Source organism: Streptomyces sp. NPDC097640 (assembly GCF_040302705.1).
GTDB lineage: Bacteria > Actinomycetota > Actinomycetes > Streptomycetales > Streptomycetaceae > Streptomyces.
In genome coordinates this window covers 115,344-230,686 of the sequence record NZ_JBEOSB010000018.1, presented here as the reverse complement: position 1 = coordinate 230,686, position 115,343 = coordinate 115,344, and the positions used below count along the sequence as shown (strand labels likewise).

At 72.7% G+C, this 115,343-nt stretch carries 90 protein-coding genes, 1 pseudogene and 1 riboswitch (2 of these 92 cut by a window edge); of the genes and pseudogenes, 60 read left to right on the top strand and 31 right to left on the bottom strand.

Annotated features, from left to right (window positions below; genetic code table 11):
- From ABTY62_RS27765 to ABTY62_RS27725, 9 genes are all read left to right on the top strand, one after another.
- Positions 1-4,744 carry the 3' portion of a HAMP domain-containing protein gene (locus ABTY62_RS27765; RefSeq protein WP_352132121.1) on the top strand. It extends 782 nt beyond the left edge of the window, so the window shows 4,744 of its 5,526 coding nt (coding positions 783-5,526); its start codon lies off the left edge, out of view; the stop codon is at positions 4,742-4,744.
- Between the two features lie 274 nt (positions 4,745-5,018).
- Complete coding sequence (locus ABTY62_RS27760) at positions 5,019-5,693, top strand: response regulator (protein ID WP_352132120.1); 675 nt, start codon at positions 5,019-5,021, stop codon at positions 5,691-5,693.
- Positions 5,694-5,866: 173 nt separating this feature from the next.
- The gene (locus tag ABTY62_RS27755; RefSeq protein ID WP_352132119.1) at positions 5,867-8,731 is read left to right on the top strand and encodes a DNA translocase FtsK; all 2,865 of its coding nucleotides are present in this window, start codon (positions 5,867-5,869) and stop codon (positions 8,729-8,731) included.
- Positions 8,732-8,921: 190 nt separating this feature from the next.
- Positions 8,922-9,764, top strand: a complete 843-nt coding sequence (locus tag ABTY62_RS27750) for a helix-turn-helix domain-containing protein (protein WP_352132118.1) — start codon at positions 8,922-8,924, stop codon at positions 9,762-9,764.
- A gap of 63 nt (positions 9,765-9,827) precedes the next feature.
- Complete coding sequence (gene rimO, locus ABTY62_RS27745) at positions 9,828-11,411, top strand: 30S ribosomal protein S12 methylthiotransferase RimO (protein ID WP_352132117.1); 1,584 nt, start codon at positions 9,828-9,830, stop codon at positions 11,409-11,411.
- Complete coding sequence (pgsA, locus tag ABTY62_RS27740; protein WP_311723836.1) at positions 11,408-12,052, top strand: CDP-diacylglycerol--glycerol-3-phosphate 3-phosphatidyltransferase; 645 nt, start codon at positions 11,408-11,410, stop codon at positions 12,050-12,052. The genes rimO and pgsA overlap by 4 nt, the downstream gene beginning before the upstream one ends.
- The gene (locus tag ABTY62_RS27735) at positions 12,049-12,582 is read left to right on the top strand and encodes a CinA family protein (protein WP_352132116.1); all 534 of its coding nucleotides are present in this window, start codon (positions 12,049-12,051) and stop codon (positions 12,580-12,582) included. Before pgsA ends, ABTY62_RS27735 begins: the two co-directional genes overlap by 4 nt.
- A gap of 109 nt (positions 12,583-12,691) precedes the next feature.
- Positions 12,692-13,075, top strand: coding sequence for a helix-turn-helix domain-containing protein (locus ABTY62_RS27730; protein ID WP_065965310.1), 384 nt, complete (start codon positions 12,692-12,694; stop codon positions 13,073-13,075).
- A gap of 180 nt (positions 13,076-13,255) precedes the next feature.
- A complete protein-coding gene (locus ABTY62_RS27725; protein ID WP_311723835.1) occupies positions 13,256-13,735 on the top strand; it encodes a Dps family protein in 480 nt (159 codons plus the stop codon).
- A gap of 434 nt (positions 13,736-14,169) precedes the next feature.
- Here the strand turns inward: ABTY62_RS27725 and ABTY62_RS27720 are convergent, their stop codons facing one another.
- The 3 genes from ABTY62_RS27720 to ABTY62_RS27710 are packed head-to-tail and all read right to left on the bottom strand — an operon-like array spanning position 14,170 to position 20,439.
- Positions 14,170-14,943 (bottom strand): SDR family NAD(P)-dependent oxidoreductase, encoded by a 774-nt coding sequence (locus ABTY62_RS27720; protein WP_352132115.1) that lies wholly within the window; start codon positions 14,941-14,943, stop codon positions 14,170-14,172.
- Positions 14,944-14,979: 36 nt separating this feature from the next.
- On the bottom strand, positions 14,980-15,774 hold the full coding sequence (locus tag ABTY62_RS27715) for an Fpg/Nei family DNA glycosylase (protein WP_352132114.1): 795 nt from the start codon (positions 15,772-15,774) through the stop codon (positions 14,980-14,982).
- A 48-nt stretch (positions 15,775-15,822) separates the two neighbouring features.
- The gene (locus ABTY62_RS27710; protein ID WP_352132113.1) at positions 15,823-20,439 is read right to left on the bottom strand and encodes an ATP-dependent helicase; all 4,617 of its coding nucleotides are present in this window, start codon (positions 20,437-20,439) and stop codon (positions 15,823-15,825) included.
- 100 nt (positions 20,440-20,539) lie between these two features.
- On the opposite strand from ABTY62_RS27710, the gene ABTY62_RS27705 reads away from it, so the two are divergent.
- Genes ABTY62_RS27705 through ABTY62_RS27695 form a run of 3 tightly spaced genes read left to right on the top strand, consistent with a single transcriptional unit; the run spans position 20,540 to position 22,477 of the window.
- Positions 20,540-21,379, top strand: coding sequence for an AraC family transcriptional regulator (locus tag ABTY62_RS27705; RefSeq protein WP_352132112.1), 840 nt, complete (start codon positions 20,540-20,542; stop codon positions 21,377-21,379).
- 58 nt (positions 21,380-21,437) lie between these two features.
- Positions 21,438-22,178: an AzlC family ABC transporter permease gene (locus tag ABTY62_RS27700; RefSeq protein WP_352132111.1), complete on the top strand. Its 741-nt coding sequence runs from the start codon at positions 21,438-21,440 to the stop codon at positions 22,176-22,178.
- Positions 22,175-22,477, top strand: coding sequence for an AzlD domain-containing protein (locus ABTY62_RS27695; RefSeq protein ID WP_311723828.1), 303 nt, complete (start codon positions 22,175-22,177; stop codon positions 22,475-22,477). Before ABTY62_RS27700 ends, ABTY62_RS27695 begins: the two co-directional genes overlap by 4 nt.
- On the opposite strand, the gene ABTY62_RS27690 is transcribed toward ABTY62_RS27695, so the two are convergent.
- Positions 22,474-23,409 carry a hypothetical protein gene (locus ABTY62_RS27690; protein WP_352132110.1) on the bottom strand — a complete coding sequence of 312 codons (936 nt, stop codon included), beginning with the start codon at positions 23,407-23,409 and terminating at the stop codon, positions 22,474-22,476. The two genes, ABTY62_RS27695 and ABTY62_RS27690, sit on opposite strands and share 4 nt — an antisense overlap.
- Positions 23,410-23,488: 79 nt before the next feature.
- Here ABTY62_RS27690 and ABTY62_RS27685 point away from each other — a divergent pair, with 79 nt between their 5' ends.
- The 5 genes and pseudogenes from ABTY62_RS27685 to ABTY62_RS27665 all read left to right on the top strand — a co-directional run bounded on the left by ABTY62_RS27685 (position 23,489) and on the right by ABTY62_RS27665 (position 29,568).
- Positions 23,489-23,683, top strand: coding sequence for a DUF3046 domain-containing protein (locus ABTY62_RS27685; RefSeq protein WP_311723826.1), 195 nt, complete (start codon positions 23,489-23,491; stop codon positions 23,681-23,683).
- Between the two features lie 75 nt (positions 23,684-23,758).
- A complete protein-coding gene (locus tag ABTY62_RS27680; RefSeq protein ID WP_352132109.1) occupies positions 23,759-24,970 on the top strand; it encodes an AI-2E family transporter in 1,212 nt (403 codons plus the stop codon).
- A 139-nt stretch (positions 24,971-25,109) separates the two neighbouring features.
- Entirely contained in the window at positions 25,110-26,243 is a 1,134-nt protein-coding gene (recA, locus tag ABTY62_RS27675; RefSeq protein ID WP_352132108.1) for a recombinase RecA, read from the top strand.
- Positions 26,150-26,848: pseudogene (recX, locus tag ABTY62_RS27670) on the top strand (recombination regulator RecX); the annotation flags it as partial. The gene recA and the pseudogene recX, both read left to right, overlap by 94 nt.
- Positions 26,849-27,012: 164 nt before the next feature.
- Positions 27,013-29,568, top strand: a complete 2,556-nt coding sequence (locus ABTY62_RS27665) for an FtsX-like permease family protein (RefSeq protein ID WP_352132132.1) — start codon at positions 27,013-27,015, stop codon at positions 29,566-29,568.
- A gap of 49 nt (positions 29,569-29,617) precedes the next feature.
- On the opposite strand, the gene ABTY62_RS27660 is transcribed toward ABTY62_RS27665, so the two are convergent.
- The 8 genes from ABTY62_RS27660 to ABTY62_RS27625 form a co-directional block, all read right to left on the bottom strand.
- Complete coding sequence (locus ABTY62_RS27660; protein ID WP_352132107.1) at positions 29,618-30,010, bottom strand: rhodanese-like domain-containing protein; 393 nt, start codon at positions 30,008-30,010, stop codon at positions 29,618-29,620.
- Between the two features lie 4 nt (positions 30,011-30,014).
- Entirely contained in the window at positions 30,015-30,572 is a 558-nt protein-coding gene (locus ABTY62_RS27655; RefSeq protein ID WP_352132106.1) for a cupin domain-containing protein, read from the bottom strand.
- Between the two features lie 60 nt (positions 30,573-30,632).
- On the bottom strand, positions 30,633-30,722 hold the full coding sequence (locus ABTY62_RS27650; RefSeq protein ID WP_352132105.1) for a putative leader peptide: 90 nt from the start codon (positions 30,720-30,722) through the stop codon (positions 30,633-30,635).
- Between the two features lie 102 nt (positions 30,723-30,824).
- Positions 30,825-32,567, bottom strand: a complete 1,743-nt coding sequence (locus ABTY62_RS27645) for an FAD-dependent monooxygenase (protein WP_352132104.1) — start codon at positions 32,565-32,567, stop codon at positions 30,825-30,827.
- A 163-nt stretch (positions 32,568-32,730) separates the two neighbouring features.
- A complete protein-coding gene (locus ABTY62_RS27640) occupies positions 32,731-33,672 on the bottom strand; it encodes an amino acid ABC transporter permease (RefSeq protein ID WP_352132103.1) in 942 nt (313 codons plus the stop codon).
- Positions 33,669-34,316: an amino acid ABC transporter permease gene (locus ABTY62_RS27635; RefSeq protein WP_352132102.1), complete on the bottom strand. Its 648-nt coding sequence runs from the start codon at positions 34,314-34,316 to the stop codon at positions 33,669-33,671. The genes ABTY62_RS27640 and ABTY62_RS27635 overlap by 4 nt, the downstream gene beginning before the upstream one ends.
- Positions 34,317-34,388: 72 nt before the next feature.
- Positions 34,389-35,294 carry a glutamate ABC transporter substrate-binding protein gene (locus ABTY62_RS27630; RefSeq protein WP_311723817.1) on the bottom strand — a complete coding sequence of 302 codons (906 nt, stop codon included), beginning with the start codon at positions 35,292-35,294 and terminating at the stop codon, positions 34,389-34,391.
- Positions 35,295-35,400: 106 nt separating this feature from the next.
- Complete coding sequence (locus tag ABTY62_RS27625; RefSeq protein ID WP_352132101.1) at positions 35,401-36,177, bottom strand: amino acid ABC transporter ATP-binding protein; 777 nt, start codon at positions 36,175-36,177, stop codon at positions 35,401-35,403.
- Between the two features lie 273 nt (positions 36,178-36,450).
- On the opposite strand from ABTY62_RS27625, the gene ABTY62_RS27620 reads away from it, so the two are divergent.
- Positions 36,451-37,161 carry a response regulator transcription factor gene (locus ABTY62_RS27620; protein WP_311723815.1) on the top strand — a complete coding sequence of 237 codons (711 nt, stop codon included), beginning with the start codon at positions 36,451-36,453 and terminating at the stop codon, positions 37,159-37,161.
- 21 nt (positions 37,162-37,182) lie between these two features.
- Complete coding sequence (locus ABTY62_RS27615) at positions 37,183-38,589, top strand: sensor histidine kinase (protein ID WP_352132100.1); 1,407 nt, start codon at positions 37,183-37,185, stop codon at positions 38,587-38,589.
- A gap of 67 nt (positions 38,590-38,656) precedes the next feature.
- Here ABTY62_RS27615 and ABTY62_RS27610 read toward each other — a convergent pair whose 3' ends face one another.
- Positions 38,657-39,655: a TAXI family TRAP transporter solute-binding subunit gene (locus tag ABTY62_RS27610; protein WP_352132099.1), complete on the bottom strand. Its 999-nt coding sequence runs from the start codon at positions 39,653-39,655 to the stop codon at positions 38,657-38,659.
- Positions 39,656-39,782: 127 nt separating this feature from the next.
- On the opposite strand from ABTY62_RS27610, the gene miaB reads away from it, so the two are divergent.
- Positions 39,783-41,294 carry a tRNA (N6-isopentenyl adenosine(37)-C2)-methylthiotransferase MiaB gene (gene miaB / locus ABTY62_RS27605; RefSeq protein ID WP_352132098.1) on the top strand — a complete coding sequence of 504 codons (1,512 nt, stop codon included), beginning with the start codon at positions 39,783-39,785 and terminating at the stop codon, positions 41,292-41,294.
- Between the two features lie 128 nt (positions 41,295-41,422).
- Positions 41,423-42,157, top strand: coding sequence for a class III extradiol dioxygenase subunit B-like domain-containing protein (locus tag ABTY62_RS27600; protein ID WP_352132097.1), 735 nt, complete (start codon positions 41,423-41,425; stop codon positions 42,155-42,157).
- 81 nt (positions 42,158-42,238) lie between these two features.
- Here the strand turns inward: ABTY62_RS27600 and ABTY62_RS27595 are convergent, their stop codons facing one another.
- Both ABTY62_RS27595 and ABTY62_RS27590 read right to left on the bottom strand, forming a co-directional pair.
- Entirely contained in the window at positions 42,239-42,493 is a 255-nt protein-coding gene (locus ABTY62_RS27595; protein ID WP_352132096.1) for an antitoxin, read from the bottom strand.
- A gap of 24 nt (positions 42,494-42,517) precedes the next feature.
- A complete protein-coding gene (locus ABTY62_RS27590) occupies positions 42,518-42,844 on the bottom strand; it encodes a hypothetical protein (RefSeq protein WP_352132095.1) in 327 nt (108 codons plus the stop codon).
- A 120-nt stretch (positions 42,845-42,964) separates the two neighbouring features.
- Here ABTY62_RS27590 and miaA point away from each other — a divergent pair, with 120 nt between their 5' ends.
- From miaA to hflX, 6 genes are all read left to right on the top strand, one after another.
- A complete protein-coding gene (gene miaA, locus ABTY62_RS27585) occupies positions 42,965-43,903 on the top strand; it encodes a tRNA (adenosine(37)-N6)-dimethylallyltransferase MiaA (protein ID WP_352132094.1) in 939 nt (312 codons plus the stop codon).
- 107 nt (positions 43,904-44,010) lie between these two features.
- A complete protein-coding gene (locus tag ABTY62_RS27580) occupies positions 44,011-44,538 on the top strand; it encodes a hypothetical protein (RefSeq protein ID WP_311723807.1) in 528 nt (175 codons plus the stop codon).
- A gap of 112 nt (positions 44,539-44,650) precedes the next feature.
- A complete protein-coding gene (gene dapF, locus ABTY62_RS27575) occupies positions 44,651-45,565 on the top strand; it encodes a diaminopimelate epimerase (protein ID WP_352132093.1) in 915 nt (304 codons plus the stop codon).
- A gap of 136 nt (positions 45,566-45,701) precedes the next feature.
- Entirely contained in the window at positions 45,702-47,891 is a 2,190-nt protein-coding gene (locus tag ABTY62_RS27570) for a RelA/SpoT family protein (RefSeq protein WP_352132092.1), read from the top strand.
- 90 nt (positions 47,892-47,981) lie between these two features.
- Positions 47,982-49,616, top strand: a complete 1,635-nt coding sequence (locus ABTY62_RS27565) for a M1 family metallopeptidase (protein ID WP_352132091.1) — start codon at positions 47,982-47,984, stop codon at positions 49,614-49,616.
- Between the two features lie 26 nt (positions 49,617-49,642).
- Positions 49,643-51,151 carry a GTPase HflX gene (gene hflX, locus ABTY62_RS27560; RefSeq protein ID WP_352132090.1) on the top strand — a complete coding sequence of 503 codons (1,509 nt, stop codon included), beginning with the start codon at positions 49,643-49,645 and terminating at the stop codon, positions 51,149-51,151.
- 168 nt (positions 51,152-51,319) lie between these two features.
- Here hflX and ABTY62_RS27555 read toward each other — a convergent pair whose 3' ends face one another.
- On the bottom strand, positions 51,320-52,507 hold the full coding sequence (locus tag ABTY62_RS27555; RefSeq protein WP_352132089.1) for a trypsin-like serine peptidase: 1,188 nt from the start codon (positions 52,505-52,507) through the stop codon (positions 51,320-51,322).
- A gap of 251 nt (positions 52,508-52,758) precedes the next feature.
- Here ABTY62_RS27555 and ABTY62_RS27550 point away from each other — a divergent pair, with 251 nt between their 5' ends.
- From ABTY62_RS27550 to ABTY62_RS27540, 3 genes are all read left to right on the top strand, one after another.
- Entirely contained in the window at positions 52,759-54,762 is a 2,004-nt protein-coding gene (locus ABTY62_RS27550; protein WP_502997530.1) for an IucA/IucC family protein, read from the top strand.
- 56 nt (positions 54,763-54,818) lie between these two features.
- Entirely contained in the window at positions 54,819-55,514 is a 696-nt protein-coding gene (locus tag ABTY62_RS27545; RefSeq protein WP_352132087.1) for a GNAT family N-acetyltransferase, read from the top strand.
- Positions 55,515-55,627: 113 nt separating this feature from the next.
- Positions 55,628-57,634 (top strand): ATP-dependent DNA helicase, encoded by a 2,007-nt coding sequence (locus ABTY62_RS27540; protein ID WP_352132086.1) that lies wholly within the window; start codon positions 55,628-55,630, stop codon positions 57,632-57,634.
- Positions 57,635-57,729: 95 nt separating this feature from the next.
- Here the strand turns inward: ABTY62_RS27540 and lexA are convergent, their stop codons facing one another.
- Entirely contained in the window at positions 57,730-58,533 is an 804-nt protein-coding gene (gene lexA / locus ABTY62_RS27535; RefSeq protein ID WP_352132085.1) for a transcriptional repressor LexA, read from the bottom strand.
- Positions 58,534-58,974: 441 nt separating this feature from the next.
- On the opposite strand from lexA, the gene nrdR reads away from it, so the two are divergent.
- The 7 genes from nrdR to ABTY62_RS27500 all read left to right on the top strand — a co-directional run bounded on the left by nrdR (position 58,975) and on the right by ABTY62_RS27500 (position 66,565).
- Positions 58,975-59,496, top strand: coding sequence for a transcriptional regulator NrdR (gene nrdR, locus ABTY62_RS27530; RefSeq protein WP_311723797.1), 522 nt, complete (start codon positions 58,975-58,977; stop codon positions 59,494-59,496).
- A 113-nt stretch (positions 59,497-59,609) separates the two neighbouring features.
- Positions 59,610-62,483, top strand: a complete 2,874-nt coding sequence (locus ABTY62_RS27525; RefSeq protein ID WP_352132084.1) for a vitamin B12-dependent ribonucleotide reductase — start codon at positions 59,610-59,612, stop codon at positions 62,481-62,483.
- 218 nt (positions 62,484-62,701) lie between these two features.
- Positions 62,702-63,307, top strand: coding sequence for a YdbC family protein (locus ABTY62_RS27520; protein WP_352132083.1), 606 nt, complete (start codon positions 62,702-62,704; stop codon positions 63,305-63,307).
- Positions 63,308-63,390: 83 nt separating this feature from the next.
- Entirely contained in the window at positions 63,391-64,065 is a 675-nt protein-coding gene (locus ABTY62_RS27515) for a histidine phosphatase family protein (RefSeq protein WP_352132082.1), read from the top strand.
- The gene (locus ABTY62_RS27510; RefSeq protein WP_352132081.1) at positions 64,062-64,952 is read left to right on the top strand and encodes an ADP-ribosylglycohydrolase family protein; all 891 of its coding nucleotides are present in this window, start codon (positions 64,062-64,064) and stop codon (positions 64,950-64,952) included. The genes ABTY62_RS27515 and ABTY62_RS27510 overlap by 4 nt, the downstream gene beginning before the upstream one ends.
- Positions 64,953-65,146: 194 nt before the next feature.
- The gene (rnhB, locus tag ABTY62_RS27505) at positions 65,147-65,848 is read left to right on the top strand and encodes a ribonuclease HII (protein WP_311723791.1); all 702 of its coding nucleotides are present in this window, start codon (positions 65,147-65,149) and stop codon (positions 65,846-65,848) included.
- A 60-nt stretch (positions 65,849-65,908) separates the two neighbouring features.
- On the top strand, positions 65,909-66,565 hold the full coding sequence (locus tag ABTY62_RS27500) for a hypothetical protein (RefSeq protein WP_352132080.1): 657 nt from the start codon (positions 65,909-65,911) through the stop codon (positions 66,563-66,565).
- Positions 66,566-66,577: 12 nt separating this feature from the next.
- Here ABTY62_RS27500 and ABTY62_RS27495 read toward each other — a convergent pair whose 3' ends face one another.
- Both ABTY62_RS27495 and ABTY62_RS27490 read right to left on the bottom strand, forming a co-directional pair.
- Entirely contained in the window at positions 66,578-67,201 is a 624-nt protein-coding gene (locus ABTY62_RS27495) for a hypothetical protein (protein WP_502997529.1), read from the bottom strand.
- 218 nt (positions 67,202-67,419) lie between these two features.
- The gene (locus tag ABTY62_RS27490) at positions 67,420-69,609 is read right to left on the bottom strand and encodes a RecQ family ATP-dependent DNA helicase (protein WP_352132079.1); all 2,190 of its coding nucleotides are present in this window, start codon (positions 69,607-69,609) and stop codon (positions 67,420-67,422) included.
- Between the two features lie 110 nt (positions 69,610-69,719).
- Here ABTY62_RS27490 and ABTY62_RS27485 point away from each other — a divergent pair, with 110 nt between their 5' ends.
- The 6 genes from ABTY62_RS27485 (at position 69,720) to ABTY62_RS27460 (ending at position 78,262) form a co-directional block, all read left to right on the top strand.
- Positions 69,720-71,054 (top strand): DUF4192 domain-containing protein, encoded by a 1,335-nt coding sequence (locus ABTY62_RS27485; protein ID WP_352132078.1) that lies wholly within the window; start codon positions 69,720-69,722, stop codon positions 71,052-71,054.
- Between the two features lie 108 nt (positions 71,055-71,162).
- A complete protein-coding gene (locus ABTY62_RS27480; RefSeq protein WP_352132077.1) occupies positions 71,163-71,924 on the top strand; it encodes an NUDIX hydrolase in 762 nt (253 codons plus the stop codon).
- 129 nt (positions 71,925-72,053) lie between these two features.
- On the top strand, positions 72,054-74,048 hold the full coding sequence (locus tag ABTY62_RS27475; protein ID WP_352132076.1) for an ATP-binding cassette domain-containing protein: 1,995 nt from the start codon (positions 72,054-72,056) through the stop codon (positions 74,046-74,048).
- A 250-nt stretch (positions 74,049-74,298) separates the two neighbouring features.
- Complete coding sequence (locus ABTY62_RS27470; RefSeq protein WP_352132075.1) at positions 74,299-75,249, top strand: FadR/GntR family transcriptional regulator; 951 nt, start codon at positions 74,299-74,301, stop codon at positions 75,247-75,249.
- A 415-nt stretch (positions 75,250-75,664) separates the two neighbouring features.
- Positions 75,665-77,233, top strand: coding sequence for an RNA polymerase sigma factor (locus ABTY62_RS27465; RefSeq protein WP_352132074.1), 1,569 nt, complete (start codon positions 75,665-75,667; stop codon positions 77,231-77,233).
- Positions 77,234-77,431: 198 nt separating this feature from the next.
- Positions 77,432-78,262, top strand: a complete 831-nt coding sequence (locus ABTY62_RS27460) for a serine protease (RefSeq protein WP_352132073.1) — start codon at positions 77,432-77,434, stop codon at positions 78,260-78,262.
- 124 nt (positions 78,263-78,386) lie between these two features.
- Here the strand turns inward: ABTY62_RS27460 and ABTY62_RS27455 are convergent, their stop codons facing one another.
- Entirely contained in the window at positions 78,387-78,617 is a 231-nt protein-coding gene (locus ABTY62_RS27455) for a DUF7455 domain-containing protein (RefSeq protein WP_352132072.1), read from the bottom strand.
- 442 nt (positions 78,618-79,059) lie between these two features.
- Between ABTY62_RS27455 and ABTY62_RS27450 the strand changes: the two genes are divergently transcribed.
- From ABTY62_RS27450 to ABTY62_RS27430, 5 genes are all read left to right on the top strand, one after another.
- Positions 79,060-81,189 carry a DNA gyrase/topoisomerase IV subunit B gene (locus ABTY62_RS27450; protein WP_352132071.1) on the top strand — a complete coding sequence of 710 codons (2,130 nt, stop codon included), beginning with the start codon at positions 79,060-79,062 and terminating at the stop codon, positions 81,187-81,189.
- Positions 81,190-81,346: 157 nt separating this feature from the next.
- Entirely contained in the window at positions 81,347-82,498 is a 1,152-nt protein-coding gene (locus ABTY62_RS27445) for a sensor histidine kinase (RefSeq protein ID WP_352132070.1), read from the top strand.
- A gap of 115 nt (positions 82,499-82,613) precedes the next feature.
- Positions 82,614-83,348 (top strand): response regulator transcription factor, encoded by a 735-nt coding sequence (locus ABTY62_RS27440; RefSeq protein ID WP_352132069.1) that lies wholly within the window; start codon positions 82,614-82,616, stop codon positions 83,346-83,348.
- A 183-nt stretch (positions 83,349-83,531) separates the two neighbouring features.
- On the top strand, positions 83,532-83,987 hold the full coding sequence (locus tag ABTY62_RS27435) for a DUF485 domain-containing protein (RefSeq protein WP_352132130.1): 456 nt from the start codon (positions 83,532-83,534) through the stop codon (positions 83,985-83,987).
- Positions 83,984-85,588, top strand: coding sequence for a monocarboxylic acid transporter (locus tag ABTY62_RS27430; protein WP_352132068.1), 1,605 nt, complete (start codon positions 83,984-83,986; stop codon positions 85,586-85,588). Before ABTY62_RS27435 ends, ABTY62_RS27430 begins: the two co-directional genes overlap by 4 nt.
- A 9-nt stretch (positions 85,589-85,597) precedes the next feature.
- On the opposite strand, the gene ABTY62_RS27425 is transcribed toward ABTY62_RS27430, so the two are convergent.
- From ABTY62_RS27425 to ABTY62_RS27410, 4 genes are all read right to left on the bottom strand, one after another.
- A complete protein-coding gene (locus tag ABTY62_RS27425; RefSeq protein WP_352132129.1) occupies positions 85,598-86,326 on the bottom strand; it encodes a response regulator in 729 nt (242 codons plus the stop codon).
- Between the two features lie 22 nt (positions 86,327-86,348).
- Positions 86,349-88,019 carry an ATP-binding protein gene (locus ABTY62_RS27420; RefSeq protein ID WP_352132067.1) on the bottom strand — a complete coding sequence of 557 codons (1,671 nt, stop codon included), beginning with the start codon at positions 88,017-88,019 and terminating at the stop codon, positions 86,349-86,351.
- Between the two features lie 79 nt (positions 88,020-88,098).
- Positions 88,099-89,136 carry a ferredoxin family protein gene (locus ABTY62_RS27415; protein WP_352132066.1) on the bottom strand — a complete coding sequence of 346 codons (1,038 nt, stop codon included), beginning with the start codon at positions 89,134-89,136 and terminating at the stop codon, positions 88,099-88,101.
- Positions 89,137-89,397: 261 nt separating this feature from the next.
- Complete coding sequence (locus ABTY62_RS27410) at positions 89,398-91,428, bottom strand: AfsR/SARP family transcriptional regulator (RefSeq protein WP_352132065.1); 2,031 nt, start codon at positions 91,426-91,428, stop codon at positions 89,398-89,400.
- Between the two features lie 181 nt (positions 91,429-91,609).
- Here ABTY62_RS27410 and ABTY62_RS27405 point away from each other — a divergent pair, with 181 nt between their 5' ends.
- Positions 91,610-92,488: an alpha/beta fold hydrolase gene (locus ABTY62_RS27405; protein WP_352132064.1), complete on the top strand. Its 879-nt coding sequence runs from the start codon at positions 91,610-91,612 to the stop codon at positions 92,486-92,488.
- A gap of 172 nt (positions 92,489-92,660) precedes the next feature.
- Here the strand turns inward: ABTY62_RS27405 and ABTY62_RS27400 are convergent, their stop codons facing one another.
- Complete coding sequence (locus ABTY62_RS27400; protein ID WP_352132063.1) at positions 92,661-95,114, bottom strand: DNA gyrase/topoisomerase IV subunit A; 2,454 nt, start codon at positions 95,112-95,114, stop codon at positions 92,661-92,663.
- Between the two features lie 327 nt (positions 95,115-95,441).
- Here ABTY62_RS27400 and ABTY62_RS27395 point away from each other — a divergent pair, with 327 nt between their 5' ends.
- From ABTY62_RS27395 to ABTY62_RS27380, 4 genes are all read left to right on the top strand, one after another.
- Complete coding sequence (locus ABTY62_RS27395; protein WP_352132062.1) at positions 95,442-96,830, top strand: M16 family metallopeptidase; 1,389 nt, start codon at positions 95,442-95,444, stop codon at positions 96,828-96,830.
- A 20-nt stretch (positions 96,831-96,850) separates the two neighbouring features.
- Positions 96,851-98,233 carry a M16 family metallopeptidase gene (locus ABTY62_RS27390; protein ID WP_352132128.1) on the top strand — a complete coding sequence of 461 codons (1,383 nt, stop codon included), beginning with the start codon at positions 96,851-96,853 and terminating at the stop codon, positions 98,231-98,233.
- Between the two features lie 297 nt (positions 98,234-98,530).
- Positions 98,531-98,729: riboswitch (cyclic di-AMP (ydaO/yuaA leader) on the top strand.
- A 13-nt stretch (positions 98,730-98,742) separates the two neighbouring features.
- Positions 98,743-99,567 carry a M23 family metallopeptidase gene (locus tag ABTY62_RS27385; RefSeq protein ID WP_311723770.1) on the top strand — a complete coding sequence of 275 codons (825 nt, stop codon included), beginning with the start codon at positions 98,743-98,745 and terminating at the stop codon, positions 99,565-99,567.
- A 231-nt stretch (positions 99,568-99,798) separates the two neighbouring features.
- Positions 99,799-100,560, top strand: coding sequence for a GntR family transcriptional regulator (locus ABTY62_RS27380; RefSeq protein WP_352132061.1), 762 nt, complete (start codon positions 99,799-99,801; stop codon positions 100,558-100,560).
- Positions 100,561-100,782: 222 nt separating this feature from the next.
- On the opposite strand, the gene ABTY62_RS27375 is transcribed toward ABTY62_RS27380, so the two are convergent.
- Positions 100,783-101,064, bottom strand: coding sequence for an HPr family phosphocarrier protein (locus ABTY62_RS27375; RefSeq protein WP_352132060.1), 282 nt, complete (start codon positions 101,062-101,064; stop codon positions 100,783-100,785).
- Positions 101,065-101,284: 220 nt separating this feature from the next.
- On the opposite strand from ABTY62_RS27375, the gene ABTY62_RS27370 reads away from it, so the two are divergent.
- The 4 genes from ABTY62_RS27370 to ABTY62_RS27355 all read left to right on the top strand — a co-directional run bounded on the left by ABTY62_RS27370 (position 101,285) and on the right by ABTY62_RS27355 (position 106,796).
- Positions 101,285-104,119, top strand: coding sequence for a bifunctional acetate--CoA ligase family protein/GNAT family N-acetyltransferase (locus tag ABTY62_RS27370; RefSeq protein ID WP_352132059.1), 2,835 nt, complete (start codon positions 101,285-101,287; stop codon positions 104,117-104,119).
- Positions 104,120-104,180: 61 nt separating this feature from the next.
- Positions 104,181-104,777: a DUF5998 family protein gene (locus ABTY62_RS27365; protein WP_311723766.1), complete on the top strand. Its 597-nt coding sequence runs from the start codon at positions 104,181-104,183 to the stop codon at positions 104,775-104,777.
- Complete coding sequence (locus ABTY62_RS27360; RefSeq protein ID WP_352132058.1) at positions 104,777-106,012, top strand: alkaline phosphatase family protein; 1,236 nt, start codon at positions 104,777-104,779, stop codon at positions 106,010-106,012. Before ABTY62_RS27365 ends, ABTY62_RS27360 begins: the two co-directional genes overlap by 1 nt.
- A 64-nt stretch (positions 106,013-106,076) precedes the next feature.
- Positions 106,077-106,796: a thymidine kinase gene (locus ABTY62_RS27355; protein WP_352132057.1), complete on the top strand. Its 720-nt coding sequence runs from the start codon at positions 106,077-106,079 to the stop codon at positions 106,794-106,796.
- Positions 106,797-106,814: 18 nt separating this feature from the next.
- On the opposite strand, the gene ABTY62_RS27350 is transcribed toward ABTY62_RS27355, so the two are convergent.
- Complete coding sequence (locus tag ABTY62_RS27350) at positions 106,815-107,618, bottom strand: VOC family protein (protein WP_352132056.1); 804 nt, start codon at positions 107,616-107,618, stop codon at positions 106,815-106,817.
- A gap of 279 nt (positions 107,619-107,897) precedes the next feature.
- Between ABTY62_RS27350 and ABTY62_RS27345 the strand changes: the two genes are divergently transcribed.
- Positions 107,898-108,734, top strand: coding sequence for a sulfurtransferase (locus ABTY62_RS27345; RefSeq protein ID WP_352132055.1), 837 nt, complete (start codon positions 107,898-107,900; stop codon positions 108,732-108,734).
- 76 nt (positions 108,735-108,810) lie between these two features.
- Here ABTY62_RS27345 and sepH read toward each other — a convergent pair whose 3' ends face one another.
- The 3 genes from sepH to ABTY62_RS27330 form a co-directional block, all read right to left on the bottom strand.
- The gene (gene sepH, locus ABTY62_RS27340; protein ID WP_502997528.1) at positions 108,811-109,887 is read right to left on the bottom strand and encodes a septation protein SepH; all 1,077 of its coding nucleotides are present in this window, start codon (positions 109,885-109,887) and stop codon (positions 108,811-108,813) included.
- Positions 109,888-110,346: 459 nt separating this feature from the next.
- On the bottom strand, positions 110,347-111,657 hold the full coding sequence (locus tag ABTY62_RS27335) for a D-arabinono-1,4-lactone oxidase (RefSeq protein WP_352132053.1): 1,311 nt from the start codon (positions 111,655-111,657) through the stop codon (positions 110,347-110,349).
- Positions 111,626-112,891, bottom strand: a complete 1,266-nt coding sequence (locus ABTY62_RS27330; protein WP_352132052.1) for an MFS transporter — start codon at positions 112,889-112,891, stop codon at positions 111,626-111,628. The genes ABTY62_RS27335 and ABTY62_RS27330 overlap by 32 nt, the downstream gene beginning before the upstream one ends.
- A gap of 157 nt (positions 112,892-113,048) precedes the next feature.
- Between ABTY62_RS27330 and ABTY62_RS27325 the strand changes: the two genes are divergently transcribed.
- Positions 113,049-114,203 (top strand): ferrochelatase, encoded by a 1,155-nt coding sequence (locus ABTY62_RS27325; RefSeq protein ID WP_352132051.1) that lies wholly within the window; start codon positions 113,049-113,051, stop codon positions 114,201-114,203.
- 88 nt (positions 114,204-114,291) lie between these two features.
- Complete coding sequence (locus tag ABTY62_RS27320; RefSeq protein WP_352132050.1) at positions 114,292-115,113, top strand: inositol monophosphatase family protein; 822 nt, start codon at positions 114,292-114,294, stop codon at positions 115,111-115,113.
- A gap of 122 nt (positions 115,114-115,235) precedes the next feature.
- On the opposite strand, the gene ABTY62_RS27315 is transcribed toward ABTY62_RS27320, so the two are convergent.
- Positions 115,236-115,343, bottom strand: the 3' portion of a protein-coding gene (locus ABTY62_RS27315; RefSeq protein WP_170066589.1) for a hypothetical protein. The gene runs 63 nt beyond the window's last position; the window shows 108 of its 171 coding nt (coding positions 64-171); the start codon falls outside the window, past its right edge; its stop codon occupies positions 115,236-115,238.

Sequence of the window (115,343 nt, the reverse complement as noted above, 5' to 3'; positions counted from 1 at the left end):
CGCCGCCGAGGTGACGCGGGTCGCCCGTGAGGTGGGCACCGAGGGCGAGCTGGGCGGTCAGGCGAAGGTCCCCGGTGTGGCGGGGGTGTGGAAGGACCTCACGGACTCGGTCAACCTGATGGCCGGGAACCTCACCGCGCAGGTGCGCGGGATCGCCCAGGTCACCACGGCGGTCGCCAACGGTGATCTGTCGCAGAAGGTGACGGTGAGCGCGCGCGGCGAGGTCGCCCAGCTCGCCGAGACGATCAACACCATGACGGAGACGCTGCGCACCTTCGCGGACGAGGTGACGCGGGTGGCCAGCGAGGTCGGGGCCGAGGGCCTGCTGGGCGGTCAGGCGCAGGTGCCGGGCGCGGCGGGTACGTGGAAGGATCTCACCGATTCGGTGAACACCGCGTTCCGTAACCTCACCGCGCAGGTGCGGGACATCGCGCAGGTGACGACGGCGGTGGCCAACGGCGATCTGTCGCAGAAGGTCACGGTCGATGTGGCCGGGGAGATGCTGGAGCTGAAGAACACCGTCAACACGATGGTGGACCAGCTCCAGTCCTTCGGCGCCGAAGTGACGCGGGTGGCGCGGGAGATCGGCGTCGAGGGCGAACTCGGCGGTCAGGCGCAGGTGCCGGGTGCGGCGGGTACGTGGAAGGATCTCACCGATTCGGTGAACACCGCGTTCCGTAACCTCACCGGACAGGTGCGCAACATCGCGCAGGTGACGACGGCGGTCGCCAACGGCGATCTGTCGCAGAAGGTTACCGTGGACGTCTCCGGCGAGATGCTCCAGCTGAAGAACACCGTGAACACGATGGTGGATCAGCTGTCGTCCTTCGCCGACCAGGTCACGCGGATGGCCCGGGACGTGGGCACCGAGGGCCGGCTGGGCGGTCAGGCCCGGGTGGACGGCGTCAGCGGCACCTGGAAGGACCTGACCGACTCCGTCAACTCCATGGCGGGGAACCTGACATCGCAGGTGCGCGGGATCGCGCAGGTGACGACGGCGGTGGCGCGCGGCGACCTGTCGCAGAAGATCGAGGTCGACGCGCGGGGCGAGATCCTGGAACTGAAGAACACCATCAACACGATGGTCGATCAGCTCTCCGACTTCGCCGAGCAGGTGACCAGGGTCGCCCGCGAGGTGGGTACGGAGGGCCGGCTGGGCGGGCAGGCGCGGGTGCCCGGCGTCGCGGGCGTCTGGCGCGATCTGACCGACTCGGTGAACAGCATGGCGGGCAATCTGACCGCTCAGGTCCGCAATATCGCGCAGGTCGCCACGGCGGTGGCGCGCGGTGATCTGTCGCAGAAGATCGAGGTGGACGCCCGGGGCGAGATCCTGGAGCTGAAGAACACCCTCAACACCATGGTCGACCAGCTGTCCTCGTTCGCCGAGGAGGTCACCAGGGTGGCCCGCGAGGTGGGTACGGAGGGCCAGCTGGGCGGCCAGGCCGAGGTGCAGGGGGTCTCCGGCACCTGGAAGGACCTCACCCAGTCCGTGAACGGCATGGCCGACAATCTGACCTCCCAGGTGCGCAGCATCGCCGAGGTGACCACGGCGGTCGCCAAGGGCGATCTGTCGAAGAAGATCACGGTCGACGCCAAGGGCGAGATCCTGGAGCTCGTCACGACCGTGAACACGATGGTGGACCAGCTGTCGTCGTTCGCCGAGCAGGTCACGCGGGTGGCCCGTGAGGTGGGTACGGAGGGCCAGCTGGGCGGCCAGGCGCGGGTGCCGGGCGTGACCGGAATCTGGAAGGACCTGAGCAACAACGTCAACCTGATGGCGAACAACCTCACCATTCAGGTGCGCAACATCTCCGAGGTCTCGGCCGCGGTCGCCAACGGCGATCTGACGAAGAAGGTGACGGTCGAGGCGCGCGGCGAGGTCGCGGCGCTCGCCGACACCGTCAACACGATGGTGACGACGCTGTCGTCCTTCGCGGACGAGGTCACCCGCGTGGCGCGCGAGGTGGGCACCGACGGCATCCTCGGCGGCCAGGCGCGGGTGCCCGGCGTCTCGGGGACGTGGAAGGACCTCACCGAGTCCGTGAACTCGATGGCGTCCAACCTGACCGGGCAGGTCCGCAACATCGCGATGGTCACCACGGCGATCGCCCAGGGTGACCTGACGAAGAAGATCGACATCGAGGCGCGGGGCGAGATCCTCGAGCTCAAGACGACCATCAACACGATGGTCGACCAGCTGTCGTCGTTCGCCGACCAGGTCACCCGGGTGGCCCGCGAGGTGGGCACCGAGGGTCAGCTGGGCGGCCAGGCGCGGGTGCGGGACGTGGCGGGCACCTGGAAGGACCTGACCGAGTCCGTGAACGAGATGGCGGGCAACCTGACCCGTCAGGTGCGCGCCATCGCCGAGGTCGCCACCGCGGTGACCCGCGGCGACCTCAATCTCAAGATCGATGTGGATGCCGCGGGCGAGATCCAGGTCCTCCAGGACCACATCAACACCATGATCGCCAACCTCCGCGAGACGACGCTCGCCAACGAGGAGCAGGACTGGCTCAAGGGCAACCTGGCCCGTATCTCCGGTCTGATGCAGGGGCGGCGCGACCTGGCGGACGTCGCCCGGCTGATCATGAGCGAGCTGACCCCGGTGGTCTCCGCGCAGCACGGCGCGTTCTTCCTGGCGGTGCCGACCGACGAGGGCGTGGAGGCCGGCGCCGACGGCGAAGGGGACGGGTACGAGCTGCGGCTGATCGGCAGTTACGGCTACTCCAAGGGCACCATGCCGACGACCTTCCGGCCTGGCGACTCGCTCATCGGCACGGTCGCGGTCGAGAAGCGCACCGTGCTGATCGAGCGGGTGCCGCCGAACTATCTGAGGATCTCCTCCGGCCTCGGCGAGGCCGCCCCGGCGAATGTGATCGTGCTTCCGGTGCTGTTCGAGGGCCAGCTCCTCGGCGTGATCGAGCTGGCGTCCTTCCAGCCCTTCCTCCAGATCCAGAAGGATTTCCTCAGCCAGATCGCCGAGATGATCGGCACCAGCGTCAACACCATCGCCGTCAACACCAAGACGGAGGTGCTGCTCATGCAGTCGCAGGAGCTCACCGAGCAGCTGCGCGAGCGGTCGGCCGAGCTGGAGAACCGGCAGAAGGCGCTCCAGGCCTCCAACGCGGAGCTGGAGGAGAAGGCCGCACTGCTGGCCCGGCAGAACCGCGACATCGAGGTCAAGAACACCGAGATCGAAGAGGCCCGGCAGGTGCTGGAGGAGCGCGCCGAGCAGCTCGCCGTCTCGATGCGCTACAAGAGCGAGTTCCTGGCGAACATGTCGCACGAGCTGCGCACCCCGCTCAACTCCCTGCTGATCCTCGCCAAGCTGCTGGCCGACAACGCCGACGGCAATCTCTCGCCCAAGCAGGTGGAGTTCGCCGAGACCATCCACGGCGCGGGCTCGGACCTGCTTCAGCTGATCAACGACATCCTGGACCTCTCGAAGGTCGAGGCGGGCAAGATGGACGTCAGCCCGACGCGTATCGCCCTGATCCAGCTCGTCGACTATGTGGAGGCGACGTTCAGGCCGCTGACCGCGGAGAAGGGCCTGGACTTCTCCGTACGGGTCTCCCCGGAACTGCCGGCGACGCTGCACACCGACGAGCAGCGGCTGTTGCAGGTGCTGCGCAACCTGCTGTCCAACGCGGTGAAGTTCACCGACACCGGGGCCGTGGAGCTGGTCATCAGGACGGCGGGCGCGGATGTGCCCGACGGCATCCGGGAGCAGCTCCTGGAGCACGGCGCGCTGCGCGACCCGGACGCCGAGATGATCGCGTTCTCGGTCACCGACACCGGTATCGGCATCGCGGCCAGCAAGATGCGGGTCATCTTCGAGGCGTTCAAGCAGGCCGACGGCACCACCAGCCGCAAGTACGGCGGTACCGGCCTTGGACTGTCCATCAGCCGGGAGATCGCCCGGCTGCTCGGCGGCGAGATCTACGCCGCCAGCGAGCCGGGCCGTGGCTCGACCTTCACGCTGTACCTGCCGCTCCACCCGAGCGAGCTGCCGCCCCAGGGCTATCCGCAGCTCGGCCCCGGCGGCGACGGCGCGCTCGCCCTGGAGGCCGTGCTGGACACCGGCGCGGAGGGGGGCGAGGATCGCGCCCCGGAGGCGCGGGAGGCCGTGCGGGACGTCTCGGCGGTCCACGCGGCGCATGCGGCCCATGCCGCGCATGCGGCGCAGCACCGGGCGCGCGGCGGCACGGGGAGCTTCCGGCGCCGTCAGCGGGCCGAGCAGGAGGCGATGGGCGGCGGGGTGCCGGTGAGCCGGCCGGGCCGCCGTCCGGTGGCGCGGCGGCCGGAGGCGCCCGAGCCCTGGCTGCTGGGTGGTCAGGACCTGGTCGCGCCGGAGCCGTCGGGCGGGTTCCACGGCGAGAAGGTGCTCATCGTCGACGACGACATCCGCAATGTGTTCGCGCTCACCAGCGTGCTGGAGCAGCACGGGCTCCAGGTGCTCTACGCCGAGAACGGCCGGGAGGGCATCGAGGTGTTGGAGCAGCACGACGACGTGGTGCTCGTCCTGATGGACATCATGATGCCGGAGATGGACGGTTACGCTACGACGGCCGCGATCCGCCGGATGCCCCAGTTCGCCGGGCTGCCGATCATCGCCCTCACCGCGAAGGCGATGAAGGGCGACCGGGAGAAGAGCATCGAGGCCGGTGCGTCGGATTATGTGACCAAGCCTGTCGACACGGATCATCTCCTCGCCGTTATGGAACAGTGGATGGGCGCGGAGTGACCGGCGGGAACGGCGGCGCCGCAGGGCTGCTGACTGAGTGTCGCCGAACACGTGTGGGAACCCGGTGTCCGGGGAACCTTCTGGTCTCTCGCCGCGTTTCTGCTACGTGCACAGTGACATCGCGGTGACAGGGTGTGGCGAACAGCGGGGTGCGGCTACCATGACCGGCACAAGGACGGGCGGCGCAAGGGAGTCGTCCCCCGGGGCGGCGCCCGGCGCCTCCCCGAGCTCTTTGAGCAGGGGAGGCCCCATGCCGGGGCGAGGAGGACGGGCCATGGTGCAGAAGGCCAAGATCCTCCTGGTCGATGATCGGCCGGAGAATCTGCTGGCGCTGGAGGCCATTCTCTCCGCGCTCGATCAGACACTGGTACGGGCATCGTCAGGGGAGGAAGCGCTCAAGGCGCTGCTGACGGACGACTTCGCGGTGATCCTGCTGGACGTCCAAATGCCGGGGATGGATGGTTTCGAGACCGCCGCGCACATCAAGCGGCGGGAGCGGACCCGCGACATCCCGATCATCTTTCTCACGGCGATCAACCACGGTCCGCACCACACCTTCCGCGGCTATGCGGCGGGCGCGGTCGACTACATCTCCAAGCCGTTCGACCCGTGGGTGCTGCGCGCGAAGGTCTCGGTGTTCGTCGACCTCTACATGAAGAACTGCCAGCTGAGGGAGCAGGCCTCGCTGCTGCGGCTCCAGTTGGAGGGCGGCCAGTCCGGCGGTGAGGACGCGAAGGAGGCGGCGGGGCTGCTGGCCGAGCTGTCCGCGCGGCTGGCCGCGGTGGAGGAGCAGGCCGAGGCGCTGTCGAAGCAGCTGGACGAGTCCGCGGACGCGGCCGCCGTGGCCACCGCCGCCCATCTGGAGCGCAAGCTGACCGGGCTGCGGCGGGCGCTGGACGCGCTGGAGCCCGGCGCGGGCGGTGGGGCGGGCCAGCTGCCGCAGGGCTGAGCGGCCCATCCGTCCCGCGCCCCGGCGTTCGTGACGTCCCGTCTCCCTGACGCGCTGTCACCGCGTACCCGCCGCCCGCCACGGCCGCCGGGGTGGTCACCGGTGTGGCCTGGGTGACGCCTGGCACCGCGGTATGCGTGCTCCGTACGGCGGACGCGGGTAATCTCGCCTCCATGGCCTCTCGTACGTCCGGCAAGGGTTCCCAGAGCACGGCGGGCACCTCGAAGAAGCGCGCCGGGCAGTCCGGGGGCGCAGCCAAGAAGGCACCCGCGAAGAAGGCGGTCGCCAAGAAGGCGCCCGCCAAGAAGTCCGCCGCGCCCGCGAAGAAGGCCGCGCCGAAGAAGGCCGCCGCCAAGGCCGCGCCGCCCAAGCCGGCGCCGAACCCCACCAGTGGGGTGTTCCGCGCGGCGCGCGCCGTCTGGATGGGCCTGGCGCGTGGCCTCGCGGCGCTGTTCGGTGGCATACGGCGCGGCGCGAAGGGGCTGGACCCGGCCCACCGCAAGGACGGCAGCGCGCTGCTGTTGTTCGCCCTGGCCCTGATCGTCGCGGTCGGCACCTGGTCCAATCTCCAGGGACCGGTCGGTGACCTGGTCGAGGTGCTGGTCACCGGCGCGTTCGGGCGGCTCGACCTGGTCGTGCCGATACTGCTGGGCGCCGTCGCGGTCCGCCTGATCCTCCACCCCGAGAAGCCGGAGGCGAACGGACGGATCGTCATCGGGCTGTCCGCTCTGGTGATCGGCGTCCTCGGCCAGGTCCACATCGCCTGCGGGGCGCCGGGCCGCGGCCAGGGCACCCAGGCGATCCAGGACGCGGGCGGCCTCATCGGGTGGGCCGCGTCCCGGCCGCTGATCGTCGCGATGGGCGAGGTGCTGGCCGTACCGCTGCTGGTGCTGCTCACCGTCTTCGGGCTGCTGGTGGTGACCGCGACGCCCGTCGCCGCCATCCCGCAGCGGCTGCGGCTGCTCGCCTCCAAGCTCGGCCTGGTGCGGGAGCGTCCCGCCGGCTACCCGGCCGACGACGACGGCTACGCGGCCTATGAGGCCTACGAGTGGGACGACGCCGGGGAGTACGCCGAGGAATGGCGCGAGACGCCCGCCAGACGGCCTCGGCGGGCCTCGCTGGACAAGGGGGGCCCGCAGGGCGCGGGCGACCCGGAGCGGGCCGAGGAGGAGGCGCTGCGCAAGCGCCGCCGTCCGCGCCGCGCGCCGTCCGCGCAGCCGCCGCTCGACCGCCCGATGGACGCCGTGGACGTGGCGGCCGCGGCGGCCGCGGCCCTGGACGGGGCGGTGCTGCACGGCGTCCAGCCCTCACCGCTGGTCGCCGGGCTCAGCAACGGGATCTCCACCGACCGGGGCGCCGACTCCGACACGGGCGGGGTCCCGGGGGCGCGCGACTCCGGGCAGCCCGGCGCGCCGGGCGCCCCGGCGGGGAAGCGGAAGCGGTCCGGTCGGGCGGAGGGTGCCGGCGAGGAGCGGGCGGCCGTCGTCCCCGACCTGACCCGGCCCGCGCCCGAGCACTCCGAGCCGCTGCCGCCGCGCGCCGAGCAGCTCCAGCTCTCCGGCGACATCACCTATGCCCTGCCCTCGCTGGAACTGCTGGAGCGCGGCGGCCCCGGCAAGACCCGCAGCCCGGCCAACGACGCGGTGGTGGCCTCGCTGTCGAACGTCTTCTCCGAGTTCAAGGTGGACGCGTCCGTCACCGGCTTCACCCGCGGCCCGACGGTCACCCGCTACGAGGTGGAGCTGGGCCCGGCCGTGAAGGTCGAGCGGATCACGGCGCTGACCAAGAACATCGCCTACGCGGTCGCCAGCCCCGACGTGCGGATCATCAGCCCGATCCCCGGCAAGTCCGCGGTCGGCGTCGAGATCCCCAACAGCGACCGCGAGATGGTCCGGCTGGGGGACGTGCTGCGCTCGGCCGAGGCCTCCGGCGACGACCACCCGATGATCGTCGCGCTCGGCAAGGACGTCGAGGGCGGCTATGTCTCGCACAACCTGGCGGCCATGCCCCATGTGCTGGTGGCCGGCGCCACCGGCTCCGGAAAGTCGTCCTGCATCAACTGTCTGATCACCTCGGTCATGGCGCGCGCCACCCCGGACGACGTGCGGATGGTGCTGGTCGACCCCAAGCGCGTGGAGCTGACCGCGTACGAGGGCATCCCGCACCTGATCACGCCGATCATCACCAACCCCAAGCGCGCCGCCGAGGCCCTCCAGTGGGTCGTACGGGAGATGGACCTGCGCTACGACGACCTCGCGGCGTTCGGCTTCCGGCACCTGGACGACTTCAACGCGGCGGTCCGCGCCGGCAAGGTGAAGCTGCCCGAGGGGAGCGAGCGCGAGCTCAAGCCCTACCCGTATCTGCTGGTGATCGTCGACGAGCTCGCGGACCTGATGATGGTGGCGCCCCGGGACGTCGAGGACTCGATCGTCCGCATCACCCAGCTGGCCCGCGCCGCGGGCATCCATCTGGTGCTGGCCACCCAGCGGCCCTCCGTGGACGTCGTCACCGGCCTGATCAAGGCGAACGTGCCCTCACGGCTCGCCTTCGCCACCTCCTCGCTGGCCGACAGCCGGGTGATCCTGGACCAGGCCGGGGCCGAGAAGCTGATCGGCAAGGGCGACAGCCTGTTCCTGCCGATGGGCGCGAGCAAGCCGGTCCGGATGCAGGGCGCCTTCGTCACGGAGGAGGAGGTCGCCGCCGTCGTCGAACACTGCAAGGCTCAGATGGCGCCCGTCTTCCGCGAGGACGTCACCGTCGGGACGGCGCAGAAGAAGGAGATCGACGAGGAGATCGGCGATGACCTGGATCTGCTGTGCCAGGCCGCTGAGCTGGTCGTTTCCACACAGTTCGGGTCGACGTCGATGCTCCAGCGCAAGCTGCGCGTGGGCTTCGCCAAGGCGGGGCGGCTGATGGACCTCATGGAGTCGCGGGGGGTCGTCGGCCCGAGCGAGGGTTCCAAGGCGCGCGATGTGCTGGTCAAACCGGATGAATTGGATGGAGTGCTCGCGGTGATCCGCGGGGAGGCTCACCCATAAGGAATCGGAGGGCAACCGTTTCCCCTGCCGATACGTCAAGTTGAGGGAGGTGGCGGAGCGATGTCCCACGATCGCGGTCATACGGCAATCCTGATGGCGGACAAACTCCGTCCTCCCGCTTGCCCGACCCTTTCGCCCCACCCCTAGACTGAACCTCCAGCAGGTGGCTACACGCTCGAAAGGCGCCCCCGTGTCCATCGGCAACTCTCCTGGCAACTCCCCCGAAGACGACCGGCCTTCCGTCGGCCGTGCTCTTCAGCAGGCCCGCATCGCCGCGGGGCTGACCGTCGACGAGGTCAGTACCACCACCCGGGTGCGCGTTCCCATAGTGCAAGGCATCGAGCAGGACGACTACTCGCGATGCGGCGGCGACGTCTACGCCCGGGGGCACATCCGTGTGCTCGCCCGCGCCGTGGGCCTCGACCCGGACGCCCTGGTCGCCCAGTACGACGACGAGCACGGCGGCCGCCCCGTGCCCACCCTGACGGCCCCGGTGTTCGAAGCCGAGCGGATCCGTCCCGAGCCCCGGCGCCCCAACTGGACGGCCGCCATGGTCGCGGCGATCGTCGCGGTCGTCGGATTCGTCGGCTTCACGCTTTTCAGCGGCGAGGACGGGAAGGACGGCTCCACGGTCGCCGAGGAGACCACGACGGCCAACCCGTCCACCACCCCGCCCAGCACCAAGCCCGCCCCCACCAAGTCGGCCGACCAGAAGCCGGAGCCCACCGAAGGCGCCGGCGGCGATGACGGCGCCATCGCGGGGGTCCCGGCGGACAAGGTCACGGTCAAGCTGACCGCGCAGGGCGGGCAGAGCTGGATCTCCGCCCAGGACCACAACGGGCGGCTGATCCACGAGGGGCTGCTGCGCCAGGGCGACTCCAAGACCTTCAGCGACAGCAAGCGGATCGACCTGGTGCTCGGCAACGCCCAGGCCATCAAGCTGTTCGTGAACGGCAAGGAAGTCAAGGACCTGGCGGCCAACGGACAGGTCCAGCGGCTGAGCTATACCAAGGGAGATCCCGTGGCGGGCTGAGCGGGAAGCCGGACGGGAGCCCTGGCAGCGGGAGGTGTCAGCGCGACGAAGTAGTCTGAGCGCATGTCCGAACGCCGTACCGTCGCCCTTGTCACTCTTGGCTGCGCCCGTAACGAGGTGGACTCGGAGGAGCTCGCAGGCCGCTTGGCGGCGGACGGCTGGGAGCTCGTCGAGGAAGCCGCCGACGCGGATGTAGCTGTCGTCAACACCTGTGGTTTCGTCGAGGCGGCCAAAAAGGACTCGGTCGACGCCCTGCTGGAGGCCAACGACCTGAAGGACCACGGCCGCACCCAGGCCGTGGTCGCCGTCGGCTGCATGGCCGAGCGGTACGGAAAAGAGCTGGCGGAGGCGCTGCCCGAGGCCGACGGGGTGCTCGGCTTCGACGACTACGCCCATATCTCCGACCGGCTGCGGACCATCCTGTCCGGCGGGGTCCACGCCTCGCACACGCCGCGCGACCGGCGCAAGCTGCTGCCGATCAGCCCGGCCGAGCGGCAGGGGGCCGCCGAGGTCGCCCTGCCGGGCCACGCGCAGACCGAGGCCGAGGCCGCGCAGGCCCCCGAGGACCTGCCCGCGGGGGTGGCTCCGGCGTCCGGCCCCCGGGCCCCGCTGCGCCGCAGACTCGGGACCAGCCCGGTGGCCTCCGTCAAGCTGGCCTCCGGCTGCGACCGGCGGTGCTCCTTCTGCGCCATCCCGTCCTTCCGCGGGTCCTTCATCTCGCGCAGACCCTCCGATGTGCTCGGCGAGACGCGCTGGCTGGCGGAACAGGGCGTGAAGGAGATCATGCTGGTCTCCGAGAACAACACCTCCTACGGCAAGGACCTCGGGGACATCCGGCTGCTGGAGACGCTGCTGCCCGAGCTGGCCGCGGTGGACGGCATCGAGCGGATCCGGGTCAGCTATCTACAGCCCGCCGAGATGCGGCCCGGGCTGATCGACGTGCTGACCTCGACCGAGAAGGTCGCGCCGTACTTCGACCTGTCCTTCCAGCACTCCGCCCCCTCGGTGCTGCGTGCGATGCGCCGCTTCGGGGACACCGACCGCTTCCTGGAGCTGCTCGACCGGATCAGGGCCAGGGCGCCGCAGGCCGGCGTCCGGTCCAACTTCATCGTGGGCTTCCCCGGCGAGACCGAGGACGACCTGGCCGAGCTGGAGCGGTTCCTCGGCGCGGCCCGGCTGGATGCCATCGGCGTGTTCGGCTACTCGGATGAGGAAGGCACCGAGGCCGCCACCTACGAGGACAAGCTCGACCCCGACGAGGTCGCCGAGCGGCTGGCGCACATCTCGCGGCTGGCCGAGGAGCTCACCGCGCAGCGGGCGGAGGAGCGGCTGGGCGAGGTGGTCGAGGTGCTGGTCGAGGAGACGACCACAGTCGACGCCGAAGAGGCCGGTGAGGCCGGTGAGGCCGTGGACGCGGATGATGCTGTGGACGGCGAGAGAGCCCTGGTGGGGCGCGCCGCCCACCAGGCGCCGGAGACCGACGGCCAGACGCTGCTGACCCTGCCCGGGGGCGGCCGTGGGCCCGCGGTGGGGCAGCTGGTCACGGCGAAGGTGGTGGCGACGGAGGGCGTGGACCTGGTCGCCGAGGTGCTGGAACAGGGGGAGGCGCTCGAGGGCGGCGCGTGTTCCGAGGAGGCGGGCAGATGAGCGGAGTTCCGGCCTCCGCCGCGGGGGGGCACAGCCGTCCGGCCGCGGCCGTCCGGCCCGCCGGGCTGTGGAACATCGCCAACATCCTCACCATGGTCCGGCTGGTCCTCGTGCCCGGGTTCGTGCTGTTGATGCTGCACAACGGCGGGTACGACCCGGTCTGGCGCTCCTTCGCCTGGGCCGCCTTCGCCATCGCCATGATCACCGACCTCTTCGACGGGCACCTGGCCCGCCGGTACAACCTGGTCACCGACTTCGGCAAGATCGCCGATCCGATCGCGGACAAGGCGATCATGGGCGCCGCGCTGATCTGTCTGTCGGCCCTGTCCGACCTCCCGTGGTGGGTCACCGGCGTGATCCTCTTCCGTGAGATCGGGATCACACTGATGCGCTTCTGGGTGATCAAGCACGGGGTGATCCCGGCCAGCCGGGGCGGCAAGATGAAGACGCTCGCGCAGGGCACCGCGGTGGGCATGTACATCCTGGTGATGACCGGGCCGCTGGCCACCCTGAGGTTCTGGATGATGGCCGTGGCGGTGGCGCTCACCGTGCTCACCGGCCTCGACTACGTCCGCCAGGCGGTCGTGCTGCGCCGGGCCGGGCTGGCCGCGGAGCGGGCGGGGCGGGAGTCCGTGGGGTGAACCGGGGGCACGGGGGAAGCGGGGGAGCCGCGGCCGAGGCGCTGGGGCTGCTGGAGGAGCGCGGGCAGACCGTCGCCGTCGCCGAATCGCTGACCGGCGGGCTGCTGGCCGCCGAGCTGACGGATGTGCCGGGCGCGTCCCGCTCCTTCCGCGGCTCGGTCACCGCGTACGCCACCGATCTCAAGCGGGACGTACTGGGCGTCGACGGGCCCCTGCTCGATGCCCGGGGGGCGGTGGACGCGGAGGTCGCCCGGCAGATGGCGGGGGGTGTACGGCGGGCCCTGGGTGCGGACTGGGGCGTGGCGACCACCGGTGTGGCGGGGCCCACACCGCAGGACGGGCAGCCCGTGGGCACGGTCCACGTGGCGGTGGCGGGGCCTTCGGGCGCGGCCGCCGCGGTGGCGCTGCGGCTGTCCGGAGACCGCGCCGGAATCCGTCGACAAACCGTGGAGGCGGCGGTCAAGCTGCTGTTGGGAGAATTGATCGCGACAGCGAGGGCACAGGATACGGAACAACGCGGGGGGATTTGATGTTTGCAGCCCTGAGTGAACACGACATCGCTCCCCGCACGGGCGCAGCAAGAGGCGGTACGGTGGGGCGTGAAGGATCCGGATCCGAGGTCCGAGGAGGGAGCCAGCGATGATTCTGCTCCGTCGCCTGCTGGGTGACGTGCTGCGCCGGCAGCGCCAGCGCCAGGGCCGTACCCTGCGCGAGGTGTCCTCCTCCGCCCGGGTGTCCCTCGGCTATCTCTCAGAGGTGGAGCGCGGCCAGAAGGAGGCGTCCTCCGAGCTGCTGTCCGCGATCTGCGACGCACTGGACGTCAGAATGTCCCAGGTCATGCGAGAGGTGAGCGACGAATTGTCGCTCGCGGAGCTGGCGGAGTCGACGGCGGCGAGCGAGAAGGTGCCCGCGCCGATGCGGCCCATGCTCAATTCGGTTTCCGTGACGTCCGTGACGGGTGTCCCGGAGGAGCGGGTGACCATCAAGGCGCCTACGGAGGCTGTGGACGTGGTCGCGGCCTGACCGCCGCACCCTGACAGCGAAGAGCTTTCGAGCCCCGGTCGGTACACACCGACCGGGGCTCGACGTTTGCCCGGTCGCGCACGGGTCACTCTGTAGGGAAGGTAGAAAAGGGAGCAAAAGAGCCCAAATAGTTCAAAACCTATTCAAGAGTCAGTCAACGGGTCGAAAAGGAGGAGATGGATGTCTGTGGTGAAGAGCCCGCTCTCGGAGGAGAACCTCAAGGTCGTCAGCGATGCGCTACAGGGTGCTCTCGTCGACCTCGTCGACCTTGCGCTCGTGGGCAAGCAGGTCCACTGGACCATCGTCGGCCCGCGTTTCCGCTCGGTCCATCTACAGCTCGACGACGTCGTCACCACCGCCAGGCAGCACGCCGACACCGTGGCGGAGCGGGCCTCCGCGCTCGGGGTGCCCCCGGACGGCCGTGCCGCCACCGTGGCCGCGACCAGCGGCATCGACACGGCCAAGAGCGGCTGGACCGAGGACAAGGACGCCGTGCGCGCCCTGGTGGCCGGCCTCCGAGCCGTGATCACCCGCATGCGCGACCGCATCGAGGCCACGGCCGACCCCGATCCGGTGACCCAGGACATCCTCATCGGACTCACGCGCGATCTGGAGAAGCACCACTGGATGTTCCAGGCGGAGAACGTCAACGGCCGGTAACGCCCTCCGCGGCCCGGCCGCCCGGTGTCGCGGGGGCTCCCCGGCTCTGGGTGCGGGCGGCGGTGAGGCCGGTCAGACTGGAGGGGGCGCGGGACGTCTGACGCGCCCATGAGCCTCCGATGCGCCCTCCCGTCGTGAGTGAGCGGGCGTCTAGCGTCGGCCGAAGGAGGCAGTCGATGGCAGCCGTGGGAGGGGCCGACAAACAGCGCCGCGGACCGGTCCGGTGGGCGGTCGCGCTCGCTCTCGGCGGGGTGTGGTGGTGGGCGGTGCTGCGGATGGCCGCGGCGCCGGAGCAGACGGGGCCGGTTGAGGGGGCGTTCACGGTGGGCGGCTGGGGGCTGAGTCTGCTGCCGGTGCACTGTTGTCCCTCCCGGGGGCGGTCGATGCGCCGGCTCTGGTCGAGGCCGCGGCCGGGGCCGGGGCCGGGGCCGGGGTCACCAGGGCATGGCGAGGCCGCCGTTCGGGCGCAGGATCTGGCCGGTCGTGAAGGATGAGGCGTCGGACGCCAGGTGGAGCACCGCGTGTGCGACGTCCGCCGGCTCGCCCACCCGCCCCAGCGGGCTGTGCCGCACCATCGGTTCCTCCGCGAGGCGCTGCTCCTCGTCGCTGTGGCGGTCTGTCATGGGCGTGCGGATCCACCCGGGGGCGACGGCGTTCACACGAATGCCGTGGCGGCCCACCTCGGTGGCGAGGGTCTTGGTGAGCTGGACGACGGCGGCCTTCGCGACGCCGTAGCACAGCAGGCCGGGCGCGCCGGTGTCGATGGCACCGGAGGCCATGGTGACGATGGCGCCGCCGGTGCCCTGTTCGACCATGGCGCGGGCGGCCTCCTGGCAGCCGTACAGCACCCCTTTGAAGTTGACCGCCAGCACGCGGTCGAGATCGGCGTCGTCCGTCTCCAGGACGGGGCTGCTGTGCATGATCCCGGCGATGTTGGCCATGATGTCGAGGCGTCCGCCCGCGCGTGCGGCGGCCACCGCGGCAGCGACCTGGGCGCGGTCGGCGACGTCCAGGGTGTGGGCGTGGGCGCTGCCCCCCGATGCGGTGATGTCGTCGGCAGTCCGCCGCGCGCCGTCGCCGTCCAGGTCCGCGATGTGGACGGTGGCACCGGCCTCGGCCAGCAGGGCGGCGCAGGCCCGGCCGATTCCGCTGGCCGCGCCGGTGACCAGTGCGGTGCGGCCGGTGAGGTCGTACGCGGTGACCGTCATGGCGTGACCGTACGCCCGGATCTGACGGACCGTCAATTAGTCGGTCGGGCCCGGCTGGCAGGCCGGGCACCAGTACGTGGCGCGCTCCTGGCCGGCGCGGCCCTGATCCACCAGGCGCACGGGTGTGCCGCAGCGCAGACAGGGCTTGCCAGCCCGGCCGTAGACCCACAGCCGGCGGTCGGCGCGCGGCTCGGCCGTGGTGACGCGCGCGGGGCGGGTCTTGTTGGCCTCCAGCAGCTTCTTGGCGAGGGCCACCAGCCGCTCGGGGGACGGCACTTGACCGATGGGGAGCCACGGGGAGACGCGCAGCAGGAAACACAGCTCCGACTTGTACACATTGCCGATCCCCGCGAGGTTGCGCTGGTCGAGCAGGGCCTCGCCGACGGGGCGGGCGGGGTCGGCGAGCAGGCGGCGCACGGCCTCGGGCGGGTCCCAGCCGGGGCCGAGGAGATCGGGGCCCAGATGTCCCACGGCCCGGTCCTCATCCGAGGTGTGGAGCAGCTCGAGGACGGGGAGGCGGTAGCCGACGGCCGTGTGGTCGGCGGTGCTGAGCACGGCGCGGACCTGGTGGAGCGGGCCGCCGCGCCACCGCTCGCCGGGGGCGTAGATCTGCCAGGAGCCGTCCATCCGCAGATGGGAGTGGAGGGTCAGGCCGCCCTCCAGACGGGTGAGCAGATGCTTTCCGCGCGCGGTGACATCCGTCACCCGGCGCCCGGCGAGGTCGACCGTGGCCAGCCGGGGGACGCGCAGATCACAGCCGGTGAGCGGCCGGTCCGCCAGGGCCTGGTGCAGGCGCTGGGCCGTCCGCCAGACGGTGTCTCCCTCGGGCATGGATCCATGATGCCCTCCGGCGCGGCGGTGCGGGGCGCGCCCTGTCCGTCACGGGCGAAGCCGCAGGCCGCGGGGGGTGGGATGGAATCCGGCTCCTTCCAGGGCGCGCCCCGTAGGGGAGGACAGCGCGGCCGCCCCGTTGACCCGCTCCACGGTCACCGTGCCCAGCGAGCCCGCCCGCGCGGCCTGGGCGAGCGCCTCGACCGCCGCGTCGAGCCGGGTGTCGTCGTGCCATGCGAGGAGCGTCTTGCCGCCGCGCTCCATATAGAGGGTCAGCTCTCCGTCGACGAGGACGACCAGGGACCCCGCCTTCCGGCCCGGCCGGTGGTTCGCGTCGGCGGGCGGGTCGGGCCAGGGGAGGGCGGCGCCGTACGCGTTGGCCGGGTCGGCCGCGGCGAGGAGGACGGCGCGACGGGCGGGGTCGCCGGTGTCACGGGCCGTGTTGACCGCGCGGAGCCGGTCGACCGCCCCGTCCATGGCGAACTGGGCGGCGCCGAGCCCCTCGACCACATAGCCGCGGCGGGCCTGGCCGCTGTCCTCGAAGGCGGACAGCACCCGGTAGGCGGCGGAGAACCCGCCCTCGACGCCCTCGGCGGCGACCGCGCCGCGGGTCACCACCCCATGGCGGTCGAGCAGCGTACGGGCCAGAGCGTGGGCGCGGTGGGTGGGCTCCGGCTCGCGCTCGGGCAGCAGGGACCAGCGGCCCGCCACGGTGGGCGGTCCGTTACGGGAGGCGGTGGGGCGGCCGGTGGGGCGGCCGGTGAGGCTGCCGTAGCGGCCCCGGGGGACCGCGCGCCTGGCCCGGTGCGCGGTGGAGCCGGCCGTGCGGCCCGAGCCCATCAGGGCGCGCAGCGGGGCGAGGGTGTCGCCGGTGAGCCGGCCGGACCAGGCCAGGTCCCAGACGGCCTCGGCGAGCTGAGGGTCCTGGACGTCGTGTCCGGCGGCCCGGACCTGCTCGGAGATCTGGCGGAAGAACAGGCCGTAGCCACCGGCCAGCGCGTCCAGCACGGCCTGGTGGAACGGGCCGATCTCCAGCGGGTGCGGCGGGTGCAGCAGCAGCGGAGCGGCCTCGGCGAGGTGGAGGGTGACCCAGCCGTCCTTGCCGGGCAGCGCGCCCGCCCCGGCCCAGACCACCTCCCCGCTCGCGGTGAGCTCGTCGAGCATGGTGGCGGTGTAGTCACTGACCCGGGAGGGCAGGACCAGCTTCTCCAGCGCGGAGGCGGGCACCGGGGCGCCCTGGAGCTGCTCGACGGCGCGCACCAGCCCGTCGATCCCGCGCAGGCTGTGGGTGCCCAGGTGCTGCCAGCGCGGGAGGAAGGAGGCGAGCGCGGTCGGCGGGACGGGCTCCAGCTCATGGCGCAGCGCGGCCAGGGAGCGGCGGCGCAGCCGGCGCAGCACGGTGGCGTCGCACCACTCCTGGCTGACCCCGGCGGGGGCGAACTCGCCCTGGACGATACGGCCGCCCGCCGCGAGGCTGTGCAGCGCCCCGTCGGTGACGGCGGTGCCCAGGCCGAAGCGGGCCGCGGCCTGGGCGGAGGTGAAGGGGCCGTGGGTGCGGGCGAAGCGGGCCAGGAGATCGCCGAGCGGATCCTTGACCGGCTCGGTGAACGCCTCGGGGACCCCGACGGGCAGCGCCGTGCCCAGCGCGTCCCGCAGCCGCCCCGCGTCCTCGACGGCCGCCCAGTGGTCCTGCCCGGAGATACGGACGCGGATGGCCCGGCGGGCCCCCGACAGCTCCCGCGCCCACTGGGGGTCGGCGCCGCGCTCGGACAGCTCGGCGTCGGTGAGCGGCCCCAGGAGGCGCAGCAGGTCGGCGACGCCCTCGGCGTCCTTGACCCGGCGGTCTTCGGTGAGCCACTGGAGCTCGCGCTCCAGCTCTGCCAGGACGTCGGGGTCGAGCAGCTCGCGCAGCTCGGCCTGGCCGAGGAGCTCGGCCAGGAGCCGGGAGTCGAGGGAGAGCGCGGCGGCCCGGCGCTCGGCCAGGGGGGAGTCGCCCTCGTACAGGAACTGCGCCACATAGCCGAAGAGCAGCGAGCGGGCGAACGGGGACGGCTCCGGGGTGGTCACCTCCACCAGCCGGACCCGCCGGGACTCGAGGTCGCCCATGAGCTCGGTGAGCCCGGGGACGTCGAACACGTCCTGGAGGCATTCGCGGACGGCTTCGAGAACGATCGGGAACGACCCGAACTCGCTCGCCACCTGGAGCAGCTGCGAGGCCCGCTGACGCTGCTGCCACAGCGGGGTGCGCTTGCCGGGGTTGCGGCGGGGCAGCAGCAGGGCGCGGGCCGCGCACTCGCGGAAGCGCGAGGCGAACAGCGCCGAACCGCCGACCTGGTCGGTGACGATCTGGCCGACCTCGTCCTTGTCGAAGGCGACATCGGCCGCCCCGACGGGGGACTTCTCGAAGTCGTACTCCCGGCCCTGGGCCGCCGGGTCGGCGTCCAGCAGGTCCAGACCCATCAGGTCCGCGTCGGGCAGCCGCAGCACGATGCCGTCGTCCGCGTGCATCGCCTGCGCGTCCAGCCCGAACCGCTCGGACAGCCGCGCCCCCAGCGCCAGCGCCCAGGGGGCGTGGACCTGCGCGCCGAAGGGGGAGTGGATGACGACGCGCCAGTCGCCCAGCTCGTCCCGGAAGCGCTCCACGACGATGGTGCGGTCGTCCGGCACATGGCCGCAGGCGCGGCGCTGCTCGTCCAGATACGCCAGGACGTTGTCGGCGGCCCAGTCGTCGAGCCCGGCCGCCAGCAGCCGCTCCCGGGCCGACTCGGGGGTCATGCCGACGATCTCCCGGAGGAAGGCGCCCAGCGCGCGGCCGAGCTCCAGCGGACGGCCCAGCTGGTCGCCCTTCCAGAACGGGAGGCGGCCGGGGACACCGGGGGCGGGGGTGACCACGACCCGGTCGCGGGTGATGTCCTCGATCCGCCATGAGGTGGTGCCGAGGGTGAACACATCGCCCACCCGCGACTCGTAGACCATCTCCTCGTCGAGCTCGCCTACCCTGCCCCCGCCCTTCTTCGGGTCGGCACCCGCCAGAAAGACCCCGAACAGGCCGCGGTCGGGGATCGTGCCGCCCGAGGTGACCGCCAGCCGCTGCGCCCCCGGGCGGCCGGTGACCGTATTGGCCACGCGGTCCCACACCAGGCGCGGCCGCAGCTCCGCGAAGGCGTCGGACGGATAGCGGCCCGCGAGCATGTCGAGGACCGAGACGAAGGCGGACTCGGGGAGCGCGGCGAAGGGGGCGGCGCGGCGGACCAGGGCCAGCAGCTCGTCCACGTCCCAGGTGTCCACGGCCGTCATGGCGACGAGCTGCTGGGCCAGTACGTCCAGCGGGTTGGCGGGCACGCGCAGCGACTCGATGGCCCCCTCGCGCATCCGCTCGGTGACCACCGCGGCCTGCACCAGGTCGCCGCGGTACTTGGGGAAGACCACGCCGGTGGAGACCGCGCCCACCTGATGGCCGGCGCGGCCCACGCGCTGGAGCCCGGAGGCCACCGACGGCGGCGACTCGACCTGGACGACGAGGTCGACCGCGCCCATGTCGATGCCCAGCTCCAGGCTGGAGGTGGCCACCACGGCGGGCAGCCGGCCCGCCTTGAGGTCCTCCTCCACCAGCGCCCGCTGCTCCTTGGACACCGAGCCGTGGTGCGCGCGGGCCAGCAGCGCGGGCGCTCCCTTGGCCGCGCCCGACTCGGCCATCAGCTCGGCGGGGGAGTGGTCCTCGGGCAGGGCCGCCCCCGTGGCCCGCTCGTAGGCGATCTCGTTGAGCCGGTTGCACAGCCGCTCGGCGAGGCGGCGGGAGTTGGCGAAGACGATCGTCGAGCGGTGGGCCTGCACCAGATCGGCGATCCGCTCCTCCACATGGGGCCAGATCGACGGCTTCTCGCCCGTGTCGGTGTCGCCGTCCCGCACGGGCGAGCCGCCCAGCTCACCCAGGTCCTCGACCGGGACCACCACCGTCAGGTCGAACTCCTTGTCCGACCGCGGCTGGACGATCTCCACCTTGCGCCGCGGCGACAGAAAGCGCGCCACCTCGTCCACCGGTCGCACGGTCGCCGAGAGGCCGATCCGCCGGGCCGGGCGGGTCAGCAGCTCGTCGAGCCGCTCCAGGGAGAGCGCGAGATGCGCGCCGCGCTTGGTCCCGGCGACGGCGTGGACCTCGTCGAGGATCACCGTCTCCACACCGCGCAGCGCCTCCCGCGCGGACGAGGTGAGCATCAGGAACAGCGACTCGGGGGTGGTGATCAGGATGTCCGGCGGGCGGTTGACCAGCGCGCGGCGCTCGGCGGCCGGGGTGTCGCCGGAGCGGACGCCCACCCGGATCTCCGGCTCGGGCAGCCCGAGCCGCACGGACTCCTGGCGGATGCCGGTGAGCGGGCTGCGGAGGTTGCGCTCGACGTCCACCGCCAGGGCCTTGAGCGGCGAGATGTACAACACCCGGCAGCGCTGCCGGGCCTCGGCCGGCGGGGGCGTGCTCGCCAGCCGGTCGAGCGCGGCGAGGAACGCGGCCAGGGTCTTGCCGGAGCCGGTGGGGGCCACGACCAGCACGTCCGAACCCTCGCCGATCGCCCGCCAGGCGCCCTCCTGCGCCGCCGTGGGCGCGATGAAGGCACCCGCGAACCATCCGCGGGTGGCGGGGGAGAATCCGTCGAGCGCTGGGCCTGCCATGCCCTCCATCGTGCACCGCACCACTGACAACGGGCGGACCCGCAGGTCACGGCCCCGGGCTGGTGGTTCCGCGGCTCGGTTCGCGGCGCACAATGACCTCATGGACACCAGGCGGCGGGCAGGGGAGTGGGCACGGCACTGGCGCTGGACCGCGCTGCCGGGTCTCGACCTGCTGCGGGCCCGCTATGTGCGCCACACCTTCCCCCTGCACTCCCACGACGGATATGTGTTCGGCGCGGTCACCCGCGGGGTGGAGGAGGTCGGGCTGCCGGGCGGCATCGAGCGGGCCGGCCCCGGCACCGTCGTCATGATCAACCCGGAGGTGCCGCACACCGCGCGCGCCGGGGTGCCGGAGGGCTGGGCCTACGCCACGCTCTATCCCTCCGCGTTGGTGATCGCCGACATCGCGGCCGAGACCACCACGGTCCGCGGCACGGTCTGGTTCGCCGAGGCCATGGTCGAGGACGCGCACGCCGCGCGGCTCATCGGCGAGGTGCACCGGGCGGCCGAGGAGGGCGACGCGCTCGCCGCCGACAGCCTGCTGCGCGTCACTGTCGCCCATCTGCTGCGTCACCACGGCGGCCCGCTCCCCACGCGCACGGCGCGCAGCGCGGGAGCGCGCTCGGCGGCGCGCGCCCGCGAGCTCCTCGAAGAGCGGATGGCCGACCCGCCCACCCTGGAGCGGCTGGCGGCAGAGCTCGGCACGGGCCCCTTCGCCCTGCTGCGCGCGTTCCGCGCCGCCTACGGGATGCCGCCGCACACCTGGCTCACCGACGCCCGGGTGCGCCGGGCCCGCCGCCTGCTGGACGGCGGGGCCGCCCCCGCCGAGGCCGCCGTCGCCGTCGGCTTCACCGACCAGCCCCATCTGAACCGGCACTTCACCCGGATCGTCGGAGTGCCGCCGGGCGCCTACCGGCGCGAGCGCGCCGCCAGGCCGTAGGCCCCGGCGTGAGCAGGTGCAAGAACGTACAAGACCGGGCACCATCCGGTCTCCTAACGTGCGGGGCGTGGCAGAACAGATCGACATACGTACCGGCTCCGAGCTCAAGGCGAGCGCGGCCGTGGTCCGTGACGCGCTGGGCGTCGGGGTCGCGGTCGGGCTCTCCGGCTTCGCCTTCGGCGTGACATCGGCGGGCGCCGGCCTCAGCATCGCGCAGAGCTGCGCGCTCAGCCTCCTCGTCTTCACCGGCGCCTCGCAGTTCGCCCTCGTCGGTGCGCTGGCGGCGGGCGGCAACCCGCTCACCGCCGCCGCGGGGGCGTTCTTCCTGGGCGTGCGCAACGCGTTCTACGGGCTGCGGCTGTCCGGCCTCCTCGGACTGCCCCGGCCCGTGCGCCCGCTGGCCGCGCACTGGGTCATCGACGAGACCTCCGCCGTCGCCCTCGCGCAGCCCGACCGGCGCACCGCGCGGCTCGGCTTCACCGTCACCGGCCTGAGCCTGTACGTCCTGTGGAACCTGACCACGCTGGCCGGCGCCTTCGGGGCGAACGCCCTCGGCGACACCGCCGCCTGGGGCCTGGACGCCGCCGGGCCCGCGGTATTCCTCGCCCTGCTGGCGCCCATGCTCCGCGGCACGGTCGAGCGGGCCGCGGCCGGCCTCGGGGTGTTGCTCGTCCTCGGCTGTCTGCCGCTGCTGCCCGCCGGGGTGCCGGTCCTGGTGGCAGCGCTCGCCGCACCCGCCGTCCTCGCCGTCCACGGCCTGCGTGACCGGCGCGCCACCGGGGAGGGCGGGGTCCGTTGAGCACCTGGATCGCCATCGGCGTCACCGCGGCCGGGTGCTACCTGGCCAAACTGCTGGGCCTTTCGGTGCCCGCCGGGGCCCTCGAGCGCCCGGCCGTCCGGCGCCTGGCCGCGCTGCTCCCCGTCGCGCTGCTGGCCGCCCTCACCGCTCAGCAGACCTTCGGCGACGGGCAGCACCTGGTCCTCGACGCGCGCGCGGCAGGGCTCGGCGCGGCGGCGCTCGCCCTGGTGCTGCGCGCCCCCTTTCTGGTGGTGGTCGCCGTCGCCGTGATCGTCACCGCGGGTGTACGGGCGCTCTAGTCCAGGGCGCGGCCGTACGCGCGCAGCGTCAGCAGGGCCTCGATGGTCGCGATCGGCCGCCGTTCCAGGGCTGCTCCGGGCGGGCCCGGGTGCCGGTGGGGGAGGGGCCAGCCGCCGTCCTCGCCCTGGGAGGCGGCGAGGAGGTCCAGCGACCGCTCCACCTCGGCGTCGGTGAACCACGGACGGGCCGACGAGTCCGGGGTGCGCGCCACCTCGTGTACGAAGATCCGCTCGCCCGGGGCGCGGCCCTCGGCGGGCGGATGGTCCTCGGCGCGCTCGGGGTCCAGCGTCACCAGCCCCAGTTTGCGCACCCGCCGCCCGAGCCGCTCCGCCGCCGCCAGTGCGCGCGGGCGGTCCGGCGCCCCGTCGAGGAAGGCGACGGCCGCCAGCACCTCGCGCGGACGGGGCGCGGCGCCCTCCGCCAGGGCCGCGACGGCCGCCCAGCAGAAGTCCGTCGCCCGGAACAGCCAGGCGTGCCACACGTCGTTGCGGTGCAGCAGACCCACCACCGGACCGGTGGCGCGCAGATCGCCGGCCGAGCCGTCCGCCGCGGGATTCCAGGAGGCCACCGCGGCGCCGGGCGGGGCGGGGCGGTGCGCCGGGAGCGCGCCGTCCGGGGTGGTGATCTCCGTCAGATAGCGGCACAGCAGCTCCACGCGCCGCCCCGCGCAGCGGCCGATCCCGTCCAGGACGCGCAGCGCGTGCACGGCGTGCTGCGGCCTGCTGTGCGGGCCGCGCAGATCCGGCTCCAGGGCGTGGCCGTAGCCCCCGTCGTCGCCCAGGTACGCGGCCAGCGCGGTCTCGACCGGATCGGCGCCGCCGCCCAGGAAGTGGTACGCGAATCTGCGCTGCTCGAGCACCCGGGCGGTCAGCCACACGAACTGCTCGGCGCGGGCGAGCGGGGAGGAGGGGACTGCTGCGGATCGGTCCATGGGCCGACCGTAGGCCGCAAAGCGCTGTCGCACGGCGGCTCGCGTCCGACTGCACCCCCAGGAGCGCGATACTGATCGCATGCGGTTGACGGACTTCTGGCAGCGGATGGCGGACTACTTCGGAGAGGGGTACGCGGACTCCTTCGCACGTGACCATGTGATGTCCGAGCTCGGTGGTCGTACCGTGCACCAGGCGCTGGACGCCGGCTGGGAGGCCAAGGCCGTCTGGCGCGGGGTGTGCGTCGCCCTGGAGATTCCGGCCGACAAGCGCTGAGCGGCCGCCGGGCCCGCGGCCCCGGAGTTGCGGGGTGGCCGGAATTCTTCCACGGATGTACGCCACACTTGCCGGGTGGCCCCAGCAGAAGAGACCCTCCCGCCCGACGCCGACGGCGTCCCCGCCAGCCCCGAGGCTGCCGCCGCCCCCGGGGCGCGGCCCGACGCGCGCATGCCGCGCTGGCTGCCGCGCGCCATGGTGCTCGCACTCGCCCTGGTGGCCTGTTATCGACTGGCCACCTGGGCTTTCGACCAGCTGACCGGACTGCTCCTCAACATCCTGATCGCGTTCTTCCTCGCGCTCGCCGTCGAACCGGCCGTGGACCGGATGGCCGCGCGCGGCATGCGCCGGGGGGCGGCCACCGGCCTGGTCTTCCTCGGCATCCTGATCGGTGTCGCCGGGTTCTTCACCCTGCTCGGCTCGATGCTCGCCGACCAGATCATGACCATGGTCGAGGACTTCCCGAAGTACCTGGACCAGCTGGTCAGCTGGATCAACGAGACGTTCCACACCGAGCTGTCGCGGGTCGAGATCCAGGACAGCCTGCTTCACTCGGACTGGCTACAGAACTACGTCAAGAACAGCGCGGACAACGTGCTGGACGTCTCCACGCAGGTCCTCGGGGGGCTCTTCAAGGTCCTGACGGTGGTCCTCTTCGCCTTCTACTTCGCCGCCGACGGCCCCCGGCTGCGCCGCGCCCTGTGCTCGGTCCTGCCGCCGACCCGGCAGACCGAGGTGTTGCGCGCCTGGGAGATCGCGGTCGCCAAGACCGGCGGCTACATCTACTCGCGCGGCCTGATGGCGCTGATCTCCGGCATAGCGCACTACGTCCTGCTGGAGTGGCTGGGCGTGCCCTACGCCCCGGCGCTGGCCGTCTGGGTGGGGCTGATCTCGCAGTTCATCCCGACCATCGGTACCTACATGGCAGGCGCCCTGCCGATGCTGATCGCGTTCACCGTCGAGCCCTGGTACGCGCTGTGGGTGCTGATCTTCGTGGTGGTGTACCAGCAGTTCGAGAACTATCTGCTTCAGCCGCGCATCACCGCCAGGACGGTGGACATCCACCCGGCCGTCTCCTTCGGCTCGGTGATCGCGGGCACCGCGCTGCTCGGCGCGGTGGGCGCGCTGATCGCGATCCCGGCGACCGCGACGCTCCAGGCGTTCCTCGGCGCGTACATCAAGCGGTACGACGTCACGGACGACCTGCGGGTCAAGGGCCGGACGCGGCGGCAGGGCGGTATGTCGGCGCTGGCGCGGGCGCGGGACACGCTGAAGCGGCGTGGTTGACACAAAAATCGAACATCCATTCTCATGGTGGATCTCGCCTGAGTTATCCACAGGCCGAGGACGTCCGGGCCGCTTGTCAGTGGCAGGGGTTAGCGTCGTGGACGTGAAGCGATCGACTCAAGCAAACCGGGTGGAACCCATGGCAGGAACCGACCGCGAGAAGGCGCTCGACGCCGCCCTCGCACAGATTGAACGGCAATTCGGCAAAGGCGCAGTGATGCGCATGGGGGAGCGGCCGAACGAGCCGATCGAGGTGATTCCCACCGGATCGACCGCGCTCGACGTCGCCCTCGGCGTCGGCGGCCTGCCGCGCGGCCGTGTGGTGGAGGTCTTCGGGCCCGAGTCCTCCGGTAAGACCACCCTGACCCTCCACGCGGTGGCGAACGCCCAGCGGGCCGGTGGAGCGGTCGCGTTCGTGGACGCGGAGCACGCGCTCGACCCGGACTACGCGCAGAAGCTGGGCGTGGACACCGACTCCCTCATCCTGTCCCAGCCGGACAACGGCGAGCAGGCGCTTGAGATCACCGACATGCTGGTCCGCTCCGGCGCGCTCGACCTCATCGTCATCGACTCCGTCGCCGCCCTGGTGCCGCGCGCGGAGATCGAGGGCGAGATGGGCGACTCCCACGTCGGTCTCCAGGCCCGGCTGATGAGCCAGGCGCTCCGTAAGATCACCAGCGCGCTCAACCAGTCCAAAACCACCGCGATCTTCATCAACCAGCTTCGCGAGAAGATCGGCGTCATGTTCGGCTCCCCCGAGACGACGACCGGTGGCCGGGCGCTGAAGTTCTACGCCTCGGTGCGCCTGGACATCCGCCGCATCGAGACCCTGAAGGACGGCACCGATGCGGTCGGCAACCGCACCCGCGTCAAGGTCGTCAAGAACAAGGTCGCGCCGCCCTTCAAGCAGGCCGAGTTCGACATCCTCTACGGCCAGGGCATCAGCCGCGAGGGCGGCCTGATCGATATGGGCGTGGAGCACGGCTTCGTCCGCAAGTCCGGCGCCTGGTACACCTACGAGGGCGACCAGCTCGGCCAGGGCAAGGAGAACGCCCGGAACTTCCTGAAGGACAACCCCGATCTCGCCAACGAGATCGAGCGGAAAATCAAGGAAAAGCTGGGCATCGGCGTCAAGCGGGAGGAGCCGGCCGCTGAGTCCGGCGCCGAGGCGGCCGGAGCTGTCGCGCCCGCCGCCGCGCCCGCCAAGGCGGCGCCCGCTGCGGCGGCCAAGGCCGGAACGAAGGCGGCCAAGACTGCCGCGGCCAAGAGCTGACCGTGACGCGGCGGACCGACTGGCCGGACGGCCTCGGCCGTCCGGTCGGCCCGGACAGCGGCGGCCCCTCCTCGTCGAGGGCCGAGCAGGGGCCGCCGCGCAGCCCGGAGGAGCAGGCGCGGGCGATCTGTCTGCGCCTGCTCACCGGGACCCCGCGCACGCGCGGACAGCTCGCGGAGGCGCTGCGCACCCGCGGCATTCCCGACGAGGTGGCGCAGGAGGTGCTGTCCCGGTTCGAGGACGTCGGGCTGATCGACGACGCGGCGTTCGCGGACGCCTGGGTGGAGTCCCGCCACCACAGCCGGGGCCTCGCCCGCCGCGCGCTCGCCCGTGAGCTGCGCACCAAGGGCGTGGACTCGGCCCTGATCGACGAGGCCGTGGGGCAGCTCGACGCCGAGCAGGAGGAGCGCACCGCGCGTGAGCTGGTCGAGCGCAAGCTGAGGGCCACCCGCGGCCTCGAGCGGGAGAAGCGGCTGCGCCGCCTGGCTGGGATGCTCGCCCGCAAGGGCTATGCGGAGGGGGTGGCGCTGCGGGTGGTGCGGCGCGCGCTGGAGGAGGAGGGGGAGGACCCGGAGCTGCTGGAGCGGCATCTGCCCGACGCGTAGCCGGGGCGGTCGCGGTGATCCCGGGCGAGGGCCTGTCCCGGGTGCCCGCCGGTCGTGGGGAAGGGGGGTTAACCCGACGATCAAGAGGCCGGTCGGCAGGAGCGCCCCCGGCCCCGGCCCCGTGGAATGGTGCGCTTATGACAGAGCACCCCACGCGGCGGGCCATGATGCTGCGCTACGCGATACGAACCCTGCGCGCCCGCAAGGGCGGATTCATCGGCGCGCTGCTCGCGTTGGTCTGCGCCTCGGCTCTGATCACCGCCTGTGGGGTGCTGCTGGAGACGGGCCTGCGCGGCTCCATTGCCACCGAGCGCTATGCCGCGGCCCCCGTCGTCGTCTCGGCCGACCAGAACGTGCACAAGACCACCGTCAAGCACAAGAAGGGCAAGACGAAGGTCAAGCACAAGGCCAAGCCGCTGGCCGAGCATGTCTGGCTGCCGTCTGACACGGTGCGCACCGTCCAGCGCGTCCCCGGCGTGCGCCGGGCCGTCCCCGAACTCACCTTCCCCGCCTACGCGGTGACGCCCGACGACCGCGTTCTGACCGGTCCCGGCGACACCCCCTCGTACGGCCACGCCTGGAGCTCCGCGCCGCTCACCCCGTTCGCCCTCACCCGCGGCAGCGCCCCGCGCTCAGCCGGGGATGTCGTCGTCGACCGCGAACTCGCGGCCCGCGCCGGTCTCGAGCCCGGCGACCGGCTCACCGTCCAGTCCACCGCCGCCCCCCGCGCCTACCGCGTCACCGGTATCGCCGCGCCCGCCGACGGCGATCTGCGCCGGCAGACCAGCCTGTTCTTCACCGACGCCGAGGCCGGCCGGCTCGCCGCCCACCCCGGCCGGATCGCCGCCATCGGTGTGCTGGCCGAACCGGGCACGGACCCCGCCCGGTTGAAGCAGGACCTCGCCGCGGCCCTGAGCGGCACCAAGGCCCGGGTCCACACCGGCGGCGACCGCGGACCCGCCGAATTCCCCGACGCGGCGGCCGCCCGTACCCGCCTGGTCAGCATGGGCGGCGCCATGGGCGGCACCTCGCTGCTGGTCGCGGTCCTGGTCGTGGTCGGCACCTTCGCCCTCTCCATCCAGCAGCGCCACCGTGAGATCGCCCTGCTCCGCGCCATCGCCGCCACCCCGGGCCAGATCCGCAGCCTCCTCGGCCGGGAGGCCCTCGTCGTCGGCTTGCTGGCGGGCGTCCTGGGCTCGCTCGCCGGACTGCCGCTCGCCCACTGGCTGTACGGCCGGTTCGTGGCGACCGGCGCCGTCCCCGCCACCCTGCACCTCGCGGTCGGACTCTTCCCGATGGCCGCGGCCGTGGGCACCACGCTGCTCGGCGCCTGGGCCGCGGCCCGCATCTCCGCCCGCCGGATCGTCCGCATCCGGCCCGCCGAGGCCCTCTCCGAGGCCGCGGTCGAGCGCCCCCGCCCGGCCCTGGGGCGGGTGCTGGCCGGGCTGGCGCTGCTGGCCGGCGGCGTGGTCCTGGTCGTACTCCTCGGCCATCTGCACACCGAGCCCGCCTCGACGCCCGTCACCTACCTCGCCGTCGTCGTCCTCGCGGGGGCCGTCGCGCTGCTCGGCCCGCTGATCGTCCGCATGGCGGTGGCCATCCTGGCGCTGCCGCTGCGCATGGCCCGGCCCTGGGGCCGGCTGGCCGCCGCCAACCTGCGCGGAAACGCCACCCGGATGGCCACCGCCGTCACCCCGCTCGTGCTGCTGATCGGCATGGCCGCCACGGTCCTCTTCCTTCACCCCACGCTCGACGACGCCGCCCGCCGCCAGGCCAGGGACGGCAACCGCGCCGACTGGACGCTCGCCTCCCAGGGGCCGGGCGTGCCCGGGGCGGCGGCCACCGCGGTCCGCAGGACGCCCGGCGTCACGGCCGCGACCGAGGTGGTGCGGACCACCGTGCGCGTCGGCCTCGACAAGTACCCGGCCCAGGGCGTCACCCCCGAGGGGCTGACCCGGACCTGGGACCCGGACGTGACCCGCGGCTCCCTGGCCCGCTTCGGCGACGGCACGGTGGCCGTCAGCGAGGTCGCGGCCGACGGCCTGGGCCTGGCTCCCGGCGACACGCTGAAGCTCACGCTCGGGGACGGCACCCGCGCCACCCTCACGGTCGTCGCCGTCTACGCCCGCGGACTGGGCTTCGGCGATCTGACCATGCCCCATGACCTGGTGGCGCGGCATGTCGACAATCCGCTGGCCTCGTCGGTGCTCGTGGCCGCGGACCACGCCACGCGGGCCGGCCTGGCGAAGGCCGTGCGGGACTTCCCGGGGGTACGGGTCCTGACCCCGGACCGGGTCGAGGAGCTGCGGGCCGCGACCGCGCGGACGAACGCGGAGGTCGACTACATCGCGATGGGCCTCATCGTGGCCTTCACCGCCATCGCCGTCGTCAACACCCTGGCCATGTCCACCGCCGAGCGCGGCCGGGAGTTCGCGATGCTCAGGCTGGCCGGGGCCACCCGGCGCCAGGTGCTGCGGATGCTGCGGATCGAGACGGCGGGCCTGCTGCTGATCGCTGCCGTCCTGGGGACCGGCACGGCGCTGGCCGTCCTGACCGCGTTCAGCGTCGGCATGACGGGCGGCGCGGCGCCCACCGTCGTCCCGCTCGCCTACGGGCTCGTACTGGGCCTCGCGGCCCTGCTGGCCTTCGCGGCGACGGTGCTGCCCGGGCGGCTGGCGCTGACGGCCCGCCCGGTGGATCTGGCCTCGGCCAAGGAATGAGCGGGCGGTCGACGGGCCTGGAGCGCAGGTTTCACGGGTTTCGCAGGTTTCACGGGTGAGGGCTCACCGGCAGGCCCGCCGCGCGCCACGCCTGGAAGCCGCCCACCAGATCCGTGGCGCGGGACAGCCCGAGCTGCCGCAGCGAGACCGCCGCGAGGCTGGACGCGTACCCCTCGTTGCACACGACCACGATCCGCAGATCGTGGTCCGTGGCCTCGGGCAGCCGGTGGTCGCACAGCGGGTCGAGCCGCCATTCCAGTTCGTTCCGCTCGACGATCAGCGCGCCCGGGATGGTCCCGTCGCGCTCCCGCAGGGCGGCGTACCGTATGTCCACCAGCAGCCCGCCCTCGGCCTGTGCCGCCGCGGCCTCCGCGGGCCCGAGGCGGTCCAGGTCCGTACGGGCCTCGGCCAGCAGTTCGTCGATGCTCCGCTTCTCGCTCATCGGATCACTCCCACTCACCCGGCAGCTCGACCTGTTCCAGCCGCAGCACCGGTCCGGTGCGGCTGTAGCGGCGCATCAGCGGCAGCGGCGGGTAGTAGGCGTGTACCGAGACCGCGTGCCGCTCCGTGGAGGTGTTGAGCACCTCGTGGACGTGGTGCGGTCCGAAGGCCCGCCCCTGTCCGGCGGGAAGCGACCGCTCACGGTCGACGTCGTCGGCCAGCTCGAGGGTCTTCCAGCCCTCGGTGGGCAGGCGCGCGGCGAGCGACTGCTCGCGCAGCTCACCGGCCGCCGTGACGAACGCGCCGTGCGAGCCGCCGTGGTCGTGCCAGCCGGTGCCGGTGCCGGGAGGCCAGCCGATCAGCCACGCCTCGCTGCCGCCCGGCCCCTCGAGCCGCAGCCAGGTGCGGCCCTCCGGGTCGAGGGGGAGGGAGTCGACGAGCGCGGTGTCGGCGGCGGTACGGCGGGCGAACTCGAGGAGCTCGGCCGGGCCGGGCGAGCCGCCGGCGGGGGACCCGGCGGGTGCCGAGGGCCGGGCGGGGGAGGATGTGCTTACGTCGGGCACTGAGACCGTCCTGAATGATCGCGAAAGGGGCGCGGCCCTGGCCGCGCGGGAAAAAGCCGATCAACAGGAGGGGCGACAGACGCAGCCCGCGTAGCGGACGAGGTCCACATGGACTCTCCGCCAGAAGCGCGGCAGCTGAGTGTCGGTCACGAGGCGTACTCAACCACGGGGCGGAAAGCAAGGTCAACTACTGCTGTCCACTCCGCGGACGCCCCCTGCCACGCCCCGGCGCGCACCCTGCCGCGCGCCGCCCTACCGGTGCGCCGTCGTTCCCGCCTCCGCCTCCGCCGACGCCTCCTCGGCGCCGCCGCCCCGCGCGGCCCTCCCGCCCAGCGCCGCGTCCGCGCACGCGTACAGCTCGGCCGGGCGTACCCCGGACAGCGCCGCGACCAGGTGCCCGTCGGGCCGCACCAGCAGCACGGTGTGGGCCGGGGCACCCGGGTACTCCTCGGCGACCAGCAGCTCGGCCCGCATCGGCAGCGCCGCGACGGCCGCCGCAAGCCGGGGCATCAGCCCCGCGCGCAGCCAGTGGCGGCGGTCCCACACACCCGTGCCGGGGGCGACGAGGACGACCAGCAGCTCCCGCCCCAGCCGCGCCCACAGCCGGGTGAGCGATCCGTCCGACGCGGTCACCGGCACATTGGCGGCGAGGGCGCCGATCTCGGTGTCGACCGTGATCGACCCCTCGGGGGCCGCCGCGGGCGTGAGCGGCGAGCGGCGGTGGACCGGTGGCTCGCCCAGGGGACCGCGCCCCAGATGGCCGTCGGTGAGCAGCTCGTCGTGGGCACGCACCGCGCCCGGTAGCACGGAGCGCCGCATCGCGTGCCAGCCGCCGGAGGCACGCACCAGCGGCAGCGCCTGGTCCGCGGCGCGCAGCCGGGCGCTCACGGCGCCGCGCCGCTCGGCCTGATAGCTGTCGAGCAGCGCGTCCGACGCCCCGTGATGCCAGGCGAGGGCCAGCTTCCAGGAGAGGTTGCCGACGTCGCGCAGCCCCTCGTCGAGCCCCTGGGTGCCGAGCGCGCCGAGCAGATGGGCGGCGTCCCCGGCGAGGAAGGCCCGGCCGGCGCGCCAGCGGAGCGCGAGCCGGTGGTGCACGGTGTGCACGCCGGTGTCCAGCAGCTCGTAGGGGAGCGCGGGGTCGCCGGACCACCCCGTGAGGGTGTCGCGCACCCGCGCGACCAGCGCGTCCGGCGTGACCAGGTCACGGCCCGGCGGCAGCAGCCAGTCCAGCCGCCAGACGCCGCGCGGCAGCGGGCGGGCGGTCACCTCCGCGTCGAGGGTGCGCCACGGCGGGGAGCGGTGCAGCACGGCCTCACCGGGCCAGGGGAGTTCGGCGCGCAGCGCGGCGACCGCGTGCCGCTCCACCGCGGTGCGCCCCGGGAAGCGCACACCCAGGAGCTTGCGGACGGTGGACCGGGGCCCGTCGCAGCCGATCACATAACTGCCCCGCCACCAGGTGCTCTGGGCGCCCCGTGTGCGGATGCTGACGCCCCGGGGATCCTGTTCCAGGGTGTCCAGGCGGGTACCGGGAACGATCCGGACCAGGTCCTCGCCGGGGACGGTGGCCAGCGCGGCGCGCAGGGCGCCGGTGAGCTCGTGCTGGGGCAGGTGCAGCGGCGAGGGCAGCGCCTCCTCTGCCTCGTCGCCGTCCGTCCCGGCGCCGACGTCATGGTGATAGCCGGAACCGCCGGGGACGCGACCGTCCGCCTGGCCGGGCAGGAACGGCCGACCGGGCACCAGGGACACCTGCCGGACCAGCTGCCGCCGCCGCAGGGTGCGCCAGCCGGTCCACGGCTCGGCCGAGTGGGCTGCCCGGCAGCCCAGCCGCTCCAGCAGGGCGGCGGTGTCGGGGCGCAGCACGGCCGTGCGGGCAGGGCGGCGCTCGTCGACCCCCTGGCTCTCGTCGAGCAGGATGACGGGCACCTCGGCGTGCGCGAGCGCGAGGGTCAGGGCGAGGCCGACCGGGCCCGCCCCGGCGACGATCACCGGGTCCACGGCGCGGTTCCCGTGACCCTGCGGGATGTACGTGAGTTGAGGAAACTGGCAGTTGAAACCCGGTGCGCGATCACACAAAGTATGCAACCCACTGCGGGTCCCCGCGTCAAGCGACGGGGGCGGTGGCGCGTACGCCACCGCCCCCGTCGGACCGGGTATACGGTCAGTTCTTCTTCGACGTGTCGACCGGTCCGGCGACCTCGGCCTGGTCGACGACGTCCAGCGCGTCTCCCGCCGCCACCGGCTGCTCGGCCGGAGCGACCGCGATGCCGCTCTTGGCGCGCCGGCCGCGCCGCTCGATCCAGTTGGCCAGGGCGGACAGCGCCAGACACAGGGCCACGTAGATCGCACCGCCGACGATGATCACCTGAACGTAGGGGCTCTCGTCGTTGACGACAGTCACCTCGGCGATGTGCTGCACCTTGTACAGCAGTTCCTGGTACGTGATGACGTAGCCGAGCGAGGTGTCCTTCAGGGTGACCACCAGCTGGCTGATGATGGTCGGCAGCATCGCGCGGACACCCTGCGGGATCAGGATGGTCACCATGACCTGGGTCTTGCGCATACCCAGGGCGTAGGCGGCCTCACTCTGCCCCTTGGGCACCGAGTTGATGCCCGCCCGCAACACCTCGGCCTGCACCGAGCCGTTGTAGACGGTCAGGCCGACCACCAGGGCCCAGAACTCCGTCCCGTCACCGGTGAATCCCAGATCGTTCTTGTAGGTGAGGAAGAGCACCCACAGGGCGTAGATGGTGATCAGCAGCGGGACGGCCCGGAACAGCTCGATGAATCCGGTCGTGAACACTCGGACCCACTTGTGGTCCGAGAGCCGGCCGACGGCCAGTACCACGCCGAGCGCCAGCGACAGCACCGCGGCCACGGCGAACACCTGGAGGGTGGTCAGCAGGCCGTCGATGATGTCGTTCTGGACACCCGTGTAGTTGAAGATGTCCCACATCTCCGGCGCGAACTGACCCTTGTTGTTCAGTCGCACGACGACGAAGACGATCAGGCCGATCACGGCGAGAGCGCCGATGACCGAGTACACGCGGTTGCGGATACGGGCCTTGGGACCGGGGGCGTCGTACAGGACGCTTGCGCTCATCGGGCCACCTCCATGCGGCGCTCCAGCAGCCGGAAGAGCCCGCTGATGGAGAAGGTGATGACCAGGTAGGCGAGCGCGATCCACAGGAAGATCCAGCCGATCGCGTACCCCTTGTCACTCAGCAGCTTCGAGACGCTGAACAGCTCGGAGACGCTGAAGGCGCCCGCGATGGCGGAGTTCTTGGTCAGAGCGATGAATATGCTGCTCAGTGGCGGGATCACAGTCCGGGTGGCCTGCGGAAGGACGATCAGCCGCAAGGTCTGGAAGAAGGTCATCCCCAGGCTCCGGGCAGCCTCGGCCTGCCCGATCGGCACGGTGCCGATGCCGGAGCGCACAGCCTCGCAGATGAACGTCGAGGTGTAGCAGCCCAGCGCCCCCACGGCGAGCTTGTAGGGGCTCGTCCCGGGGAAGAGGATCTGGGGCATCACGAAGAACGTGATCAGGAACAGCAGGGTCAGCGGGGTGTTCCGCAGCAGCGTGACCCAGGCGGTGCCGAAGGCACGCAGCGGCGGTATGGGGGACACCCTGAAGCCGGCCATGATGATGCCGAGGATGAGGGCGAGCGCCGCGCTGGCCGCGGTCAGCGACAGGGTGCCGAGGAACCCGTCGCGGAACTCAGGGAAGTAATCGAAGAGTAGGTTCATCTGTTCTCCGCGCTAGCGGTCAGGGCAGCACGACGGATCGCACCGGCTTCAGGGCGTACGGGGAGAACCGGCTCAGTAGCGCGGCAGGGGCGTCTTCGGGGCGACGTAGGCGGAGCCGGACTTGCCGAGCGTGCCCTCGTACGCCTTCTTGTAGTCGCCGTTCCCGATGTGCTTCTCGAGCGCGTCGGAGATCGCGTCGCGCAGCACCTTGTCGTCCTTGTTCATGCCGACGCCGTAGGGCTCCTCGGTGAACGGCTTGCCGACGACCTTGAGCTTGCTCGGGCGCTGGGCCGCGTAGCCCTTGAGGATCGCGTCATCGGTGGTGACCGCGTCCACCTGGCCGTCCAGCAGCTGCTTGACGCACAGCGAGTACTTGCCGAGCTCGGTGGTCTTGGCGCCGTACTTCGGCTTCTTGATCTCCTGGAGCGGAGTGGAGCCGACGATGGAACAGACCTTCTTGCCCTTGACGGCGTCCGGACCGGTGATGTCCTTGTCGTCCTTGCGCACCAGCAGGTCCGCGCCGGCCACGTAGTACGGGCCCGCGAAGCCGACCTGCTTCTTGCGCTCGTCGTTGATCGTGTAGGTGCCGACGTAGTAGTCGACCTGGCCCTTGGAGATGGAGGTCTCGCGGACGTTGGAGTCGACCGTCTTGAACTCGATCTGGTCCTCGGAGAAGCCCAGGTCGGCGGCGACCATCTTGGCGATCTCGATGTCGAAGCCGGAGCGCTTGCCGGTGGTGTCCTCGAAGCCGAGGTAGGGCTGGTCGGCCTTGGCGCCGATGATGAGCTTGCCGCGCTTCTGGGCCGCCTTGAGGGTCGGCGAGTCCAGCTTCACGTCCTTGGCGACGGTGTAGTCGCCGCTGACGACCTCGCCGCCCTTGGGCTTGTCGCCGGCCGTGCCTTCCTTGCCACCGCAGGCAGCGGTCGCCGCCAGAGCCAGAACCACCGAAGCCGCTGCGGCCGTCTTACGAATTCTCATCGTGCATCCCTCAGGTTTTGTTGTGCGTGCGTGCAGAAGGTGAGCCGTGCGGGGCTCAGTGGTGAAGCCAGGTGCGGGGGACCCGGGTGTGGGCCTCAGTGGTGCCTCAGTGGTGAAGGATCTTCGACAGGAAGTCCTTGGCCCGGTCGCTGCGGGGGTTGTTGAAGAACTCCTCGGGCTCGGCCTCTTCGACGATCCGGCCGTCGGCCATGAAGACCACCCGGTTCGCGGCGGAGCGCGCGAAGCCCATCTCGTGGGTGACGACGACCATCGTCATACCGTCCCGGGCGAGCTGCTGCATGACGTCCAGCACCTCGTTGATCATCTCCGGGTCGAGCGCGGAGGTCGGCTCGTCGAACAGGATCGCCTTGGGGTCCATGGCCAGCGCTCGGGCGATGGCCACGCGCTGCTGCTGACCACCGGACATCTGCGCGGGGTACTTGTCCGCCTGCTTGCCCACGCCCACTCGGTCGAGCAGCGTGCGGGCCTTCTCCTCGGCGGTCTTCTTGTCTATCTTGCGCACCTTCTGCTGGCCCAGCATCACGTTTTCGAGCACCGTCTTGTGCGCGAAAAGGTTGAACGACTGGAAGACCATGCCGACGTCGGCGCGCAGCCGGGCGAGCTCCTTGCCCTCTTGAGGCAGTGGCTTGCCGTCGATCGTGATGGTGCCGGAGTCGATTGTCTCCAGGCGGTTGATGGTGCGGCAGAGGGTCGACTTGCCGGACCCGGAAGGGCCGATCACAACGACCACTTCGCCCCGTGCGATGTTCAGGTTGATGTCCTGGAGCACATGCAGCGCGCCGAAGTGCTTGTTGACTCCTGACAGCGCAACCAACGCGTCCGCAACGGGAGTTGCGTCCTTGGTCACCGGTACTTCGCTCATTCGGCGTTTCGCTCCGTCCTCCTCGGTTGGGAGGACCTTAGGGGGCCGCCGAGACCAGCGTCATTACATCTGAGCGGAAATTGAGGATAACGATCCGGCAGCGGAGCGGCACTCTGTGTGAACGCGGTCCGAGGCTGTCGTACCGGCTACATAACGGAAACCTAAGTGTGACTAGATGCGTCTTGACGAGCACGCGCCTGCTGGGCGTGGATGCCCTGTGGCCATGTTGGCGAAACGCATGCGCCACTCTGTGGAAAGGTGGTGGAAGGCTCGGTGAGGCTGCTGCTCGTCGAGGACGACAACCATGTCGCCGCGGCTCTCTCCGCGGTGCTCGCGAGGCACGGTTTCGAAGTTACGCACGCCAGAAGCGGTGAGGAGGCGCTCAGAGCGCTGCTGCCCGACTCGGGGCCGCCGTTCGGCGTCGTGCTGCTCGACCTCGGGCTGCCGGACCAGGACGGCTTCCAGGTGTGCGGCAAAATCCGCAAGCGGACCACCACTCCCGTGATCATGGTGACCGCGCGGGCGGATGTAAGATCCCGCATCCATGGTCTCCACCTCGGTGCCGACGACTATGTGGTCAAACCCTACGACACCATGGAGCTGCTCGCCCGGATCCACGCTGTGAGTCGGCGCACGCTTCCGGCCGACCCCGCCCCGGCCTCCGAGGAGGGCACCGAGAGCCGCAACGCACCCCTGCGGATCGGCCCCGTCACCCTCGATCTGGCCACCCGGCAGGTCGCGGTGGAGGGTACGACCATCTCGCTCACCCGTAAGGAGTTCGACTTGCTGGCGCTGCTCGCCCAGCGCCCCGGCGTCGTCTTCCGGCGGGAGCAGATCATCAGCGAGGTCTGGCGGACCAGTTGGGAGGGGACCGGGCGCACCCTGGAGGTGCACGTCGCCTCGCTCCGCTCCAAGCTGCGCATGCCCGCGCTGATCGAGACGGTTCGCGGCGTCGGGTACCGCCTGGTGTCACCGGCGAGCTGAGGACCCGAGAGACTTCTCCCCGTGCGCACCCGACTTCTCCCGCTCCTCATCGTCCTCATGGCCGGCGTGCTGCTCGCGCTCGGCTTTCCGCTCGCGGGCAGCGTGGCCGCCCGCGAGCAGCAGCGCGTGGTCGTCGACCGGATCGATGACACCGCGCGGTTCGCCGCGCTCGCGCAGTTCGTCACGGCCGGGCCGGCCGCGGCCGCCAGCGCGGAGGACGACGAACGGCTCAGCACCCTGAAGGCCGAACTCCGGCGCTATCACGCCCTGTACGGCATCCGGGCCGGCGTCTTCTACCGGAGCGGCAAGCCCATGGCCCAGGCGCCCGACGGCTGGCGGCTCCCCAAGGCCGGGGACGGCGCCGAGGCGTTCGAGGAGGCCCTCCAGGGCCGTCGCAGCCATGACCCGGACCAGGTCTGGCCCTGGCAGCGGGGCCGGCTCACCGTCGCCTCCCCCGTGGTGCGCGACGGCGACGTGGTGGCCGTCGTGGTCACCGACTCGCCCACCGGGCAGATGCGGTCGCGCACCCTGCACGGGTGGCTGGTGATCGTCGTGGGGGAGGCCGCCGCGATGCTCCTGGCGGTCGGGGCGGCCTTCCGGCTCACCGGCTGGGTGCTGAGGCCCGTACGGATCCTCGACACCGCCACCCACGACATCGCCACCGGGCGTATGCAGTCGCGCGTCGCGGCCGCCTCCGGGCCGCCCGAGCTGCGCCGCCTGGCCCGCTCCTTCAACGAGATGGCCGACAACGTCGAGGAAGTCCTCGAACAGCAGCGTGCGTTCGTCGCTGACGCCTCCCACCAGCTGCGCAACCCGCTGTCCGCGCTGCTGCTGCGCATCGAGCTGCTGGCCCTGGACCTGCCCGACGGCCACGAGGAGATCGCCTCGGTGCGCACCGAGGGCAAGCGCCTCGCCCAGGTCCTGGACGACCTCCTGGACCTGGCCCTGGCCGAGCACTCCACCACCGACCTGAAGCTCACTGACATCGCCGAGCTCGCCGCCGACCGGGTCGACGCCTGGCTCCCGCTCGCCGAGCGGGAAGGCGTCCGCCTCTCCTACGAGGGCCCCTCGGCCGTGGCCGGCTGGGCCGACCCGGTGGCGCTGTCCAGCGCGCTGGACGCCGTCGTGGACAACGCGCTGAAGTTCACCCCGGCGGGCGCGGACGTGCGGGTCTCCGCTCAGCCGGACGGGGACACGGTCGCCATAGTCGTCGCCGACGGCGGCCCCGGCCTCACCGAGGACGAGCTCGCGCGCATCGGCGACCGCTTCTGGCGCAGCGGCCGCCATCAGAACATCAACGGCTCAGGCCTCGGGCTGTCGATCTCCCGGGCGCTGCTCGCCGCGGGTGGCGCCTCCATCGAGTACGCCCCCAACGAGCCGTGCGGGCTGCGCGTGACCATCACCGTGCCGCGCACCGGGCCGCACTAGGCCGGCCCTGGTACGGCGTCGCGGTAGGGGGTCGCAGTAGGGGCGGGCCGGGTGTGGGCGGTGGGCCCTACGGCTTGACCGAGCGGTAGTAGCGCGCCGCGCCCTCGTGGAGTTCCAGCGGGTCGGTGAAGATCGCGGTGCGCAGGTCCACCTTCTGCGCCGCGTGCACCTTGGAGCCGATGCGGTCCCGGTTCTCTATCACGGTCCGGGTGACGGCCTCCGCGAGCGCGGGGTCCACCCGGTCCGTGGTGACCAGGAGGTTCGGCACCGCGATGGTCTTGATGGCGTCCTTCTGGCGCATGTCCGCGTACGCGTCGGCGGGCACGGCCGCCGCCCGGTAGTAGCGGGTCACGCCGCCCTGGCTGTGCAGCGGGCCGATGAGGTCGCCGAGCTGGACCAGCCGGATCGGGAAGTCCTCGGCCAGGGTGCGCACGGCGGTCGTGGGCAGTCCGCCGGACCAGAAGAAGGCATCCAGCTTGCCCTCCTTCAGGAGGGCGGGCATCCGGTCGATGCCCTCGCGCACGGCCGTGACGTTCTTGTCCATGTCGAGCCCGGCGGCCTTGAGCAGCGACCTGGCGATCAGCTGTACACCCGAGTCGTCCTCGCCGACGCCGACCCGCAGGTTCTTGAGGTCCCGGGTGGACCGCACCCGGGAGCCCCTGGGCACCACCAGTTGCATGTAGTCGTCGTACAGCCGCGCGCAGGCGCGCAGCCGCTCGGCGCCCTTGCCGCCCTGTTTGCGGTAGGCCTCCACCGCGTCGGTGGCGGCGATGGCGAACGTGGCCCGGCCCTCGGCGAGCCGCCGGACGTTGTCCGGGGACCCCTTGCTGCGCTGGAGCGTCACGTCCAGGCCGGGGAGGTCCCGGGCGAGGTCGCGGCGCAGCATCTTGCCGTAGGTCTCGTAGACCCCGGTGGGCACTCCGGTCGCGAAGGTCACCGGGCCGTGGGGCGACTCGTCGTCCCCGATCGGCAGCAGCCACCACAGGAGCAGAGCGAGCGCGACGGCTCCGGCGGCGGCGGACTGAAGCGCGCGGCGCCGACCGAGGCGCGGAAGACGGACGGCCATGCGCAGGATCATGACAGTCCCTCCGGCCCTGTGGGGAGGCGGGGGCCGTCGGTGGCCGTATGCGGCCTCAAACGCGGCCTTCCCGATTCGGCACGGTGGCCTGATCGCCGCCCCTTACCCTGGATGGGTGAGCAGCAGCGAGGTAGCCGGTTTGAAGACCTACGAGGTGCGCACCTACGGGTGCCAGATGAACGTCCACGACTCCGAGCGGCTTTCCGGCCTCTTGGAGGAGGCCGGCTATGTCCGCGCGCCCGAGGGCGAGGGCGACGAGGCCTTCGCCGACGTCGTCGTGTTCAACACCTGCGCGGTGCGGGAGAACGCCGACAACAGGCTGTACGGCAACCTCGGCCGGCTGGCGCCCATCAAGGCCGGGCGGCCGGGCATGCAGATCGCCGTCGGCGGGTGCCTGGCCCAGAAGGACCGCGACACCATCGTCAAGAAGGCTCCCTGGGTCGACGTGGTCTTCGGCACGCACAACATCGGCAGCCTGCCGGTGCTGCTGGAGCGCGCCCGGATCCAGGAAGAGGCCCAGGTCGAGATCGCCGAGTCCCTGGAGGCCTTCCCCTCCACCCTTCCGACGCGGCGCGAGTCGGCGTACGCGGCGTGGGTCTCGATCTCCGTCGGCTGCAACAACACCTGCACGTTCTGCATCGTCCCGGCGCTGCGCGGCAAGGAGAAGGACCGCCGTCCGGGCGACATCCTCGCCGAGGTGGAGGCGCTGGTCGCCGAGGGCGTCAGCGAGATCACCCTGCTGGGCCAGAACGTGAACGCGTACGGGTCCGACATCGGCGACCGCGAGGCGTTCAGCAAGCTGCTGCGCGCCTGCGGGAAGGTGGCGGGCCTGGAGCGGGTCCGCTTCACCTCGCCGCACCCGCGCGACTTCACGGACGACGTCATCGCCGCCATGGCCGAGACGGACAACGTGATGCCCCAGCTGCACATGCCGCTCCAGTCCGGCTCGGACACCGTGCTGAAGGCGATGCGCCGCTCCTACCGGCAGGAGCGCTACCTCGGGATCATCGAGAAGGTGCGCGCCGCCATGCCGGACGCCGCGATCTCGACCGACATCATCGTCGGCTTCCCCGGCGAGACCGACGCCGACTTCGAGCAGACCCTGCACGTCGTGCGCGAGGCGCGCTTCGCCCAGGCGTTCACCTTCCAGTACTCCAAGCGGCCCGGCACGCCGGCCGCCGAGATGGACGGGCAGGTGCCGAAGGCCGTCGTCCAGGAGCGCTACGAGCGGCTGGTCGCCCTCCAGGAGGAGATCTCCTGGGAGGAGAACAAGAAGCAGATCGGCCGGACCGTGGAGGTGCTGGTCGCGGAGGGCGAGGGCCGTAAGGACGGCGCCACCCGGCGGCTGTCCGGCCGCGCCCCCGACAACCGCCTCGTCCACTTCGCGCGGCCCGAGGAGAGCGTCCGTCCGGGGGATGTCGTCACCGTGGACATCACCTACGCGGCACCGCACCACCTGCTCGCCGAGGGCCCGGCCAAGGGCGTGCGGCGCACCCGTGCGGGCGACGCGTGGGAGCGGCGCAACGCGGCCGAGGAGAAGAAGCCCGCGGGCGTGATGCTGGGCCTGCCGACGGTCGGCGCCCCGCCGCCGGTCCCCGCGCCCGCCGCGGGCTGCGGCTGCGACTGAGCGGGACGGCGACGTCTTCCTGATGGTGCCGGAGGCCGCGACGGGCAACGGCTGCCGGCGGTTCCGGGTGGCCGGGCTGCTGTGGGACTCGGCGCCCCGGCCCGAGCTCCCCGGATAGGCTGGCGATCATGCTGATCGCCGCCGCTGTCTGCCCCTGTCCACCGCTGCTGGTGCCCGAGGTCGCCGCCGGGGCGGCCGGTGAGCTGGACGCGCTGCGCGCGGCGTGCCTGGACGCGGTCGGGGTGCTGGCCGCGGCGCGGCCGGAGCGGCTGATCGTCGTGGGGCCCGCGGAGCGCGACGGGCGCGGCCCGCACCCGCAGGGCACGCCCGGGTCGTTCGGCGGCTTCGGGGTGGACCTGGACGTACGGCTCGGCGGCTGGGGCGAGGCCGGAGCCGGAGCCGGGGCCGAGGCCTCCGAGCGGACGCTGCCGCCCTCGCTGGCCGTGGCCGCGTGGCTGCTGGAGCGCGCGCGGTGGCAGGCCGCGCCGGTCGAGGGGCTGGGCGTGGGGGAACCTCTGGCGGCCGAGCGGTGTAGAGAAGTCGGAAGGGAACTGGCGGCACAGGCCGAGCGGGTCGCGCTGCTGGTGATGGGCGACGGCAGCGCGTGCCGGACGCTGAAGGCTCCGGGCTATCTCGACGACCGGGCGGCCGCCTTCGACGCGGAGGTGGCGCGGGCGCTGGGCGCGGCGGACATCGCCGCGCTCGCCGCGCTGGACGAGGAGCTGGCGGCCGAGCTGAAGGCGGCGGGCCGGGCGCCGCTGCAGGTGCTCGCGGGCGCGGGCGAGGGGGCCGCGCTGAAGGGGGAGTTGCGGTATGAGGGAGCGCCGTACGGCGTGGGGTATTTCGTCGCGATGTGGTCGTAGCGGCCCTCGCGGGAGCAGGTACGAGAGCGGGCATGGGCGCGGCCGCGGAGCGGGCGCTCCGCGGCCGTTCGCCGGAGGGGCTCAGGCGCTGGGCCGCTCGTCGCCCTTGGCCTTGCCCCCGCCCTCTTGCCCGTGGGAGAAGCGGCCGAGGGCGCCCTTGGCCTTGTCCGCACTGTTCTCGAGCTTGTCGCGGTACTTGCCCTTGGTCTTGGTGTCGACCGTCTTGACGGCCTTGTCCAAGCCGCGCTCGATCTTCTCCTCGTGCTGCCGTGTGAAGCCGGCGGCCTTGTCCTTCACGACTCCGGCCTTGGCCTTGAGGTTGTCCAGCACGCTCATGGGCCACCTTCCCTCGGTCAATGACTATCTGCGGGCACTCTCGTCGGTCTCGCTGTCCGCGGCGCCGAGCGATTCCTGCACGGCCTCCTGCCCGCCTTCCCGCGTGGGCTCCTGTTCAGTCTCCCGCACGGGCTCGCGCGCGGCATCGGCCTCCTGCTTGGACTGCTGCTTCGGAATACCGATGGCCTCGCCCGCCGGGGCAGCCGCCCCGGCGGGCTCCGGCCCCGCCTCGTCAGCGGCGCCGGCCGTCACTCCGTCCACCGAGGTGTGGGCCTCGGCCTGCTCGGTTGACGCCTCGGGCGATCGGCTCGCCTCCTTGGGACCTCGGCGAAACCAATCAAAAACACCCATAACTATCTCCATACCCTACTCGTGCGGGCGATATCGCGTGCCGCTCAGGCAACGACCCCGGAGGTGTCCCGTCACGTAGCTCGTTCGAGTAGGCGGTCCAGGGTTTGCGAGACTGGTCCGGTGAATACCCCAGGCCCCCCACCCAGCGTCATCGCCGTCGTCGGTCCCACCGCGGCCGGAAAGTCCGACCTGGGCGTCGCCCTCGCCCGCCACCTCGGCGGCGAGGTGGTCAACGCCGACTCCATGCAGCTCTACCGGGGCATGGACATCGGCACCGCCAAGCTGACCGAGGAGGAGCGGCAAGGGGTGCCGCACCGGCTGCTGGACATCTGGGACGTCACCCGGACCGCCAGCGTCGCCGAGTACCAGCGGCTGGCCCGCGCCGAGATCGACCGGCTGCTCTCGGAGGGCCGCACCCCCGTCCTGGTCGGCGGCTCGGGGCTCTACATCCGCGGTGCGATCGACGCCCTCGAGTTCCCCGGCACGGACCCCGCCGCCCGGGCCCGGCTCGAGGCCGAACTGGCGGAGCTCGGCTCCGGTGCGCTGCACGCCCGGCTCGCCGCCGCCGACCCCGAGGCGGCTCGCGCGATCCTGCCCAGCAACGGCCGGCGGGTGGTGCGGGCGCTCGAGGTGATCGAGATCACCGGCCGCCCCTTCACCGCGAATCTGCCGGGCCACGAGGCCGTCTACGACACCCTTCAGATCGGCGTCGACGTCGAGCGCCCCGAGCTGGACGAGCGGATCGCGGTGCGCGTGGACCGGATGTGGGAGGCCGGGCTCGTGGACGAGGTGCGCCGTTTGGAGGGCGCCGGGCTGCGCGACGGCCGCACCGCGTCCCGCGCCCTGGGCTATCAGCAGGTGCTCTCCGCGCTGGCCGGGGAGTACGGCGAGGACCAGGCCCGGGCCGAGACGGTGCGGGCCACCAAACGGTTCGCGCGACGCCAGGACTCCTGGTTCCGGCGCGACCCGCGCGTCCACTGGCTCAGCGGCGCGGTCGCCCGCCGCGGGGAGCTTTTGCACGACGCGCTGGCGTTGGTGGACCGGGCGGTCACAGCCTGATCACGTGATGGCATCGGGACGCTCCGTGTGCCATACCGGCCCGTGCGGGCATGCCATCATCGAGCTCCGATCGTGCTGTTGTTCAGGAGTTGGGAGGGCGGGTGGCGATGGAGGCCGGCCCTCGCGACGTATCGCAGCAGTCGCCCCACGGCGACCCGGGTCCGCTCACCTCCGACGGCCCTGACCTCGCCTCCGACGGTCCGGACCTCACTTCCGACGGTCCTGGCGGCGACGCGGTCTCGGCCGAGCCCGGCGCCCCGGCCATCGACGACGGCACCGAGGGGCTCCCCGCCCCCGGTGAGTCCTTCAGCGAGCTGCGTCCGCCGCGCCGGTTCCGGATCTGGCAGATCGCGCCGATCGTCGGCCTCGCGATCCTGGGCTCGCTGATGTTCGCCTTCCCGCTCGCCTTCGAGTTCGGCGACGGCGGGGCGGTGGTCGCCATGCTCGGGCTGCTGCTGAGCTGCTGCGCCGCCGGATGGGGCCTGATGGCCGCCCGTCGCGTGGGCTACACCTGGCCGGGGCTGCCGCCCCGGGGCTCCGGGCGCCGCCCCGACTGGCGGTTCATCCTGCTGTACGTGGCGGTGGTGGCGGTGCTGGCCACCCTCACCATCTGGCGCGTGGCCCGCCTGCGCTGATCCCCGCCGGTGGCGCCTCCGCCGGTCACCGCCGGTGGCGCCCCGCTCGTGGTCACCGCTGGTGGCGAGCCCTCTCGGAGCGCTCGTTCCGGGCGCCCCGTAGGATCGAGGGATGAACGACGCGCCCCGGCCGACCTTCCTCAAGGGCCACGGCACCGAGAACGACTTCGTCATCGTCCCCGACCCGGACGGCCGGCTCGAGCTGTCCCCGGCCGCCGTCGTCCGCATCTGCGACCGCCGGGCCGGCATCGGCGGTGACGGGCTGATCCGCGTCGTACGGTCCTCGGCGCACCCCGAGGCGCGGGCCATGGCCGACGAGGCCGAGTGGTTCATGGACTACCGCAACAGCGACGGCAGCGTCGCCGAGATGTGCGGCAACGGAGTCCGCGTCTTCGCCCGCTATCTGGAGCGGGCCGGGCTCGTCGAGCCCGGCGATCTCGCGGTCGCCACCCGCGCCGGAGTGCGCCGCGTCCATATCGCCAAGGACGGCCCCGGCGGCGCCGAAGGCCCCGGCGGGGCGATCACCGTCCGGATGGGCAAGGCCCTGCTGCCCGAGCCCGGCCCCGACGGCCCGATCACGGTCACCGTCGGCGAGCACAGCTGGCCCGCCCGCCACGTGGACATGGGCAACCCGCACGCGGTCGCGTTCGTCGACGACCTCGGCCAGGCGGGGCGCCTGCTCGACGCCCCCGGGGTGACCCCCGGCTCCGCGTATCCGCACGGCACCAACGTCGAGTTCGTGGTCGACCGCGGCCCGCGCCATGTGGCGATGCGGGTGCATGAGCGCGGCTCCGGCGAGACCCGCTCCTGCGGCACCGGCGCCTGCGCCGTGATGGTGGCCGCCGCCCGCAGGGACGGAGCGGACCCCGCGGCCGAGGGCCACCCCGTCACCTACACCGTGGACGTCCCCGGCGGACGCCTGGTGATCAGCGAACTCCCGGACGGTACGGTGGAGATGACCGGCCCGGCCGTGATCGTCGCCGAGGGCGAGATCGACCCCGCGTGGCTGGACACGGCCGTCGCCTGACAGTTCACCCCAATGGGTGATCCATTTCACTCTGGGCGAGAGCCGGTCGGCCGTGCGTGATGGGCTCGGTAGCATCAAGCACCGGCCCAGGGGGAGTGCCCACGCCGGTTGACGCTCGACGCCGCCGGAGGTGCCCATGAGCGCAGAGGCCACCGACCACGCCGCTCTCGGCCGCAGGCGCGGCCTCCCGCGCATCGACCTGCGCAATCTCCGCAGGTTCAGCAGGGCCGCGCTGTTGGGCTCGCCCGCCCGCGGCCGCCTGCCCGACGCGATCGAGCATGTGGCCAAGGTGCACCGGGCCCACCACCCCGGAGCCGATCTCGACGTACTGCGCCAGGCGTATGTGCTCGCCGAGTCCTCGCACCGCGGCCAGATGCGCAAGAGCGGCGAGCCGTACATCACCCATCCGCTCGCGGTCACCCTCATCCTCGCCGAACTGGGCGCCGAGACCACGACCTTGACGGCGTCACTCCTCCACGACACGGTCGAGGACACCGATGTGACGCTCGATCAGGTGGGCGATCAGTTCGGCGAGGAGGTCCGCTATCTCGTCGACGGCGTCACCAAGTTGGAGAAGGTCGACTACGGCGCGGCGGCCGAGCCCGAGACGTTCCGCAAGATGCTGGTCGCCACCGGCAACGACGTGCGCGTGATGTCCATCAAGCTCGCCGACCGCCTGCACAACATGCGCACCCTCGGTGTGATGCGCCCCGAGAAACAGGCCCGCATCGCCAAGGTCACCCGCGATGTGCTGATTCCGCTCGCCGAGCGGCTGGGCGTACAGGCGCTCAAGACCGAGCTGGAGGACCTGGTCTTCGCCATCCTCCACCCCGCGGAGTACGCCCGCACCCGCGAGCTCCTCCTGGAGCACGCGGGCCGCCCGGACCCGCTCGCCCGCGCCGCCGAGGACGTACGTGCCGTGCTGCACGAGGCGGGCATCGCCGCCGAAGTCCTCGTCCGCCCCCGGCACTTCGTATCCGTCTACCGGGTGGGCCTCAAGCGCGGCGAGCTGACCGGCTCCGACCTCGGCCGGCTGCTCGTCCTCGTCTCGGAGGACGCGGACTGCTACGCGGTCCTCGGCGAGCTGCACACCTGCTTCACCCCGGTCATCTCGGAGTTCAAGGACTTCATCGCGGTCCCCAAGTTCAACCTGTACCAGTCGCTGCACACGGCGGTGGCCGGGCGCGACGGCGAGGTCGCCGAAGTCCTCATCCGCACCCACCAGATGCACCAGGTCGCCGAGGCCGGGGTGATCGCCCTCGGCAATCCCTACGCGCCGAACGCGCCGGCGGAGGCCGCCGACTCGCCCGACGGCGAGCGCGCCGACCCCACCCGCCCCGGCTGGCTGTCGCGGCTGCTGGCCTGGCAGAGCGCCACCCCCGACCCCGACACGTTCTGGTCCTCGCTGCGCGCCGAGCTCGCCCAGGACCGGGAGATCACCGTCTTCCGGGCCGACGGCGGCACGCTGGGCCTGCCCGCGGGGGCCAGCTGTGTGGACGCCGCGTACGCCCAGTACGGCGAGGCCGCCCACGACTGCATCGGCGCCAGGGTCAACGGCCGTATCGCGACGCTGAGCACCGTGCTGCGCGACGGCGACATGCTTCAGCTGCTCATGGCGCGCGACACCCGGGACGCCGCCTCCTCGGGGCCCTCGCCCGAGTGGCTCGACCACGCCCGTACGCCAGCCGCGCGCATTGCCATCAGCCGCTGGCTCGCGGCCAACCCGGAGCGGCAGCAGCCCCAGCCGGCCACCGGCCCGGGCCCCGCACCGGCCGAGGACCCGGCCGGGGCCGCCGGGGGCGGCGCGTCCGGTGGCGGCGCGTCCGGTGGGGCCGCGGTGCGGGAGGCGGTCGCCACCGGCATCGCCGCGGACCTGCCCGGCGCGGCCGTGCGACTGGCCGGCTGCTGCACCCCCGTGCCGCCGGACGCGGTCATCGGCTTCGCGGTGCGCGGCGGGGCCGTCACCGTGCACCGCGAGCAGTGCCCCGCGGTGGCCCGTATGACGGCGGCCGGGCGGAGCACGGTCGGGGTGCGCTGGCTGGAGGGGGAGGAGGGCGACGGGGGCGACTACCGCGTGACCCTCCTGGCCGAGGCGTTCAGCAGACCCCGCCTGCTGGCCGACCTCACCGAGGCCATCGCCGCCGAGGGCGCAGCCGTGGTCTCGGCCGCCGTCGAGCCGCCCCGCGAGCAGCGCGTCCGCCATACGTACACGCTCCAGCTGCCCGACCCCGGGCGGCTGCCGACGCTGATGCGCGCCATGCGCGATGTGCCCGGGGTCTACGACGTGACGCGGGCGGGCCGGCGGATGGCGGCGGCGCGGTCCTGAACGGGCCGGAGCCACGGCCCGAACCCCCATTCGGGTGGAGTTGGGCCGCGCCGCCCGGCGCGGTCGTCCGGGCGTTGATAGCCGTAGATCATGCTGTCTTCCCCGAGGGGACGCCCCTCGCCGGCCCGGCGCGCACGACGTCGCAGGACCGCCGCCGCGGCCGCCGCGCTGACCGCCGCCCTCGTCGCGATCTGCCCGTCCTCGGCCGCGGGGCCGGTGTCCTCGGCGCCCGCGCCGCCCCCGGTCCCCCGGGGCATCGGCGACCGGCTCTTCCCGTATCTCGGCAACCCCGGCTACGACGTCGCGTCATACGACATCGCGCTGCGCTACCACGGCAACGACCGGCCGCTTGACGCCATCACCACCCTCACGGCCCGCGCCACCGCGCCGCTGCCCACCTTCAACCTCGACTTCGCCCACGGCGATGTGCGCTCGGTGCGGGTCGACGGCAGGCCCGCCCTGTTCACCGGCGCCGGGGAGGACCTCGTCATCACCCCGGGCCGGCCCGTCCACCGCGGCGCCCGGTTCCGGGTCACCGTCAGGCACACCAGCGACCCGGGCGGCAGCGGCGGCGGCTGGGTCCGCACCCACGACGGCCTGGCGATGGCCAACCAGGCCGACGCCGCGCACCGCGTCTTCCCCTGCAACGACCACCCCTCCGACAAGGCGCGCTTCACCTTCCGCGTCACCGCCCCCAAGCGCCTCACGGTCGTCGCGAACGGGCTGCCGCTCGGGCGCACCCAGAAGGGCGACGACATCACCTGGCGGTACGGCCTCGCCCACCCCATGGCCACCGAGCTGGCGCAGATCTCCATCGGCCGTTCGGCCGTTCTGCACCGCACCGGCCCCGGCGGGATGCCGGTGCGCGACGTCGTGCCCGCGGTGGACCGCGAGCGCCTGGCCAAGTGGCTCGCGCGCACACCGGCACAGCTGGAGTGGATGGAGAGGAAAGTCGGCCCCTACCCCTTCGAGACGTACGGGTTGCTCATCGCCAGGGCCACGACCGGCTTCGAGCTGGAGACCCAGACCCTCTCCCTCTTCGAGAGCGGCCTGTTCACCACCTCCGGACTGCCCTCCTGGTACATCGAGTCGATCATGGTGCACGAGCTGGCGCACCAGTGGTTCGGCGACAGCGTCAGCCCGCGCCGCTGGTCCGACCTGTGGCTCAACGAGGGCCATGCCACCTGGTACGAGGCGCTGTACGGGGACGAGCGCGGAAAGCTGCCGCTCGAGAAGCGGATGCGCCTCGCCTACCGGCAGTCCGACGCCTGGCGCGCCTCCGGCGGCCCGCCCGCCGCCCCCCTGCCGTCCGACGAAGACCACCAGATCGGTATCTTCCGCCCGGTCGTCTACGACGGCAGCGCCCTGGTCCTGTACGCGCTGCGGCAGCGGATCGGGCGAGCGGCGTTCGAGCGGCTGGAGCGGCGCTGGACGCACCGGTACCGCGACGGGGTGGCCTCGACCGCGGACTTCATCCGGCTGGCGTCGGAGGTGGCGGGCCGCGACCTGTCCGGCTTCCTGTGGCCCTGGCTGTACGGGAGGACGACGCCGAAGATGCCCGGGCACCCCGACTGGAAGTCCGACGCCGCGGCCCAGGGGGAAACCATGGCGAAAGCCGGCGGAAACCCGGGTGACGGCCCGGCCGCCGCGTGCGACCATCGACGGGTCGGCGCAGCGGCCGGCGGCCGGGAATCCTCCGGGTCCGCCACGCGTTGTCGACGGTGACAGCACCCAACGACGTAAGGATCGATTTGACCCACTCCTCTTCCCTTCCGCAGGACCGGCAGCGCTTCGCCTTCGCCGAGAGCCTTCGGGCCGACGCCCTGATGGGAGAGGACGTCGCCTGGAGTCACGAGATCGACGAGGAGCGTGACGGCGACCAGTACGACCGATCCGAGCGGGCCGCGCTGCGCCGCGTCGTGGGCCTGTCCACCGAGCTGGAAGACGTCACCGAAGTCGAGTACCGGCAGCTGCGCCTGGAGCGCGTGGTGCTGGTCGGCGTCTGGACGTCCGGCACGGTGCAGGACACGGAGAACTCCCTGGCGGAGCTGGCCGCGCTCGCTGAGACCGCGGGCGCCCTCGTGCTCGACGGGGTCATCCAGCGGCGCGACAAGCCGGATCCGGCCACCTACATCGGCTCGGGCAAGGCCCAGGAGCTGCGCGACATCGTGATCGAGACCGGCGCCGACACGGTGGTGTGCGACGGTGAGCTGAGCCCCGGCCAGCTGATCCACCTGGAGGACATCGTCAAGGTCAAGGTGGTGGACCGCACCGCCCTGATCCTCGACATCTTCGCCCAGCACGCCAAGTCCCGAGAGGGCAAGGCGCAGGTCTCGCTGGCCCAGATGCAGTACATGCTGCCGCGGCTGCGCGGCTGGGGTCAGTCGCTGTCCCGGCAGATGGGTGGCGGTGGCTCCGGAGCGGCGGGCGGCGGTATGGCCACCCGAGGCCCCGGTGAGACCAAGATCGAGACCGACCGGCGCCGTATCCGCGAGAAGATGGCGAAGATGCGCCGGGAGATCGCGGAGATGAAGACCGGCCGCGACATCAAGCGGCAGGAGCGCAAGCGACACCGGGTGCCCTCGGTCGCCATCGCCGGATACACCAACGCGGGGAAGTCCTCGCTGCTCAACCGGCTCACCGGCGCGGGTGTTCTGGTGGAGAACGCACTGTTCGCCACCCTGGACCCGACTGTGCGCCGGGCCGAGACGCCCAGCGGGCGGCTGTACACCCTCGCGGACACCGTCGGCTTTGTGCGGCATCTGCCGCACCACCTGGTCGAGGCGTTCCGCTCCACCATGGAGGAGGTCGGCGACGCCGATCTGATCGTCCATGTGGTGGACGGCTCGCACCCGATGCCGGAGGAGCAGCTGGCCGCCGTGCGCGAGGTGATCCGCGATGTGGGCGCGGTCGACGTGCCCGAGATCGTGGTGGTCAACAAGGCGGACATGGCGGATCCGCTGGTGCTCCAGCGGCTGCTGCGCCTCGAGAAGCGCGCCATCGCGGTGTCGGCCCGTACGGGGCAGGGCATCGACGAGCTGCTCGGGCTGATCGACGCCGAGCTGCCGCGGCCTCAGGTCGAGATCGAGGCGCTGGTGCCGTACACCCAGGGCAAGCTGGTCTCGCGCACGCATGCCGATGGCGAGGTGCTCTCCGAGGAGCACACCGCGGAGGGCACGCTGCTCAAGGCCCTGGTGCACGAGGAACTGGCCGCCGAGCTGCGGCGGTACGTACCCACGGCCACCCCCTCGCAGGGCTAGCCACACCCCTTCCACGACGAAGGCCCGCCTCCGGGAGACCGGGGGCGGGCCTTCGTCGTACGCGCCGAGGGCGCGCGGGCCCTCGCGGGGTGTGCGGGGCGCGGCGGCCGGCCAGGGCCGACCGCCGCGCCCTTCGTTCCGGCACGGCCGGATGGTTCTCCTGGCGTCCTACTGGTTGGCGAACTTCTTGCTGACCGCGTTGTAGAGGGCCTTCGCCTCGGGGCCGAGGTGCGGGCCGGCCAGCCAGGTGGCGTTGGACGGGCCGATCGAGGTGTTCGACACCAGCGCCGGCTTGCCGTTCGAGCCGGTCGCGACCCAGCCGCCGCCGGACGAACCCGCGGTCATGGTGCAGCCGATGCGGTACATCGTCGGCTGCTTGGCGTCGAGCGAGAGCCGGCCGGGCTTGTCCGTGCACTGGTTCATCTTCTGGCCGTCGAAGGGCGGCGCGGCCGGGTAGCCCGTGGCCGTGATCGCGCTGATCGACTTCACCGCCGGGGCGTTGAAGTCGACCGGCAGCGCGCCGCCGACCGTCTCCTCGAGCGACTTGCCGCCGCTGTTCTCCGGCTTCACATGCAACACCGCGAAGTCGTACGGGGCGCCCTTGCCACCGATGGCCGCGCCGTTGTCGATCCACTGCGAGGAGGTCTGCGCCCAGTCGGCCCACCAGACACCCTTGGGGGCCAGCTGTTCCTTGGTGGCGTTCTCCAGCTCGGCGGCCGACTTGCCGGCGTCGTTGTACGAGGGGACGAACATCAGGTTCTTGTACCAGCCGCCGCCCTTGCCCGCGTGGACGCAGTGGCCCGCCGTCCACACCAGGTTGGACTTGCCCGGGTGCGCCGGGTCCTGCACCACGGTGGCGGAGCAGACCATCGAGCCCTGGGGGCCGTCGAAGAAGACCTTGCCCGCCTCGGGGACGTTGGCGCTGTAGGGGCTCGCGACCTGCTTGGCCGTGACCGGCTGCGGGTCGGGGTCGGTTATGCCCTGGTCACCCGAGATGTCGTTGTCGTCGACCGGGGTGTCGGGCTCCTGGGCCTCCTTCATCCGGTCCGGCTTCCAGAGGTCCTTGATGATCGGGTTGATGAAGTCGCCCGCCTCACGCAGCCAGTCGTCCTTGTCCCACTTGTTCCAGGCGCCGTTCTTCCACTTGTCCAGGTCGATCCCGAGGTCCTTCAACTTGTCGTCGAGGTTGTCGGGAAGGGTGACGTCGCCGGCGTTCTGAGACGAGGAAGCGGTCGGCTCGGACTCCGCGTTGTCGTCCGAGGGGCCGCACGCCGTGGCGGTCAGCGCCAGCACCGAGGCGATGGCCGCGGCGGCCAGGAACCGTGAGCGCGAGGCTTGCTGGCGATTGGATGGCATGGACGGAACTCCCCCTGATGTTCTGGGCTGCTCTGAGTGCTGCTGTGAATTTGTCATGCACCGCCCCCGAGGATGGGACGGCCCCCACTATGCCGGTGCCGCCTACGACGGCCGGAGCCGGGTCCTTGGTTCCCAGTCACACGGATCTTCCGGTTGCCCGTGATCCCACGCCCCACGCGTCGTTGGTACGTGCGGGGGACAGCCGAAAGGCGCTCAGCAGCAGGAGGACCGAAGCCGTGCCCGCACCCGACATGCCGCACTCCCCCGGGGAACACCGCCCACACCTTCCGCCGGCACTGCGGACCGCCGCCGAGCGGTGCCAGGACGGAGCAGGCGCCGAGGCGGCGGTCGTCCCACGGCAGGGCCGCCGCACCGACAGCGCGCCCCGCGGTCAGAGCCCCGCGAGCCTCCCGGCCCCGCTGGGCGGCTCCCCGCGCGACGTCCCAGAGCTCGACCCGTACGACGCCCCGGACGATCCGCTGGACCACCCCGACCCCTGGGCCGCGGCGGACGCCTGCGCCACCGAGAACCTGTTGCGCTGCTGGGTACGCGAGAGCGGCGCCGCTCCCCCCGACGCGGACACCCTGCGCATCCCGCTCCCCGCCACCGACACCGCGCTGCTCGTGCCAGTGCGCCACTGGTCAGCCACCGGATGGCATCGCTTCGGCCCACCCGTGTTCGACGGCGGCGCCCAGGACGCGCCCGCCCTCGACGCGGTCACCCTCGCTTCCCTCCTCGGCCGGGAGGCGGACCACGGCACCGAGCGGCTCGGTGCCCGGGCCGGGACCACCGAACTCGTCGGCCGCGTCGCGAACTCCGTGCAGCACACCGCCCGGTTTCTGTCCCGCCGACGGGCCGCCCCCGCCGATCCCGCCACGGACACCCCCTTTCTGACCGCCGAACAGTCCCTTCTCCTCGGGCACCCCCTCCATCCCACGCCCAACAGCCGCGAGGGGCTCTCCGACGCCGAATCGGCCGTCTTCTCACCGGAGTCGCGTGGCTCCTTCCCCCTGCACTGGATCGCCGTCGACCGCTCCGTGCTGGCCTGTGACTCGGCCTGGACCGAACGCGGCCGGACCGTGCCCGCCGAACGGCTGGCCCTCTCGCTCGCGGGCCCCGACCCGGAACTTCCGCCGGGCACCGTCCCCTTGCCGCTGCACCCCTGGCAGGCCCGGGAGATCCGGTACCGCCCGGACGCCGCCGCGCTCTTCGACGCGGGGCTGTTGCACGACCTGGGACCGGCCGGCGAACACTGGCATCCCACCTCCTCCATCCGCACCGTGTACCGGACCGGCGCACCCGCGATGCTCAAGCTGTCGCTCGGCCTGCGGATCACCAACTCCCGCCGCGAGAACCTCCGCAAGGAGCTGTGCCGTGGCGTCGAGGTGCACCGGCTGCTGCGCAGCGGCCTCTCCGGGCAGTGGCGGGCGGCCTGCCCCGGGCGCCCCGGCTTCGACATCGTCCGCGACCCCGCCTGGCTCGCGGTCGACAAGCCCGACGGCACTCCGCTGACCGGAGTCGATGTCGTCATCCGGCACAACCCGTTCGGCCCAGGTGACGAGGCCGTGTGTCTGGCAGGCCTCACCTCGCTCCGCCCCTGGCCGGACCACAGCGCGATGTGCTCACGGCTCGAACGGATCGTCGCCCGGCTCGCCGCCCGCACCGGCCGCCGCCCCGCGACCGTCAGTGCCGAGTGGTTCCTGCGGTATCTGCACACCGTCGTACGGCCCGTGCTCTGGCTGGACGGGGAGGCCGGCATCGCCCTGGAGGCGCACCAGCAGAACACCCTGGTGCTGCTGGACATCGACGGCTGGCCGATCGGCGGCCGCTACCGCGACAACCAGGGCTACTACTTCCGTGAGTCCCGGCGCCCCGAACTCCAGCGGCGACTGTCCGATCTCGGGGCCCTCAGCGACACGTTCGTCTCCGACGAGGTCGCCGACGAACGGTTCGCCTACTACCTCGGCGTCAACAACATCCTGGGCCTGATGGGTGCGTTCGGCTCCCAGCGGCTCGCGGACGAGCACCTTCTGCTGGCCGCGCTCCGCCGCTTCCTCGCCGAGGCCGCGTCCGGCCCCGCGAAGACCCGCTCGACACTGCCCGCCAGGCTCCTGGAGGCGCCCACCCTGCGCTGCAAGGCCAATCTGCTCACACGGCTGCGCGGCCTGGACGAGCTTGTGGGCCCGGTGGATACCCAGTCCGTCTATGTCTCCATCCCCAACCCCCTGTTCCGATCGGTGACTTCCCACGCATGACGTCCACGGCCTGGCGCCCCACGACGCCCCGGTAACGACAAGAGGAGAGCGCCGCCATGCCGCCCACCGACTCCGGCACCGGCTCCAGCACCGAGGACACCCTCGACATGCGGCCGTCCGAGGAGCGCGCCGCACGCCTTGCCGAAGAGCACCTCGCCGGGGCGGAGGTCCCCGATCGGCCGGACCTGCTCGACGGGGTCGCCCAGTGGGGGGCCGCCGGCACGGCGGTGGGCGCCTTCCAGCTCGTACCGGTCCACCTCCAGCGCGATGTCGAGCTCATCGCCCGATGGATGAACGACCCGGCCGTCGCCGCCTTCTGGGAACTGTCCGGCCCCGACGAGACCACCGCGCGGCATCTGCGCGCCCAGCTCGACGGCGACGGCCGCAGCGTGCCCTGCCTGGGGGTCCTGGACGGGGTGCCGATGAGCTACTGGGAGGTGTACCGCGCGGACCTCGCCCCCCTGGCCCGGTACTACCCGGCCCGGCCGCATGACACGGGTCTCCATCTGCTCATCGGCAGCGTGCGCGATCGGGGCCGCGGCATCGGCACGGCCCTGCTGCGCGCCGTGGCCGACCTCGCCCTCGACCGGCGACCCTCCTGCGGCCGGGTGGTCGCCGAACCCGATCTGCGGAACAGCCCCTGCGTGGCGGCCTTCCTCGGCGCCGGCTTCCGTCTCGCCGCCGAGATGGAACTGCCCGACAAACACGCGGCCCTCATGCTGCGGGATCGCACCCTGCGCCACCTCCTGTGATCCGCCGGCGCCACTTCGCGCCTCTGCCTTCCATACACCGCCCGACCCGTTCCGGTTCCGCGCCAGGAGATCCGCCCCGTGATGTCAGTGCCGCCGCGTAGGCTGACAGGCCTATGACTGCATCGTCCCCGCCGCCACTCGCCGACCTGCTGCATGCCGCCGTCACCGCCGTCGGCGGCACCGAGCGCCCCGGCCAGGTCGCCATGGCCGAAGCCGTAGCCGAGGCGATCGGCGACAATTCCCATCTGCTGGCCCAGGCCGGCACCGGCACCGGAAAGTCCCTCGGCTACCTCGTGCCCGCCCTCGCGCACGGAGAGCGTGTCGTGATCGCCACGGCCACCCTCGCCCTTCAGCGTCAGCTCGTCGAGCGCGACCTGCCGCGCACCGTCGACGCCCTGCACCCGCTGCTGCGCCGCCGCCCCGAGTTCGCCATGCTCAAGGGCCGCTCCAACTACCTGTGTCTGCACCGCCTCCACGAGGGCGTGCCGCAGGAGGACGCCGAGTCGGGGGAAGCCGGGCTGTTCGACCCGTTCGAGGCCGCCGAGCCCACCAGCAAGCTCGGCAAGGACCTGCTGCGGATGCGGGACTGGGCCGATGAGACCGAGACGGGCGACCGCGACGATCTGACTCCCGGCGTCTCCGACCGCGCCTGGTCCCAGGTCTCCGTCTCCTCGCGGGAATGCCTCGGCGCGTCGAAGTGCGCCTACGGTGCCGAATGCTTCGCCGAGGCCGCCCGGGAGCGGGCCAAGCTGGCCGAGGTCGTGGTCACCAACCACGCGCTGCTCGCCATCGACGCCATCGAGGGCGCGCCCGTCCTGCCGAGCCATGAGGTGCTGATCGTCGACGAGGCCCATGAGCTGGTCTCCCGGGTCACCGGAGTCGCCAGCGGCGAGCTCACCCCGGGCCAGGTCAACCGCGCCGTGCGCCGCGCCGCCAAGCTCGTCAACGAGAAGGCGGCGGACGCCCTCCAGACCGCCGCCGAGACCTTCGAGCGGCTCATGGAGCTGGCGCTGCCCGGTCGCCTCGAGGGGATCCCCGAGGACCTCGGCTATGCCCTGATGGCGCTGCGCGACGCGTCGCGTACGGTCATTTCGGCGCTCGGCGCCACGCGTGACGCCTCGGTCCAGGACGAGGACGCCGTGCGCAAGCAGGCCCTCGCCTCCGTGGAGAACATCCACCAGGTGGCCGAGCGCATCGTGGACAGCTCCGAGTACGACGTGGTCTGGTACGAGCGGCATGACCGCTTCGGCGCCTCGCTGCGCGTCGCCCCGCTCTCGGTGTCGGGTCTGCTGCGCGAGAAGCTCTTCGAGGACCGGTCGGTGGTCCTCACCTCCGCGACCCTCAAGCTGGGCGGGGATTTCAACGGCGTGGCCGCCTCGCTCGGCCTCTCTCCCGAGGGCGTCCAGGGCGCCGACGGCGAGGAGGACGCCCCGCCCCCGTGGAAGGGGCTCGACGTCGGTTCGCCCTTCGACTACTCCAAGCAGGGGATCCTCTACGTCGCCAAGCATCTCGCCCAGCCCGGCCGCGAGGGCAGCCGCTCGGACATGCTCGACGAGCTCGCCGAGCTGGTGGAGGCCGCGGGCGGCCGGACGCTCGGCCTCTTCTCCTCGATGCGCGCCGCCCAGGCGGCCGCGGAAGAGCTGCGCGGCAGGCTCGACATGCCGATCCTGCTTCAGGGCGAGGAGACGCTCGGGGAGCTGATCCGCACCTTCGCCGCCGATGCCCGTACCTGCCTGTTCGGCACGCTCTCGCTCTGGCAGGGCGTCGATGTGCCCGGCCCGAACTGCCAGCTGGTGGTGATGGACCGGGTGCCGTTCCCGCGCCCCGACGACCCGCTGATGAGCGCTCGCCAGAAGGCCGTGGAGGAGGCCGGTGGCAATGGTTTCATGGCGGTAGCGGCCACACATGCCGCCTTGCTGATGGCTCAGGGGGCGGGCCGGCTCGTGCGCGCCTCCGGGGACCGCGGGGTCGTCGCCGTGCTGGACCCGCGTGTCGAGCGGGCCCGCTACGGCTCCTTTCTGCGCAAGTCCATGCCGGACTTCTGGTACACGACCGACCGCAATCAGGTGCGCCGCTCGCTGGCCGCCATTGACGCCGTGGCCAAGAAGGCCCAGGCGTAGCACGGCGCGGACACAGCAGGGCCCCGGAACCGGCGCAGAGGTTCCGGGGCCCGGTCACTGGGCGCGGAGGGTCGACGCGCCTGGACCCGCCGAGCTCAGACCCGGCGCAGCACCGCGACCACCTTGCCCAGGATGGTCGCCTCGTCGCCAGGGATCGGCTGGTACGCGGCGTTGTGCGGGAGGAGCCACACATGGCCGTCCTCCCGCTTGAAGCGCTTGACCGTCGCCTCTCCGTCGAGCATCGCGGCGACGATGTCGCCGTTCTCGGCGACGGGCTGGCGGCGCACCGTCACCCAGTCACCGTCGCAGATGGCGGCCTCGATCATGGAGTCGCCCACGACCTTCAGGACGAAGAGCTCACCGTCACCGACGAGCTGCCGGGGGAGCGGGAAGACGTCCTCGACGGACTCCTCGGCGAGGATCGGGCCACCGGCCGCGATCCGGCCGACCAGGGGAACGTACGAGGCGGCGGGCTTGCCGGTGGTGTCGGCGGGCTGGGCGCTGGGCTGGTCGGAGCCGCGCACCTCGTACGCCCGGGGCCGGTGCGGGTCGCGCCGCAGAAAGCCCTTGCGCTCCAGAGCCATGAGCTGATGGGCGACGGAGGAGGTGCTGGAGAGGCCCACCGCCTGCCCGATCTCACGCATGGACGGCGGGTAGCCGCGCCGCTGCACAGAGTCGCGAATGACCTCGATGACCCGGCGCTGCCGGTCGGTCAGCCCGGAGCTGTCCGCCCGGATGCCTGGAGGTCGGCCGGGTAGGGAGCGCGCGGGCTTCTGCCCCTCCGGGTTCGTGGCTGCGTCATTCATCGGGTGGCCCTGGTTCATCGCGTGCGTGTGTTCGAGTCGGCTCTGGGAACGCTCCTGGGCGGTGATGGTGGCGCTCTCTGTGGTGGTGGTCACGACGGCCCCTCTCGAGATGTTCTCCCTAGTAGGGCAACGGTAGTTGCTTTCGAAAGGTTGCGCCAAACACACGTTCGAGTGAAATTTCGCAGATGAGCTGACGTGATCACAGGATTGGGTGTATAGGGCGATTGATGTGGTGGTCGGTGAGGCGGTGCCCAGTCTGACATCCTCACCCCCGGTGGCGTGGCGGCCGGTGGGCTTCGCGTAGTCTCGTGCCTGCTCGCGAGTCGGGACACGCCGCCGCTGCGGCTGGATGTCAGGCACCACATCTAGTGGTTAGATGGAGTCAGCCGCCCACAGATTGTGGTCCCCGGTTATTCGCAACCGAGCGCTTCGCCTATGCTTGTGGTCGCTTCGAAAGGCCTGTGAGGGCCGGTCGAAGCATGCCGAAGCACATCAGCTATACGCCGTTCTTGAGGGTGAGGAGGGTACGGAGTCATGCACTGCCCCTTCTGCAGGCACCCCGACAGTCGAGTCGTCGACAGCCGGACCACCGACGACGGTTGTTCGATTCGCAGGCGCCGCCAGTGCCCCGACTGCTCGCGTCGCTTCACGACCGTGGAGACCGCGTCACTGATGGTGATCAAGCGGAGTGGGGTCACCGAGCCCTTCAGTCGCGACAAGGTCATCTCCGGGGTGCGCAAGGCGTGCCAGGGCCGCCCGGTCACCGAGGACGCCCTCGCCAAGCTCGGTCAGCAGGTGGAAGAGGCCGTGCGGGCCACCGGCAGCGCGGAGCTGTCCACCCATGACGTGGGGCTCGCCATACTCGGCCCGCTCCAGGAGCTCGACCTCGTCGCATACCTCCGCTTCGCCTCCGTCTACCGCGCCTTCGACTCCCTCGAGGACTTCGAGGCCGCGGTCACGGAGCTGCGCAACCAGCAACGGCCTCCCGCGAACGACCGCGGGCCCGGCGCCGACGGGGCCGCGGAGGTCCCCGCGCCCGCCACCGCCACCGACTGAGTCGCGGCGGCCAAGGCCTGCCGGGGGCGTAGTGCCCTCGGATGAACGACATACACCGTGCCGCGGGAAGAAAACGGCACATCAGGGCGTTTTTGCCCGTACAGGGAGGCGGAATGACAGAGACGACGAGCGGCCCGGCACGAGGTTCCCGCTCCAAGGGAAGCAAGGCGGCCAAGGGCCTGCGTATCGAGCGCATCCACACCACCCCCGGCGTGCATCCGTACGACGAGGTGGTCTGGGAGCGCCGTGACGTCGTCATGACCAACTGGCGCGACGGTTCGATCAACTTCGAGCAGCGTGGCGTCGAGTTCCCCGACTTCTGGTCGGTGAACGCGGTCAACATCGTCACAAGCAAGTACTTCCGCGGCGCGGTCGGTTCTCCGGACCGCGAGTCGAGCCTGAAGCAGCTCATCGACCGGGTGGTGCGCACCTACCGCCGGGCCGGTGAGGAGCACGGCTACTTCGCCTCCCCCGCGGACGCCGAGATCTTCGACCACGAGCTCACCTACGCCCTGCTGCACCAGGTCTTCAGCTTCAACTCGCCGGTCTGGTTCAACGTCGGCACCAAGCAGCCGCAGCAGGTCAGCGCCTGCTTCATCCTCTCCGTCGACGACTCCATGGAGTCGATCCTCGACTGGTACAAGGAAGAGGGGATGATCTTCAAGGGCGGCTCCGGAGCCGGCCTGAACCTCTCCCGTATCCGCTCCTCCAAGGAGCTTCTCTCCTCCGGCGGCAATGCCTCCGGGCCGGTCTCCTTCATGCGCGGCGCCGACGCCTCCGCCGGGACGATCAAGTCGGGCGGCGCGACCCGCCGGGCCGCCAAGATGGTCGTCCTCGACGTCGACCACCCGGACGTCGAGGCATTCATCGAGACCAAGGTGAAGGAGGAGGAGAAGATCCGCGCGCTGCGCGACGCGGGCTTCGACATGGACCTGGGCGGGGACGACATCACGTCCGTCCAGTACCAGAACGCCAACAACTCGGTCCGGGTGAACGACACGTTCATGAAGGCCGTGGAGTCCGGCTCGAAGTTCGGACTGCGCGCCCGGATGACCGGCGAGACCCTCGAAGAGGTCGACGCCAAGGCGCTCTTCCGCAAGATGGCCGAGGCGGCCTGGGCCTGCGCCGACCCGGGCATCCAGTACGACGACACGATCAACCACTGGCACACCTCGCCGGAGACGGGCCGGATCACCGCCTCCAACCCCTGTAGCGAGTACATGCACCTGGACAACTCCTCGTGCAACCTCGCCTCGCTCAACCTGATGAAGTTCCTCGACGACGATGAAGCGGGCCGCCAGCGCTTCGACGCCGTGCGCTTCGCCAAGGTCGTCGAACTCGTCATCACCGCGATGGACATCTCCATCTGCTTCGCGGACTTCCCGACCGAGAAGATCGGCGAGACCACCCGCGCCTTCCGTCAGCTGGGCATCGGCTACGCCAACCTCGGCGCCCTCCTGATGGCCACCGGCCACGCCTACGACAGCGACGGCGGCCGGGCCCTGGCCGGGGCCATCACCTCGCTGATGACCGGCACGTCCTACCGGCGCTCCGCCGAGCTGGCGGCGGTCGTCGGCGCGTACGACGGCTACGCCCGCAACGCCGACGCCCACAAGCGCGTCATGAAGCAGCACTCGGACGCCAACGGCGCCGCCAAGCGCATGGACGACCTGGACACGCCGGTGTGGGCCGCGGCCACCGAGGCCTGGCAGGACGTGATCCGCCTCGGTGAGAAGAACGGCTTCCGCAACGCCCAGGCGTCGGTGCTCGCACCGACCGGCACCATCGGCCTGATGATGGACTGCGACACCACGGGCATCGAGCCGGACCTGGCCCTGGTCAAGTTCAAGAAGCTCGTCGGCGGCGGCTCCATGCAGATCGTGAACAACACGGTCCCCAAGGCGCTGAAGCGGCTCGGCTACCAGCCGGAGCAGGTGGAGGCGATCGTCGCCCACATCGCCGAGAGCGGCAACGTCATTGACGCGCCGGGGCTGAAGCCCGAGCACTACGAGGTGTTCGACTGCGCGATGGGCGAGCGCTCCATCTCGCCGATGGGCCATGTGCGGATGATGGCCGCGGCCCAGCCCTTCCTGTCGGGCGCGATCTCCAAGACGGTCAACATGCCGGAGTCGGCCACCGTCGAGGAGATCGAGGAGATCTACTTCGAGGGCTGGAAGCTGGGCCTGAAGGCCCTGGCGATCTACCGCGACAACTGCAAGGTCGGCCAGCCGCTCTCCGCCAAGAAGAAGGAGGAGAAGCCCGCCGAGCAGGCCGCGCCCGAGGCCGAGAAGGTCGTCGAGTACCGCCCGGTCCGCAAGCGCCTCCCCAAGGGCCGCCCCGGCATCACGACCTCCTTCACGGTGGGCGGCGCCGAGGGCTACATGACGGCGAACTCCTACCCGGACGACGGTCTCGGCGAGGTCTTCCTGAAGATGTCCAAGCAGGGCTCGACCCTCGCGGGCATGATGGACGCCTTCTCGATCGCCGTCTCGGTCGGCCTCCAGTACGGCGTGCCGCTGGAGACCTACGTCTCGAAGTTCACCAACATGCGCTTCGAGCCGGCCGGGATGACGGACGACCCGGACGTGCGGATGGCGCAGTCGATCGTCGACTACATCTTCCGCCGGCTGGCGCTGGACTTCCTGCCCTTCGAGACCCGGTCGGCGCTCGGCATCCACTCCGCGGAGGAGCGCCAGCGCCACCTGGAGACCGGTTCGTACGAGCAGTCCATCGACGACGCCGAGGTGGACGTCGAGGGCCTGGCACAGTCGGCCCCGCGCCACGTGGACGCCCCGCAGGCCGCCACCTCCAAGCCGCGCGCCGTCCCCCCGGCGCCGAAGCAGGCGCACAGCTCCACCGAGCTCGCCGAGATCCAGTTCGGGCTGAACGCCGACGCGCCGCTGTGCTTCTCCTGCGGGACGAAGATGCGCCGGGCGGGCAGCTGCTACCTGTGCGAGGGCTGCGGTTCGACCAGCGGCTGTAGCTGATCACCGGCCCTTCGGGGACGAACCGCTGAGGCGGGGTGCGGGCCTTCGGACCGTGCCCCGCCTTTGGCGCTCTTTGCCGCTCGTTGGGGCTCTTCGGGGCGTGCGCGGGGCGCACGGCCGCGCGGAACCTCGAACGTGCTGCCGCCGGGCGACCCTCACGCGTAGTCCACTCCTTCAGTCCGTGATGCGGGCCACCTATGGGGCCGTACGATGGCGCGGTGCTGGTCAAGTGGATTCGCTGCACCGTGGTGGACCGCCGCGGTTTCGAGCGGGGGCAGCGGAAATGGGCGGGGTTGCTCGGTGAACCGGGATTCCGGGGGCAGGGCGGTGGCTGGAGCCGGGGGCGGCCGAACGTGGCGCATGTCTTCGCGTTCTGGGAGAGCAGGGCGTTCTACGACTCCTTCATGGCGCGCTCGCACGACCGGCTGGCGGCGGCGCAGTCGGGTACGTACAGAGACATGCAGGTGCGGCTGTTCGAGCACCGCTTCGATGTGAAGGTGGGCTTCCAGCCGCGGTTCACCGACGCGGACGTGGTGCGGGTGGCGCACAGCCGGGTGCACGCGGACCGGGTGGAGCACTTCACGCTGGTGCAGGAGAAGGTGTGGAATCCGGCGATGGCCGGGTCGCCGGGGATGTTGCGCGGGGTGTTCGGAGAGGCTCCCGGAAATGAGTTCCTCGTGCTGTCGATGTGGGACTCGGCCGCCGAGCACGGCAAGTACCGCACCGAGCGGGTGGAACGCCTCGGGCTGCGCGCGCAGACCGAGGCGGATGTGGCCGCGATCGCGGGCGATGTCGTCGGCATCGAGTCCTCCTGGACGGTGTGAACGCGAGACCGGCTGCCGGGCCGCCGGTCACCGGCCGCCAGTGCGAGATGGGCGACGACAGACCGGTGGCCTAGGGTGGCCGCATGGCACGACCCCGGCGCATCGTTCTCGTACGGCATGGCGAATCGGAGGGGAACGTCGATGACACCGTGTACGAACGGGTGCCCGACCATGCCCTCAGGCTGACGGAGACCGGGCGGCGGCAGGCGGTCGAGGCGGGCAAGCGGCTGCGCGCGACCTTCTCCGACGAGCGGGTCTCGGTCTATGTGTCGCCGTACCGACGCACCCACCAGACCCTGGACCTGTTCGGCCTCGACCCGGCGCGCACCCGCGTCAGGGAGGAGCCCCGGCTGCGTGAGCAGGACTGGGGAAACTGGCAGGACCGGGAGGACGTCCGCAAGCAGAAGGCCTACCGGGACGCCTACGGGCATTTCTTCTACCGCTTCGCCCAGGGCGAGTCGGGCGCCGATGTCTACGACCGGGTGGGCGCCTTCCTGGAGAGCCTGTGGCGCAGCTTCGAGGACCCCGGCCACCCGCCGAACGTCCTGCTGGTGACCCACGGGCTGACCATGCGGCTGTTCTGTATGCGCTGGTTGCACTGGACCGTCGCGGAGTTCGAGTCGCTGTCCAACCCGGACAATGGCGAGACGCGGACCCTGCTGCTCGGCTCCGACGGGCGCTACCACATCGACCGGCCCTTCCAGCGCTGGTGCGCCCCCGAACCCTACGGCCTGACCAGTTGGAGTGCGTGGGCATGACCGACGACCGATTCCAGCGGGCCCTGCGGAGCCTGCGTGGGCTGGCCGTGGGCGACGCCCTCGGCTCCCAGTTCTTCGTGCCCGTCAACTATCCGCTGCTGGGTCGGCGCGAGCTGCCGCCCGGCTCCTGGCAGTGGACGGACGACACCGAGATGGCCGGCTCCGTGCTGGCCGTCCTGGCCGCCCACGGCCGCATCGACCAGGACGCGCTCGCCCGGTCCTTCGCCGAGCACCATGACTTCGACCGAGGCTACGGCCCCGCCGTGAACCGGATGCTCCGGCTGATCAGACAGGGCGGGGACTGGCGGGAGCTGGCCGCGGGCCTCTTCCAGGGACAGGGCTCCTGGGGCAACGGCGCCGCGATGCGGATCGCGCCGCTGGGCGCCTGGTACGCGGGCGACCCGGAGCAGGCCACGCACCAGGCGGAGATCTCCGCGTACACCACGCACCAGCACCGGGAGGCCGTGGCGGGAGCGATGGCGGTGGCAGCGGCGGCGTCGCTGGCCGGCGACCCGGCCGGCGCGGGCGGGCCGGAGGCCCTGCTGGACCGGGTGATCTCGCTGGTGCCGCGCAGCGCCGTCCAGGCCGGGCTGCGCCGCGCCCGCGACATGCTCGACTACGCGGACGCCGGGACCGTCGCCGCGGTGCTCGGCTGCGGCCGCCGGACCAGCGCGCACGACACCGTGCCGTTCGCCCTGTGGGCGGCGGCCCGCCACCTCGGCGCCTTCGAGGAGGCGTTCTGGGCAACCGCCCAGGTGGGCGGGGACGTGGACACCAACTGCGCCATCGTCGGGGGTGTCCTCGCGGCCGCGGAGGCCGGTGCGCCGCCGGGCGAGTGGCAGGGCCGTACCGAGCCGCTCCCGGACTGGGTCCCGACGTCGGGCTGACAGGCGCTGACAGTCGCTGACGTGGGATGACACGGGGTGCCACCGGGGCCTGCGCCCGACGAGCGACCCGCGCCGGCGAACCGCCCGCCATCGGTGTCGGGTTGAGCGGCGCCGCCCCGCGGGGCCCGGTCGCGGGCCGCCGGGCGGAACCCGGTGCACGGCTGCCGCCCGGGCGGCGTAATCTTGTCCTCGCCATGGCCTACGAACCGCCCACTCACCGCGTCGAGCGCTCGCTCCGCGCCACCACAGGCGCCAAGATCGTCGTCGGAGTCGACGAGGTCGGGCGCGGGGCCTGGGCCGGTCCCGTGACGGTCTGCGCAGCGGTCACCGGCCTGCGGCGACCGCCGGCCGGACTCACCGACTCCAAGCTGCTGAGCCCCAAGAAGCGCACGGCGCTGGCTCAGGAGTTGGAGACGTGGGTGACCTCGTACGCCCTTGGCCACGCCTCGTCCGAGGAGATCGACGCCCTGGGGATGACGGCGGCCCTCCGGCTCGCCGCCACCCGTGCGCTCGAGGGGCTGTCCGTGCGCCCCGACGCTGTGATACTCGATGGGAAGCACGACTACCTGGGCGAGCCCTGGAAGGTCCGTACGGTCATCAAGGGCGACCAGTCCTGCGTGGCCGTCGCCGCGGCCTCGGTGATCGCCAAGGTCCGGCGGGACGCGCTGATGACCGAACTGGGAGCCGCCCACGCGGACTTCCGCTTCGGTGACAACGCGGGGTATCCGTCGCCCGCGCACCGCGCCGCTCTGGTGGAGTTGGGTCCCACCCCCTACCACCGGCTGTCCTGGTCCTACCTGGACGGGCTGCCCCGCTGGCGGCACCTCAAGCGGGTCCGCAGTGTGCCCGGACCGGCCGACGCGGAGGATCACGGTCAACTCGGCTTCGACTTCTGAACGCATTTTTCCACCCACCCGCCGATGCGACTCGCACCGGCGTTTGATAGACATCACCCCATGCCTCTCATCCCCGAGGAGCCTCAGATTCACGAGAGTGTCCCGGGTCCTCGCGCGACGCCGGCCGCAGGCCGCACCGCGCCGACCCCTCGTCCTGTTCCTGGCCCCGGCCCCCGGCCCGCCCCTCGGCGGCCCGGCAGCCCCGGTCCCAACCGCGGTTCCACCGCGACCCCCTCGGCCCCGTCCCAGCGCACCGCGGGTGACGTGGCGAAGCCCGGACCGCCCACCGCGGCGGCCAAGCCCGGGCCGCCCGCCGCCTCCGCGCCGACCGGCCCGCAGATCCAGCTGATCCCCGCCTCGCCGGAGGGGGCTCTGGACGCGGCGGACGAGGCCGTCGACCTGCTGCTGGACTCCGGCCGGGCACCCGGCGACATCCTGGTGCTGACCACCGGGGAACAGCATCCGTGGGCGACGCATGAGCTCTCCTTCGGAGAGGCGTCGTACTGGGCGCAGCAGGAAGCCGGTGACGATGTCTTCTACGCCTCCGCCGCCGCCGACCGCACCACGGCCCGTCCGGTCGTGGTCGTCGCGGTCGACGGAGGAGCCGACGACACCGTCGCCCGGGCGCTGCCCGAGGCGATGAGGCGCGCCGGAACGCTGCTGATCGTCTGCGGTGACCCGCAGCGGATCAACGCCCTGCTCGCCGCGGGCGTCTGATCGCGCGGTCGCTCACACGGCCGCGGAGCGGCGCAGCGCCTCGTGCGCTTCGCCGCGCGGGTACGGCACGGCTGTCGTGACACCGTCACCGGTAGCGGTGGCGGTGTCGAGGCGGCTGTGGAGGGAGGCGGAGTGCGGCCGACGGCCGCCCCGCCCCTCACCCAGCACCTGCCAGCCGGCGCGGGTCAGTGTGATGTAGGCGCCACAGCGCAGGCCGTGCAGGGTGCAGGCATCGCGCAGGCCCCACATCCAGGCGCCGTCCTCCTCCGTCCACTGGCTCTCGCCCTCCCGGCAGTAGAGCAGCACGGCGGTACGGACGGGCGTGCGGCGCCGCAGGTCGTGTGGGATGACCCGGCGCAGCTGGGCCAGCAGCGCGTTCCGGAACTCCCAGCCGTCGGCGGCCGAGGAGCCGCGCCGGGTGAACGAGGCACTGGCCGCCAGCCGTTCCTCCGGGTCCAGGACCGCGATGACAGCCGTCGAGGGCCTGGGCAGATGACGGCTGTGGAGGCCGGTGACGACCTCGCGCGGGTTGCGCAGCAACGGGATGCCGGCGGCGGCCCACTCGGCGGGCTCGAGCATCCGGCCCAGGCGGGAAACGGGGTCGGCGGCCGGCGGCGGTGCGAAGCCGAAGGTCACGGTCCTCCCTTCGTCTGCGCGCCCACGGTCCGTGCGAAGGGTCGGGCACGGGCGCACGCCACGACACAGCTCCGGCGCACCACGGGCGGGCCGGGAGTGGGGAACTCTTCAATTCTTGCGGTCGTACAGGCGCGCGGCAACGAGCAATTGGCGCGACTGACCGGTTTGGGCCGGTGCGCCGTCAATATTCCGGGAGCCGCCCTCACCTGCGGCGGCGGTCATCCCTGCACCGCGAGAACCAGCGGGAAGACCGCCTCCGCCCCGGCCCTGCGGAGCAGCCGGGCGGCCACGGCCAGCGTCCAGCCGGTGTCCGCCATGTCGTCGACGAGGAGCACCGGCCCCGAGGCCCGCTCGAGCGCCGCGGCCAGCTCGGCCGACACGGTCAGTGCCCCGTGCAGCGCCCGCAGCCGCTGGGCGCTGTTGGTCCGCGGCACCCGGGTGTCGGCCCCGGCGTCGAGGTAGGAGACGGCGCCGAGCAGGGGCATCCGGCCAACGGAGGCGATCCGCTCGCCCAGCGTCTGGATCAGCCGCGGCCGGGTGTGCGAGGCCACCGTGACCACCCCGACCGGGCGGGCCGGGGCGTCCGGCGCCCCCGACGCCCAGCCGCCGGGCCCCTTGGCCCAGTCCGCCAGCACCGTCACCACGGCGGCGGCAACATCGTCCGGAACCGGCCCGTCCGGGCTCTGCGGGGTGAACAGCGGCCGCAGCCGGTTTCCCCAGCCGATGTCGGAGAGACGGCCGAGCGCCCGCCCGGGGGCCGCCTGCTCACCGGCCGGGATCCGGCCCTTGAGCTCGACGCCCACCGAGGGCAGACCCGTCGGCCACATCCGGCGCGGCTCCACCTCGACACCCGGGCGCCCGAGCTCCCCGCGCGCCGCATCCAGCGACGCGGCGGACACCTCGGCGGCGAACCGGGCCCCCGCGCAGTTGTCGCAGCGCCCGCAGGGCTTCGCCGCCTCGTCGTCCAGCTGCCGCCGCAGAAACTCCATCCGGCAGTCGGCCGCCGCGGCGTAGTCCCGCATGGCCTGCTGCTCCGCCTCCCGCTGCCGCGCCACCCATGCGTACCGCTCCGCGTCGTACGTCCACGGCTGTCCTGTCGCGGTCCAGCCGCCGCGCACCCGCCGCACCGCGCCGTCCACATCGAGCACCTTGAGCATGGTCTCCAGGCGCGAGCGGCGCAGGTCGACCTGTGGCTCGAGCGCGGGCAGGGACACCGGCCGGCCCGCCGCGGCCAGCACATCGAGCGTGCGGCGCACCTGCTCCTCGGCAGGGAAGGCGAGCGAGGCGAAATACCGCCAGATGGCCTCGTCCTCACGGCCCGGCAGCAGCAGCACCTCCGCGTGCTCCACACCGCGCCCGGCCCGTCCCACCTGCTGGTAGTAGGCGATGGGGGAGGAGGGTGAGCCCAGGTGCACCACGAAGCCCAGATCCGGCTTGTCGAAGCCCATGCCCAGCGCGGAGGTGGCCACCAACGCCTTGACCCGGTTGCCCAGCAGGTCCTCCTCGGCCTGCTGGCGGTCCGCGTTCTCCGTCTTGCCGGTGTAGGAGGCCACGGTGTGGCCGCGCTGCCGCAGGAACGCCGCCACCTCCTCGGCGGCGGCGACCGTGAGGGTGTAGATGATCCCCGAGCCGGGGAGCTCGGGGAGGTGGTCGGCGAGCCAGGCCAGCCGGTGTGCCGCGTCCGGCAGCCGCAGCACGCCCAGGCTCAGGCTCTCCCGGTCCAGCGGCCCGCGCAGCACCAGCGCCGGCGAGCCCTCCGCGCCGGCGCCGCCCGGCCCGGCCCCGCCCGTGCCCAGCTGCTCGGCGACGTCCGCGGTCACCCGGGCGTTGGCCGTCGCGGTGGTGGCCAGCACGGGCACGCCCGGCGGCAGGTCGGCCAGCATGGTGCGCAGCCTGCGGTAGTCGGGGCGGAAGTCGTGGCCCCAGTCGGAGATGCAGTGTGCCTCGTCGACGACCAGCAGGCCGGTGGCCGCGGCGAGCTTGGGCAGGACCTGGTCGCGGAAGTCGGGGTTGTTCAGCCGCTCGGGGCTGACCAGCAGCACATCCACCTCACCGGCGGCCACCTCGGCCTGGACGGTGTCCCACTCCTCGGTATTGGCGGAATTGATCGTGCGCGCGCGGATACCGGCCCGAGCGGCGGCCTCGACCTGGTTGCGCATCAGCGCGAGCAACGGGGAGACGATCACCGTCGGGCCACTGCCGCGCTCGCGGAGCAGGGCGGTGGCGACGAAATAGACGGCCGACTTACCCCATCCCGTGCGCTGCACGACCAGCGCCCGGCGGCGGTCGGCGACCAGCGCCTCGATCGCCCGCCACTGGTCCTCCCGCAGGCGGGCGGAGCCGGTGGGGTCCCCGACGAGGCGGGCCAGGACGCGGTCGGCCGCGGTGCGCAGGTCTTCGTCGCTCATGCCCCCATGCAACCCGATCCCACCGACATCGCGCGAACCAGGCCCCCGGCCTGTGGATAACGTTATCCACAGGCCTGGCGGTCCGGGCCGGGCTGGGAGACCGTCGGGTCATGACGCGACACGACCAAGCCGGCCTGTCCGGCAATGACCAGATCACGCTCCGCAGCCCGGCCGAGCTGGCCGACGCCCTGCCCTACGTCCTCGGGTTCCACCCGGACGACAGCATCGTGATGATCGCGCTGCACGGGCCCCGCGGCCGCTTCGGAGGCAGGCTCAGGCTCGGCATTCCCCGGGCGAGCGAGGAGTGGCCGGAGGTCTGTGACCAGCTCGCCCAGTGCCTCGTGGCGGGCAGTGAGCGGCGGGCGGGCCGGCCCGAGGGCACGGTGCTGTTCCTGTGCCAGGAGCCGGCCGAGGGGGAGTCGGGGCAGGACGTGATGGAGCGCCTGCGGCCGCTCGCCCAGCGGCTGCGCACCGCCTGCGGCGGGTTGGAGGTGCCCGTCTTCGAGGCGCTGTGCATCTCCGACGGCCGGTTCTGGTCGTATGTGTGCCCGGACCGGCGCTGCTGCCCGCCGGAAGGCGTCCCGCTCACCCTGCCCGGCACCTCCGTGATGGCGGCGGCCGCGACGTACGCGGGCATCCATGTGCGGGGTTCACTGCGCGAGATGGAGGCCAGGCTCGAGCCGCTCGCCCCGCCCCGGGCCGAGGAGCAGGAGCGGGCGCTGGACGCGGCGGGTGGCGAGCTCGTGCCCAGGATCCTGGGCGGTGCGGACTGCGCGACGGTGCGCGAGGAGACCCTCGTCCTCCTCGGCGGCATGCTGGCCCGCTTCCGCTCCGCGCCGCCGATCGCCGACCCGGTCGCGACCGATGTCCGTGACGACGGGCTGATCGGCGACGAGGAGGCGGCCGCGGTCATCATCGGGCTCCAGGACCGGCTGGCGCGCGACCGGGCCGCGCAGTGGATGGAGGGGCCCGACGCGGAGGCGGCGCTGCGGCTGTGGCGCGCCCTCGCCCGGCGCTGTGTCGGCTCGTACACCGAGCACGCCGCGGCGCCGCTCACCCTCGCGGGCTGGGTCGCCTGGTCGGTCGGGGACGAGCCCGCGGCACGCGTCGCGCTCGGCCGTGCGCTGTGCGCCGATCCCGAGTACCTCTTCGCCAGGCTGCTGCACCAGGCCTGCAACGAGGGGCTCGACCCGGAGCTGCTGCGCCGCAGTCTGCGCCGGGAGCGGGCCGACCGGGCCCTCCAGACCGCGGTGCGCGGGGAGTTGGAGCGCCTCGGCGCCGCTGCCGCCGCCGTGCCAGGGGGATCCGCTGGCTCCGGCGGGTCCGAGCGGCAGCGCGGCGGCCGGGCCAAGAGCCCGGGTGCGCAGGAGGCCAGGCGGCGGCCGCCCGGCCGGACCCGGATGCGGCGCAGGCCCGGGCATCGAGGTGCCCGCAGCCGTCACTGAGCCACGCCGCGCCCGGGGTGGGGCCGCGGCGGCGGGAGCGGTTCCATCAACATCGACGATCATGCGGAAGGCACTGATTATCGTCAGGAAGACGACTATGATCGCCACATGCCCTACGACCCATCGGCCTTCCCGCCCTTCGCCGTCTCCGTCGATCTGGTCGTGCTGACCGTCCAGGGGCATGCGCTGTGCGCGCTGGCCGTCCGCCGTGGCGAACCGCCCTTCCAGGGGCGCTGGGCTCTGCCAGGCGGCTTCGTGCGGCCCGACGAGGACCTCGCGGCGGCGGCCGCCAGGGAGTTGGCGGAGGAGACCGGGCTGCTCGCCCACGATCCAGCGGTTCCGGCTCCTCCCAACGCGGCCCACCTCGAACAACTCGCCACCTATGGAGACCCGAAGCGCGACCCCAGGATGCGGGTGGTGAGCGTCGCGCACCTCGCGCTCGCCCCGGACCTCCCCGCGCCCCGGGCCGGGGGCGACGCGCACAGCGTGCGCTGGGCGCCGGTCGAGTCTCTGCTCGACCAGGACGGGTCCTTCGGCCGCGACGCCGACCTGGCCGCCCCGCTCGCCTTCGACCACGCCCGCATCCTCGCGGACGGAGTGGAGCGGGCCCGCTCCAAGATCGAGTACTCCTCGCTGGCCACCGCCTTCTGCCCCCAGGAGTTCACGGTCGGCGAGCTGCGCCGGGTGTACGAGGCGGTGTGGGGGGTGGCCCTGGACCCGCGCAACTTCCACCGCAAGGTCACCGGAACGCCCGGATTCCTGGTGCCCACGGGTGGCACCACGACCCGTCAGGGCGGCCGTCCCGCACAGCTGTTCCGGGCCGGGGGTGCGACGGTGCTCAACCCGCCCATGCTTCGCCCCGAGGTGTGACGACCCATGACACGACGACTCGACAGGGAGTGTAGGTACTGAAGAAATAGGACATAGCGGGTTACCGTGCTCCGGTACGTCACCAGTCCCCACGTGCCACGAGCGGTTCCACGCCCCGCGGGAGAAGCCATGATCCAGGCCACCGGACTGACCAGCACCCCCCGCCGCAACCACCGGCCTGTCATCGACGATCTCACCTTCGAGGCGCCACCGGGCCGTGTGACCGCCCTGGCCGGCGCCCCCGGTGCGGGCAAGACCAGCGCGCTGAGGCTGCTGCTACAGCTCGACCGAGGCCATGGCGCGGCCTTCTTCCGGGGCCGCCCGCTCCATCGCATCCGGCGCCCGGCCCGGGAGATCGGCGTCCTTCTGGACGATGTCCCAGGCCACCCCGGTCGCACGGCACGGGCCCACCTCAAGATGCTCGGAGCCGCCGCCGGGGTGCCCGCCACCCGAGCGGACGTGGTGCTGGACGTGGTCGGCCTCACCGAGCTGGCCGATGAGCGCATCGGCAATCTGGCGGCCGGTATGGAGCGCCGGCTCGGCCTCGCCACAGCGCTCCTCGGAGACCCGCACACGCTCGTCCTCGACGCCCCGACGCGCGGTCTGTCCGCCCGGGAAGCCGTGTGGATGCACGGGCTGCTGCGCCAGTTCGCCGGGCAGGGCGGTGCCGTCCTCGTCACCGACCGGAACTCGGAGAGCATCACCCGCCTCGCCGACCAGGTCCTCACCCTGGAGGGCGGCCGACTGGTCGCGGATCAGCCGGTCGACGAGTTCGCGCGCACCCGGCTGCGCCCTCGCGTTGCTGTGCTCTCGCCGCTGGCCGGGCGGCTGGCCGCCGTGCTGGAGGAGGAGGCGCGTGCCGCCGAGCCGGCCGACGGGCCGCCGTCTCCGCCCGAGGCCGAGCCCGAGGTTGAGGCGAGCGTGGACGGGGCGGAGGCCGAAGCAGAGGCCAAGACACAGGCAGAGGCAGAGGCGGGGGGTGCGGCGGAGGCCGAGGCGGGAACCGAGGAGGAAAACGAGGCAGAGACCAAGGCAGAGGCCGCGGAGGCCGGTGCGGCCGCCGCTGAGGGAGCGGAGGGTGCGGAGGGCGCGGGGGAGGGCGGCGCCGGGTCCGCGGAGGCCGCGGAGCGCCCGATCGACGGCCGGCTCTCGGTGGTGAAGGAGGACGAGACCCGCATCTCCGTCTACGGGCTGCCCTGCGCCGCCGTCGGCGAGGCCGCGTACCGCCATGGCATCGTCGTGCACCGCCTGGTCGAGGAGACCGCCGACATGGGTCCGGAGACCGCGCGCGGGGACACCGCCGCCCGCGATCCCCGGGTCACCCCGCCCCGGGTGCTCCCGAGGCTGCCGCTGCCCGGCCCGGCGTGGCCGCTGCGCTACGAGCTGCGCCGCGCCACCGGCGTACGGACCGGCTGGCTGATCGCCGTCACGGCCCTCGTGGCCTCGCTCGTCGGTTCCGTGCTGCTCGCCCGGGCGGGCGGGGCTGGGGAACTGCACCGGATCACCGCCTGGCCGGCCGACGTCCCCCTGCCGCCCGTGGCGGTCGCGTCCGGGCTGCTGGGCGCGCTGGCCTTCGGGGAGGAGTTCCGATATCCGGCGCTGGCCCCGGCGCGGGACACGGTGCCGCGCCGACTCAGCCTGCTGGTCGCCAAGTTGCTCGTGTGTGCCGTCGGCGCGGTGCTGCTCTCCTTCGCCGTCCTGGCCCTGGACGGGGCGGCGCTCCTGATGCTCGTCGGTGGTGACGCGGTGCCGCTCCCGGGCGACTGGCCGCTGCTGACGGCGAGCGTGTGCGCCCTGGCGATCGGCTCCGGCTGGGCCGGGCTGATGGCGGCGGCCGTCTTCCGGTCCACCGCGCTCGGCCTGGCGACGCTGCTGGCGGTGCCCATCCTGGCGGTGCCGGTCGTCCAGCGGCTGATGGCCGAGCCGTCGGTGCGCTCGCTCGTCGGGCTGCCGCACCGGCTGCGCGCGGAGGCACTGGACCGTCCGCACTCCATGGTGGACCGGATCCTGGCGCTCGCCCTGAGGCTGGCGTCCCAGCCCGTGGGGCAGGCCCTGGTGCTGTCGCTGGCCGTCCTGCTGTGTGCGTATGCGCTCACCGGCCTGCGCGGCCGGGCGCGTCAGTAATACGCCCCCGGCGTTCCGGAGGCGTGCCGCCCGGCGCGCCGATGGACTCCGTCCGGCCCAGCGCCGACCTGGCGCGGGCTCACCTCCCATCCCGCACCGGCTCGGCGCCGGTGCGGCCCGCTGCGGCGGTGGACCAGGCCGGGAGCACTTCCGCAGGCCCATCGCATGAAGTGGTCGCAACTCCGCGAAGGGTGCTGTTTTCTGTCCGATTCGGCGTCAATTGTGAGGTAATGGGCGATCACCCTTTCGTGTGCTTTTCACCAAAGACCTCAAGGGCTTCCGGGGCGTCGCCGACAAAGGATGCGTGAGTACCCTTGCGCACACCACGATGACCGCGGCTCGCCCCGCCGATTCCGGCCTCGCCGGCCCGGGCGAGCTGGACCGCTACCCCTACGCCGACGCGCCCGGCGGTGACCGCGGCGGCGCCCCCTCCTGGGACGGCGCCGACGCCGAGATCGGCCGAGTGGGCCGGCGCGCGGCCGGCAACCGGGGCCGCGGGCTGCACGGCCAACTCGTCCAGCAGCTGGGCCAGATGATCGTCTCCGGCGATCTGGGGGCCGACCGCCCGCTCGTCCCCGAGGAGATCGGCCAGCGCTTCGAGGTCTCCCGCACGGTGGTGCGGGAATCGCTGCGTGTCCTGGAGGCCAAGGGCCTGGTCAGTGCCCGGCCCAACGTGGGCACCCGGGTCCGCCCCGTCAGCGACTGGAACCTCCTGGATCCGGACATCATCGAGTGGCGGGCCTTCGGCCCACAGCGCGACGACCAGCGCCGCGAGCTGTGCGAGCTGCGCTGGACCATCGAGCCGCTCGCCGCCCGCCTCGCGGCCGGCGCCGGCCGCGAGGACGTGCAGCAGCGGCTCGCCGACATGGCGGAGATCATGGGCCATGCGCTGGGTCAGGGCGACGCGCTGACCTTCTCGCGGGCCGACGCCGAGTTCCATGCCCTGCTGCTCCAGGTCGCGGGCAACCGGATGCTGGAGCACCTGGCCGGCATCGTCGCCGCCGCCCTGCACGTCTCGGGCGCCCCGATCACCGGCTGCGACCGGCTGAGCGAGGCCGGGGTGGGCCACCACCGCCGGATCGTCGAGGCCATCGGCGCCGGTGACGCCGTGGCGGCGGAGGCCGCGATGCGCCAGCTGCTGACCGTTCACCCCGATCGCGACCACGCCGAGGTGGGGGTGCCCGCGCCGCGCGAGCACTGACCCGCGGACTGCGGACCGCGGACCCCGGAACCCCGGACCGCGGCGTACGGCGACCGCGGCGTGCGGCGTACGAGAGCGGCGTCGCCGGAACCCGCCAGGCGGGTTCGGCGGCGCAACGCCCTCGGCGCGGAGGTGCCGGCCCGGGCGCTGATCATGGTCAACCAGTGCCGATCTGTCCGCTGAGTAGGCATTACGGCCGTTATGGGGTGTGACTCGGGACACGAGGAATGGGCGTAACGCTCTTTGGGGCAGCGCGATGATTAAAGAGGTGGCAGCCGCGGAGGGAATACGGACGTCGCTCGCGACGTTCTAGTTCACCCGCACTCCGCCCGCGCCGTCGGTTCATCCTGCCGGCGGTCGTCGGCTCCAGTCCCCAGCGGACGGGGCCGGAAGCCGTTTCCATCGTTCCGAGAGGTTGTTCGTGTCGGCCAGCACATCCCGTACGCTCCCGCCGGAGATCGCCGAGTCCGAGTCTGTCATGGCGCTCATCGAGCGGGGAAAGGCTGAGGGGCAGATCGCCGGCGATGACGTGCGTCGGGCCTTCGAGGCTGACCAGATTCCGCCAACCCAGTGGAAGAACGTTCTGCGCAGCCTCAACCAGGTCCTCGACGAGGAGGGTGTGACGCTGATGGTCAGTGCCGCAGAGGCGCCCAAGCGCACCCGCAAGAGCGTCGCAGCGAAGAGTCCGGCGAAGCGCACCGCCACCAAGACCGTCACGGCCAGGACGGTCCCCGCGAAGAAGACCCCTGCCGCCGCTCCGACCGCCTCGGCGGCCGAGGCGGCAGACGGCGCGGCCGGAGAGGCCGCGGCGGCGCCCGCGAAGAAGGCCGCGGCCAAGAAGACCACGGCCAAGAAGGCGGTGGCGAAGAAGACCGCCGCCAAGAAGACGGCGGCGAAGAAGACCACCGCCAAGAAGGACTCGGACGAGATCCTCGAGGGCGAGGACGTCATCGAGGAAGCTCCCGGTGGCAAGCCCGGGGCCGAGGGTGCCGAGGGCGAGCCCGAGAACCAGGGTTTCGTGCTCTCCGACGAGGACGAGGACGACGCCCCGGCGCAGCAGGTTGCCGCGGCGGGCGCGACCGCCGACCCGGTCAAGGACTACCTGAAGCAGATCGGCAAGGTCCCGCTGCTCAACGCCGAGCAGGAGGTCGAGCTCGCCAAGCGCATCGAGGCCGGCCTGTTCGCCGAGGACAAGCTCGCCAACTCCGACAAGCTCGCCCCCAAGCTCAAGCGCGAGCTGGAGATCATCGCCGAGGACGGCCGCCGGGCCAAGAACCACCTCCTGGAGGCCAACCTCCGTCTGGTGGTCTCCCTGGCCAAGCGCTACACCGGCCGCGGCATGCTCTTCCTGGACCTCATCCAGGAGGGCAACCTGGGTCTGATCCGCGCCGTCGAGAAGTTCGACTACACCAAGGGCTACAAGTTCTCCACGTATGCCACCTGGTGGATCCGTCAGGCGATCACCCGGGCGATGGCCGACCAGGCCCGCACCATCCGTATCCCGGTGCACATGGTCGAGGTCATCAACAAGCTCGCGCGTGTGCAGCGCCAGATGCTCCAGGACCTGGGCCGCGAGCCCACCCCGGAGGAGCTGGCCAAGGAGCTCGACATGACCCCCGAGAAGGTCATCGAGGTCCAGAAGTACGGCCGCGAGCCGATCTCCCTCCACACCCCGCTCGGTGAGGACGGCGACAGCGAGTTCGGCGATCTGATCGAGGACTCCGAGGCGGTCGTTCCGGCCGACGCGGTGAGCTTCACGCTGCTCCAGGAGCAGCTGCACTCCGTCCTCGACACGCTCAGCGAGCGCGAGGCGGGCGTGGTCTCCATGCGCTTCGGCCTGACCGACGGCCAGCCGAAGACGCTCGACGAGATCGGCAAGGTCTACGGGGTGACGCGTGAGCGCATCCGGCAGATCGAGTCGAAGACGATGTCGAAGCTGCGCCACCCGTCCCGGTCCCAGGTCCTGCGCGACTACCTGGACTGATGACGGAGCTGGACTGATGACCGAGCTGGGCTGATCGACAGAGCAGCTCCACGGCACAGCGCGAAGGCCGGGCCCCTTTCCGGGGCCCGGCCTTCGCGCTGTCCGCGCTTCCCCCCGTTCGGCCCCTCTCGGGATGCGGGGTGGCCGAGGCCGGGTGACGCTGGGTGTGCGACGCGCTCCGTACGGTCAGGAGGCTGAATGCGTAGGTCGCTGTCCGCCCTGTTCGCCCCTCTCGCGGCACCGCTGGTCACCGCACTGGCCATGCTGGTGATCCTGCCTCCCCCGGCGTCGGCAGACCGCACGGTGGTCGGGGGCCACCCCGCGCACACCGCCCTGGCGCCCTGGGCGGTGGCTCTGGCGAGCCGTGAGCGGTTCGGCGCTGCGCGCTCGGGCCAGTTCTGCGGCGGTGTGGTGGTGGGCCCCACCACGGTGCTCACGGCCGCGCACTGCATGAGCCGTGGTGTGCTCGGCGTGGACTGGTGGGAGGTCGGGGACCTCCGTGTGATCATCGGCCGCGACGATCTGCGCGGCAGCGGAGGGGTGGAGATGGCGCCCCGCTGGGTCTGGGTCAATCCGGCCTACGACCAGGGGGGCCGGGCCGGGGACGTCGCGGTGCTGACCCTCTCCCAGCCGCTGCCCCGGATCTACGGCGTCGCCATGGCGGCCGCGGGGGATCCGGCGTACCAGCCGGGCGCGCGAGCGGCGGTGTACGGCTGGGGCGACACCCGGGGCAACGGCAGCTATGCCTCGACGCTGCGGGCCACCCGGCTGCGAGTGATGCCGGACGCGACGTGTGAGGAGGCCTATCCGGGCGGTGCGGAGGGGGAGTACATCTCCGAATCCATGATGTGCGCGGGGCTGCCGGACGGTGGCCGGGACGCCTGCCAGGGGGACAGCGGCGGGCCGCTGATCGCCCGCGGAAAGCTGGTCGGCCTGGTGTCCTGGGGGAGCGGCTGCGCGGAGCCGGGCAGGCCCGGCGTCTACACGCGGATCTCAGCGGTGCTGTCGCAGGTGACCGCCGCCGGATGACGGGATGCCGGGATGGCAGGGGGGAGCAAGGGAGGGCATGCGGGCGGGCGGCCGGCCCCATACGGGGACGGCCGCCCGAGGTCCCGGCCCTGGGCCGGTGTCGCTCGTCGTCGGATGCGAGGTGTCAGCGTTCGTCGTCGGACGCGGACACCGGGACGGTCGTCAGCCGCTCGGTCTCGTCCTGTATCTCCGCGGCGATCTTCTTGAGTTCCGGCTCGAACTTACGTCCGTGGTGGGCGCAGAAGAGCAGTTCACCGCCACTTACCAGGACGACACGCAGGTACGCCTGGGCGCCGCAGCGGTCGCAGCGGTCAGCGGCCGTCAGGGGGCTCGCGGGGGTCAGAACAGTAGTCACGTCGCCTCTTCTCTAGCTCGACGAGCTGTCGTACCAGGGTCAACATCCAACCAAGCCGAAAACGTTCCCGCTCGTGGCTTTTTCTCAAAAATTGCTTCTGAGTAGACCAGATGGTGACGGTTGGCGGCGAATGAGCCGTATTGCGTTGGTTTACGGTTTCACGTCGCTTGTCGGATTTGTCCTCCCGGCTGGGTTGCCGGTTGTTGCTGAGGACGTGCCCGGAGCCTAAATGGTTCATGCCTGAAAGGGAACGTGATGTGTGCGTCACTCCAACGAGCGATCGAACGTACGAGCGAAAGTCAAGGAGTCTGGACTAGCATGGACGTTCTCATGGGTGGTGGCACAACGGCTCTATCAGGCCTCGGTACGCTCTGACGGGCGACCCTGCCACCAAGCGGCCCCCAGCCGGGCCAACAAAGAAATTCAGCGAGGAGCGAACCGCGTGACCGCCGACACGTCCGTGCCGTCCACTGCGCTGCTGACCGGAGCAGACCGGGGCGGCTCCAACTACACCGCGCGGCACCTGCTCGTCCTGGAGGGGCTCGAAGCGGTACGCAAGCGCCCCGGCATGTACATCGGCTCGACGGACAGCCGTGGCCTCATGCACTGCCTCTGGGAGATCATCGACAACTCCGTCGACGAGGCGCTGGGCGGCTACTGCGACCACATCGAAGTGATCCTGCACGACGACGGCTCGGTGGAGGTGCGGGACAACGGCCGCGGCATCCCGGTCGACGTCGAGCCCAAGACCGGCCTGTCGGGTGTCGAGGTCGTGATGACCAAGCTGCACGCGGGCGGCAAGTTCGGCGGCGGCGCGTACGCGGCTTCCGGCGGTCTGCACGGCGTCGGCGCCTCCGTGGTGAACGCGCTGTCCTCCCGGCTCGACGTCGAGGTTGACCTGCACGCCAAGACCCACTCGATCAGCTTCCGGCGCGGTGTCCCCGGCATCTTCACCGAATCGGGCCCCGAGGCCCCCTTCGACCCTGCGAGCGGCATCCTCAAGGGCAAGCGGGTCCCCAAGACCCGTACCGGCACCCGCATCCGCTACTGGGCGGACCGGCAGATCTTCCTCAAGGACGCCAAGCTCTCCCTGGAGACGCTGTACGCGCGCGCCCGCCAGACCGCCTTCCTGGTGCCGGGCCTGACGCTGATCGTCCGGGACGAGCGGACCCCCGAGGGCGGGGACGGCGCAGGCCACTCGGAGGAGATCTTCCGGTTCGACGGCGGCATCAGCGAGTTCTGCGAGTACCTGGCGCAGGACAAGGCCGTCTGCGACGTGCTGAGGCTGTCCGGGCAGGGCACCTTCAAGGAGACCGTGCCGGTCCTGGACGAGCGCGGCCATATGACACCCACCGAGGTCACGCGCGAGCTCGGTGTCGATATCGCGCTGCGCTGGGGCACCGGCTACGACAGCACCATGAAGTCCTTCGTCAACATCATCGCCACCCCGAAGGGCGGCACCCACGTCGCCGGCTTCGAGCGCTCGGTGACCAAGACGGTGAACGAGGCGCTGCGCGGCGCCAAGCTGCTGCGCGTCGCCGAGGACGACGTCGTCAAGGACGACGCGATGGAGGGCCTCACCGCGGTCGTGACCGTGCGGCTGGCGGAGCCGCAGTTCGAGGGGCAGACCAAGGAGGTGCTGGGCACCTCCGCGGCCTCCCGGATCGTGGCGAATGTGGTGGCCAAGGAGCTCAAGGCGTTCCTCACCTCCACCAAGCGGGACGCCAAGCAGCAGGCCCGCGCCGTGCTGGACAAGATCGTGGCGGCCGCCCGCACCCGTATCGCGGCCCGCCAGCACAAGGAGGCACAGCGCCGTAAGACCGCGCTGGAGTCCTCCTCGCTGCCCGCGAAGCTGGCCGACTGCCGCAGCGACGACGTGGACCGCAGCGAGCTGTTCATCGTCGAGGGCGACTCGGCGCTCGGCACGGCCAAGCTCGCCCGGAACTCCGAGTTCCAGGCGCTGCTGCCGATCCGGGGCAAGATTCTCAACGTTCAGAAGGCGTCGGTCTCCGACATGCTGAAGAACGCCGAGTGCGGCTCGATCATCCAGGTCATAGGGGCGGGCTCGGGCCGTACCTTCGACATCGACCAGGCGCGCTACGGCAAGGTGATCTTCCTCGCCGACGCCGATGTCGACGGCGCCCACATCCGCATCCTGCTGCTCACCCTCTTCCAGCGTTATATGCGGCCGATGGTCGAGGAAGGGCGGGTCTTCTCGGCCGTGCCGCCCCTGCACCGGCTCGAGCTGGTCAACCCCAAGCGGGGGCAGGAGAAGTACGTCTACACCTACTCGGACAAGGAGCTCCAGGAGACGCTGCTGGACTTCCAGCGCCGGGGCGTGCGCTACAAGGACGGCATCCAGCGCTACAAGGGTCTGGGCGAGATGGACGCCGACCAGCTCGCGGAGACCACGATGGATCCGCGCCACCGCACCCTGCGGCGGATCAACATCAGCGACCTGGAGGCGGCCGAGCAGGTTTTCGACCTGCTCATGGGCAATGAGGTCGCGCCGCGCAAGGAGTTCATCACCAACTCGGCGGCGACCCTGGACCGTTCGCGCATCGACGCCTGACGGCGGACCCTGACCGGACCCTGACGGGCGCGGAAACACGAGGCGCCCCTCCACCCCAGGGTGGAGGGGCGTTCTCCACCCGCGCCCGACCGGAGGCCGATTCGCGCGGCGGAGGGCATTGCGTAGCGTCGTGAGCGTCCGGAGCCGGGGAGGGCCGATGAGCGGATGGACGCAGTGGCCCTCGTGGCAGGCGCTCACGGGCCAGGGCCTGCCCAAGGTCCGGCTGGTGATCAATTGCGGGATGTCGATCGTCGGGTCGGGCCTGCTGATCTGGAACGTGGCCCGTGACGACTCCTTCGAGGTGTGGCAGCGGATCGCCCTGCTCGCGGCGGTCGCCGGCTGCGGGGCCACGGTGCACGCGTTCCGCCGCGTCACCGTCGACCGCCGGCTGGGCCCCGCCCTCGGCCTGCTCGCCCTGCTGCTCGCCGCGGGCGCGGCGCTGTGGGCCGTGGGAGCCGATACCCCGGCGGTCGTGGCGTGGATCGTCGGCGCGATCCATGCCATGGAGCGGCTGCCGCTGATGGCCGCGCTGCCCGCCTCGACCGTGGCCGCCGGTTCCTTCGTGCTCACCGTCGACCACGGCCCGCTGACCGGCCCGGCCATCGGCGCCGGCCTCGTGCTCATCGGCTATTCGCTGCGGGTGGACGAGGAGGCGCGCGGCACCGCCTACTTGCTGCTGGAGCAGGAGCGGGCGGCGCGCAGCGCCGAGGCGCAGAGCGCGGCGCTCGCCGAGCGGGCCCGGATCGCCCGGGAGATCCACGATGTGCTGGCGCACAGCCTGTCCGCCCAGTTGGTGCATCTGGAGGCGGCCAGGCTGCTGATCGAGCGCGGCCGGGACCAGGAGATGGTGCTGGAGCGGGTGGTGGCGGCCCGCCGGATGGCGCGCCACGGCCTGGCCGAGACCCGCCAGGCGCTGCACGCGCTGCGCGGCGAGACGGCGCCGGTCGAGGACTTCCTGCGGGAGTCCGCCGCGACCGAGGGGGCGCGCTTCGAGACGGAGGGCGAGCCGCGCGAACTGGCCGCCGAGACGGGGCTCGCGGTGCGGAGGGTCGCGCAGGAGGCGCTGACCAACGTCCGCAAGCACGCGCCGGGCGCCCCGGTGGAAGTGCGGTTCGCCTACCAGGAGGACGAGGTACTCCTGGAGATACGCGACGGCGGGGCGCGCCACGCGCCCTCCGGCGGCCCGGCGGCGACCGGGGCGGGATACGGCCTGCGGGGGATGCGGGAGCGCGCCGAACTCCTCGGCGGCACGCTCGAGGCGGGACCCGCCGAGGGAGGCTTCGTCGTACGCCTGCGGGTCCCGGCGTGACGGTCCACCGGCGTACTGGTATGACGGCGTACGGGTGTGACGTCGCGTCGCCATCAGCAGCGTCGCCATCAGCAGCGGGGACGGCAGGAGCGGGGACGGCATGGGGGACAGGGCCATGAGTGAAGCGCACGGCGCCACAGGCCCGCGCGTGGTGCGGGTGCTGGTCGTCGACGACCAGATCATGGTGCGCGAGGGCATCGTGCTGCTGCTGGGGCTGCTGCCCGGCATCGAGGTCGTCGGCTCGGCGGGCGACGGCGAGGAGGCGCTGCGGCTGGTCGCCGAGGTCTCCCCGGACGTGGTGCTGATGGATCTGCGGATGCCGCGCTGCGACGGCGTCGAGGCGACCCGGCGCATCCGCGCCGAGCACCCCGCGACCCAGGTCGTGGTGGTGACGACCTACGCCGACGACGAGTGGCTCTTCCCGGCCCTGAAGGCGGGCGCCCGCGGCTATGTGACCAAGGACGCGGACGCGGAGGAGATCGCCCGCGCCGTCGAGGACGTGATGTCCGGGCAGGCCGCGCTGTCGCCGCAGGTGCAGCGGAGGCTGCTGGAGCGGCTGGTGCAGGAGAGTGCCACGGGGCCGCCGGGCGGGGCGCCCGCGGCGGCCGCGGGCGCCCCCGGCCCGCTGCCCGACGGGCTGACGCCCCGCGAGGCGGAGGTGCTCGCCCTGGTCGCCGAGGGGCTGTCCAACGCGGAGATCGCCCGTCGGCTCCGTATCGGCCCGGCGACCGTGAAGACCCACATCAACAACCTCTTCGCCAAGGCGCGGGTCCGCGACCGCGCCCAGGCCGTGCGCTACGCCTACCGCAGCGGGATCGCCCGGCCACCCGGCTCCGACCCGGCCTCCTGACCCGTTCCGGCCCCCATTCCGGCCCCGATGTCAGCTCCGGTTCCGGTCCCGGTTCCAGGATGTTCGTCACCTGAGTCACCTGATGGGGTGAACGTCCGTTGTTGCGGGGTCCGGGGTCTCGCGCCCCCTCCATCCTTGGCACGCGGCCAATGCGGCAGTGGAGCAAGGAGTGTTCGGGTGGACATGCAGCACAACGCGCGCGACGCCGGGGCGGTCGGGCTGGGCGACCCCTGGTACGACACGGTCGCCTCCGGCTGGGGCGCGGGCGAGGGGGAGAGGGAGGACCGCGGAGCCCGGCGCGCGCACCCGCCCGCCGCGGCGGACGTCTACACCGAGGTGCACGGCAGCGCCGCCTTCCAGGAAGTGCGCAGACGCTATCGCCGCTTCGTCTTCCCCGCGGCCGCCGCCTTCCTCCTGTGGTACCTGGGGTACGTCGTCGCGGCGACCACCGCGCCCGGTCTGATGGCCCGCCCCGTCGTCGGCGCGCTCAATGTCGCGATGGTCGCCGGGCTGGCCCAGTTCGCCACCACCTTCCTGCTGACCTGGGCGTATGCCCGCCACGCCCGGCTGCGCCGGGACCAGGTCGCGCTGGAGCTCCGCTGGGTGACGCAGGAGATGATGCGGGGGCGCGGCCGGTGACGGGCAATCAGCAGAGCCTGGCGCTGCTGCTCTTCGGCGTGTTCGTCGCGGCCACGCTCGCCATCACCACCTGGGCGGGCCGTCGTCGGCAAGGCTCTCCGGAGGAGTTCTACGCGGGCGGGCGGCTGTTCTCGCCCATGGAGAACGGCTTCGCCATCGCCGGCGACTACATGTCGGCCGCCTCGTTCCTCGGCATCTCCGGCCTCATCGCGCTCTACGGCTACGACGGCGTGCTGTACTGCGTCGGCTTCCTCGTGGCCTGGCTGATCGTGCTGCTCCTGGTCGCCGAACTGGTCCGCAACTGCGGCCGGTTCACCCTCGCCGATGTGCTCGCCGCCCGGATGGGCGAGCCGTCGGTCCGGATCGCCGCGGGCGTCTCCTCCGTCACCGTGTGCGTGCTCTACCTCGTGGCCCAGATGGTCGGGGCGGGCAGCCTGATCGCCCTGCTGCTCGGCGAGACCGGGCCGCGCGCCCGCGCCTGGACGGTCATCGGGGTGGGCACCCTGATGGTGATCTTCGTGGCGCTCGGCGGGATGCGCGCCACGACCTGGATCCAGATCGTCAAGGCGGTGCTGCTGATGGCCGGGGCGGCCACGCTCACCGCCCTGGTCCTGGTCCGCTTCCACGGCGATGTGGACGCCCTGCTCAGCGCGGCGGCGCGGCACAGCGGGCATGGCCGGGACTTCCTCGCCCCGGGCCTGAAGTACGGCGGCGGCTGGACCGCGCGGCTGGACTTCGTCAGCCTCGGACTCGCCCTCGTCCTCGGCACCGCCGGGCTGCCGCACATCCTGTCCCGCTTCTACACCGTGCCCACCGCCCGGGCCGCCCGCCGCTCGGTCATCTGGTCCATCGGGCTGATCGGCGGCTTCTATCTGATGACCATCGTGCTCGGCTTCGGCGCCGCCGCCGTGCTGGGCGGCGGCGCCGTCCGCAGCTCCAACCCGGCCGGGAACACCGCCGTCCCGCTGCTCGCGCTGGATCTCGGCGGGGGCGCCGGGTCGACCGGCGGCACGGTGCTGTTCGCCACGGTCGCCGCCGTCGCGTTCGCCACCATCCTCGCCGTGGTCGCCGGGATCACCTTGGCCTCCTCCGCCTCGGTCGCCCATGACCTGTACGCCTCGCTGGGCCGCCGCGCGCACCGTACGCCGCGCAGCGAGGTCGCGGTCGCGCGGATCGCGGCCGTCGGGATCGGGGCGGCCGCCATCGGGCTCGGGCTGCTGGCCCAGGACCTCAACGTGGCCTTCCTGGTCGGGCTGGCGTTCGCGGTCGCCGCCTCGGCGAACCTCCCGGTGCTGCTGTACTCGCTCTTCTGGCGGCGGTTCACCACGCGCGGCGCGGTGTGGGCCGTCTACGGCGGGCTGCTTCCGGCGCTGGTGCTGGTGGTGCTCTCCCCGGTGGTGTCCGGCGGCCCGGAAGCGATCTTCCCGGGCGTGGACTTCCATGTCTTCCCGCTGGAGAATCCGGGCCTTGTCTCCGTCCCCCTCGGCTTCCTCGCCGGCTGGTTCGGCACGGTCACCTCACCACGGGGCGCTCACGCCAGGCACGCCGCCAAGTACGCCGAGACGGAGGTACGGGCCCTCACCGGGGCGGGAGCGGCCTGACACGCCGGCTCACACCCATGCGTAGCGGTGCTCCGGGCGCCCCGTCTCGCCGTACTTCAGACTGAGCCGAACCCGGCCCGTGCGCTCCAGGAGCTTGAGATAGCGCTGGGCGGTCTGGCGGCTGAGCGAGGACCGCTCGGCGACCTCCTGCGCCGACAGTGGGCCCTCGGCGCCCCGCAGCACCTCCCGCACCAGGTCGGCGGTGAGCGCGGAGTGGCCCTTGGGCAGCTCCGCCGGGCCCGCCGAGGCGCCGCCCAGGGCGCCGAAGATCCGGTCGACCTGGTCCTGCCCGGCCTCGCCTCCGCCCTCCAGCGCGCGGCGCAGCGCCGCGTAGCCCTGGAGCTTGGCGCGCAGCCCGGCGAAGGTGAAGGGCTTGACCAGGTACTGGAGCGCGCCATGGCGCATCGCGGCCTGGACGGTGGCGATGTCGCGGGCGGCGGTCACCATGATGATGTCGGTGTGGTGGCCGCGCTCGCGCAGCCGCCGCACCAGCGCGAGGCCCGTCTCGTCCGGCAGATAGTGGTCCAGCAGCACCAGGTCGACCGCGGCGCGGTCCAGGAAGGCCAGCGCCTCACCGGCCGTGTGCGCCTGCCCCACGACGCGGAAGCCGGGCACCTTCTCCACATACGCCGCGTTGACCCGGGCCACGCGCACGTCGTCGTCCACGACCAACACATTGATGGCGCTGCTCGCCCCACCCGTGCCGCCCGGCCCACCCGCGCCGCCCCTGCCGTTCACGGCCGTCACCTCCGTACCTCCGTCATCGCGGCTCTCCTGTCGTGCTCAGCTGTGCCCCGCTCGGCTCCTCGGCCAGCGCCTCGGGCAGCACCACCGTGAACTCCGCGCCGCCGCCGTCCCGGTCGGTCACCCGCACGCTGCCGCCCTGCCGCTCGGCGAGCCGGCGCACCATCGGCAGGCCGATGCCGCGCTTGCGGTGCGCGGGCGGCTCCTTGGTCGACCAGCCCTCGGCGAAAACCACATCGCGCCGGTCGGCCGGGATACCCGGCCCGCTGTCGGAGACCCGCAGCACCACCGCCGTGTCGTCGGCGGCCAGCTCCACCTCGACCAGCGGGTCGGCCGTCCCGGCCGCCGCGTCCAGCGCGTTGTCGATGAGGTTGCCGACGATCGTCACCAGGCCCGGCGGGTCCACCAGCCGGTCCGGCAGCAGCGTCCCCTCGGCGATGCGCAGCGAGACGCCGCGCTCCGCGGCGACCGTGGCCTTGCCGACCAGCAGGGCGGCCAGCAGCGGGTCGTGGACCCGCTCGGTGACCTGCTCGGCGGTGGCGCGGTGCACCCCGACCGTCTCGGTGACGAACTCCACCGCCTCCTCGTAGAGCTCGAGCTCCAGCAGCCCGAGGAGGGTGTGCAGGTGGTTGGCGTGCTCATGGTCCTGGGCGCGCAGCGCGTCGATCAGCCCCCGGGTGCCGTCCAGCTCACGGCCCAGCCGCTCCAGCTCGGTGCGGTCGCGCAGGGTGGCCACGGCCCCGCCGTCGTCCGTCGGCATCCGGTTGGCGACCAGCACCCGGCCGCCGCTGACGGTCAGCAGATCGGATCCGGTGACCCGCCCGGCGAGCACATCGGTGGTACGGCCCGGCGGCAGCAACTCGTCCAGTGGCCGCCCGGTGTCCTCGGCACGCAGGTCCAGGAGCCGCTGTGCCTCGTCGTTGACCAGCCGGATGCGGCCGCGCGCGTCGAGGGCGACGACCCCCTCGCGGATGCCGTGCAGCATGGCCTCGCGCTCGGCGAGCAGCGCGGAGATATCGGAGAAGGCCAGGTCGTGAGTGCGGCGCCGGAGCCTGCGGGCCACCACGTACGCCGCGACCGCGCCCACCGCGAGCGCGCCGCCCGCGTAGGCGAGCAGCCCCGGCACCGCCCCGATGAGCCGGTCGCGCACGCTGTTGTACGAGATGCCGACCGACACGGCGCCGACGATCCGGCCGTGCTCGTCGCGCAGCGGGACCTTGCCGCGGGCCGAGCGGCCGAGCGTGCCGTTGTCGATCTCCATGACCTCCTCGCCGGCGAGGGCGTCGCTGGGGTCGGTGGAGACATGCCGGCCGATCTCCTCGGAAGAGGTGTGGGACCAGCGCACGCCACGCCTGTCCATGATCACGACATACTCGGCGCCGGTGGCCCGGCGGATCCGCTCCGCCTGGACCTGGACCGGGCCGTCGGGGGCGGGGCGGGTGTGCTCGATGGCGTCGGTGAGATTCGGGGCGGAGGCCGTGGTCTGGGCGATGGCGAGGGCACGGCGCATGGCCTGGTCGTCCAGCTGGGAGCCGAGCCGGGCGAGGAAGAGGCCGGTCGCGAGCACGGTGACGCCCGTGGCGATGGTCAGCTGCATCAGCAGGACCTGGGAGAAGACACGTCGGGGCCAGCCGATGCGCCACCTTGGGGCCTCGGCACGCGGCCCCCGGGGTATCGCGGCGCTCATGCCACGGAAGGGTAACCAAGGGCGGGCCCCGGCACTGCGCCAGGACACCCTCTTTGCGCCGGAACCGGCGCCTTTGCGCCTAAACCGGCGCCGCTCTCGCGGAGGTGGTTGCTCGCCGAGGGGGTTCCTCCATTGATGGCTGCGTCACAGCCGTGGCGGCGACGGTCGGCACCGGCCGCGAGGCGCGCACCGCCCGCACTCCGACGACGTCCATCCGCGCCGGGGAGCCCAGGACGGACCCGCAGCTCTCCGGGCGCGGCGGCGCGGCGGCGACCTGGACGACGCCGACCCGCCACAGCCGGCCGTCGGTGTGCTCGACGGTCACGGTCCAGGCCGGGGCGGCGCCCTCGGTCCGCAGCACGGTCAGCGCGTCGGCCCCCGCCTCGCCGGTCAGCTCGCGGATCGCCAGCTCGGCGGCCTGGCCGGGGCGCTCCCAGGTGGACCGGCCGCGGCAGCCCTCGGTGACGACCCTGCCCTCGCGCAGCGCGTCCAGCACCTCCTGGACGGACTGCGCGGTGGCCCGGCCGTACGCGTAGCCGTGCGGCAGCACCATGAGCGTGGGCGAGAAGCGGTGGCCGCCGATGTGGGTGATCTCCCAGGTGCCGCGCGCGCCGGAGGCGATGAGCTCGGCGGCCAGCGGCCGGCCGAGGATGGCGCAGCAGCGGTCGCGCTTCCCGTTGGTGCACACGAACACCAGGGGGTCGCCGGTGTACTGCTCCCACGCCTGGCCGGGGCCCGTGGCCACGGGGCGCAGACCGCCCGGGTCGCCCGCGCCGAGCGCGCCGAAGTCGAGGGCGAGCAGCCGCTCGGGCTCGGTGAGCGTGGTGGTACGGATCCAGGAGCGGCCCGGGCGGGTGTGCGCGATGAAGACGCGCTGCCGCGGGTGGGTGTGGCGGTCGGGGTGCCGGCCGGGGCGCCGGATCAGCGCGACCCGGACTCCGGTGTCCTTGACGGCGCGCTCCAGCGCGCGGCCGACGGCCGGGGCCAGATGGCTGGCGGTCAGGGCCTCGGCCCCCCAGGGGCCGGGCTGTTCGAGCAGAAGCCAGGTGGTGGCGGTGGTCGCCGTCCCGGCGAGCGGCTCGGACAGATCACGGGAGGCGGTCGCGCACGTGCTCACGAAGGTAAGCCTAACCTCTCTTGCGGCCGTCGGCTTCCGAAGGCGCGCCTCTGGGGGTGCGAGGCGCGTTTGTGCTGGGTGCGGGCGGGTGCCGAGGGGGCGGCCGCGGGCCGGGGCGGGCCTGCGGCCGGGGCCGCCCGGAGGCCTGGGTCGTGTCCGCATAGTCGCGTCGGATCAGCCCGCGGCGCGGGGGCACCTCCCAGCGGTAGCTGGGGGCGCGTGCCAGGCGTCGCGGGCCCGGCGGGACTATGCGGACACGGCCTAGCGCCGACCGGGGCCCGGGTGCCGCAGGGCCGTGGTGAGATCGCTCAGATACGCCGAGACCGGCCCGAGGGTCAGCAGGCCGCTGCCCGCCCCGGCCAGTTCCGCCGCCGCGGGGGTGAGCTCGCGGTGGGCGCGCTCCATCGTCTCCCGGTCGCCGACGGCGACGGCAGCCCGGGCGGTCAGGCACCACAGCGCCTCGAACAGCAGGTCGCGGGGTGGGTCAGGGGCCTCGCGCAGCGCCGCCGCGGCCTCGTCGCGGCGGTCCTGGGCCAGCAGCGCCAGGGGGCGGACCCAGGGCGCGTAGGGCCCCCAGTCGGCGTGCCGGTCGGTGTGCGGGTCGTTGTGCGGGTCGTTGTGCGGGCTGGACCGGACGGGCAGCGCGCGCCGGGTGCGCAGGCACAGCAGCGCGAGCGGCAGCAGACCGCGCTCCAGCCCGGGCATGCCGGCGCCGTCCAGCCGCGCGGCGGCGCTCCGGTAGGCGGCCTCCGCCGCTGCTTCCGTCGCGTCGCCCGTCGCGTCACCCGTCGCGTCGAGCCGCAGCGCGGCGTACCACCCCGTGAACACGCCGACCAGCGGCAGCTCATGGCGCTCGGCCAGGCGGTCCGCGGCGGCCGCGTGGCGGTCGGCCCCGGCGAAGTCCGCCAGTGCGCTGCGGGCCTGGAGCCGGACGAGGTGGCCGAGGACCTCGAAGGTGGTCAGGCCGTGCCGGGCGGACAGGACGATCAGCTGGGCGCCGATCGCGTCCCGGCGCGGCGCCAGACCGGCGCGGTGGAAGGTCTGCATGAACGTGGCGTTGAGAGCGAACGCCAGCAGCGCGGGGTCGTCCAGGCGGCGGGCGAGCTCCTCCGCCTGCCGGGCGGCCTGGGGACCGCGCGCGGCGCGGGTGCCGCGCGACTCCAGGGCGATCGTGGCCAGCAGCCGGGCCCGGACCGCCTCGTGCCCGCCGGGCGGCAGGGTGGCCAGGGCGCGCTCCGCCGCCGCGATGACCTGCGCGGCCTGCTCCGGGTCGTCGACCCGCGTCCAGACGGCCGGGACGTCGTACGCGCCGATCACGCGGGCCGTCAGCTCCGCGTCGGCCAGCTCCTCGGCCGCCGTGATGGCCGCCACGCGGTGTCGCCGGGCGGTCTGGAGGCCGCTGCCGCCGGTCACCGCGAGGCTGCGCAGCAGCCCCACCGTCGACTCCAGACGCGCCCGGGCACCGGAGGGCACGGTGCGGTCGTAGGCGGCGGCCGTACGCGCCCACACCCGCCCCGCCGCCCCGGCCGGGCCGGGGTCGAGGTGGGCGGCGTGGCCGAGGATGTCCGCCTCCAGGCCGCGCAGCCGCGGGCCGGGGTCCACCCCCAGCTGCTCGGCCAGGAGCGTGCGCGCGCGGCGCAGCACCGCCAGCGCGTCGCCCTGGCGGCCGGAGCGGTACAGCGCCAGGGCCAGCAGCCGCCAGGCGTCCTCGCGCCAGGGGTGCTCGGCCACGTGCGCGTCCAGGTCGGCCGCCGCCTCGGCGGCCAGGCCCAGTGCGACCCGGGCCTCGGCCCGCCGCTCGACGGCGTGCAGCCGCAGCTCCGTCAGGCGGGAGCGCTCCGCGCGGGCCCAGGGCTCGTCGGCGAACTCCGCGTAGGCGGGCCCGCGCCACCACTCCAGCGCCTCGTCCAGCCGTACGAACGTGTCCTCGGGAGGCAGCGCCGCGGCGGCGGCCACCGCCCGTTCGAAGCCCCAGGCGTCCACCGCGCCCGGGTCGGCGCGCAGCGCGTACCCCGGCCCCTCGGTGACCAGCAGCCGGGCCGGAGCGCGGGGCGGGCGCTCCGGTTCCAGGGCGCGCCGCAGGCCGGCCACGAAGGTGCGTATCGCGCCCACCGCGTCGGCGGGCGGCTCCGCCCACAGGTCCTCGGCCAGGCGGCGGACCGGGACCACACGGCGGCGGGCGACGATCAGCCGGGCCAGCACCGCGCGATGCCGTGGCCCCTTCAGGGCGATCGCGCCCCCGGCCCCGTCCCAGGCCGCCACCGGACCCAGCACGCCGAACAGGAACCGCACGCCTGACCACCCTTTCCGGACCCGGGGCAGTGCCCTGGCCACGGTAGCTCGCTCATCCGATGCTCATCCGCGCCCGGCACGCTGACGACCACGGCGGATCCTCACTCCCAGCCCCCAACTCCCAGCCCCCTCGAAACTCCCAGCCGCACGAAACTCCCAGCCCCACGAAAGAGGCGGAACCATGGCGCCTGTCATCGCCGGCTTCGACCACCAGCGAGTCCCCGTCGCCGACGGAGTGTCCCTCCACGCGGCCGTCGGCGGTTCGGGCCCTCCGATCGTGCTGCTGCACGGTTTTCCGCAGACCCACCTGATGTGGCGGCACGTCGCCGCCGACCTTGCGGCCGACCACACCGTCATCTGCCCTGACCTGCGCGGCTACGGCGCCAGCGACAAGCCCGCCGACCCCGACGGCACCGCCTACGCCAAGCGCACCATGGCCGCCGACATCGTCGCCCTGGCCCGAGAGCTGGGCCACGAGCGGTTCGCGCTGGCCGGGCACGACCGCGGCGCGCTGGTCGCCTTCCGCGCCGGCCTCGACCACCCGGCGGCGGTCACCCACCTGGCCTGCCTCGATGTGCTGCCGACCCTGGACATGTGGGAGGCGCTGCACGGCACCATCGCGGCGGTCGGCTTCCACCTCTACCTGATGGCCCAGCCGCCCGGGCTGCCCGAGCGGCTGATCTCGGCCGCCCCGGACGCCTTCTTCGGCCACTTCCTCGACCTGTGGGCGGGCGACCCGCGTGCCGTCCCGGCCGACGTCCGCGCCGCGTACCTGGACGCCTGCCGTGGGGCGGTGCCCTCGATCGTCGCCGACTACCGCGCCTCCGCCGGGATCGACACCGACCACGACCGGGCCGACCGCGCCGCCGGCAGCCGGCTGCGGATGCCGGTGACCGTGCTCCAGCAGGACTGGGGCGCCGCTCTGGGCTACGACGCGGCCGCGCTGTGGGGCGCGTGGGCGCCGGATCTGCGGCACACCACCGTCACCTGCGGCCACTTCATGGCCGAGGAGGCCCCCGCGGACATCGTGAAGGCCCTGCGGGCCCTGCTCGCCCGCTGAAGGCCGGGGCGGCGTCGCCCGGACGGCCGAGGCGCCCCCGAGTCGCCCGAACGACAGGGGCGCCCCTGAACGGCCGCGGCGGCCGGGCCGTACGACGACGGCCCGGCCGCCGCGGCCATGACGGTCACGACGACGGCGCGCTACGACGGGCCCGCCCCGTCCGCACCGGCCCCTACACCGGGCCGGCCAGCACCGACACCGCCTTGGCGAGCGGCACCCCCGAGCCGTCGCGGCGCGGATCGGGCTCCGGCAGCGGCACCGGGGTGCCGGTCGGCGTGGCCGCGCGGGCCGGTGTCGCGCCCGCCCAGGCCAGGACCAGGCAGTCCTCGCCCTTCAGGAACCGCTGGCAGCGCACCCCGCCGGTCGCCCGGCCCTTGCGCGGGTACTGGTCGAACGGCGTGAGCTTGGCCGACTGCTGCACCGAGTCGTCGAGCGTGCCGTGCGCGCCGGCGACCGTGAACACCACCGCGTCGGACGCCGGGTCGACGGCCGTGAACGAGATCACCTTCGCGCCCGAGCCCAGCTTGATCCCGGCCATGCCGCCCGCGGGGCGGCCCTGCGGCCGCACCTGGGCGGCCGGATAGCGCAGCAGTTGTGCGTCGTCGGTGATGAAGACCAGGTCCTCCTCGCCCGTGCGCAGCTCCACCGCGCCGACGATCCGGTCGCCCTCCTTGAGGCCGATGACCTCCAACTCGTCCTTGTTGGCGGGGTAGTCGGGGACCACGCGCTTGACGACGCCCTGCTCCGTGCCGATCGCGAGCCCGGGTGAGGACTCGTCGAGTGTGGTGAGGCAGACGAGCTCCTCGCCGTCCTCCAGGGTCAGGAATTCCGCGATGGGCGCCCCGCCCGCCAGGTTCGGGGCCCCGGGCGTCTCCGGGAGTATCGGCAGATCGACCACGGCGAGCCGCAGCAGCCGCCCGGACGAGGTCACCGCTCCCAGGTCGCCTCGGGCCGTGGCCGGGACCGCCGAGATGATCACATCGTGCTTGACGCGCTTGGCCTGCCCCTCGCCCGGGAACGGCTCGCCGTTGGCCGTGCGGGCCAGCAGGCCGGTGGAGGACAGCAGCACCCGGCACGGGTCGTCGGCGACCTCCAGCGGCACCGCGGTCACCGGGGCGTTCGCCGACTCCTGAAGCACCGTGCGGCGCGGCGTGGCGAACTTCTTGGCCACCTGGGCCAGTTCCGCCGACACCAGCTTGCGCAGCTCGGCGTCCGAGTCCAGGATCCGGGTCAGCTCCTCGATCTCCGTCTTGAGGCGGTCGCGCTCCGACTCCAGCTCGATCCGGTCGAACCTGGTCAGCCGGCGCAGCGGAGTGTCCAGGATGTACTGCGTCTGGATCTCGGAGAGCCCGAAGCGGGCGATCAGGGACTCCTTGGCCTGCGCCGCGTTGTCGCTGGAGCGGATGATGCGGATGACCTCGTCGATGTCGAGCAGGGCGACCAGCAGCCCCTCGACCAGGTGCAGCCGGTCCCGCCGCTTGCCGCGCCGGAACTCGCTGCGCCGCCGCACCACGGTGAAGCGGTGGTCGAGATAGACCTCCAGCAGCTCCTTGAGCCCGAGCGTGAGCGGCTGGCCGTCCACCAGCGCGACATTGTTGATGCCGAAGGACTCCTCCATCGGCGTCAGCTTGTAGAGCTGCTCCAGCACGGCCTCGGGGTTGAAGCCGTTCTTGACCTCGATGACCAGGCGCAGTCCGTGCTCGCGGTCGGTCAGGTCCTTGACGTCCGCGATGCCCTGGAGCTTCTTGGCGCCGACCAGGTCCTTGATCTTCGAGATGACCTTCTCGGGGCCGACCGCGAAGGGCAGTTCGGTGACGACCAGGCCCTTGCGGCGTGCCGTCACGTCCTCCACCGCTACCGTGGCGCGGATCTTGAAGGTGCCGCGCCCCTTCTCGTACGCGTCCCGGACGCCGCCCAGGCCCACGACCCGGCCGCCGGTCGGCAGGTCGGGGCCGGGCACGAACCGCATCAGGGTGTCCAGGTCCGCGCTCGGGTGCCTGATCAGATGGCGGGCGGCGGCGATCACCTCGCCCAGGTTGTGCGGGGGCATGTTCGTCGCCATGCCGACGGCGATCCCGGAGGCGCCGTTGACCAGCAGGTTGGGATAGGCGGCGGGGAGCGCCACCGGCTCCTGCTCGCTGCCGTCGTAGTTGGGGGTGAAATCGACGGTGTCCTCGTCGATCGACTCCGTCATCAGCGAGGTCGCCGAGGCCATGCGGCACTCGGTGTAGCGCATCGCGGCGGGCGGGTCGTCGTTGCCCAGGGAGCCGAAGTTCCCGTGGCCGTCGACCAGCGGGACGCGCATCGAGAAGGGCTGGGCCATACGCACCAGCGCGTCGTAGATCGACGCGTCGCCATGGGGGTGCAGCTTGCCCATGACCTCGCCGACGACCCGGGCGCACTTCACGAAGCCGCGCTCGGGCCGCAGGCCCATCTCGTTCATCTGGTAGAGGATGCGCCGGTGCACCGGCTTGAGCCCGTCCCGGGCGTCGGGAAGGGCGCGCGAGTAGATGACCGAGTACGCGTACTCAAGGAAGGAGCCCTGCATCTCGTCGACGACGTCGATGTCGAGAATGCGCTCCTCGAAGTCGTCCGGCGGAGGGGTCTTTGTGCTGCGGCGGGCCATCGCGCTTGCGGCTCCTTCAACTGCCGAGGCGGGATCTGACGCCGACCATTGTGGACCGGACCGCAGACAAGTGTGGAACGGGCCATGGTCAACGCCCCCTCGCCGACCGTTCCCAGGGCCCCCGCGGCGCCGTCTCGGGAGCGCGTCGGGGAGCCCCCCGGGGCACGCCGGGGGCGCGCCGGGAGCCGCTCGCGCGGTGTTCCGGCGGCCCGCCGGCGAGATTCGCCCGGCGGGAACTTCGCCAGATGTCCGTGCGCTTGCATACAGTGACAGGACCGCACTTCACGCGGCTCGCACGCGCTCCATCACGCGATCGAAGGGACGTACATGCCCATGGGTCACACGGCCACGGAACAAGCCGGCTCCGGCGGCCTGACAGCGACCGAGCACCGGCTGGCCAACGGCCTGCGGGTGGTGCTCTCCGAAGACCACCTGACCCCGGTCGCGGCGGTCTGCCTGTGGTACGACGTCGGCTCGCGCCACGAAGTCAAGGGGCGTACCGGGCTGGCTCACCTTTTCGAGCACTTGATGTTCCAGGGCTCGGCGCAGGTGAAGGGGAACGGCCACTTCGAGCTGGTGCAGGGCGCCGGCGGCTCGCTCAACGGGACGACCAGCTTCGAGCGGACCAACTACTTCGAGACGATGCCGACCCACCAGGTGGAGCTGGCGCTGTGGCTCGAGGCGGACCGCATGGGCTCGCTGCTGACCGCGCTGGACGAGGAGAGCCTGGAGAACCAGCGCGACGTCGTCAAGAACGAGCGCCGCCAGCGCTACGACAACGTGCCGTACGGCACCGCGTTCGAGCGCCTGGTCGGCATGGCCTACCCCGAGGGCCACCCGTACCACCACACCCCGATCGGCTCGATGGCCGACCTGGACGCGGCCTCCCTGGAGGACGCGCGCGAGTTCTTCCGCACGTACTACGCGCCGAACAACGCGGTGCTGGCGATCGTGGGCGACATCGACCCCGAGCAGACCCTGGCCTGGATCGAGAAGTACTTCGGCACCATCCCCTCCCACGACGGCAAGCGCCCGCCCGGCGACGGCACCCTGCCCGAGGTGATCGGCGGACAGCTGCGCGAGGTCGTCGAGGAGGAGGTGCCGGCCCGCGCCCTGATGGCCGCCTACCGGCTGCCCCACGACGGCACCCGCGAGGCCGACGCCGCAGACCTGGCGTTGACCGTCCTGGGCGGCGGGGAGTCCTCCCGCCTGCACAACCGCCTGGTGCGCCGCGACCGTACGGCGGTGGCCGCGGGCTTCGGCCTGCTGCGGCTGTCCGGCGCCCCCTCGCTCGGCTGGCTGGACGTGAAGACCTCGGGCGGCGTGGAGGTGCCCGACATCGAGGCCGCGGTCGACGAGGAGCTGGCCCGGTTCGCCGAGGAGGGGCCGACCCCGGAGGAGATGGAGCGCGCCCAGGCCCAGCTGGAGCGCGAGTGGCTGGACCGGCTGGCCACGGTCGGCGGCCGCGCCGACGAGCTGTGCCGGTTCGCGGTGCTGTTCGGCGACCCGCAGCTGGCGCTGACCGCCGTGGAGCGCGTGCTCCAGGTGACGGCCGAGGAGGTGCGGGCCGTGGCCCAGGCCAGGCTGCGCCCCGACAACCGCGCGGTGCTGGTGTACGAACCGCTCCAGGGCGCCGAGCAGGCCGAGGCCGACGCCGCCACGGACGACGACGCGGCAGCCGACGACAACGACGCAGAAGGAGAGTCGGCCCAGTGAGCGACGCCGTCACCACCACGATGACCTTCCACCCGCAGCCGCTGGGCGGCGCCGCCAAGCCCTGGGCCTTCCCGGCCCCCGAGCGCGCCGAGCTGTCCAACGGGCTGGCCGTGCTGCGCTGCCACCGCCCCGGCCAGCAGGTCGTGGCCGTGGAGGTCAACCTCGCGGCCCCACTGGACGCCGAGCCGGCCGGGCTCGACGGCATCGCCACGATCATGGCCCGCGCGCTGTCCGAGGGCACCGACAAGCACACCGCCGAGGAGTTCGCCGCCGAGCTGGAGCGCTGCGGCGCCACCCTGGACGCACACGCCGACCACCCCGGCCTCCGCGTGTCCCTGGAGGTCCCCGTCTCCCGGCTGCCCAAGGCGCTCGGCCTGCTGGCCGACGCGCTGCGCGCGCCCGCCTTCCCCGAGGGCGAGGTCGAGCGGCTGGTGCGCAACCGCCTGGACGAGATCCCGCACGAGCTGGCCAATCCGGCCCGGCGCGCCTCGATGGCGCTGTCCAAGACGCTGTTCCCGGCCGAGTCCCGGATGTCCCGCCCGCGCCAGGGCACCCAGGAGACCGTCGAGGGCATCGACGCCGCGGCCGTGCGGGCCTTCTACGAGGCGCATGTCCGCCCCTCCACCACGACCGCCGTGGTCGTCGGCGACCTGACCGGCGTCGACCTCGACAAGGCGCTGGCCGACACCCTCGGCGCCTGGACGGGCGGCGCCGCCGAGCCCCGCTCCATGCCGCCGATCACCGCCGACGACACCGGCCGGGTGATCATTGTCGACCGGCCGGGCGCGGTGCAGACCCAGCTGCTCATCGGGCGGATCGGCGCCGACCGCCACGACCGCATCTGGCCCGCCCAGGTGCTGGGCACCTACTGCCTGGGCGGCACCCTCACCTCGCGGCTGGACCGGGTGCTGCGCGAGGAGAAGGGCTACACCTACGGCGTGCGCGCCTTCGGCCAGGTGCTCCGCTCGGCGGCCCCGGACGCCTCCGGAGGGGGCACGGGCGCCGCGATGCTGGCCATCAGCGGCTCGGTGGCCACCGAGGTCACCGGTCCCGCCCTGGAGGACCTGTGGAAGGTGCTGGGCACGCTCAAGGAGGAGGGTCTGACGGACGCCGAGCGCGATGTCGCCGTGCAGAACCTCGTCGGGGTGGCCCCGCTGAAGTACGAGACGGCGGCCGCGGTCGCGGGTACGCTGGCCGACCAGGTCGAGCAGCACCTGCCGGACGACTTCCAGGCGCACCTGTACGCGCGCCTCGCGGAGACCGGCACGGTGGAGGCGACGGCCGCGGTGGTGAGCGCCTTCCCGCCCGACCGGCTGGTCACGGTGCTCGTGGGCGACGCCTCGAAGATCGAGGAGCCGGTCAAGGAGCTCGGCATCGGCGAGGTGAGCGTCATCCAGGGCTGACCTGGAGATGACCCGGGGGTTTACCCCAGGTTGACTTGAGGCCGACGCGCCCGGCCGCCCTCGCGAGCTGGGCGAACGGGCCGCCGGGACAAGGACCCTGGCGCCGTTTCAGGCGCCGGGGTTTCCTTTTGTTGCCGTTTCGCCGGTCGTTTCGCCCGCTTTATAGCAGAGGTTGCCCATCTGGGGGGTCGTGTCTGTGGGGAAACCAACAAAAGAGCGGAACCGTTTGGTGATCGAAAGCGGTCCCGCTTAGCGTCAGTCCGGTTGCCCGCCCGAGACACGCCGCGCCCGCGGCACGGACAACCATCGCCGAATCCCCGTACGGCGCGAGCCAGGGGAACCGGGGAACCAGCCTCACCCGTTGCCGCCCGCGGCGCCGGAGGGGCGATTCCCAGGGGTGAATCGGACGCCTTCCCCGCGAGGGGCGAGGGGCCCGTAGGAGACCTTCCTGCTCCGAACCCGTCAGCTAACCCGGTAGGCGAGAGGGAAGGAAAGGAGTGCGCCGCTTCATGGCGATCACCCGTACCACCGGGAAGCACCGCCGCCCCGGACGCGCCCCCCGTACCGCCCGCTCCGGCGCCAACCTGGCGGGCATAGCCACGCTGGCCGCCTCCGGCGTGGTCGCCGGCTTCGCCGCCCCGGCGCTCGCGGCCTCGGACGACGGGCGCGGCGCCGAGGACACCGGGCTGCGCCAGGCGGTCGCCATGGGCGACGAGCTCGCCGACCAGGTCGCCGCCCAGGCGGAGACCCAGCAGTCCTTCGCCGCGGAGGCCGCCGCCAAGGCGCAGGCCGAGGCCGACGCCCGCAAGGAGGCCGCGCGGCTGGCCGCGGAGGCGAAGCGCAAGGCCGAGGCGGCCGCGAAGAAGGCCAAGCAGGAGCGCGAGGCCAAGGAGCGCGCGGCGCGCGAGGCGGAGCGCAAGCGGCTGAACATGTTCGTGCTGCCGGTCTCCGGCTCGTACCTCTCCACCAGCTACCAGGCGTCCAGCGGCCTGTGGTCCTCCGGCAGCCACACCGGGGTGGACTTCCACGCCGCGTCCGGGACCTCGGTGCACTCCGTGGGCTCCGGCACCGTCGTCGAGGCCGGCTGGGGCGGCGCCTACGGCAACAACATCGTGATCAAGATGAACGACGGCACCTACACCCAGTACGCGCATCTGTCGTCCCTCAGCGTCTCCGTCGGCCAGGCGGTCACCCCTGGCCAGCAGATCGGCCTGTCCGGCGCCACGGGCAACGTCACCGGGCCGCATCTGCACTTCGAGGCCCGCACGAGCCCGGACTACGGCTCGGACATCGACCCCGTCGCCTATCTGCGCTCGCACGGCGTCAACATCTGATCAACCGCACGCCGCCCGAAGGCCCCCGGTCCCACGGACCCGGGGCCTTCGGTCTGTCCGTCCCTCCACCCGCTGCCTGTCCGCTCGTCTGCTCGTCCTGGCCAAAAAATATCCATGAAATCCCCCCGCCCATCGGAAATTCCAGCCGCTTAGAATAGAGTCGCTGAACACGCGTCAATCGGCTGCGTTTCGCGGAGATTAAGGCGGAGGTTCGACAATGCGGGACCGTAAGTGAACGGCGATACGACCGCGGTCCACGGCAGCCGCCGGATTTCGGCGCACGCGGTGTGTACGGCGATCCGCGACGACATCGTCTCCGGCACCTTCGCGCCGGGCAGCCGGCTGACCGAGGAAGTCCTCGCCCGGCGGTACGGCGTCTCGCGCGTGCCCGTGCGCGAGGCCCTGCGCACCCTGGAGTCGGAGGGCTTCGTGACCACCCGCCGGCACGCGGGCGCCTGCGTGGCTCAGCCGTCCGACCGGGAGGCCGCCGACCTGCTGGACATCCGCGCGCTGCTGGAGCCGCTGGGCGCCGCCCGGGCCGCCCAGCGCCGCACCGAGGCGCATCTGAAGGTGTTGCGCGGCCTGGTCCGGCTGGGCCAGGAGCGGGCCCAGCGCGGTCAGCTGGGCGAACTGCGTGCGCTGAGCGACTGGTTCCACGAGACGCTGGCCCAGGCGTCCGGCAGCCCGAGCCTGGCCGGGCTGCTGGTGCAGCTGCGGCGCAAGATCGCCTGGGTGTACGCGGTGGAGCCGGCCCGCCGGTCCGCGCCGCCCGTCCCGGGCGCCCCCGGGCGCCCCGACTTCTCGCTCAGGGCCGTCGAGTCCTGGAGCGAGCACGGGGCGCTGGTCGACGCGGTGGCGCGGGGCGACGCCGACCGCGCCCGGACGCTCGCCGCGGCCCATGCCGAGCGCTCGATGTCGGAATACCGGCTGCGCCGCCCCTCCCGCGTGAGAACTTCGAAACATTCCGTAAACAATGCGGGCGCCCGGAATTAACAGCGGCCCCGTATACAACTTCTTGGAATTATCGCCGATGTGTCGCGGCCGTAGATTTCCGCGGCCGCTGATTTCGTGTCCCCGTATTCAGGTGGTGTGTGCGGTGCGCGGGCGGAAAACATAAAACAACGCGGCCGCGGTCGCCCGGAATGGGGCACCGCGGCCGCGCTGCGCGGCCGTGCCGAATCGATCCGCCGACGGCGGAGCCGGAGCCGGAGCCAGTCAGACGGTCTCCGGCAGCTCCTCGAGCCCCTCGCCGACCAGCTTGGCCAGGCGGTCGAGCGCGACCTCGGCGTCCTCCGCCTCCGAGGCGAGGACGACCTCCTCGCCGCCCTGGGCGCCGAGGCCGAGCACCGCGAGCATGGACGCGGCGTTGACCGGGGTGCCGTCCGCCTTGGCGATCGTGATGGGGACGCCGGAGGCGGTGGCCGCCCGGACGAAGATCGACGCGGGGCGGGCGTGCAGGCCCTCGGCCCAGCCGATGTTGACGCGGCGCTCAGCCATGGTGTTGCCCTTCAGAAGCGGTGTGGTTGTTGTCTAGACCAAATCATACGGTGTCGGTGTCTGTGTCTGCCCGGAAGGTGTCCGAGTGGGCCCGAGCGTGCCCGTACGGGTCCGATACGGACCTTCCCTCGACACCTCCTCTTCACGCAAGAGGGGTCCGCCATTCGGATGTCCGGATCACTTTCCACCCGCTTTCCAGCCGCGCCGTAGGCTGGGCCCCATGCGGCCCCCGTCCGGCACCCACGCCTATCCGGCCCACTGGGAGGCCGACGTGGTGCTCCGCGACGGCGGTACCGCCCAGATCCGCCCGATCACCGCCGACGACGCACAGCGCCTGGTCAGCTTCTACGAACGGGTCTCGGACGAGTCCAAGTACTACCGCTTCTTCGCGCCCTACCCCCGGCTCTCCGATCGCGACGTGCACCGCTTCACGCACCATGACTACGTCGACCGGGTGGGCCTGGCCGCCACGGTCGGGGACGAGTTCATCGCCACCGTCCGCTACGACCGGATCGACGGCCAGGGCCTGGCCGCGACGGGCCCGGCCGACGAGGCCGAGGTCGCCTTCCTCGTCCAGGACGCCCACCAGGGCCGCGGGGTGGCCTCCGCCCTGCTCGAGCACATCGCCGCCGTCGCCCGCGAGCGCGGCATCCGCCGCTTCGCCGCCGAGGTGCTGCCCGCCAACACCAAGATGATCAAGGTGTTCACGGACGCGGGCTTCACCCAGAAGCGCAGCTTCGAGGACGGCGTCGTCCGGCTGGAGCTCGACCTCGAACCCACCGACCGCTCCCTGGCCGTCATGCGCGCCCGCGAGCAGCGCGCCGAGGCCCGCTCCGTACAGCGGCTGCTCGCCCCGGGCTCCGTCGCCGTCATCGGCGCCGGGCGCGCCCCGGGCGGCGTCGGCCGCACCGTGCTGCGCGGCCTCCTGGACGGCGGATTCACCGGGCACGTCCACGCCGTCAACAGCCGCTTCCCCGGGGAGTGGAAGCGGCTGGACCCCGAGGGCGTCCCGGCCCACCGCTCGATCCGCGAGATCGACGGGCCGGTCGACCTCGCCGTCGTCGCCGTCCCCGCCGACCAGGTGCCCTCCGTGGTCGCGGACTGCGGCGAACACGGCGTCCAGGGCCTCGTCGTGGTCTCCGCCGGCTACGCGGAGAGCGGGCGCGAGGGCCGCGACCGCCAGCGCGAGCTGGTCCGCCAGGCGCGCACCTACGGCATACGGATCATCGGCCCCAACGCCTTCGGCATCATCAACACCGCCGACGGCGTGCGGCTGAACGCCTCCCTCTCGCCCCGGCTGCCCGCCCCCGGCCGGCTCGGCCTGTTCACCCAGTCCGGGGCGATAGGCATCGCGCTGCTCTCCGGTCTCGACCGGCGCGGCGCGGGGACCGCGGGGGTCTCCACCTTCATCTCCGCGGGCAACCGCGCCGACGTGTCCGGCAACGACCTCCTCCAGTACTGGTACGACGACCCGCGGACGGACGTCGCCCTGATGTACCTCGAGTCCATCGGCAACCCCCGCAAGTTCACCCGGCTCGCCAGGCGCACGGCCGCGGTCAAGCCGGTCGTGGTCGTCAAGGGCGCCCGGCACAGCGGCAGCGCCCCCACCGGCCACGCCGTGCCCGCCACCGGCATCCCGGACGCCACCGTCTCCGCTCTGCTGCGGCAGGCGGGTGTCATCCGGGTCGACACCGTCACCGAGCTCGTCGACGCCGGGCTGCTGCTCGGCTCCCAGCCGCTCCCCGCCGGCCCGCGCATCGCCATCCTCGGCAACTCCGAGTCCCTGGGGCTGCTCACCTACGACGCCTGCCTCACCGAGGGGCTGCGCCCGCTGCCGCCCCGCGACCTGACCACGGCCGCCACCCGCGACGACTTCCGGCGAGCCCTGGCCGCGGCCCTCACCGACGACGCGTGCGACGCGGTCGTCGTCACCGCCATCCCCTGGGTCGGCGACGCGGACGCGGCCGACCTCGCCGGGGCGATGCGGGGCGCGGCCGCCGAGGCGGCGGCGGGCGGCGCGGCCAAGCCGGTGGCGGTGGTCCACCTGGAGATCCCGGGGCTCGTCGAGGCCCTGGCCGCGCCCTGGGGCGCCCCCGGAGCGCACGGGGGAGAGGAGGGCGGTGAACCCTTCCCGGCCCCGCGGATCCCCGCGTACCCGGCCGCGGAGCGCGCCGTACGGGCCCTCGCCGAGGCCGTGGGGTACGCGCGGTGGCGACGGCAGGCCGAAGAAGAGCCGGGGCGGGTGCCCCAGTACGAGGACATCGACGAGGCGGGGGCCGCGGCCGACATCGACGTGCTGCTCGCCCCGTCCGACTCGGCCGAGGCGGCCCCGCCCGGCGGCCCCCGCCCCGAGGTCCCGGCCCCGCCCCCCGTCAGCCTGTCCGCCCCCGACGCCCAGCGCCTCCTCGCCCGCTACGGCGTCAGCGTGCTGCCCGCGTTCCCCGCCCCCGACCCGGACGCCGCCGTACGGGCCGCGGCCCGGCTCGGCTTCCCCGTCGCCCTCAAGACCACCGCGCCCCAGCTGCGCCACCGCGCCGACCTCGGGGGTGTGCGGCTCGACCTCGGCGGGGAGGCGGAACTGCGCCGGGCCTACGCCGAGTTGACCGGGTACCTCGGCGCCCCCGAGGAGCTGCGGCTTGTCGTGCAGCGGATGGCCCCGCGCGGCGTCGACACGGTCGTACGGGCCGCCATCGACCCCGCCGCCGGGGCGGTGCTCTCCTTCGGGCTCGCCGGAGCCCCCTCCGAGCTGCTCGGCGACACCGCGCACCGGCTCGTCCCGGCCACCGACCGGGACGCCGCCGAGCTGATCAGATCCATCCGGACCGCGCCGCTCCTGTTCGGCTGGCGCGGCTCAAGACCCGTCGACACCGCGGCGCTGGAGGAGCTCCTGCTGCGGGTGTCCCGACTGGTGGACGACCATCCCGAGGTGGTCGGCGTCGACCTGGAACCGGTCGTCGTCGCCCCGCACGGCCTGTCCGTGCTCGGCGCGGCCGTCCGGTTGGCCCCACCACCCCCGCGCACCGACCTCGGCCCCCGCCACCTCCCCAGCTATTGACCCCGCCGTGGGCATGGCCGGCATGGGCGCCGGTGTCGGCGCGGGCCCGTAGGATGGGCACATGGCGAAGACCGGTACGACGACCAAGGGGCTGCGCGCGGCGATCGAGCGCAGTGGCTATTACCCGGCACTCGTTGCCGAGGCGGTGGAGGCCGCTGTGGGCGGTGAGCCCGTCGTCTCGTATCTGGTCCACCAGGAGACCACCTTCGACTCCAACGAGGTCCGCCGCCATGTCACGGTCCTCGTCCTGACCGGCACCCGCTTCATCGTCAGCCACACCGACGAGCAGGCCGCCGACGGCACCTCCCCGTCGCCGTACGCGACCACCTCCACCGAGTCGGTGAAGCTCCAGCGGATCTCCTCGGTGGTGCTCAGCCGGGTCGTGGCCAACCCCGAGTCGTACACCCCCGGCACGCTGCCCCGCGAGGTGGTCCTCACCATCGGCTGGGGCGCCGTCAACCGTCTCGACCTCGAGCCCGCCGCCTGCGGCGACCCCAACTGCGAGGCCGACCACGGCTACACCGGCTCCTCCACCGCCGACGACCTCAGCCTGCGGGTCAGCGAGGCGGGCGACGGCCCCGACAGCGTCCGGCAGACTCTCGCCTTCGCCCAGTCGCTCTCCGAAGCCACCGTGGACACGCCGGACGCCGGCCGCTGATGTCCGACTTCTCCGCGGGCTCCACCACTGCCTCCCCATGGCATGAGCCCGAGCCGCTCGACCCGCGCTCCGCCCCCGTGCCCCGCTACGGCACGGGCTCGCTCGCCGATCTGCTGCCCGCCGTCGCCGCGGGCCAGGGGGTCCCGGGCCTGCCGTCGCTGTCCCCGGGCCTCGCCCTCGCGCCCGCCGACCGCGTCTGCGTCTTCCTGGTCGACGGCCTCGGCTGGGAGCTGCTGCGCGCCCACCCCGCCGAGGCGCCGTTTCTGACCTCGCTGCTGGCCGGCTCGCTGGGCGGCACCGGCGAGCCCATCACGGCGGGCTTCCCCTCCACCACCGCGACCTCGCTGGCCTCCGTCGGCACGGGCCTGCCGCCCGGCGCCCACGGCCTGCCCGGCTACACGGTGGCCGACCCCGCCACCGGCGGGCTGATGAACCAGCTGCGCTGGCAGCCGTGGACGGACCCGCACGCCTGGCAGCCGTACCCCACCGTCTTCCAACTGGCCGACGCCGCGGGCGTGCACACCTGCCAGGTGTCCGCGCCGACCTTCGCCGAGACCCCGCTCACCAAGGTCGCGCTGAGCGGCGGCACCTTCCACGGCCGGCTGACCGGCGAGGAGCGCATGGATCTCGCGGCCGAGCAGCTGGCCGCGGGCGACCGCTCGCTGGTGTACACGTACTACAGCGAAGTCGACGGCAAGGGGCACCGCTTCGGCGTCGACTCCGGCGAGTGGCGCGCCCAGCTGCGCTATGTGGACGGGCTCGCCCAGCGCCTCGCCGAGCAGCTGCCGCCCCGCTCCGCCCTCTATGTCACCGCCGACCACGGCATGATCGACATCCCCTTCGACCCGGAGTCCCGGATCGACTTCGACGAGGACTGGGAGCTGCGGGCCGGCGTCGCCCTGCTGGGCGGCGAGGGCCGCGCCCGCCATGTGTACGCGGTCCCCGGCGCCGCGGGCGATGTGCTGGCCGTGTGGCGCGAGGTGCTCGGCGACCGGATGTGGGTGGCGAGCCGCGACGAGGCCATCGAGGCGGGCTGGTTCGGGCAACCCGACGCCGCCGGCGGCGGCGTGGACGAGCGGGTGTACCGGCGGATCGGCGATGTGGTGGCCGCGGCCAGCGCGGACGTCGCGATCGTCGCCTCGCGGACCGAGCCGAAGGAGTCGGCGATGGTGGGGCTGCACGGCTCGATGACCCCCGTCGAGCAGCTCGTCCCGCTCCTCGAAGTACGCTCCTGAGCCGTTCCTCCGCCCGCCCCGCTCGCCTGCCCGCCCCTCCCGTACGAAAGGCCTCACCACTCCCATGCCCGAGCTGGTGTTCTTCTCCGGAACCATGGACTGCGGAAAGAGCACCCTCGCTCTCCAGATCGAGCACAACCGCTCGACGCGCGGGCTCCAGGGCATGATCTACACCCGGGACGACCGGGCGGGCCGGGGCAAGCTCTCCTCGCGGCTCGGGCTGGTCACCGAGGCCGTCGAGGCGGGGGACGACCTGGACTTCTACGCCCATGTCGTCGGGACGCTCACGGCCGGGGGCCGCGCCGACTATGTGATCGTGGACGAGGCGCAGTTCCTCGCCCCGTCCCAGATCGACCAGCTCGCCCGGGTCGTGGACGACCTCGGGCTCGACGTCTTCGCCTTCGGTATCACCACCGATTTCCGCAGCAAGCTCTTCCCCGGCTCACAGCGCCTGGTCGAACTCGCGGACCGGATCGAGGTGCTCCAGGTCGAGGCGTTGTGCTGGTGCGGGGCCCGCGCCACGCACAACGCCCGTACCGTCGGCGGCGAGATGGTCGTCGAGGGCGCCCAGGTGGTCGTCGGCGACGTCAACCAGCCCGGGACCGAGGTGGGTTACGAGGTGCTGTGCCGGCGCCACCACAGCCGCCGCATGACGGCCGCCGCCGCCCGCGCCGCCGCGCTGTCGCCCGACGTCCTCCCCGTAGACCTGACGTCCCTGGCCCCGGCCCCGATCCCCGCCCCCGCGTCCGGCGACACCGGCGAAACGCCCTGGACCGCCTCCTAGCCGTCTGTCAGCCGTCCGTCAGCCGTCCGTCCCGACCAGGGTGAAGGCGGCCCCCTCCGGGTCCGTGACGGTGGCCGTACGACCCCTCGCGCCGTCCTGTGGCGGGAGGACCACATAGCCGCCCAGCTCGGCCACCTGGCGCACCGCCTTGTCCACGTCCGTCACCGCGAAGTGGGTCCGCCAGTGCGGGCCCCGGTCGCGCGGGAGCGCGCCGCCCAGGCCGTGGATCGCGGCCACCGGCCGCCCGCCCACCCGCAGGGTCCGCACATCGGATTCGGATCCGGGGGCCGTGCCGGGGCCGTCGGACCGGCGGGGAGAGGGCTCGCTGTCGCAGCCGAAGACCATGTCGTAGAACGTGCCGACGGCCGAGGACTCACGGGTCATCAGCTCGTGCCAGACCGGGGAGCCCGGCACTCCGCTCTCCTCGGTGCCCAGGCCCTCGCGCTCCTGCCACACGCCGAAGGCCGCGCCCTCCGGATCGGCCGCGAGAGCCATCCGGCCCGCGTCGTCCGCGTCCAGCGGGCCCACCGCCACGGTGCCGCCGCACGCGCGGATCAGCTCCGCCGTCTCGTCGACGTCGTCGGAGGCCAGATATGTCGTCCAGGCGACCGGGAGATGGCGCTCCGGAGGCAGCTCGCCCAGCCCGGCGACCGGCCGGTCGCCGATCCGCGCGCGGACATACGGGCCCAGGTGCCGTGGCCCCGGGGTGAACTCCCAACCGAACAAGGCGTGGTAGAAGTCCTGCGTCGCGGCCAGGCTGTGCACCATCAGGCTCGTCCAACAGGGCGTGCCCGGTGTGCGCCGGGTCGCTGCCTCGGTCATCTTCACTCTCTCCTCGGACCATTGTGGTGTCCGTACGGCTTCGGCCCGCCCGCTGGTGTGCGGGGCGGTGGTGGGGGTGGTCGCGCCCGACAGATATTTGCACCACCTGTCGCGGCGCGCGCCCTGGCCGCGCCGCAATTCGCGGCTCCTGCCAGGACAATGCCCGCTTTCGGGCCGGGCATCCGTTTCCGAGCCATGGTCGCGGGGGGTCCGTCAGCTGTACGGCGGGTGATCGAGTGGGCCAATAGTCGCAGTCACATCTACGCAAGGATGGTTCCCATGAATGCCATCATCACCGCATCCGATCTCATGGATGAGTTGGCGGGGGAGCAGCCGCCGCTCCTCCTGGACGTCCGCTACCAGCTGGGCGGCCCGCCCGGCCGCCCGGCGTACGAGGCCGGGCACCTCCCCGGCGCGGTCTACGTCGACCTCGAGGCCGAACTCGCGGGCCCCGCGGGCGCGGCCGGCCGCCACCCGCTGCCCGATCTGTCCGTCTTCGCCGCCGCGATGCGCCGGGCCGGAGTCCGCGCGGACCGGCGCGTGGTGGCGTACGACGGCGGACAGGGGTGGGCCGCGGCGCGCGCCTGGTGGCTGCTGCGCTGGGCGGGCCACCCGTCCGTACGCGTCCTCGACGGTGGCCTGGCCGCCTGGACCGAGCAGGGCGGCCCGCTGAGCACCGAGGCGACCGCCCCGCCCGAGGGCGACTTCGAGCCGCGCCCCGGCGGCCTGCCGCTGCTGGACGCGGACGGCGCGGCGGCGCTGGCCCGGCGCGGGGTGCTGCTGGACGCGCGGGCGGGCGAGCGGTACCGGGGCGAGGTGGAGCCGATCGACCCCGTGGCCGGGCACATCCCCGGGGCGGTCTCGGCGCCGACGATGGAGAACGTCACCCCCGAGGGCCGGTTCCTGCCCGCCGAGCGGCTGGCCGAGCGCTTCGGCGAACTCGGCGCCGCCGAGGGCACCGAGGTGGGGGTCTACTGCGGCTCGGGCGTCTCGGCCGCGCACCAGGTGCTGGCCCTGGCGGTCGCGGGCGTCCCGGCCGCCCTGTACGTCGGCTCCTGGAGCGAATGGTCCGCCGACCCCGCCCGCCCGGTGGCCACCGGCCCCGACCGCGGCTGAGGTCCCCACACCGGGCCAACGCGACCGGGCCCCGCCGTCGGAGCGACGGCGGGGCCCGGTACGGCTGCTGCTGCCGCTAGTCCTGCTTCTTGCGGCGGGTGCCGAAGACGATCTCGTCCCAGCTCGGCACCGCCGCCCGGCGGCCCGGACGCACGCCGTCCGCCTCCGCCTGACGGTCCGTGGTGCCGGTCAGCCGGTCGCGGTGCCCGGCGACCGAACGCGGCATCAGGACGTCCGCGTACGCCGAGCCGGCGCTCGCCGCCGGGGCCGGCGGCTCGACGGTCTCCGGCTCCTCGGCCGGCTCGTCCGGCGGGGAGGAGATGCCCGGCGGCTCCGGCACGATCATGTCGCCGCGGAAGTTGGGCACGGCTTCCAGCAGGCTGGTGAGCGAGTCCCGCTCCCCGCCGAGCCCGTCGTCCACCGAGGCGGACGCCGACGCGGACTCGGAATCGCCGTCACCGCGCTCGGGCGCGCCCAGCCGGTCCCGGTCGCGGTCACGCGGCAGCCGGGCGATCCGCGGCACGAAGGGGAAGCTCGGCTCCGGGGTGTCGTCGGCCTCGCCGATCAGCGCCCGGGCCTCGTCGTCGACGGCCTGCACCAGCCGCCGGGGCGGGTCGTAGGTCCAGCTGGCCGAGTGCGGCTCCCCGGCCACGCGGTAGACCAGCAGCACCTCCCAGGTGCCGTCGTCACGCCGCCAGGAGTCCCACTGCGCGGTCTCCTTCTCGGCGCCGCGCAGCAGCAGCCGCTCCGCGACCGCCTCGCCGAGCTGGGGCCCGGCGTTCTCGCCGGGGCGGCGCACGGGTGTCTTGCGGGCGCGCTCGGCCATGAAGGCGCGCTCCGCGAGCACCGGTCCCTCGAAGCGGCGCACGCGGTCGACGGGGATGCCCGCCATCTGCGCGACCTCTTCGGCCGAGGCGCCGGCGCGTATACGGGCCTGGATGTCACGCGGCCGCAGATGGCTCTCGACCTCGATCTCGATCTGGCCGAGCCGAGCGCGGTCGTTGCGCACGGCAGCGCGCAGTCGCTCGTCGATGGGAAGTGTGTACTCCGTGCTGTCCGCAGCCTTGAGCACCAGCCGTGTGCCGTCGTTGCTGACGGCCACGACACGCAGTTCGGGCATGGGGACCTCCCGGGTGGTGCCTGCCGACGTCACGGTTGCGTCGCTGCTCTCCCGCTAGACGAGTGTGGCCTGCCCGGGTGCAGCCTGCCACAACTTTGCCGAGTTGCCCGGCGTGTCGGGCCTGCACCCCGATCCGCCGTTATGGCACGGTGACCTGTTTGCAGCCCAAAGCGACGGCGCCGTCGCTCGGGGCAGCGATCCCCATGTCATGTCGCGGCGCCGCCGGTTGAGTTGCCGCCGTCCGACCCCTCCCGTTGGGTCCGGGCGGCCGGACGGGAAAGCGGGGCCAAGGTTCGTCACAGTACTCCATTCGGGCCGCTCAGGTGGAGCGGCGCGCCAGCCGAGTTCTCGCCGCGCGGGGCCCGTGGACCGGGAATCGGGCGGTGTCGCCCGTGAAGTGGGTGGCAAGTTTCACATGATCGACAGAAACGGAACGATCTAATTCGTTTTTGCCCGCTTCCCTTCATGTGCGGGAACGAATGTGCGGATGCGTCAGTCGCCCAGCACCCGCCGCAGATAGTCGTTGCCGAACCGCCGCTCCGGATCGAGCCGGTCGCGGACGGCGGTGAACTCCCCGAAGCGCGGGTAGACCTCGGCCAGATACGCGGCGTCGCGGCTGTGCAGCTTGCCCCAGTGCGGGCGCCCGCCGTGGGCGGTCATGATCTGCTCGGCGGCGGTGAAGTACTCCCGGTGCGGGGTGCCCCGGTACAGATGCACCGCGATGTAGGCGGTCTCCCGGCCGGAGGCGGTGGACAGCGGGATGTCGTCGGCCGGTGCGGTGCGCACCTCCACCGGGAAGCCGACCCTCAGGCCCGAGCGCTCCACGGTCGCCTTGAGCTCGCGCAGCGCCGTGACCGCGGCCTCGCGCGGCACCGCGTACTCCATCTCCACGAAGCGGACCCGGCGCGGACTGGTGAAGACTTTGTAAGGGATGTCCGTGTACGTGCGGGCCGACAGCGCCCGGCTGGAGATCTTGGCGATGCCGGGGATGGTGGCGGGCACCGCCCGCCCCACCGAACAGGCCACCTGGAAGATGCCGTTGGAGAGCAGTTCGTCGTCGACCCAGCCGCTCACCCGGCCCAGCGGAGCGGCGGGCCCATCGGCGCGGTTGTTGCGCTTGGTGTTGCAGTTTCCGGTGTGCGGAAACCAGTAGAACTCGAAGTGCTCGTTCTCGGCGACAAGTTGGTCGAAATCCGCCATGACCTGGTCGAAGGGCATGGGTTCCTCGCGCGCGGTGAGCAGGAACTCCGGCTCCACCGCGAAGGTGATCGCGCTGACCACGCCCAGCGCCCCGAGCCCGATCCGGGCGGCGGAGAAGATCTCCGGGTTCTCCCGGTCCGAGCAACGCAGCACCGAGCCGTCCGCCGTCACCAGCTCCAGGCCCCTGATCTGGGCGGCGATCGACGCGCTTGACCGGCCGGTGCCATGCGTGCCGGTGGCGGTGGCCCCCGACACCGTCTGCTCCATGATGTCGCCCATATTGGTCAGCGACAGGCCGTGCGCCGACAGGGTCTGGTTGAGCTGCCACAGCGGGGTGCCGGCCGCGACGGTCACCGTCCCCGCCTCCCGGTCGATCTCCCGGACCCCGGCCAGCCGCTCGGGACGTATCAGCAGCCCGTCCGTGGCGGCCACGGCCGTGAAGGAGTGCCCGGTGCCCACCGCCTTCACCCGCAGGCCCTCCTCGGCCGCGCGGCGCACCACCTCGGCCAGCTCCGCGGTGGACGAGGGGGCGATGCTGCGCGCGGGCCGGGCGATCACATTCCCCGCCCAGTTACGCCACACGCCGCTCCGGCTGGTCCTCATGGTCCTTACGGTTCTTACGGCCATCCGCACCCGACCCCTCCCGCTGTGGCGCCGACCGCAGCCGGCGGTACCCGAGGAACGCCACCGCCGCCGCGAACGCCCCGGCCACGGCCGGCACCGCGTACCCCGCGCGCGCCCCGGAGGCGTCGACCACCCAGCCGGCGGTCGACGAGCCGAGCGCCACTCCGACCGAGAGCCCGGTGCTCACCCAGGTCATGCCCTCGGTCAGTCGTGCGCGTGGCACGTGCTGTTCGACCAGGGCCATGGTGGTGACCATCGTCGGTGCGACGGCCAGGCCCGCGACGAAGAGCGCCACGGCCAGAAACGAAAGGTTCCCGACCAGTTGGAGGGGGATCATACTCACGGCGATCGCACAGACACCCAGCAGCCACCTACGGGGCGCCGAGCCGGTGAGGCGCAGCAGCCCGAAGACCGCGCCCGCCAGGCAGGACCCCGCCGCATAGATGGCGAGCACCACGCTCGCCGCGGCCTTGTGGCCCTGCTCCTCGGCGAAGGCCACCGTCACCACGTCGATCGCCCCGAAGAGCGCGCCGACGGCCGCGAAGGTGGTCACCAGCACGAGCAGCCCGGCCGAGCGCAGCGTCGCGCCGCCGGTGTGGTGCTCGCGGGGATGCGGCACCGGCTCGGTGGCGCGCTGTGCGGTCAGCGCCACCACCCCGATCGCCAGGAAGCAGCCGGCCAGCAGGGGGCCCGCCTCCGGGAACCAGGCGGTGGACAGCCCGACGGACAGGATCGGGCCGACGATGAAGCAGACCTCGTCGACGACGGACTCGAAGGCGTACGCGGCGTGCAGCTTCCGCGGCTCGTCCCGGTAGAGCGCCGCCCAGCGGGCCCGCACCATCGCCCCGAGGCTCGGCACGCACCCGGCCGCCGCGGCGAACGCGAACAGCGTCCAGTCCGGCCAGCGCAGATGCGCGCTCAGCAGCAGCCCGGCGAGGGCGGTGAGCGCGACGAGTGCGGCCGGCCGCAGCACCCGGCTCTGGCCGTGCCGGTCCACCAGCCGGGAGACCTGGGGGCCCAGCACCGCCGAGGAGATCGCGAGTGTTGCCGCCACCGCGCCCGCCAGGCCGTACCGGCCGGTGAGCTCGGAGATCATGGTGACCACGCCGATGGATTCCATCGAGATCATCAGCCGGCCGGGGAACCCCGCGGCGGCGAACCCCTTGGTGCCGGGGGCGGCGAAGATCGCGCGATAAGGGCCGGGACTGGGCAAGGGGTGGCTCCGCGGGTGGGCAGGTCGTGGGCAGGGCGATGAGCAGGTGAGCGGCCGAGCGGGTAAGGAACGTAGACGCCGACACAGGTTACGGGCATCCACAGGGCGGCGCAGGTGCATTTCCCGCCCGTCAGTGCCGGGTGGCAGGATCGGGAACATGCCGGATCAGTCAGCCCAGCCATCCCACGCTCGGTCCTCCGCCCCGTACGACGCCCTGTTGTTGCTCTCCTTCGGCGGTCCCGAGGGTCCGGAAGACGTGGTGCCGTTCCTGGAGAACGTGACGCGCGGGCGCGGCATCCCCCGCGAGCGGCTGAAGGAAGTGGGCCGGCACTACTTCCTCTTCGGCGGCGTCAGCCCGATCAACGCGCAGAATCGCGAGCTGCTCCAGGCGCTGCGCAAGGACTTCGCGGAGCACGGCCTCGAGCTGCCCGTCTACTGGGGCAACCGCAACTGGGCGCCCTATCTGACCGACACCCTGCGCGAGGTGGTCGCCGACGGCCACCGCCGCGTCCTCGTGCTGGCCACCAGCGCGTACGCCTCGTACTCCGGCTGTCGCCAGTACCGCGAGAACCTCGCCGACGCGCTCGCCGCGCTGGAGGCGGAGGGCCTCGAGCCGCCGCGCGTCGACAAACTGCGGCACTACTTCAACCACCCCGGCTTCGTCCGTCCCATGATCGACGCGACGCTCGCCGCGCTCGCCGAGCTGCCCGAGGCGGTGCGCGCCGGAGCCCACCTCGCCTTCACCACACACTCCATCCCGACCGCCGCCGCCGACACCTCCGGCCCGCCGCGGGACCACGGGGACGGCGGCGCGTATGTCGCCCAGCACCTCGACGTGGCCCGGCTGATCGCGGACGCGGTGCGCGAGGAGACCGGCGTGGAGCACCCCTGGCGCCTGGTCTACCAGTCGCGCAGCGGCGCCCCGCACATCCCCTGGCTGGAGCCGGACATCTGCGACCACCTGGAGGAGGTGCACGGCGTGGGCGCCCCCGCCGCCGTGATGGTCCCGATCGGCTTCGTCTCGGACCACATGGAGGTCAAGTACGACCTCGACACGGAGGCGGCGGCCAAGGCCAAGGAGCTGGGGCTGCCGGTCGCGCGCGCCTCGACCGTGGGCGCGGACCCGCGCTTCGCGGCCGCGGTGCGCGAGCTGGTGCTGGAGCGCGCGGCCACCGAGCGCTTCGCCGCCGGCCGGGAGGCCGCCGCGCCGCAGCGCTGCGCGCTGGGCGCCCTCGGCCCGAGCCACGACCTCTGCCCGGCGGGCTGCTGCCCGGCCCGGGCGCCGCGGCCCGCCGCCGCGGGCACGGACTGAGCGCGCGCCACCGCCCCGGCCCGGGAAGCCCGGCCACCACGCCCGCCCGCACGCCTGCCTGCACGCCTCAAGGAGCACTAGGAGCACGATGACCGACTCCCTCACGACCGAACTGCTCGACGTCGCCCTGGAGGCCGCCCACCGGGCGGGAGAGCTGCTGCGCGACGGCCGCCCGGCCGACCTCGGCGTGGCCGCCACGAAGAGCAGCCCCATCGACGTGGTCACCGAGATGGACCTGGCCGCCGAGAAGCTGATCACGGACTTCCTCGCCGAGCGCCGCCCCGACGACGGCCTGCTGGGGGAGGAGGGCGCGAGCACCGAGGGCAGCAGCGGGGTGCGCTGGGTGATCGACCCGCTCGACGGCACGGTCAACTACCTCTACGGCCTGCCGGCCTGGGCGGTGAGCATCGCCGCCGAGCGGGACGGCGAGACGGTCGTGGGCGTGGTGACGGCGCCGATGCGCCGCGAGACGTACCAGGCGGTCCTCGGCGGCGGCGCGTACGTCGTGGCGCACGAGGGACCGGGGAGCCGGGAGCGGATCCACTGCCGCCCCGCGCCCGGGCTCGACCAGGCGCTCGTGGGCACCGGCTTCGGCTACCTCACCGAGCGGCGCGTCGGCCAGGCCGAGGTCGTCCGCGTGCTGGTGCCCAAGGTGCGCGACATCCGGCGCGGCGGATCGGCCTCGATCGACCTGTGCGACGTGGCCTGCGGCCGGCTCGACGCGTACTACGAGCGCGGCCTGAACCCCTGGGACTACGGGGCCGGCGAGCTGATAGCCCGCGAGGCGGGCGCGCTGACCGGAGGCCGCCCGGGCGTCCTGGCGTCCGGCGAGCTCACCATCGCCGCGCCCCCCGGCCTCTTCGAGCCGCTCCAGCGGCTCCTGGAGGACCTGGGCGCCTGGCACGACTGACGAGCGCCCCGACCGGGTGCCGACCGCCTGAGGGCCCCGTCGAGGGACAGCACGGCGCCCCGGTGCCACAAGGGCAGCCGGGGCGCCGCGGAGTCGGTGACGTGGGTGCCGGAGGACCGCCGTCAGGCGATCGCACCGACCTCCACGCCATGTTCGGCGGCGAGTCGGCGGAGGTCTTCAAGCTCCGACAGCTCGACGTCGGCAAGGAAGTCGTCGCCCGTCTCACGGGC

Coding starts and splice junctions, on each gene's coding strand:
- ABTY62_RS27760 (WP_352132120.1), top strand. CDS start 5,019: ATGGTGCAGAAGGCCAAGATCCTCCTGGTCGATGATCGGCCGGAGAAT.
- ABTY62_RS27755 (WP_352132119.1), top strand. CDS start 5,867: ATGGCCTCTCGTACGTCCGGCAAGGGTTCCCAGAGCACGGCGGGCACC.
- rimO (WP_352132117.1), top strand. CDS start 9,828: ATGTCCGAACGCCGTACCGTCGCCCTTGTCACTCTTGGCTGCGCCCGT.
- pgsA (WP_311723836.1), top strand. CDS start 11,408: ATGAGCGGAGTTCCGGCCTCCGCCGCGGGGGGGCACAGCCGTCCGGCC.
- ABTY62_RS27730 (WP_065965310.1), top strand. CDS start 12,692: ATGATTCTGCTCCGTCGCCTGCTGGGTGACGTGCTGCGCCGGCAGCGC.
- ABTY62_RS27725 (WP_311723835.1), top strand. CDS start 13,256: ATGTCTGTGGTGAAGAGCCCGCTCTCGGAGGAGAACCTCAAGGTCGTC.
- ABTY62_RS27720 (WP_352132115.1), bottom strand. CDS start 14,943: ATGACGGTCACCGCGTACGACCTCACCGGCCGCACCGCACTGGTCACC.
- ABTY62_RS27715 (WP_352132114.1), bottom strand. CDS start 15,774: ATGCCCGAGGGAGACACCGTCTGGCGGACGGCCCAGCGCCTGCACCAG.
- ABTY62_RS27710 (WP_352132113.1), bottom strand. CDS start 20,439: ATGGCAGGCCCAGCGCTCGACGGATTCTCCCCCGCCACCCGCGGATGG.
- ABTY62_RS27705 (WP_352132112.1), top strand. CDS start 20,540: ATGGACACCAGGCGGCGGGCAGGGGAGTGGGCACGGCACTGGCGCTGG.
- ABTY62_RS27690 (WP_352132110.1), bottom strand. CDS start 23,409: ATGGACCGATCCGCAGCAGTCCCCTCCTCCCCGCTCGCCCGCGCCGAG.
- ABTY62_RS27685 (WP_311723826.1), top strand. CDS start 23,489: ATGCGGTTGACGGACTTCTGGCAGCGGATGGCGGACTACTTCGGAGAG.
- recA (WP_352132108.1), top strand. CDS start 25,110: ATGGCAGGAACCGACCGCGAGAAGGCGCTCGACGCCGCCCTCGCACAG.
- ABTY62_RS27665 (WP_352132132.1), top strand. CDS start 27,013: ATGATGCTGCGCTACGCGATACGAACCCTGCGCGCCCGCAAGGGCGGA.
- ABTY62_RS27660 (WP_352132107.1), bottom strand. CDS start 30,010: ATGAGCGAGAAGCGGAGCATCGACGAACTGCTGGCCGAGGCCCGTACG.
- ABTY62_RS27640 (WP_352132103.1), bottom strand. CDS start 33,672: ATGAGCGCAAGCGTCCTGTACGACGCCCCCGGTCCCAAGGCCCGTATC.
- ABTY62_RS27635 (WP_352132102.1), bottom strand. CDS start 34,316: ATGAACCTACTCTTCGATTACTTCCCTGAGTTCCGCGACGGGTTCCTC.
- ABTY62_RS27630 (WP_311723817.1), bottom strand. CDS start 35,294: ATGAGAATTCGTAAGACGGCCGCAGCGGCTTCGGTGGTTCTGGCTCTG.
- ABTY62_RS27625 (WP_352132101.1), bottom strand. CDS start 36,177: ATGAGCGAAGTACCGGTGACCAAGGACGCAACTCCCGTTGCGGACGCG.
- ABTY62_RS27610 (WP_352132099.1), bottom strand. CDS start 39,655: ATGGCCGTCCGTCTTCCGCGCCTCGGTCGGCGCCGCGCGCTTCAGTCC.
- ABTY62_RS27600 (WP_352132097.1), top strand. CDS start 41,423: ATGCTGATCGCCGCCGCTGTCTGCCCCTGTCCACCGCTGCTGGTGCCC.
- ABTY62_RS27595 (WP_352132096.1), bottom strand. CDS start 42,493: ATGAGCGTGCTGGACAACCTCAAGGCCAAGGCCGGAGTCGTGAAGGAC.
- ABTY62_RS27590 (WP_352132095.1), bottom strand. CDS start 42,844: ATGGGTGTTTTTGATTGGTTTCGCCGAGGTCCCAAGGAGGCGAGCCGA.
- ABTY62_RS27580 (WP_311723807.1), top strand. CDS start 44,011: ATGGAGGCCGGCCCTCGCGACGTATCGCAGCAGTCGCCCCACGGCGAC.
- dapF (WP_352132093.1), top strand. CDS start 44,651: ATGAACGACGCGCCCCGGCCGACCTTCCTCAAGGGCCACGGCACCGAG.
- ABTY62_RS27570 (WP_352132092.1), top strand. CDS start 45,702: ATGAGCGCAGAGGCCACCGACCACGCCGCTCTCGGCCGCAGGCGCGGC.
- ABTY62_RS27565 (WP_352132091.1), top strand. CDS start 47,982: ATGCTGTCTTCCCCGAGGGGACGCCCCTCGCCGGCCCGGCGCGCACGA.
- ABTY62_RS27555 (WP_352132089.1), bottom strand. CDS start 52,507: ATGCCATCCAATCGCCAGCAAGCCTCGCGCTCACGGTTCCTGGCCGCC.
- ABTY62_RS27550 (WP_502997530.1), top strand. CDS start 52,759: ATGCCGCACTCCCCCGGGGAACACCGCCCACACCTTCCGCCGGCACTG.
- ABTY62_RS27545 (WP_352132087.1), top strand. CDS start 54,819: ATGCCGCCCACCGACTCCGGCACCGGCTCCAGCACCGAGGACACCCTC.
- ABTY62_RS27540 (WP_352132086.1), top strand. CDS start 55,628: ATGACTGCATCGTCCCCGCCGCCACTCGCCGACCTGCTGCATGCCGCC.
- nrdR (WP_311723797.1), top strand. CDS start 58,975: ATGCACTGCCCCTTCTGCAGGCACCCCGACAGTCGAGTCGTCGACAGC.
- ABTY62_RS27525 (WP_352132084.1), top strand. CDS start 59,610: ATGACAGAGACGACGAGCGGCCCGGCACGAGGTTCCCGCTCCAAGGGA.
- ABTY62_RS27515 (WP_352132082.1), top strand. CDS start 63,391: ATGGCACGACCCCGGCGCATCGTTCTCGTACGGCATGGCGAATCGGAG.
- ABTY62_RS27510 (WP_352132081.1), top strand. CDS start 64,062: ATGACCGACGACCGATTCCAGCGGGCCCTGCGGAGCCTGCGTGGGCTG.
- rnhB (WP_311723791.1), top strand. CDS start 65,147: ATGGCCTACGAACCGCCCACTCACCGCGTCGAGCGCTCGCTCCGCGCC.
- ABTY62_RS27500 (WP_352132080.1), top strand. CDS start 65,909: ATGCCTCTCATCCCCGAGGAGCCTCAGATTCACGAGAGTGTCCCGGGT.
- ABTY62_RS27490 (WP_352132079.1), bottom strand. CDS start 69,609: ATGAGCGACGAAGACCTGCGCACCGCGGCCGACCGCGTCCTGGCCCGC.
- ABTY62_RS27485 (WP_352132078.1), top strand. CDS start 69,720: ATGACGCGACACGACCAAGCCGGCCTGTCCGGCAATGACCAGATCACG.
- ABTY62_RS27480 (WP_352132077.1), top strand. CDS start 71,163: ATGCCCTACGACCCATCGGCCTTCCCGCCCTTCGCCGTCTCCGTCGAT.
- ABTY62_RS27475 (WP_352132076.1), top strand. CDS start 72,054: ATGATCCAGGCCACCGGACTGACCAGCACCCCCCGCCGCAACCACCGG.
- ABTY62_RS27460 (WP_352132073.1), top strand. CDS start 77,432: ATGCGTAGGTCGCTGTCCGCCCTGTTCGCCCCTCTCGCGGCACCGCTG.
- ABTY62_RS27445 (WP_352132070.1), top strand. CDS start 81,347: ATGAGCGGATGGACGCAGTGGCCCTCGTGGCAGGCGCTCACGGGCCAG.
- ABTY62_RS27440 (WP_352132069.1), top strand. CDS start 82,614: ATGAGTGAAGCGCACGGCGCCACAGGCCCGCGCGTGGTGCGGGTGCTG.
- ABTY62_RS27435 (WP_352132130.1), top strand. CDS start 83,532: ATGCAGCACAACGCGCGCGACGCCGGGGCGGTCGGGCTGGGCGACCCC.
- ABTY62_RS27420 (WP_352132067.1), bottom strand. CDS start 88,019: ATGAGCGCCGCGATACCCCGGGGGCCGCGTGCCGAGGCCCCAAGGTGG.
- ABTY62_RS27405 (WP_352132064.1), top strand. CDS start 91,610: ATGGCGCCTGTCATCGCCGGCTTCGACCACCAGCGAGTCCCCGTCGCC.
- ABTY62_RS27400 (WP_352132063.1), bottom strand. CDS start 95,114: ATGGCCCGCCGCAGCACAAAGACCCCTCCGCCGGACGACTTCGAGGAG.
- ABTY62_RS27395 (WP_352132062.1), top strand. CDS start 95,442: ATGCCCATGGGTCACACGGCCACGGAACAAGCCGGCTCCGGCGGCCTG.
- ABTY62_RS27390 (WP_352132128.1), top strand. CDS start 96,851: ATGACCTTCCACCCGCAGCCGCTGGGCGGCGCCGCCAAGCCCTGGGCC.
- ABTY62_RS27385 (WP_311723770.1), top strand. CDS start 98,743: ATGGCGATCACCCGTACCACCGGGAAGCACCGCCGCCCCGGACGCGCC.
- ABTY62_RS27375 (WP_352132060.1), bottom strand. CDS start 101,064: ATGGCTGAGCGCCGCGTCAACATCGGCTGGGCCGAGGGCCTGCACGCC.
- ABTY62_RS27370 (WP_352132059.1), top strand. CDS start 101,285: ATGCGGCCCCCGTCCGGCACCCACGCCTATCCGGCCCACTGGGAGGCC.
- ABTY62_RS27365 (WP_311723766.1), top strand. CDS start 104,181: ATGGCGAAGACCGGTACGACGACCAAGGGGCTGCGCGCGGCGATCGAG.
- ABTY62_RS27360 (WP_352132058.1), top strand. CDS start 104,777: ATGTCCGACTTCTCCGCGGGCTCCACCACTGCCTCCCCATGGCATGAG.
- ABTY62_RS27355 (WP_352132057.1), top strand. CDS start 106,077: ATGCCCGAGCTGGTGTTCTTCTCCGGAACCATGGACTGCGGAAAGAGC.
- ABTY62_RS27350 (WP_352132056.1), bottom strand. CDS start 107,618: ATGACCGAGGCAGCGACCCGGCGCACACCGGGCACGCCCTGTTGGACG.
- ABTY62_RS27345 (WP_352132055.1), top strand. CDS start 107,898: ATGAATGCCATCATCACCGCATCCGATCTCATGGATGAGTTGGCGGGG.
- ABTY62_RS27335 (WP_352132053.1), bottom strand. CDS start 111,657: ATGAGGACCAGCCGGAGCGGCGTGTGGCGTAACTGGGCGGGGAATGTG.
- ABTY62_RS27325 (WP_352132051.1), top strand. CDS start 113,049: ATGCCGGATCAGTCAGCCCAGCCATCCCACGCTCGGTCCTCCGCCCCG.
- ABTY62_RS27320 (WP_352132050.1), top strand. CDS start 114,292: ATGACCGACTCCCTCACGACCGAACTGCTCGACGTCGCCCTGGAGGCC.